We start from the raw sequence: 110,574 nt of genomic DNA on the forward strand, positions 1-110,574 counted from the left end.
CTACGACCGTGCGCGTCCTCGTTATCGGATCCGGTGCCCGTGAACACGCCCTGCTGCTGGCCCTGCGCCGCGACCCGCAGGTCGACGAGCTGGCGGTGGCGCCCGGCAACGCCGGCACCGCGGTGATCGCCGACCAGTACGACGTCGACATCACCTCCGGTGAGGCCGTGGTCAAGCTGGCCCAGCGGCTCGGCACCGACCTGGTGGTGATCGGCCCCGAGGTGCCCCTGGTGCTCGGTGTCGCGGACGCCGTGCGCGCGGCCGGCATCGCCTGCTTCGGCGCCGGCAAGGACGCCGCCCGCATCGAGGGCTCCAAGGCTTTCGCGAAAGACGTCATGGCCGCGGCCGGGGTGCGGACCGCGAGCAGCGAGATCGTCGACAACCCGGCCCACCTCGACGCCGCGCTGGACCGCTTCGGCCCACCGGCCGGTCAGGCCGCCTGGGTGGTCAAGGACGACGGACTGGCCGCCGGCAAGGGCGTGGTGGTCAGCGCCGATCGTGACCTGGCCCGGGCCCACGCCGCGAGCCTGCTCGATTCCGGACACCCGGTGCTGCTGGAATCGTTCCTGGACGGTCCCGAGGTATCGCTGTTCTGTGTGGTCGACGGCGCCACCGTGGTGCCGCTGCTGCCCGCGCAGGACTTCAAACGGGTCGGCGACGGCGATACCGGCCCCAACACCGGTGGGATGGGTGCCTATGCTCCCTTGCCCTGGCTGCCGGAGTCGGTGAAGAACCAGATCGTCGACGAGATCGTCAAACCCGTTGCGGCTGAACTGGTTGCGCGCGGCAGCTCGTTCTCCGGCCTGCTCTACGCCGGTCTGGCGATCACCTCCAACGGTCCGGCGGTGGTGGAGTTCAACTGCCGTTTCGGTGATCCGGAAACGCAATCCGTTCTGGCCCTGCTGGATTCACCGCTGGGACAGCTGCTGTCCGCCGCGGCCACCGGCGAGCTCGCGTCGTTCCCCGAACTGCAGTGGCGTGACGGCTACGCGGTGACGGTGGTGGTGGCCGCGGAGAACTACCCCGGCCGGCCGCGCGTCGGGGACGTCATCCACGGGTCCGAAGCCGACGGCGTACTGCACGCCGGCACCGCCCGGCGCGAGGACGGTGCCGTGGTGTCCTCGGGCGGCAGGGTGCTGTCGGTGGTGGGCACCGGACCGGATCTGGCGGCCGCGCGCGACGCGGCCTATGCGCTGGCCAAGTCGATTCGGTTGCCCGGCAGCCACTTCCGTACCGACATCGCGCTGGCCGCGGCCGAGGGCCGGATCACCCTGTAGCGCGAGCAGACGCTGCGGTACCCCAACCTGCGGGAATTGGGGTACCTCCACGTCTGTTCGGCGAAAGAACTAGGCCACCAGCAGCGGGGCCATCCAGGAGATCTCGGCCGGCAACTGGGAACTCCAGAAGCTGCCGTCATGCCCGCCGGGGGAGAAGCCACCGGCCGGCGGGGTGGGCAACTGGGCGATGAACTTCTTGGTGGCCGAATAGAACGGATCGCTGTTGCCGCAGTCGATCCGGATCGGGATCGACCCCAGTGCGGACTGACCCCAGACGCTGTTGGCGGCGTAGTCCTCGGCGCTGTCGAATGCCCCGGGCGCGGCCGCCCCCGATGACGTCCACAGGGCCGGGCTGACCGCGCAGATCGCCGCGGTGCGTCCCGGTCCGAGCCGTGAGCCCAGCAGCAGTGCGCCGTAACCGCCCATCGACCAGCCCAGAAAGCCCACCCGCGAGGTGTCCAAACCCTGATCGCCGAGCATGGGGATGAGTTCGTCGAGCACCATGGCGCCCGAGTCCTCACCGGATGCGCGCTTGTGCCAGTAGCTTCCGCCGCCGTCGACGGCGACCACCGCGAACGGCGGCAGCCCGGCGGCCACCGCCTCGGCCAGGCCCTGCTCCACCCCGCCGTCCATCACGCCGGCGGCGTCCTGGCCTTTGCCGTGCAGGGCGATCACCGGCCGGAGTTTGCCCGTCTGGCCCGGCGGGCGCGCGATGGCCCAGTTGGTGTTGGTCCCGCCGCGCGCGGCCGAGACGAACGAGCCCTTGACGAACGTGGGCGCCGGAGCGGGCGCGGCCGGGGCTGCCGGAGACGAGGCGAGGGCGACGGCACCGGCCGCGCCGGCGGCCGCACCGACGCCGAGGCGCAGGACGGCGCGGCGGCTCAAGTTGGGCATGCGGGCCATCTTGCCATCGCCCCCGCGGCGGCCTTGGCCGGAGGCATTCTCGCCGCGGCCAAGACCGGGGAACAAAACCTGAGTAAAGCCTGATGATTGGCCGAAAGCCCGATGTGTGGCTGGTCCGGCTGGCAGCATGCTAAAGGTGACGGCAGCGGTCACCCCTAAAGGGGAGCGTCGGCGGTACGCCCTCGTCAGGGCGGCCGCTGAGTTACTTTGTGAAGGCGGATTCGACGCCGTGCGGCACCGTGCCGTGGCGCGCCGAGCCGGTCTGCCGCTGGCCTCCACGACGTACTACTTCTCGTCATTGGATGACCTCATCGCCAAGGCCGTCGAGTACATCGGGACCCGGGAAGCCGAGCAATTGCGCACCGGTGTGGCCGCCCTCTCGCGTCGTCGCCGCGGTGCGGAATCGACCGCCGACATCTTGGTCGACTTGTTGCTGGGCGAGTCCCGCGAACGCCGCGGAAGCGAGGAGTTGATCTCACGCTACGAGCGCTACATCGCCTGCGCCCGCCAGCCCGGGCTGCGCGACATCCAACGCCGTATCCTGCAACAGCGCACCGACGCTGTGGTCGAGGTGGTGGAGCGCTCGGGCCGTTCGGTACGGGCCGAGTTGGTCACCGCGCTGGTGTGCGCCGTCGACGGAGCGGTGGTTGCATCGTTGGTCGACGAGGGGGAGGGTCCCAGGGCCAGCGCCCGCGCCACGCTGATCGACGTGATCGACGTGCTGGCGCCCGTGGATGATCGGGCGGTACGCGTCTGAGGGGACTGAAGGAGGGGGAATGCCGCAATCGGCGACCGCGGGGGAACCGCAGCTCAAGCGGGTCATGGGGCCCGGCCTGCTGTTGTTGTTCGTCGTCGGCGACATCCTCGGCACCGGTGTCTACGCGCTGACCGGTCAGGTCGCCAAGGAGGTTGGCGGCGCGGCGTGGCTTCCGTTCCTGGCGGCCTTCGTGATCGCCACCATCACCGCGTTCAGCTACCTCGAGCTCGTCACCAAGTATCCGCAGGCGGCTGGCGCAGCGCTGTACGCACACAAGGCTTTTGGCGTCCACTTCGTCACCTTCCTGGTCGCGTTCATCGTGATGTGTTCCGGAATCACCTCGGCCTCAACGGCTTCGAGATTCTTCGCGATCAGTTTCTTCGACGCCGTGAAGATCAACTTCGATCATGTCTTCAGCTGGCAGCGGCTGGGCACCGTTGCGCTGGCGCTGCTGTTCATGACCCTGATCGCCACGGTGAACCTGCGCGGGGTGAGCGAGAGCGTCAAGCTCAACGTGGTACTCACCTTCGTCGAGATCACCGGTCTGGTGATCGTCATCGTGGTCGGGCTCTGGGCGATTTTCAGCGGGGTCGAGGTCGACTTCGCCCGGGTCGTCGCGTTCGAAACCGCCGACGACAAGAACGCTTTCCTCGCGGTCACCGCGGCGACATCGTTGGCCTTCTTCGCGATGGTCGGCTTCGAGGACTCGGTCAACATGGCCGAGGAAACCAAAGACCCGGTGCGGATCTTCCCCCGGGTGCTGCTGACCGGTCTGGGGATCGCCGGCGTGGTGTACGTGGTGGTGGCCGTCATCGCGGTGGCCCTGGTGCCGGTCGGAGACCTGGCCGAAGCCGACTCCTCACCGCTGGTGAAGGTGATGAAGGCCGCCGCCCCCGGGTTGCCGTTCGACAACATCCTGCCGGTCATCTCGATGTTCGCGGTGTCGAACACCGCATTGATCAACATGCTGATGGCCAGCCGGCTGATCTACGGCATGGCCCGGCAACACGTGCTGCCGCCGGTGCTCGGGGTGGTGCATCCGAAGCGGCACACACCCTGGGTGGCAATCCTGTTCACCACCCTGATCGCGTTCGGCCTGATCGTCTACGTGTCGGCTTTCGCCAGCGGTGACACCGTGTCCATCCTCGGCGGAACCACCTCGCTGCTGCTGCTCGCGGTGTTCGCCATGGTCAATGTCGCCGTCCTGGTGCTGCGCCGCGACGTACGAAAAGGCGGCGGGCACTTCAAGACTCCGACCGCGCTACCGGTCATCGGCTTCATCGCCTCGCTGTATCTGGTGCTGCCCACCTCGGGGCGGCCCTTGGAGCAGTACGTCCTGGCCCTGGCACTCGTTGCCACCGGCATCGTGTTGTTCGTCGTCACGATGGTGATCAACCGGCAACTCGGCATCCGCGGAGCCGGTATCACCGACCCGACCCACCTCGGCGACTCGCCTTAGGATTCGCTGCGTAGCTTCCCAATCCGGTTCTGCAGCATCGTGATCCGATGCGAGTTCCCTTCGAGCTCGATGTAGTGTTCGGCGAACACCGCCAACAGCGCATCATCGAGGCGGCGCACGGCACCGGGCGGGTACCGGTAGCCCATCAGCCGGTTGACCGCGTCGGCGTCCACCGAATCCAACACCCCCGTCAGCGCTTCCAACGACGTGATGCCGAGCTCGAGCAGCAGCCCCGAGATCCAGCCGTAGTGATCTGTCCGCGACCAACCGGCGTCGGAGAAGCGGTGACCGAGGTAGGTGGCCAGCACCGGGGTCGGGATCCGCGAATCTCTGGAGAATCCCGGGAACTCGCCATCCCCCTCGCCCTCGGACATGGTCAGGCGCAGCCGTTCTCGGATCTCGGCGAACTCCCGGTCGGCCAACTCCAGCAGCCCGGCCGCCAACGTGAACCGCCGATCCAGCTCGCTGACATGCTCGGCCGGGATCGAACCCTTGTACCGCACATCGTGTTCGAACTCGGCCCAGGCGTGCTGCAGCACGGTGCGGACCTGGATGGAGGCCGGATGCTGCTCGCCTTCCACCCCGATCAGCAGATGCCGGCTGGCATATCCCCATCGGCCCTCCCGCGCCGTCTTGGCGCCCATGTCCCGGTCGTCGAGCACCCGCATCTCCCCGGCCAGCAGGTTGGCCACGGTGTCGACATCCTCACGCAGATAGGTGATGACGCGCACGCCCACCTGATCGGTGATCTCCACCAGCGGGTCGGTGTAGAGCCGGGTGCCGTCGGCTGCGCGCCGGTTGGCCTTCTCGGCGAAGGAACCGACGCTCTTGGTGCGCGCCGTGATGCTCAGGTAGTTGATGCCGGCCTCGTCGAGCAGGCTCGTGACGAGCTTGAGGTACTGCTCGGTGGCGGCCACCAGATCCGGTCGCCGGGAAGCGTATTCGGTGACGGCGTCCGACGGTGGCTGCTCACGCACCGGGACCGGACGCGGCCGGGGCAGCCGGTCGGCCGGCAGCGACGGGGTGATGATGTACCCGGAGGCGACGTCACCGTAGGTGGTCACGTCCTCGGGCCGGTGGTACCAGTACGAGGCGATGTACGCGCACAGCAGCGCGTCGACCGGGTCTTCGTCCCGGTCGAGCTGTCCCGGGCGGGTGGCGGCCTCGACGCGCTTGCGCAGCTCCACCCAATTGACGTTGCGGTTGGCCCGCAGCCGCGGCGTCGCCCGGTCGAGCTCCTCGATGAACGTCATCAACCGCAACAGCTCACGCTGTCGATCCTCGAACGCGCCGCGCTTGTACTTCAAGGTCCTGTCGAGCCCGAACAACACGATGGTCGCCGGATGCGGGTACACCTCGATCGCGCGGCGTCCCGACGGTGAGGACGGATCCAGGTCCAGGCCGAGCATCGAGGCGATCCGCGCGCCGCGGGGATGCTTGAACTCCGGGCGCTCGGTGAACGCCGGACGGGCGCCGGCGTCGAACCGCTGGAAGTCCCGGTTGAGCTCCCGCTCGCAGGGACGGTGGCCCGTCGGGTTGTTGACGATGAGCGGTGCATCGATGGCGACCAGGCAATCGCCGCTGACATAGGGCTCGACAGCCGCGGCGATATCGTCGTCTTCCTGCGCCGTCCCGATGTGGAGAAGTCGCCCACCGGAGTCGATGGCGGCCACACCCGTCTGATTCTTCTCGCCCCACGCGAGGTCGAGTCCGACGAAGTACATCCGTCCACTGTCTCATTGGTACCCCGGCTCGGGTCGTAAGCTGTGTGTTCGTGACGATCCCGAATGTTCTGGCCAACCGCTACGCCAGCGACGAAATGGTCGCGATCTGGTCGCCCGAGGCCAAGATCATCGCCGAACGCCGCCTCTGGCTGGCCGTGCTGCGCGCGCAGGCCGAGCTGGGTGTCCCGGTGCCCGACGGGGTGGTCGAGGACTACGAGCGGGTCGTGGAGAACGTCGACCTCGCCTCGATCGCCGCCCGGGAACGGGTGACCCGCCACGACGTCAAGGCCCGCATCGAAGAGTTCAACGCACTGGCCGGCCACGAGCATGTGCACAAGGGCATGACCAGCCGCGACCTCACCGAGAACGTCGAGCAGCTGCAGATCCGCCGCTCGCTGGAGCTGGTGTTCTCCCACGGCGTGGCGGTGGTGGCCCGGCTGGCCGAGCGGTCTGTCGTCTACCGGGACCTGGTGATGGCCGGCCGCTCGCACAACGTGGCCGCCCAGGCCACCACACTCGGCAAGCGGTTCGCCTCGGCCGCCGAAGAGACGTTGGTGGCGTTGACCCGTCTGCGTGAGCTGATCGACCGCTACCCGCTGCGCGGCGTCAAAGGCCCCATGGGAACCGCCCAGGACATGCTCGACCTTTTCGACGGCGACACCGCCAAGCTCGCCGAGCTGGAACGTCGCGTTGCCCAATTCCTGGGATTCACCGAGGTTTTCACCAGTGTGGGGCAGGTGTACCCGCGCTCACTGGACCACGACGTGCTCTCGGCGCTGGTGCAGGTCGGGGCCGGGCCGTCATCGCTGGCCCACACCATCCGGCTGATGGCCGGCCACGAGCTGGTGACCGAGGGCTTCGCACCCGGGCAGGTCGGCTCCTCGGCGATGCCGCACAAGATGAACACCCGCTCCTGCGAGCGCGTCAACGGCCTGCAGGTGGTGCTGCGCGGCTATGCCTCGATGGCCGCCGAACTGGCCGGCGCGCAGTGGAACGAGGGTGACGTGTTCTGCTCGGTGGTGCGCCGCGTCGCCCTGCCGGACGGCTTCTTCGCCATCGACGGGCAGACCGAGACGTTCCTGACCGTGCTCGACGAGTTCGGCGCCTACCCGGCGGTGATCCAGCGCGAGCTGGACCGCTACCTGCCGTTCCTGGCCACCACCCGCATCCTGATCGCCGCGGTGCGGGCCGGCGTGGGTCGCGAGACTGCGCACGAGGTGATCAAGGAGCACGCCGTCGCCGTCGCCCTGGACATGCGCGAACGCGGGCTGGAGCCCGACCTGCTGGACCGGTTGGCCGCCGATCCGCGGCTGCCGCTGGACCGGGCCGCTCTCGAGGCCGCCCTGGCCGACAAGCAGGCGTTCACCGGGGCCGCCGGCGCCCAGGTCGACGGGGTGGTCGCGGCTGTCGACGAGCTGGTCAGCCGGTATCCCGAAGCCGCGAAGTACACCTCGGGCGCCATCTTGTGACGTCGCCGGATCTCACCGATCTGGACAATTTCGCGCATGGGTTTCCCCATGAGCTGTTCGCCGTGCACCGCCGCGAGGCCCCGGTGTACTGGCATGCGCCAACCGAACACACTCCCGACGGCGAAGGCTTCTGGTCGGTGGCCACCCACGCCGAAACGCTCGCGGTGTTGCGCGACGCCGAGACGTTCTCCTCGGTGACCGGCGGCGACCGGCCGTACGGCGGCACGCTGCTGCAGGACCTGTCCATCGCCGGGCAGGTGCTCAACATGATGGACGATCCACGACATGCCGAGATCCGGCGGCTGGTCAGCTCGGGGCTGACACCGCGGATGATCCGGCGGGTCGAAGACGACCTGCGGGCGCGCACGCGCCGCCTGCTCGATGCGGTGGTGGTGGGTGAGCCGCTGGACTTTCTGGTCGACGTGGCCGCCGAACTGCCCATGCAGATGATCTGCATTCTGCTGGGAGTGCCCGAATCCGAACGGCATTGGCTGTTCCAGGCGATCGAGCCGCAATTCGACTTCGGCGGCTCCCGCTCGGCCACCATGGCGCAGATGTCGCCGGAAGAGGCCGGCTCGCGGATGTATACCTACGGCGCCGAGCTGATCGCGGCGAAGCGGACCGAACCCACCGACGACATGCTCTCGGTCGTGGCCAACGCGACGGATACGACGTTGAGCGATCTCGAGCTGTATCTGTTCTTCAGTCTGCTGTTCAGCGCGGGCGCCGAGACCACCCGCAATTCGGTGGCCGGTGGATTGTTGGCTCTGATCGAACATCCCGATCAGATGGCGCTGTTGCGTACGGATCTTGGGGAATTGCCGACCGCGATCGAGGAGATCGTGCGGTGGACGTCCCCGTCACCGTCCAAGCGCCGCACCGCAACCCGCGCGGTGACCCTCGGCGGCTGCTCGATCGAACCAGGCCAGAAGGTGCAGGTGTGGGAAGGGTCGGCGAACCGGGATTCGCTGGTGTTCTCGCAACCGGACGTTTTCGACATCACCCGTAAACCCAATCCGCACTTGGGTTTCGGCTACGGAATCCACTACTGCCTGGGCGCCAATCTGGCCCGACTGGAGTTGCGGGTGTTGTTCGAGGAGCTTCTCACCCGGTTCTCGTCGGCCCGTCTGGTCAAGCCCGTCGAATGGACCCGCAGCAACCGTCATACCGGCATCCGACATCTGGTGGTGGAGCTCAGCGCCTGAGTTACCGAGCCGGCGCCGATCTGATCTCGGCGACCACCCGCTGCGGGTACTCGGCGAGATCCAGCCAGGTGAACCGCAACACCTGCCACCCCATCAGCGCGATCTCGTTCTGCTTGACCCGGTCCTTCTGAAAATCCTCCTGGTCGTGATGGAACGCCCAGCCATCGGTTTCGATCGCGAGCTTGCGCGCCGGGAAGGCCACTTCGATCACGTACCGGCCCAGGCGGTAGTTGGCCTTCCAACCGGTGATCCGGGCTTCTCTGAGCAGCTTGATCAGTATCCGTTCGGCTGCCGAGCGGGCCCCGTCGGCGGCTGCGAGGAGCAGGCGGCGGGCAGCCGGTGATCCGTGCCTGCCCTTGTTGCGCAGGTGCGCCCGCCAGAGGTCACGCAGGTCGGTGTGGCGCTGCAGCGCGGTGTCCATGAGCTTGGCGCCGCCGCCGCGGCGGGCTGCGGCTTCCACGACGGTCAGCGGCAATGCCGTCACCCGCAGCCCGCGGCGCTCCACAATGTCGTGCGGGTCGAGGTCGCGCCGCCGAATCCGGACGGCGTGCCTGCGCCGAAAGTTGCTGACCTTGGGAACGGTGACCTCGATGGTTTCAGGCGCATATTTCGTGACCCCGTGCCACCACGCTGCGGCGAGCCCGCTGGCTGTGGCGTTTGTGCCGAGCGACCACACCGCCGCGCGGGTTCGTGCGGCATCGGTGAACGGCCGATCGTCGGCGAAGTAGACGCCGCGTGAGCAGCGCAACCACCGTCCGGATCGAATCAGCCGATTCACTGCGTCCTGGCTTAGTCCAGCCTGCTTGGCCTGAGCCAGGGTGATCACGCCGTCGTGATCACGCAGAAAGTCTTCAAGCACATCCGATTGGACGCAGTACGCCGCTCAAACGGTTCCCATCTTTCGATTTGTGCACCGCAACCGGCGGGTGGCGCCGCTGCAGGTGCACAAATCGCCGGGTGTTAGTCGATGCGGCGCAGGCGCATGCCGGCCGAACGCAGCTCGAGGGCGGCCAGGCCGCGAATGGCCCGCTGATCTTGACTGCGCCACGCACCGACGGGGTCGTCCGACACCGCGGTCAGCTTGGCCAGCGGCCGGTTGGCCAGCGCCCGCAGGGCCAGCAGTTGCTCGCCGGCCGCGGTCGAGGCCAGGGTGATCGCAGTCCACTTGCGCCGAAAGAAGCGCACCCGCAGATACAGCCAGGGCATGGCGACAAAAAGAATGGGAGCGGCCGCCACCGCCAAAGCCAGTACCCAGGCCAGCCAGCTTGCCGTGCTGTCCAGGTTGGCCCCCGCCCCGGCGATGTCGAGGGCGGCGTCACTGGCCGCCCGCAGCGGTTTGCTCAGCGTGTCGCCCACCAAGGGCACGTGGTCGGTGCTGTCACCGGCCGAGCCCAGATTGTCGGCGACCCCGTTGGCCCCGCTCTCGACCTGCCTGCCGACTTCGGCGATGGTGGACACCGCAGAATGCACCGCCGTCCCCACCAGGATCCACACCAAGGTCCAGGTGAGCACGGCCACGTCGCTGAACAACTGGGCCAGCAAGCGGCCCGGTCGGCTGGCATAGGGCAGGTACCGCGATCTCATGGGACCGATCCCAACACATAGGCTGACCCAATGCGCCCCGCTCTGTCCGACTATCAGCACCTGGCCAGCGGCAAGGTCCGCGAGTTGTACCGCATCGACGACGACCACCTGCTGTTCGTGGCCACCGACCGCATATCGGCGTACGACCACGTCCTGGACTCGCCGATCCCGGACAAGGGCCGGATCCTCACCGCGATGAGCGTGTTCTTCTTCGACCTGGTCAGCGCGCCCAATCACCTGGCCGGGCCACCCGACGACAAGCGGATCCCCGCCGAGGTGCTCGGTCGTGCACTGGTGGTGCGGAAGTTGAAGATGCTTCCGGTGGAGTGCGTGGCCCGGGGCTATCTGACCGGGTCCGGACTGCTCGACTACCAGGCCTCGGGATCGGTGTGCGGTATCGCGCTGCCACCCGGCCTCGGCGAGGCCAGCAAGTTCGACGAGCCGCTGTTCACCCCGGCCACCAAGGCCGATATCGGCGAGCACGACGAGAACATCGCGTTCGACAAGGTGATCGACCTGGTCGGGCCGGAGTTGGCCAACCAGCTCAAGGAGCGCACGCTGCAGATCTACCTGCAAGGTGCCGACCACGCGTTGACCAAGGGCATCATCATCGCCGACACCAAGTTCGAGTTCGGTGTCGACGCGGACGGCACTGTGGTGCTGGCCGACGAGGTGTTCACCCCGGATTCGTCTCGGTACTGGCGCGCCGACACCTACCAGCAGGGGGTGGTGCAGGACAGCTTCGACAAGCAGTTCGTCCGCAATTGGCTGACCGGACCGGACTCGGGTTGGGACCGGCGCGGCGACGCCCCGCCGCCGCGGTTACCCGATGAGATCGTGGCCGCCACCCGTGACCGCTACATCGAGGCGTACGAACGGATTTCAGGTCTGCGGTTCGACGATTGGATCGGTGCATGACCGGGCCCGCCCAGCCGCCGGTGGCCAAGCGCGGCAACCACCGCCGCGAGCACCACGGCGACGTGTTCATCGACCCGTATGAGTGGTTGCGCGACAAGGACAACCCCGAGGTGATCACGCACCTGGAAGCCGAGAACGCCTACACCGAGCATGCGACTGCACATTTGGAGCCGTTGCAGCAGAAGATCTTCGATGAGATCAAGGCCCGAACCAAGGAAACCGACCTGTCGGTGCCGATGCGACGCAACGGCTGGTGGTACTACGCGCGCAGCTTCGAGGGCAAGCAGTACGCCGTGCATTGCCGCTGTCCGATAGGCGATCCCGATGATTGGACTCCGCCGGCGCTCGATGAGCACACCGAGATCCCGGGTGAGCAGATCTTGCTCGACGAGAACGTCGAAGCCGACGGTCACGAGTACTTCTCTCTCGGTGCGGCCACGGTGAGTGTGGACGGCAACGTGCTGGCGTTCTCCGTCGACGTCCTGGGCGACGAGCGATATACGTTGAAGTTCAAGGATCTACGCACCGGGGAGCTCTACGAGGACACGATCGTGGGGATCGGCCCCGGTGGCACCTGGGCTGCCGACGGCCGCACCCTGTACTACACCACCGTGGACGCGGCCTGGCGGCCCGACACCGTGTGGCGGCACCGGCTGGGGTCCGGCCTGCCCGCCGAGAAGGTGTATCACGAACCCGACGAACGGTTCTGGGTGGCCATCGGTCGCAGCCGAAGCGACAAATACCTTTTCATCGCGTCGGGCAGCGCGGTCACCGCCGAGGTGCACTACGTCGACGCAAACGATCCGACGGCCGAACTCACCACCGTGTGGGAGCGCCGCGACCTGGTGGAGTATTCGGTCGAACACGCGGTGGTCGGGGGTGAGGACCGGTTCCTGATCCTGCACAACGACGGCGCCGAGAACTTCATGCTGGTGGACGCCCCGGTCAGCGATCCCACTGACTTCCGCACCCTGATCGAACACCGGGCGGACGTCCGGTTGGACGGTGTCGACGCGTTCGACGGATTCCTGGTGATCAGTTACCGCAGTGACGCATTGCCGAAGATGGCACTGTGGCGGCTCACCGCGGACGGTTATGGCCCCCGCGAGGAGCTGACCTTCGACTCGGAGCTGACGGCGGCCGGCATGGGCGGCAACCCGAACTGGTCCACGCCGAAGCTGCGGATCGGTGCCACCTCGTTCGTCACCCCGGCGCGGATCTACGACCTGGATCTGGCGACCGGGGAGCGCACCCTGTTGCGCGAACAGCCGGTGCTGGGCGGCTACCGGCCGGAAGACTATGTGGAGCGCCGGGATTGGGCGACGGCACCCGATGGGGCGAAGATCCCGATCTCGATCATCCACCGGGCCGGGTTGCAGTTCCCGGCGCCGGCGTTGCTCTACGGTTACGGCGCCTACGAGTCGTGTGAAGACCCGCGGTTCTCGATCGCCCGGTTGTCGCTGCTGGACCGGGGCATGGTGTTCGCGATCGCGCACGTGCGTGGCGGCGGCGAGCTGGGCCGGCCCTGGTACGAGCACGGCAAGCTGTTGGAGAAGACCAACACCTTCACCGACTTCATCGCCGTGGCAGGACACCTCGTCGACACCGGGCTGACCCGTCCGCAGAACCTCGTGGCCCTCGGCGGTAGCGCGGGCGGGTTGTTGATGGGCGCGGTGGCCAACATGGCGCCGCAGTTGTTCGCCGGGATCCTGGCGCAGGTGCCGTTCGTCGATGCGCTGACGACCATTCTGGATCCGTCCATGCCGTTGACGGTGACCGAATGGGATGAGTGGGGTAACCCGTTGGAGGACCCCGAGGTGTACCGCTACATGAAGTCCTACACGCCGTATGAGAACGTGGCGGCGCAGGCATATCCGCCGATCCTGGCCATGACCTCGCTCAACGACACCCGGGTGTATTACGTTGAGCCCGCCAAATGGGTTGCGGCTCTGCGGCATACGAAGACCGACGGCCATCCGGTGTTGCTCAAGACGGAGATGGTGGCCGGTCACGGCGGCCTCTCCGGGCGGTATGAGCGGTGGAAGGAAGCCGCGTTTCAGTACGCCTGGCTGCTAGCTGCCGCCGACCGCGACAATTACGGCAGCGGCCAGGTACACAGCCTCTTCGGCGGTCCGGACACTTAGCTTCGAGGTCATCGATTTCGGCGGGCTGGGCATCCGGGCCGCATACACGTTGGCGGGGAACATGGCCAGCATGAGCACCAGCAGGCAGACCGCGGCCGCCACCCGGGTGGGCGGATAGAGCAGGCCCGCGGCCCCGGCCAGTTCCAGCACACCGGTGACTGTCACCAGGGCGGCCGGTGCGGGCAGAGCGGGCGGCACGATGGCGATCATGTCGCGCCGCAGCGGATCGACGAAGTGCGCGACGCCGGTCATGACGAACATCGCGGCCAGCCCGACCGCGATGGCCTTGGGCCAACTGTCGAGGTAATCCACGCCCAGCAGGCCGATCCCGCGGGCGACCGCACTGCCCAGGACCAGCGTCAGAAAGACGGCCATCGAAACTCCCAAATCTTGTCGGTGACTAGATAGGAACGCTACGCTTTATCTAGCCACTGTCAAGATCCCTTGGTTAGGATGGCCGGCATGGGTTATCACCACGGCGATCTACGAGCCGTGATCCTGACGCAGGCCGCCACCCTGGTGGCCGAACGTGGCGCTGACGGCATCTCGCTGCGCGAACTCGCCCGCGCAGCCGGCGTCTCGCACGCCGCGCCCGCACACCACTTCACCGACCGGCGCGGGTTGTTCACCGCCCTGGCCACCGAAGGATTTGAGCTGCTGGCCGCGGCGCTGACCGGCGCCAGACCGCAGTTCATCGATGCCGCCAAGGCTTATGTGCGCTTCGCCCTCGATCACCCCGGCCACTATGCGGTGATGTTCGACAAGTCGCTGTACGACGACACCGACGCCGGCCTGGTCGCGGCCGAAGCAGCCGCCGGTGCCGAGCTCAACCGGGGCGTCGGCACCCTGTCGGATCCCAAGGCCGCTGCCGACCCGGACGGCGCCGCTCTCGCCGCTTGGTCACTGGTGCACGGCTTTTCGACGCTCTGGCTCAACGGTGCGATCGACACGGCAGGAGATCCGATCGCCAAGACGCAGCGTCTGGCCGAGATCCTGTTCGACGAACAGGTCCGGTAGCGTCGAGCCCATGAGCCTCAACGAAATCCCGCTGACCACGCTCGATGGCAAGCCGACGACGTTGGCCGAGTTGGCAAGCGGCGCAGCACTGGTGGTCAACGTGGCGTCCAAGTGCGGATTGACACCGCAGTACAGCGCCCTGGAAAAGCTTGCGCAGGACTATTCCGCGCGCGGGCTGACCGTCATCGGCGTCCCGTGCAACCAGTTCATGGGGCAGGAGCCGGGCAGCGCCGAGGACATCCAGACGTTCTGCTCGACCACCTACGGCGTGACGTTCCCGCTACTGGCCAAGACCGACGTCAACGGCGATGACCGGCACCCGCTCTACGCCGAGCTGACCAAAGCCACCGACGCCGGCGGTGAGGCCGGCGACATCCAGTGGAACTTCGAGAAGTTCCTGCTCGCCCCCGGTGGCACCGTGGTCAATCGGTTCCGTCCCCGCACCGAGCCCGATGCGCCCGAGGTGATCGCGGCCATCGAGGCGGTGCTGCCCGCTTAGCGCGGTGTCGCCGAATCGACACTCCGCATCCGGGTGTTCGACACCGTCCCGACATGTGACGTTGCCACAGTGGACGTGTGACCGGACAACTCATCGTCTCGATATCGCAGATCAGCGAGTCCACGCTGGGTGATGTCGCGTCGTTCTGCGACGAGCTCGACGCCCGTGCGGTACCGGTGTCGTTCCTGGTGGCCCCGCGGCTCAAGGGTGGGTACCGGTTGGATCGTGACGCCGCCACGGTCCAATGGCTGGCCGACCGCCGCAGCGGCGGTGACGCGGTGGTGCTGCACGGCTATGACGAGGCCGCGACGAAGAAGCGTCGCGGCGAGTTCGCCACGTTGCCGGCGCATGAGGCCAATCTGCGCCTGATGGGCGCCGACCGGGTGCTCGAACACCTGGGGCTGCGCACCCGGTTGTTTGCCGCACCGGGCTGGACCGTATCGCCGGGGACCGCCACGGCATTGCCGCGCAACGGCTTTCGCCTGCTGGCCGAGCTCAACGGCATCACGGACCTGGTTCGTCACAGCACAACCCGGGCGCGGGTAGTGGGTATCGGGGAAGGGTTCCTGTCCGAGCCGTGGTGGTGTCGCACCGTGGTGCTCGCCGCCGAACGCATTGCACGACGCCAGGGCACCGTGCGGGTTGCAGTCGCTGGGCGGCACCTGCGGCGGCCTGGCCCGCGGCAAGCCATGCTCGATGCGATCGACCTGGCTTTGCTGCACCGCTGCGTGCCCACGGTCTATCAGTGGCGCGGTTTCACCGTACTGACCGAGGCTGCCTGATAGGGCTAGTCTTGCCTCTCATGGCAGACGCCGACGTCATTGTTGTAGGTGCAGGTCTGGCAGGATTGGTCGCTGCGTGCGAGTTGGCGGACCGGGGCCATCGGGTCCTGATCGTCGACCAGGAGAACGCCGCCAATCTGGGTGGGCAGGCCTTCTGGTCGTTCGGCGGGCTGTTCTTCGTCGACAGTCCGGAACAACGAAGGCTCGGCATCCGGGACAGCCAGGAACTGGCGCTGCAGGACTGGCTGGGCACCGCGGGATTCGACCGCGCCGAGGACCACTGGCCGCGGGAGTGGGCGCACGCCTACGTCGACTTCGCCGCCGGGGAGAAACGCAGCTGGCTGCGCGCCCGCGGACTGCAGACCTTCCCGCTGGTCGGCTGGGCCGAGCGCGGTGGCTATGGGGCGCTGGGACACGGCAATTCGGTGCCCCGGTTTCACATCACCTGGGGGACCGGGCCGGCACTCGTCGACATCTTCGCCCGGCGACTGCGCAGTGAAGCTCGGGTGCGGTTCGTCCACCGCCACCGCGTCGACGAACTCATCCTCTCCGAGGGCGCCGTCGTCGGGGTACGGGGCTCGGTACTGGAGCCCTCCGATGCGCCCCGCGGGGCGCCGTCATCACGAAATGTCATCGGAGACTTCGAATTTCACTCCGCTGCCGTGATCGTGGCCAGTGGTGGGATCGGCGGCAACCACGACCTGGTGCGCAAGAACTGGCCGGCCCGCATGGGTCGTGTGCCCGAGCAACTGCTCAGCGGCGTGCCCGCACACGTCGACGGCCGAATGATCGGCATCTCCGAGCAGGCCGGTGCGCACGTCATCAACAGCGACCGGATGTGGCACTACACCGAGGGCATCACCAACTACGATCCGATCTGGCCCAGCCACGGGATTCGCATCCTGCCTGGACCGTCGTCATTGTGGTTGGACGCCAACGGAAAACGTCTTCCCGGCCCGCTGTACCCCGGTTTCGACACCCTTGGCACGCTTGAGCACATCTGCCGCACCGGCCAGGACTACACCTGGTTCATCCTCGACGCGCGCATCATCGCCAAAGAGTTCGCGCTGTCGGGCCAGGAACAGAACCCCGACCTCACCGCGCGGAGCGTGCGTGAGGTGCTGGCCCGGGTGAAACCCGGTGCCCCGGCCCCGGTGCAGGCCTTCGTCGACCGCGGCGTCGACTTCGTCAGCGCGCACTCGCTGCGCGAACTGGTGACGGCGATGAACGGCGTGCCCGACGTCGTCGCACTCGACTACGCCACGGTGGCCGCCGAGGTCACCGCCCGCGACCGCGAGGTGGCCAACAAGTTCACCAAGGACGGGCAGATCACCGCGATCCGGGCCGCGCGAAACTATCTGGGTGACAAGTTCACCCGCGTCGTCGCGCCCCATCGGCTGACCGACCCGAAAGCCGGACCGATGATCGCGGTCAAGCTGCACATCCTGACCCGAAAATCCTTGGGCGGGCTGGAAACCGACCTCAGTTCCCGAGTGCTCAAGGCCGATGGCGCCGCCTTCGCCGGGCTGTACGCCGCCGGGGAGGCAGCGGGATTCGGCGGCGGCGGGGTGCACGGCTACCGGTCGCTGGAAGGCACTTTCCTGGGTGGCTGCATCTTCTCCGGCCGGGCCGCCGGCCGGGGCGCGGCAGCCGACATCGCCTGAGCTGTGAATCAGAACTCGGTGCCGTTTTCCTCGGTGAGCACCTGGAATTCGGTGCTCGTCATCTCCGCCAGCCGCCCGTAGTAGATGCCCCGCGCGTTCGGCTCGATGATGCCCTGGTGGATCGGCACCGCCCGAGCCGGAGCGACCGCGCGCAGGAAGTCCACTGCCTCCGAGATCTTCATCCACGGAGCGGCGGCCGGGGTCGCGAGCACGTCGACCGGTTCGTCGGGAACAAACAGTGCGTCACCCGGATGCATCAGCCGGGCCGCATGCTCGTCATCACCCACCAGATACGAAATATTGTCGATCACAGGGATTTCCGGATGGATCACGGCGTGCCGTCCACCGGAGCCGCGCACCGTGAGCGCGCCGACCCGGAATTCGTCGCCGGGATGCACTGCCCGCCAAGGCTCACCCAACTGGGCGGCGGTCTGCGGGTCGGCATACAGCGCTGCCTGGGGATTGGCGTCGATCAGCGCCGGCAACCGCGCGGTGTCGACGTGATCAGGATGCTGATGGGTGATCAGAATGGCCGACAACCCGGTGACCCCTTCGAAGCCGTGCGAGAAGGTGCCCGGGTCGAACAGCACCGTGGTGTCCGAAATACTGGCCAGTAGGCACGAATGTCCGAAATGCGTGAGCTGCATGCCTATATTGTGACGCTCGGTGAGGTTCTGGCGGGTGATCGCGACAATGTCGCTCGTGCTCTGCGGGCTGGCCGCAGCGCCGCCCTCGGCCTGGTCGGACCCCACCGGTGACTGCCCGCCAGTATGTGACCGCATCCCGGACTCGGCATGGACGGCTGCCTCGGACATCCCCTTGGCCCGCGCATACCGCTGGCCCGACCTGGCCGGGTTGGCGGTGACCTCCGTCTCGCCGCGGTTCCGCTTCGAGGAGGAGTGTGGCGTCGCGCCGGTGCCGGGCGACCCCCGAGGCTATGCCGTCGCCGCGCGCTCGGAGGTCATCCAACCCGAGGGGCAGTGGCAGCTGCGCGAGCAGCTCATCCACTGGCGCGGCGAGACCTGGCAGGGCGGCCAGACCGCCCTGGCCGTGGTGCAGGCTGCGACAGCGGCGCTGCGTGCGTGCCGGAACCCCGGCATTGCCACGTCGATCACCACCGACCGACCCGGCGAGCTGGTCGCGGTCCTCAACTTCGGCGATGGGCGGGAGCTGCACGAGTATCTGGTCGCCGATCCGGACAACAGCACCGTCGTGGAATTGGCCATGTGGTCCAGCACACCGACCCGGGTCCCGTGGTCGGCGCGAACGGATCAACAGGTCCTCGATGCGCTGACGGAGCCACTGTGCACGGCTTACATCGGGTCGTGCCGGTAGAGTGTGCGCCGTGGCAAAGGTGGTTGTGCACGTCATGCCCAAGGCAGAGATCCTCGACCCGCAAGGGCAGGCAATCGTCGGGGCACTCGGTCGGCTTGGACATGGCGGTATCTCGGACGTCCGTCAGGGCAAGCGCTTCGAGCTCGAAGTCGATGACTCCGTGGCCGACGAAACGCTGGCCGAGATCGCCGAATCTCTGCTGGCCAACACGGTGATCGAGGACTTCTCGGTGCACCGGGAGGACGCGTGACCACCCGAATCGGGGTGATCACCTTCCCCGGCACGCTCGACGACGTCGACGCAGCCCGCGCAGTGCGGCTGGCCGGGGCCGAGGCGGTCAGCCTGTGGCACGCCGACGCCGACCTCAAAGGCGTCGACGCGGTCGTCGTCCCCGGTGGCTTCTCCTACGGTGACTACCTGCGCTGCGGGGCGATCGCGAAGTTCGCGCCCGTCATGGGTTCCGTGGTCGAAGCCGCCGGCAAGGGCATGCCGGTGCTGGGCATCTGCAACGGTTTCCAGGTGCTGTGTGAGGCCGGGCTGCTGCCCGGTGCGCTCACCCGCAACGCCGGGCTGCACTTCATCTGCCGTGACGTCTGGCTGGAAGTGGCCTCCAACACCACCGCCTGGACCACCCGGTACGACGCCGGCGCGGATCTGCTGATCCCGCTGAAGTCAGGTGAGGGCCGCTACGTCGCCGCCGAGGCCGTGCTCGACGAGCTCGAAGCCGAGGACCGCGTCGTCTTCCGCTACCGCGAGAACCTCAACGGCTCGATGCGCGGAATTGCCGGCGTGTGCTCAGCCAACCGCCGCGTCGTCGGCCTCATGCCGCACCCCGAACACGCCACCGAGGCGTTGACCGGACCGTCCGACGACGGGCTGGGGTTGTTCTACTCCGCGTTGGACGCGGTGCTCTCGGTTTAGCTTCTTTTGGCGCGCTGACCCCTACCCGCCCGGTGTTAGATTCAAATCCCATGGTTTATGTGCTGGGCTGGCGCCGTCGGGCATGAAAGATGTTAAGGGGGACAAGTGTTAGTCAATCCTGATCTTCTGCGCGGGTTTGCGACGCAAGCCGATACAGCGGCGGGAGCAATACAAGAGTCTGATGCGGGATTGACAGTTAGCGCAGCAGCTGACGGGCTTCCGGGATCAATGACGCAGTGGACGACCCGCGAGGTCGGAGGTCATCTGGATCAAGTGCTGGCTGATATTGCGCAGGACGTTGGCACGATCGGAGCTTTGGTCCGCGGAGCGGGTGATAAGTACGAAGTCGACGACAACGATCTTTCACGCGGTTTCGAGGGATTGTTCTAGGGCATGCTGCCGTCGCGATCGCGGTTGATCTCCTGGAACCCAGATTCTCTGCAGGCCGCTTCAAAGTCGATCAGTTCGGCTGGCGTCTCGGTATATCAGGCGGTGCGCAATCTCGACGATGGTTGCGACCGATTACCCGAGGCGCGGACATGGTCAGGTGGCGCTCACGAGGCAGCAACCGGCATGTTTGCCCAAGCTACCCGGCGCGCCTCGCATTTCCAGAACTACACAGAGGCTGTCTCCGAAGTCTTGTCCAGGGGTAGCGGGTTGATAGGCAAAGCCCGAACCGACCTTCTGCGGGAGGCTGATGAGATTGACAAAGGCGAACTGAACGTCACCGACCAGTGGGTGGTGTTGATCGACCCGGCTGGAATGTCAGCTGAGAAGGCCGCTGGCCTGCAAAAGCAAGCGGAGTCTGCTCAAATGGAAATCAACCGATTATTGACTGCTGTCGGTGACGCGGATCAGGAGACTGCTCAGAAACTGCTACTAGCTCGAACGGGTCGCGAGTCAGGCGGCGCCTTCAACGACGTTCAGATGCCTGGTCCGAGAGTGCTACCTCCCCGGCCCGGCGACGAGGTGCCCGACCCAAGGACACCCGACGGTAAGACGCTGCAGGACATCACTCGGGCCGGCGACATGGCGACGACGGTGCGGGAACAGTCTGAAACTGAAGACAATTTAGGAAATAAGATTACGACGCTGACGATGTTAGACGGCAGTAAACAGGTGATCACGGAATTCGGCGGCTCGGTGGCATATCGATCGTTTCCAGAGGGTACGGTCAAGGTTGAACACATTGGCCGAAATGGAAATCATATTTCTGATACTTACACATATCACAATAAGGATGGCAGCACACGTACGGATATCACCTGGGGGGATGGGACGCAACTTTCAATTGCGAAAGATGCGGACGGGAATTGTCTCGGTGGGGTCACGGTGCCGGGAGTTAAGTCCGGCGTTCTGCCGGATACCTTTTTCACCCATCCTATTCCTGCGGCCGCGGGCGCATCCTTTTCGGGCCTGGAAAAGCAGGCCGGTAGAGGAATTCCAATATTGAGCGCTGATGCGCTCGACAACGTTAAAGTTAGGTTCGAAATTCGGCGGCCCAGCAATTGGTGTCGCAACAATGCTGTACGATCTGAATTCCGTTGAAAATGTGCATGAGGCTTGTGTGACCGCAATGTCCGGTGCGGGAAGCATCGCGGGTGGTTACTTTGGCGGGCCCATGGGGGCGGCGGCTGTCTCGGCGATGGGGCTGCCGATGCTCGCCCCTGTCGGTGCATTCATGGGCGACTTGGCCGGTGCATGGACATTGGGCTATATCGGAGGTGCCATCGGCGAACTCGTGTGCCCCTCATGAAGGTAGGTCTCCCGGCTATTCTCGGCGCACTTTTGTTCGGCGCCACAGGAATCCTGGCTTCCGTCTGGATAGTGGTTGCAGTGATGCGCGGCGAATACCTTACGGCTATAGTTTCCTCCGGTTTTGCGCTGGCCTGCCTCGCCTTTTCTGTGCCGCTGTTGAAAGTGATTCGTGGCAGCGTATTTCCGCGCGGTGAATGGGGTGCTGAGGGTACGATGATTCACCCAGATCGGGGTATCGAGTTCCCCGTGATAATCGGGACCTTCGGTGCGGTTGTGGCAAGTGTGTTGTTTACCGCGTTTTTTCCATTCGGCAGACTTGATATACCTGTGCCGAGTGAAACCCGGGTATTGCTTCCGTATCTTAGCGGAATGTTAGTGCTCGTGAGTACCCCGATTGTCTGGAGAATACTTCGATCTGGCGGCATCTATTGGCTGCAATTGACTCCAGATGGATTCGTTGTGAACGCCGGCGGCGTCTCGCCGCGAGTTGGTTCTTGGGATCAAGTGGTTGATGTAACCGACGCGGTCCCCGGCAGTACTGCGGCGGATGATCCGAATACCGTTGTTCTCGTTCTTGAGGGCGATGTAGTGATCAAACTTCCTGGTGCGGCATTCACGCCGGAAGGAGTTGCGCTGCGTCGACTAGTATTTTTCTATTGGCAGCATCCGCTCAACCGAGATGAACTCGCTGACAACCGTGCATTCGATCGTTTGCGATCGGAAAACTTTCGCGCAGGCTCTTGACCTCGCCGTCCCGTCAGCCGGTCCTGGCCAGTGCACGGCCAGCAGACCGAACCGTTGTAAACCGAATCCCGGCAGTAGGGCGGCCTTGAAAAACCGTATGCGCCTGCGCTTTCGCTGGTGGTCGATGGCCGCTCTCGCCTGCGTAGCGACAGTTGTATCCAGTTGTTCCGGCGGCACCACCGAGGGACAGCCGATCAAGGACGCGTTGGCGCCTGAGTTGCCGCAACAGATCCTGCTGTCCTCATCGATGCGTCGGCAACCCGTGCCAGGGTGGACGACTACGGTTGGCGAGCTTGCCCTACCGCCCAGCACGGTCGTCCGGCCGGTAGGGTACGTCGATGATCGGGGAGTCTTCCTGGGTATCGCCGAGGACGGGTGGTGGCTATTCGGTCTCGACGTCACGACAGGTCAGCGGACCTTCGGTCCCGTGCGCCTTGGGCCTGCCGGTGAGGCAACGGATTTCAAATGCTATGTGAATGGCCCACCCGTGGTCCTCTGCGTGCGGCAGGGGCCCGATCCAAACGCCCCGTCTACGGCGTGGGTGGTGGATTCGTCGTCGGGCACCGTGAAATACGACGGACCTACTGAGCTACATGTGGCGGCGCAGGATAAGCCTCGCCTGGAACAGGTCGGCGACTACGCGGTCGCGGTGATGTCGGGGAAGGGCGTATATGGAGTGGGTGCGCATGGCGAGCTGACGTGGTTCGTACCCGGTGATGGAATATTGCCAGCGCAATTCGCATCTTGGGAGCGGGATGCACATCCATCGACATTGGCAGTCCAAGGTCGTGACGAAATCACCGACGTGGTGTTCTCCGTGGTGGACGGCAGCATCGTGAAACCATCTATGCCGCAAAATGTTCAATTTGGCCGTGCCGTCATCTACCCCGGCGGCTTCGGCTACGAGTACAACCCGGTGGGTGACTTCAGTACGGAACGAGTGGCATTCTTCGACGACACTGGGAAGAAGCTCAGCGCGCCAGATTCGCGCGGTACTCTGGAAACTCGTTCCGTCGATCTGCCGCTCGTGAGGTCAGCGTCGAAGGACATCGTGCTCACCCTCGCTGGTCAACAGCTCCTCGAGCTCCCACCATCACTGACGTCCCCGGATGCTCGTCTCATCGGATCCCGATTCTTCGTTGCCGCTGACAAGGAGCATCGAAGTTGGCGGCAATTCGACCTGCAGACCGGTGAGCCCGGAGAGACCTGCGAAGGCGAGAGCCTTGGATTTCAGTACATCGCCTCAGACGGTGAGGTGGCTGTCGCCCACGGGAAGCGCACCCCTGCACAGGCGATCGATCTGACGACCTGTGACGTGCTGTGGTCGATAGCGGGATCAACCCCGGACGAAGCCAAAGAGGTCTGGAAAGTAAACACCACGTTGGTACAACGCAGCAACGACAGGCTGTTTGCGTTGGTGCCCCCGAAATAGCACCCTCACCGCGCCACGAGCGTGCGCAAAGTGTTGCCCCGCGAGCGGCGTGTCGGGGACAAACACGCACGCTCGCGGGGCAAGGGGATCAGGCAGTGAGCGCTACGGAGGCTTCGGCGGTGTAGGCCAGGAACGTCAGGGTCTCCTGCAGGTACAGCTGCACGCTCTCGGCGTCGTGGGACAGGTAGCCGATCGACACGTCGGTGCCCAGCTGCAGGTCGAAATCCCCACCGCGGGTGGACAACACGAACGCCCCGTCGATGGCCGGGGCCCAGATGATCTGCCCGTCGACCAGCCGGCTCAGATGGTCGCGGATCGGGTAACCGCCCACCGTGGTCTCGCTGACCTTCGTGTAGGTCTCGGCCGACAGCAGCACCGAGTACGGACCGTCCACACCGGCCAGTCGCAGCTCCGACAGGGCCTGGGCGATCACGTCGGGAATCTCGCGGGCGTCGTCGGGCAGGGCCAGCGCCGGGTTGGAGCTCGAGCTGCGGATGCCTTCGATCGACGCGGCCGGATAACCTTCGAAGATCGCTCGGTCCTCGACGAACGCCAGCTTCTTGGCGGCATCCTTGACCGGATCCCAATCGGAATCCTGCGATCCGCGCTCGACATCGTCGATGTCCTTGCGCTGCACCGTGAATGGGACGCGCAGGCGCACCAGTGGTTTGGCGTCGCGCAGGTGGGCGACGACACCGTCGCCGGGCGGGCTGACATCGAGCAGGTGGCCCGTGCTGATCGCCGCGGTGACCGGGCCGCCGGGCTCACTGACATCGACCACGCGGCGTCCGGCGATGTGGCGCTTGAAGGTCCGGCTGGCTTCGAGCTCGATCTCAGCCCAGGCCGACGCGGTGATGGGAGCGAGCTCGCGGTACAGGTTGTTCATTGCGGGATTCCTTTCAGGCTGCCGATGCCCAGTGAGCCGTTGGGGTGGCCCTCGGGTGAAACGTCTGCTGCCGACTCTGACGTCGCATCCGACGACGGCAGTGGCGGTGGATCATCGAGAAAATCGATCGTGGGGGAGAAGAACAGGCCGCCGGTGAGGGCGGTGGAGAAATCCAGGATGCGGTCGGTGTTGCCGGGCGGGTCCCCGATGAACATGTTGGTCAGCATCCGTTCGGTGACCGTGGGCGTGCGCGAGTAACCGATGTAGTACGTACCGAATTCACCCTTGCCGATCTCACCGAACGGCATGTTGTGCCGGATGATCTTCAGCTCGTTGCCCTCGTCGTCCTCGATCACGTTGAGCGCCACGTGCGAATTCGCCGGCTTGACCGCATCGTCGAGCTCGATGTCGTCGAGCTTGGTACGGCCGATCACCCGCTCCTGCTCCTCGGTGGACAACGAATTCCACGCAGCCATGTCGTGCACATACTTCTGCACGTGCACGTAGCAGCCGCCGGCGAAATCCGGGTCCTCGTCGCCGATCTGGCTGGCATTGGTGGCCACCGGACCGTTCGGGTTCTCGGTGCCGTCGACGAAACCCATCAGGTCGCGGTTGTCGAAGAACTTGAAGCCGTGCACTTCGTCGACGATCGTCACGGCGCCGGCCAGTGCGTCGGCGAATTTGGTGGCGAGTTCGAAGCACACGTCCATCGACTCGGCCCGCAGGTGGAACAGCAGGTCACCGGGGGTTGCCGGGGCGCGGTGGCGCGGCCCCTCCAACGGCACGAACGGATGCAGCTCGGCGGGACGCGGACCGGAGAACAACCGGTCCCAGGCGTCGGATCCGATCGAGACGATCGCCGACAGGTGTTTGGTGGGATCGCGGAAGCCGATGGCGCGCACCAGACCTGAGATGTCGGCCAGGGCGTCGTGGACCGTGGCCTCGCCGCCTTCGTCGATCGTGACGACCATGAACACGGCGGCCGGCGTCAGCGGCGCCAGGACCGGCTGGGGCTGTGGGGCAGGCACATATTGGACCCTAACGCGCTCAGCCCCGAAATCCCGGTCAAGATAGAGATATGCCAGCCAGTCCCCAGAGCCTGTGCGAGTTCATCGATGCCTCGCCGTCGCCTTTCCACGTGTGTGCCTCGGCAGCGCGCCGACTGCGCGACGCGGGATTCACCGAGCTGTCCGAAACTGACGCCTGGCCCGGTACCGGCAGGTTCTTCACGGTGCGGGCCGGTTCGCTGGTGGCGTGGAACACCCAGGGCGCCGACCCCGGTTCCCCGTTCCGGGTGGTCGGCGGCCACACCGACAGCCCGAACCTTCGGGTCAAACAGCACCCGGACCGTGTCGTGGCGGGTTGGCAGGTCGTCGCGCTGCAGCCCTACGGCGGGGCCTGGCTGAACTCCTGGCTGGACCGCGACCTGGGCATCAGCGGCCGCCTTTCGGTGCGCCGGGGCTCGGTGGTCGAACACCTGCTGGTGCGGGTCGACGATCCGATCCTGCGGGTACCGCAGCTGGCCATCCACCTGTCCGAGGACCGCAAGGGTGTCAGCCCGGACCCGCAGCGCCACGTGAATGCGGTGTGGGGGCTGGGGGAGCGACCGAAATCCTTCCTCGGTTTCATCGCCGAGCGGGCCGGGGTTGCCGAGCGCGACGTGCTGGGCTTTGACCTGATGACCCACGACCTGACTCCGTCGGCGGTCACCGGCGTGGGCGGGGAGTTCGTCAGCGCGCCCCGGTTGGACAACCAGGTCACCTGCTACGCCGGGCTGGAGGCCTTCCTGGCTGCCGACAGTGGCGCCCAGATCCCGGTGCTGGCGTTGTTCGACCATGAGGAGGTCGGCTCGACGTCGGACCACGGCGCCCAGTCCGAGCTGCTGCCCACAGTGCTCGAGCGCATCGTGCTCGCCGCGGGCGGTAGCCGGGAGGACTTCCTGCGCCGGGCCGCCGGGTCGATGGTGGCCTCGGGTGACATGGCGCACGCGACACATCCGAACTACCCGGACCGCCACGAACCCGGCCACCAGATCGCGGTGAACGCCGGACCCGTGCTCAAGGTGCAGCCCAATCTGCGCTACGCCACCGACGGCCGCACCGCGGCGGCATTCGCGCTGGCCTGTGACCAGGCCGGGGTGCCGCTGCAGCGCTATGAGCACCGCGCCGACCTGCCGTGCGGGTCCACCATCGGGCCGATGACCTCGGCGCGCACCGGGATCCCGACCGTCGACGTGGGCGCCGCACAACTCGCGATGCACTCGGCGCGCGAGTTCATGGGTGCCAAGGATGTGGCGGCCTACTCCGCGGCATTACAGGCGTTCTTGTCACCGGCCTGATCTAGGGTCGGCGCCATGGCACTGTCCGTGGAGATGATCACTGTCGACTGCACAGACCCCGATGCGCTGGCCCAGTGGTGGGCGCAAGCTCTCGGCGCTCAGGTGACCGCCGTTGCGGCAGGCGAATTCGTGATGCTCGTGCCGCCCGACGGGCCGCGCCTGGCGTTCCAGAGGGTTCCCGATCCGACGCCCGGCAAGAACCGGGTCCACCTCGACCTCAGCGCGGCGGACGGGGAAGCCGAGGTGTCGCGGTTGGTGGGGCTCGGCGCCACCGAGACCGGGCGGCACAGCTTCGGTGACGACTTCAGCTGGGTGGTGCTGGCCGATCCCGAGGGCAACGCGTTCTGTGTCGGCCTGGGGCAGGGCTAGCTGATCCGGCTGGGCCACGAAGCCGGCCAAGACGCGGCTGCCTGCGGCTATACGCGGGCAACCACTAAACTGGTCGCGTGACGTCTGAGCTCACCCACGATATCGACACGGTGCAGCGGGCAGCCGCCACCCCCGAACAGCCCCAGCCGTACCGCGAACTCGGCCTCAAGGACGACGAGTACCAGCGGATTCGCGAGATCCTGGGTCGCCGCCCCACCGACGCCGAGCTGGCGATGTACTCGGTGATGTGGAGCGAACACTGCTCCTACAAGTCCTCCAAGGTGCACCTCCGCTACTTCGGCGAGACCACCACCGACGAGATGCGGGCCGGCATGCTGGCCGGCATCGGCGAGAACGCCGGCGTCGTCGACATCGGTGACGGCTGGGCCGTCACGTTCAAGGTGGAATCGCACAACCACCCGTCCTACGTCGAGCCCTACCAGGGGGCGGCCACCGGCGTCGGCGGCATCGTCCGCGACATCATGGCGATGGGCGCCCGGCCGGTGGCGGTGATGGACCAGCTGCGCTTCGGCGCGGCCGACGCCCCCGACACCCGCCGCGTGCTCGACGGCGTGGTGCGCGGTGTCGGCGGCTACGGCAACTCGCTGGGCCTGCCCAACATCGGTGGCGAGACGATCTTCGACCCCTCCTACGCGGGCAACCCGTTGGTCAATGCGCTGTGCGTCGGGGCGTTGCGCAAGGAGGACCTGCACCTGGCCTTCGCCTCGGGCACCGGCAACAAGATCATCCTGTTCGGTGCGCGCACCGGCCTGGACGGCATCGGCGGGGTGTCGGTGCTGGCCAGCGACACCTTCAGCGGCGACGAATCCGGTGCCGGCCGAAAGAAACTGCCGAGCGTCCAGGTGGGCGACCCGTTCACCGAGAAGGTGCTCATCGAGTGTTGCCTTGAGCTGTACGCAGCCGGCCTGGTGGTCGGTATCCAGGACCTCGGCGGTGCCGGATTGTCCTGTGCCACCTCCGAACTCGCGTCCGCGGGCGACGGGGGCATGCGCATCGAGCTGGATCAGGTGCCGCTGCGCGCAGCCGACATGACCCCGGCCGAGGTGCTCTCCAGCGAGTCCCAGGAACGCATGTGCGCCGTGGTCACCCCCGAGAACGTCGAGGCGTTCCTGGCGGTGTGCCGCAAGTGGGAAGTGCTGGCCACCGTGATCGGCGAGGTCACCGAGGGCGACCGGCTCGAGATCACCTGGCACGGCGAGACCGTGGTCGACGTGCCACCGCGCACCGTGGCCCACGAAGGACCCGTCTACCAGCGCCCGGTGGCCCGTCCCGACACCCAGGACGCCCTGGTCGCCGACACCTCGGCCAAGCTGCCCCGGCCCAAGACCGGCGACGAGCTCAAGGCCACCCTGCTGGCCCTGATCGGCAGCCCGCACCTGTGCAGCCGGGCCTTCATCACCGAACAGTACGACCGCTACGTGCGCGGCAACACCGTGCTGGCCGAGCACGCCGACGGCGGCGTGCTGCGCATCGACGAGACCACCGGTCGCGGGATCGCGGTCGCCACCGATGCCTCGGGCCGCTACACCCAGCTCGACCCGTACACCGGTGCGCAGCTGGCGCTCGCCGAGGCCTACCGAAACGTCGCGGTCACCGGGGCCACCCCGGTCGCGGTGACCAACTGCCTCAACTTCGGTTCGCCGGAAGATCCCGGCGTGATGTGGCAGTTCAGTCAGGCCGTCCGCGGATTGGCCGATGGCTGTGCCGCCCTTGGCATTCCGGTCACCGGTGGCAACGTCAGCTTCTACAACCAGACCGGCTCCACCGCGATCCTGCCGACCCCGGTGGTCGGCGTGCTCGGCGTGCTCGACGACGTGAAGCGCCGCATCCCCACCGGTTTGGGCACCGAGCCGGGCGAGACGCTGCTGCTGCTCGGTGACACCCACGACGAATTCGACGGATCGATCTGGGCACAGGTCACCGGTGATCACCTCGGCGGGGTGCCGCCGAAGGTGGACCTGGGCCGCGAGAAGCTGCTGGCCGAGGTGCTGACCGCGGCCTCCCGCGACGGTCTGATCTCGGCGGCCCACGACCTCTCCGAGGGCGGGCTGATCCAGGCTGTGGTGGAGGCCGCGCTGGCCGGTGAAACCGGTTGCCGGGTCATCCTTCCCGAGGATCTGCCCGAGGGCATTGATCCGTTCGTCTTCCTGTTCTCGGAGTCCGCGGGCCGGGTGCTCGTGGCCGTACCGCGCACCGAGGAGAGCCGGTTCCGGGCGATGTGTGAGGCCAGGGACCTACCGGTGGCCCGGGTCGGCGTCGTCGACCAGGGGCCCGAAGACGGTGAACCCGCGATCGAGGTCCAGGGACAGTTCAGCATCTCGCTCGCAGAGCTACGGAGCACGTCGGAGGGCGTGCTGCCCGGGCTGTTCGGGTGACAGGCGATACCCGCAACGAACGTCATCCCCTGCTGCGCTGGGCCTGGAGCCTGGTGCGACTGGACTTCGTCGGCATCGCCGTCGGAGCCCTGTTCTTCTGTGTGTCCCTGACCCCGTCGCTGTTGCCGCGGGACTGGTTGTTCGCCGGTCTCATCGGCGGCATCAACTTCGCCATCGGTTACGGCATCGGGGTGTTGCTGGGAAAAGCGTTGTACCGCTTTGTGCTTCGGAACCGCTCCTGGTGGCCGCCGGGAAAATGGGTGTTGTACTGGGCCAAGGCGTCGGTGGTCGCGGGCTCGGCCACCGCGTGTGTGGTGATGATGATCCCGGCCGCCGCCTGGCAGCGGCAGGTCTCGGCGCTGATGGGCATCGAAGGCCCGGCCACGCTCGGCTACCTGCGCACCCTGATCATCGCGGCCGGGGTGGGCGGGGCGTTGATCGCCACCGCGCGGGTGCTGCGCGATGCCGTCCGGCTGCTGGCCAGGCTGTTCATCCGGCGCTGGCACCTGCACCGCGAGGTGGCCCAGTTCATCGGCACCGCGATCGTCGTGGTGCTGGTCATCACGCTGGTCAACGGTGTGCTCTACCGCGGGTTCCTGGCCGGGGCCAGCCGGGTGTTCCAGCCGCAGAACACCACCACCCGCGAGGGGGTCAGCCAGCCGGCCGAGCCGCAGCGATCCGGCAGCCCCGACTCGTTCGCCGCGTGGGATTCCCTCGGATTCCAGGGCCGCAACTTCGTCGCCACCGGACCGCGCGCCGCCGAGCTGGCCCACCTCAACGGGGCCCCGGCGAAGGAGCCGATCCGGGTCTACGCCGGCCTCAACACCGCCGACACCGACGAACAACGAATTGCGGTGCTGCTCAGCGAACTTGAGCGCACCCATGCCTTCGAGCGCAAGCTGCTGGTGATCGTGCCCACCACCGGTACCGGGTGGGTCAATCCGGTGGCCGCCCGCGCACTGGAAATGATGTACAACGGCGACACCGCGATGGTCGGCATGCAGTATTCGTATCTGCCGAGCTGGATTTCGTTCATGGGCGACCGGCAGAAGTCCATGCAGATCGGCCGGATGATGATCGAGGCGATCCAGGCCCGCTGGGCGCAGCTGCCACCCGAGCACCGGCCCAAGCTCGTGCTGTACGGAGAGAGCCTGGGTTCGATGGCCGGGCAGGGGGCGTTCAGTTGGCTGCCCGACATCTCGCGGATGGGCTTCTCCTCGGTGCTGTGGGTGGGCCCGCCCAACGCCAGCCCGTTGTGGCAGGGCTTGACCGCGCGCCGCGATCCAGGAACGCCGGAAGTGCGGCCCCGGTACGACAACGGCCGCACGGTGCGGTTCTCCGAGGCGGCCGACGCCGCCGAGATCGCCGGTGACACGGCCGAGCCGTGGGAAGGCACCCGGGTACTGTTCCTGCAGCATCCATCGGACCCCATCGTCTGGTGGTCCACCGACCTGCTGTTCTCCGAACCGGACTGGCTGGTCGAACCACCCGGTTCCGATCGCACCGCATCGATGCGCTGGTACCCGATCATCACCGTCTGGCAGGTGGCCGCAGATGTCACCAACGCGTCGAGCGTGCCGGCCGGTCACGGACACAACTACGGGCATTCGATGCTCGACGGCTGGGTGGCGGTAGCCCCACCGGAAGGCTGGACGCCGCAGGACACCGAGCGCATCCGGACGGCGCTGGACGAGAGCGCGGGCAAAGACGGGCCCGAAAACTGATGACGGCGGCCAAGATCCGTGCGCTCGCGCTGGCGGCGGGGCTGGTGGCGTGGAACGGGCTGGTCGACCCGCGGTTGCCGGCCCGTTGGCAGCCGGTGGTACGGGCGGGCCTCGGCGGTGTCCTGATGCTGTCCACCGGGGCCCGGGCCGGGCTACAGCCACCGGCCCTGTGGACGGGTTTGCGCCTGGGCAGTGCGGCCGCGGCCACCGTGTCCGCAGCGGTGGCCACCGCATCGGCGGTACCCCTGGTCCGCACCGAGATGCGCCGAAAAGCCCTGCCGGACCGGGCCGGTCGATGGTTGGCACTGCGCATCCCGCTGGGCACGGTGTGGCCGGAGGAAGCAGCCTTTCGGGCCGCGCTGGGCAAACTCGGCGCCGAGGCCTTCGGCCCGACGGGCGGACAGCTGTTGCAGGCCGGCGCTTTCGGGCTGTCGCACATCGCCGACGCCCGCAGCGCCGGGGAACCGGTGATCCCGACCGTGCTGGCCACCGGCGCCGCCGGCTGGGTGTTCGGCTGGCTCGCGCAACGCTCGGCCAGCCTGGCCGCACCGATGCTGGCGCACCTGGCGATCAATGAGTCAGGGGCGCTTGCCGTCCTGGCCTACCAAGCCGCGTCAGCGCAGCGGCCACCGCCAAGAGCGCCGCGGTAACGGCCAACGGCCACAACGTGGACACCGCGAAGTCGGTGACCCGCAAGGGGATCAACACCACGCACACCACCACCACGGTCATCATCAGCCGGGGTACCTGCTGCGCGGCCGCCGTCCCTGCCACCCGCGAATTGGCCTCGGCGACAAGCACATACACCACGACGAGCAGCAGTGCCGGAACGGCGTGCTGCAAACCGCCGAGGTGGTGCTGGAACCGGCTGAACCCGACCGCCAGCACACACATGACCGCCGGAACCACCGTGGCCACCAGTGGGCCGGAACCGAACAGCCGGGCCGCCACGCGGGTGGCCGCCCACATCAGCGCCAACAGCGTGGCCGAACTCAGGCACAGCACCCCGGCGGTGAACCAGTAGTAGCCGGCATCGGCGAAGAACTCGTAGACGACCAGGGAGAGATCGGTGGCGGTGGTATGGAATCCGCCGGAGGTGCCGACGTTGACCGCCAGCAGCAGGGCCGCCGCACACAGTGCGATCACCGTTACCGCCACGCCCACCGGCCGCGCCACCGACTGCAATCGACCGCTGACCACCGTCGCGGCCTCGAACCCCACCAGCCCCAGGCCGAGCGGTATCGCCGCCGCCACGGCGACCAGCACCGAATCGACCTCGGTGGTTTCCAACGCCATGGGCGGTGTACCCGAGGCCACCCGGGCCACGATCGCCAGCGCCAGGTAGAGCACCACCAGCAGGCCCACCCCGGCCAGCGCCGCGGCCGTCGCGCCGACGGCCCGGGTGGGCAGATAGGCGACCACGGCACCGGCGATCACCACCACCATCACCGCCCAACCCGGCCACCACCAGCCGGCCAACGCACTCTCCAGGTCCGGCGCCCCGGTCAGCGGTTGCAGCGCCAACGCGAGTGCGGCGGCCACCCCCAGCAGCACGTACGCCGTCAGCTGAAGCAGGCCGGCGAAGCGGCCGGCGGCCGGCCCCACGGTGGAGGCGACCAGATCACCCGTCGACACCGCATCCGGGTAGTGGTGGTGCAACCGGGCGAACGCGAAGATCATCACGACCGCGATCACCGACGCACACAGGGCGGCCACCCCGCCGAATGCCGCCGCGCTGATCGGGGCGAGGGACAGGCCGGTGGCCCGCCATCCGGGCAGGGCCGGCGGCCACGCCGGCGGCGACTCGACGCTCACGGATACAGCGCGCTTAGGCATCGGCATCCCCGTTCAACACAACCCCCCGTTCGCCGCGGATCCCCTGGCTGAAGATCGTAGAGCGGTCATGGATTGATGGTGGGCTCACCGACCTGGCGGCCCCAGACATAGTCGGTGAAGATCGGCGAGCCGAGCTCGACATGGTTGTACGGCGCGATCGACAGCCCGGTGTCCATCACCAGATACGGCGCCGGCCACAGGTCCTTGGTGATCGGCTTCCAGCAGCCGGGCTTGCCCTCCGGACCGCCCTTGGCGTTCACCCGCGGCAGATTGTCCGGATACACGTAGGTGTTGCCCACACCGATGCTCGACAGCGTCCCGGTGCTCTCGAAGGAATATCCATTGTCGCCGCCGAACGTCGCGTAGAACGCGGGCGCGACGTCGTGGTAGTTGCGGATCGTGCAGAACAGCTGTCCCTGGTACTTGTCGAACAGCTGCGACGTCGGGATCAGGTCCTGCGCACCGCGCCGCAGGTACGGCCCGCCGCGCTCGAAGATATCGGAGCCGGTCCCGGCGAATCCGATCGCCGCGATCAGCGCGGCGTCGATATCGGCGCGTCGGGAGTTCAGGGTGGCCGCGGTGCGCGCCGCATCGGCGAGTCCGTCGAACAGGTCGGGTCCGGCCGCGGCGTAGCGATCGCCGAGCGCGGCCAGCGCGGCGATGTCGTGGCGCAGGGCCGGCATGCGCGGGTTCACGTCGTCGAGGATGGCGTTGCCGTCGGCCAGCGACTGCCCGAACGCATTGCCCAACCCGGTCAGCGCCTGGGCGGTGGCCGTCAGGGTCTGGTTCAGCTTGATCGGGTCGACCTGCTCGGTCAGGGCGGTGATGGTCTCGAACAACGAGTTGAACTCGGTGGTGACCGCCGTGACGTCGAGCGGGGTGGAACTCGAAACCCGTTCCGCGCTCGGGTGTTCCGGCGAGGTGAAGGCCACATACTTGTTGCCGAACACGGTGGTGGCCGAGATCGAGGTCTGCACGTTGGCCGGCAGCAGGTCCAGATATCTCGGATTGATGTTGAGCTGCACCAGCGCTCGCAGCGGATCGCCGCCGTCGGTGCTCACCTCGGCCACCCGGCCGATCGGCACACCGTTGTAGGTCACCTTCGATCCCGGATCGAGAACCAGGCCGGCCCGCGCGGCGATCAGGGTCAACGGTGCCTTGGGTTCGAAGGCTCCGCGAAACTGCGCCCCGATCAGCCCGAGAATCAGCGCGAGCAGCACCAGTAACGCCGCACCGGCCGTGCGGTACGGCGGATTACGGTGATCGGCAAACACTTTGCGAGACTCTAGGGCATGGCCGCGCGAGGCAGTGTCGATCCGGAAAAGACCAGGGCAGCGGTCGGTCTGGTGGCCGACTGGCTACGTGAGCCCGGCCACCCGGAACCCGACCGCGCCACACTGGCCGACGCGGTCCGACTGACCGCCCGCACCCTGGCCGCAGTGGCGCCCGGCGCCAGCGTCGAGGTGAGAGTGCCGCCGTTCGTGGCGGTGCAGTGCATCGCCGGCCCGCGCCACACCCGTGGCAACCCGCCCAACGTGGTGGAAACCGATGCCCGCACCTGGCTGCTGCTGGCCACCGGATTGCTCGGCCTCGACGGGGCCGGCGCGGCGGTGCAGCTATCGGGCTCACGAGCTCCCGAGGTGGCCCGGTGGCTGCCGCTGGTGCCGCTGGGGCCCGGGGATCAGCGGAAGTAGGGGTACTCCTGCACCCAGTGAAAGCCCCGGTTGCGGAGGGTGAACTGGTTGAGGTCCAGCCGATCCAGCCAGATCGCGACGTCCCGGCCGGACAGCTCGCCGGTGAGCTGCAGCTGCTCCGGTGACGGTCGGGAGACGGTGAGCGCGGCGAGGGACGAGCCGTCCGCACCGGTCAAGGTCAAGGTATTGCCGTCCACCTTGGCCGGCGCATCCACCAGATCGCCGTTCATCCGCTGGTAGGTCACCACCTCGGGGGTGTCGAAAACCACCCGCTGCCAACGGTACTGATCGGTGGCCAGCGGCAGTGCCGGTCTGCCGTCGACGTCGAACCGGCTGACCGTCCAGATCCCGTACCACTCGGGTTTGTCGCGACCGCCGCCGTACTTGGTCCAGCTGTGCTGGCTGGCCAGCAGGCAGCCGGCCACCATCCAGATGCCCAGCCCAACCTGGATCCGGGCCCCGACGGTGTTCGCCCGGGCCGTCGTGAACAGCTCCGGTTGCGTGGCAGGCTCGGTGCTGCGCTGCAGCACCAGGAAGTTGGCCAGCCGTCGGTACTGCGGGACCAACAGCACCAGTCCCATCAACAGCAGATGGCCCGAAAGGATCTTCACCGGCACATCGAACGTCATGTTCAGCAGGAACACCTGCGCCATGCTCGCCACGCCCAGCAGCGCGCCGAGCGTCGCGGTACGCGGCACAAACAGCAGCAATCCGGCCACAACCTCGACCGCACCGAGCGCCATCTCGTACGGGTAGGAGCTGCCCACCTGCAACCACAGCACCGAGGCCGGGCTGAACTCGCCGTACGGGCGCAACAACGCCGCCAGCGGCGGGGCCGGCATCTGCGTCGGCACGAGCTTGGCGAATCCGTAGAACAGCATCTGCCCGGCCACACACAGCCGCAGGAACGTCAGGAACCAGGCCCACAACCGGGCGTAGTCGCGTCGCCGCCGATCCAGCCACGACCACAGCGCCGTACCGGCCACCGCGATGACCAGCAGGCAGAACACCATCACCCAGATCACGGTCTGGTCGCCGCTGCCCGAGTCCCGGTGCAGTACCGCCTCCACACCGAAGACGTGGCGTCCCACCCAGCCCAGCACCGGATCCAGCTGCGTCATCTGCCACAGCACGGCCAGCTCGGGCAGCCAGCTACCCGCCACACCCAAGAACGCAAAAGTGATCTGCGCGAACAACAGACAGAACAGGCCGAAGTAGAGGAAGCAGAATCGGAATGCGATCTTCGTCACCCCCGACCACACCGGCGCCGCGGCCACGGCGTCGGGATCGAGGGGATCGGTTGCCGGATTGTCCGAGAGTTCACGGGTCACCAAATCCATCATTCCGGCCGGAATGTGGTGGGGCGACGGGATATCCCACCCAGCCCGGCACGATCGGGCCCGCGACGGGCGGTGCGCCCGGAAATGCGATCGCGGCATCCGACGTTGGAAATGAGCGATACCGGGCCGGCCATTCGATTCCGTTGTTGGCCCATCCGGACCGTAGACTCGGTTACGTCACCAACCGCCGCCCCGGGAGCAGCCTTATCGTGACTGGTCAGCAACTCGACGAGAACGAGAACGAACCGCGCGAAGAGTGCGGCGTATTCGGCGTGTGGGCTCCGGGCGAAGACGTCGCCAAGCTCACCTATTACGGCCTGTACGCGCTGCAGCACCGAGGTCAGGAAGCCGCGGGCATCGCCGTGTCCGACGGCTCGCAGATCCTGGTGTTCAAAGACCTCGGGCTGGTCAGCCAGGTATTCGATGAGCAGACCCTCGCCGCGATGCCCGGCCACGTCGCCGTCGGACACTGCCGCTACTCCACCACCGGCTCCACCACCTGGGAGAACGCCCAGCCCGTGTTCCGCAACACCGCGGCCGGCACCGGCGTCGCGCTCGGCCACAACGGCAACCTGGTCAACACCGCCGAACTGGCCGCCCAGGCTCGCGAGGCCGGACTGATCGACACCAGGCCCATGGGTGGCATGGCGGCCACCACCGACTCGGACATCCTGGGCGCCTTGTTGGCCCACGGCGCCGCCGACGCCACCCTCGAGCAGGCCGCGCTGGAATTGCTGCCCACGGTGCGCGGCGCGTTCTGCCTGACATTCATGGACGAGAACACCCTCTACGCCGCACGCGACCCGTACGGCGTGCGTCCGCTGGCGCTGGGCCGCCTCGATCGCGGCTGGGTGGTGGCCTCCGAAACCGCCGCCCTCGACATCGTCGGCGCCTCCTTCGTCCGCGACATCGAGCCCGGCGAACTGCTGGCCATCGACGCCGACGGCGTGCGCTCCACCCGGTTCGCCAACCCCGAGCCCAAGGGCTGCGTCTTCGAATACGTCTATCTGGCCCGTCCGGACAGCACGCTGGCCGGGCGCTCGGTGCACGCCACCCGCGTCGACATCGGTCGCCGGCTGGCGCGCGAACACCCGGTCGAGGCCGACCTGGTGATCGGCGTCCCGGAATCCGGAACGCCCGCCGCGGTCGGGTACGCGCAGGAATCGGGCATCCCGTTCGGACAGGGCCTGATGAAGAACGCCTACGTGGGACGTACCTTCATCCAGCCCTCCCAGACCATCCGCCAACTCGGGATCCGGCTCAAGCTCAACCCGCTGCGCGAAGTGATCCGCGGCAAGCGGCTGATCGTGGTCGACGATTCCATCGTGCGCGGCAACACCCAACGCGCACTCGTGCGGATGCTGCGTGAGGCAGGCGCCCTGGAAGTCCACGTCCGGATCGCCTCACCGCCCGTGAAGTGGCCGTGTTTCTACGGCATCGACTTCGCCACGCCCGCCGAGCTGATCGCCAACGCCGCACCCGCCGAGCACGAGGGCGAGATGCTGGAGGCGGTGCGTCACGCCATCGGCGCCGACAGCCTGGGCTACATCTCCCAGCAGGGCATGATCGCGGCCACCGAACAGCCCGCCAGCCGGCTGTGCTCGGCCTGCTTCGACGGCAACTATCCGATCGAGCTGCCCGGCGAGACCGCGCTGGGAAAGAACGTCGTCGAACACATGCTGGCCTCTGCGCACGCGCGCAGCGTTCCGCTGCAGGCCAACAACGACAACGCCTCGGCCCTACGCCGGCCTTGACCGCATTGACGCCACCGCCGTCGCGCCGTCCTTAACCCCGCCTGTGCTGTACCCCCGGAATGGCGGGGCGGTAGCCTTGCTTGCGATGACTAAAGGCGCCGAACAGCACGGCATCGCCGAACCAGACAGCATTTCGTATGCATCGGCCGGAGTGGACATCGAAGCCGGTGACCGTGCTGTCGAACTCTTCAAACCCCTCGCCGCCAAGGCGACCCGTCCGGAAGTCCGGGGCGGCCTCGGCGGCTTTGCCGGGCTGTTCGCGTTACGCGACGGCTACCGCGAGCCGGTACTGGCTGCCTCCACCGACGGTGTGGGCACCAAGCTCGCAGTGGCCCAAGCCATGGACAAGCACGACACCGTCGGCCTGGACCTGGTCGCGATGGTGGTCGACGACCTGGTGGTGTGTGGCGCCGAGCCGCTGTTCCTGCAGGACTACATCGCCGTCGGACGCACCGTCCCGGAGCGGGTCAGCGCCATCGTGTCCGGCATCGCCGAGGGCTGCGTCCTGGCCGGCTGTGCGTTGCTGGGCGGGGAAACCGCCGAGCACCCCGGGCTGATGGAACCCGACCACTACGACATCTCGGCCACCGGCGTCGGCGTCGTCGAGGCCGACAACGTGCTGGGGCCCGACCGGGTCCGTCCCGGCGACGTGATCATCGCGATGGCCTCCAGCGGGCTGCACTCCAACGGCTACTCGCTGGCCCGCAAGGTGCTCCTGGAGATCGACCGGATGAACCTGGCCGGCCACGTCGAGGAGTTCGGTCGCACGCTCGGTGAAGAGCTGCTGGAACCCACCCGCATCTACGCCAAGGACTGCCTGGCGTTGGCCGCCGAAACCCAGGTCCGCACGTTCTGCCACGTCACCGGTGGTGGCCTGGCCGGCAACCTGGAACGCGTCGTGCCGCACGGGCTGACCGCCGAACTCGACCGCGGCACGTGGACGCCGGCACCGGTTTTCCAGATGATCGCCCAGCGCGGACGCATCGAGCGTGCCGAGATGGAGAAGACGTTCAACATGGGGATCGGGATGGTGGCGGTCGTCGCCCCCGAGGACACCGACCGGGCACTGGCCATCCTGACTGCGCGGCACCTGGACTGCTGGACGCTGGGGACCGTCAAGAAGGGCGGCAAGGACAGTGTGCGCGCCCAGCTGGTCGGACAGCATCCGCGGTTTTAGGCAGTTAGACAAGGTCGCGCTGGTAAGCGTCCTGCGTAACCAGCGCGACCTGCGTCTATGTTCTGCGACGGAGTGCTGACGGCTCAGCGCCGCCAGTCATCCTCAACCGACCATTCGTCGGCGTCGTCATTGTTGACGTCGCCGGAATCCGGAGATCCCGACAGCTCACGTTGGAGCTGACTGAAGTCGGTGTTCGGTGAGCTGTATTTCAACTCACGTGCAACCTTGGTCTGCTTTGCCTTCGCCCGGCCGCGGCCCATGGGGGGACCCCCTCGCGCAATAACGGAGCGGCCCAATTGCTAGGCGGCTCCGATCTGTGTGTCTTTATTGTCCTGCTGACACTTTACCGTGCCCGTCGGCGAAGTGCTGTCAGGCCCTGCCTCACAACCGCCGGATCGAGGCCCCGCCACGGCGCATCGTCGCACGACAACACGACCATGGTCCGAATTGACGACGGTGCGCAGAGATGGTCGTCACTTTCCGCGCAACCGCTCGACCGCGGCGCGGCCGGCTCCGGCGGTGGCATCGGCCTCGGGCAAAGAATCGGGATCGATCACGGCCGGGGCCTGCGCCTGGGCGCCGGCCACCAGCTCGGTGTCCGCCGGGAGGCCCCGTTTGACCAGTGCCAACGCGATCGGACCGTCGTCGACATGCTCGACGACGGTGCCGATGCGGCCCACATTGCGCCCGCCCGCGGTGACGGCATCGCCGGTGACCGGACGGTCGGCGCCACCGTCGAGCTGGAGGATCACCAGCATCCGCGGCGGTTTGCCCAGGTTGTGCACCCGGGCAACGGTCTCCTGACCGCGGTAGCAGCCTTTGTCGAGATGAACCGCTCCGACACCCGGACCGCCGATCCAGCCGACCTCGTGCGGAATGGTCCGCTCATCGGTGTCCACCCCGAGCCGCGGCCGCCCGGCCGCCACCCGGTGCGCTTCATACGTCCAGACCCCGGCGGGACGAACCCCGGCCTCGGTGAGGCGGCGGGTGTAATCGGCAACCAGCTCCCGCGGCACCACCAGGTCCACTTCGATGCCGTCGACAGGCAGCCGCCGGAGAAATCCACCCCCGGGCAACGCCACCGCCGTCGACTCCCGGGGCAGGTCGTCCACGCCCAGCGCCGTGATCACCGCGGCATCGGCCACCCCGGGCCCCAGCAGCGACAGCACCGCGAGGTCGGCCGGCTCGATCTGCACATCGGCCCAGAACACCATCTTGCGCAAATAGGCCAGCAGCGGTTCGCCCCGCCACGGCTCGGTGTCCAGGTACGTGGTGCCGGCCAGATCGGTCTGCAACCAGTGGTCTTCCACCCGGCCCTGCAGATCCAGGCTCAAGTTCTCGGTCACCGCGCCATCGGGCAGGGCGCTGACGTGCTGGCTGGAGATACTGTGCAGCCAGGTCTGCCGGTCTTTTCCGGTCAGGGTCAGCACCGCTCGATGCGACCGGTCCACCAGGACCGCAGCGTCGGCCGCGGCCCGCTGCTCACCGAGCGGATCACCGTAATGCCAAACAGCTCCGGCATCGGGACCGGCCTCGGGTGCCGGAACGGCCGACGGTAGTGCAGTCATAGCCCAACTCTACGTTTGAGGTTCTTCGCGCAAGCGGCTCATCGTGTTTGTCGCTCTTCGCGCAAGCAAAGCTACGCTTTGGCCTCATGGCGAGCCCACCAGCTGTGCTGGTCACCCTGGACGGTCAGACCCACGACCCCGACGTCCCACTGCTGCACGCCGACGACCTCGCCGCAGTGCGCGGCGACGGGATCTTCGAGACGTTGCTGGTGCGCGACGGCAAGCCCTGCCTGCTCGAGGCACATCTGGCCCGGTTGGCCCAGTCCGCCAAGATGCTCGACCTGCCCGCGCCGGATCTGGACGCCTGGCGTGCCGCCGTGGCGGTGGGGGCCAGATGCTGGGCCGCCGATCAGGACGGCGAAGGAGTGCTGCGCCTGGTCTACAGCCGGGGACGGGAGAGCGGCGGCCCGCCGACCGCCTTCGCCACTGTCGGTGCCCTGCCCGATCGGGTGACCGGCGTGCGCCGCAACGGGCTTGCGGCGATCGCCCTCGACCGTGGGCTGCCGCTGGGCGCCAGCGATATGCCCTGGCTCGCCGCGGGCGCCAAGACCTTGTCGTACGCGATCAACATGGCTGCGTTGCGGCACGCCGAGCGCCAGGGCGCCGGGGACGTGATCTTCGTCAGCTCCGACGGCTATCTGCTGGAGGGACCGCGGTCCACCGTGGTGATCGCCACCGAGGGGGCCGACAGCCGGCCCGTGCTGCTCACCCCGCCGCCGTGGTACCCGATTCTGCGCGGCACCACCCAGCAGGCCCTGTTCGAAGTGGCTCGCAACAAGGGTTATGACTGCGATTTCCGCGCCCTGGGTCCTGCGGATCTGCTTACCGCCCAAGGGGTTTGGCTGGTTTCCAGCATCACGTTGGCGGCCCGGGTGCACACCCTGGATGGGCAGCGGCTGCCTGATGCGCCGCTCGCTGCCGAGATCTCCGGCCTGGTCGATGCCGCCCTCACCGCCGATCGCTGAGCAAATCTCACCTAGGATCGTTTTGCCGGTAATTGCACTTGAATTGACGGCACGCGCAGTGCTGGCAAAGCGTAATGTTCCTCGTGTCAATGCTGCCGGCGCTGTCGCGGTTTCTACGAGTGAACGTCAGCAGCCCGGAGGAAGTGTGACGTGATGGCAATTCTGAAAATGCGAACATCACAACTCGTAGTCGTCGGAGGCGTCGCGCTCGTGATCGCTGCCGCACCCGCAGCGGTGGTCTCACTGTCCGCACCCGGTGTGAACCCGACGCAGGTCGCAACCTGCCGGCCCGGTGAGGATCTACGGGGCGGCGTCTGCGTGTCGGTGGAACCCAATGCGCCACAGGCCGACATCCCGGGTAACCCCGATCTGCCGGCGGTGGACATTCCCGGCGGCGCCATCCCGTGCACCGGCGCCAACACCGGCGAATGCATCGGCCTCACCGAGAGTGGGCAGGGACGCGAACCCGCGGTGCGACCGACTTCGAAGTTCGGCGATATCCCGGTTGCTCCGTAGCCCGGGCTGACATTTTGCTCACCCCGGCCAGGTCGTCGGCGCGCGGTGGGGTGATCGGTGCCAACGAAAAATCACTGGCAGCAGATTCCGGCTCGGTGTAGCTTCGCGGGTACACAGGGAAGGAGGTGGTCCGTCAAAGTGAGTGACTTATGGACATGTGAGGTGGCTGCCCGCTAGCAGCGCCGGGGTAAGCCTTGCGCGCGCTGGCGAATTCCCCGCAGCCACCCGGCCCCCGAGCCTCCCGGTCTGTCCAACCAGGTACCACGGCTCGGGGGCTGCCCATTTCTGGACGCGGTTACTGCCGCGGGCCGCCCAGAGCACCCGGCGGCTGTGGGGCCAGTGACTGACAGGCGTCCATGGCTTCCTCCCACTGCGTCTGGTCCACCCCGGGCGGTGCCGGCGGCGCCGCGCCGTCACCGGGCGGCGGTCCGGCCGGATGCCCGGGCCCGCCGGGATGGCCAGGGCCACCGGGATGACCGGGCCCCCCCGGTGCGCCGGGGGCACCTTCGGGCGGCGCCGGAATCCCGTGCTCCTGCATGCACTGTCCGAAGGCATCCGGGGTGACCGGCGCGGATGCTGCTGGGGACGACGGGGCTGAGGCCGCTGTCGACGTTGCCGCGGCCGGGGATGCCGCACTGGACGATTCGGCCGGCTCCGCCGCGGAACAAGCCGCCGCCGAGCCGATCACGGCGAATGCGGCCAAGCCGGTGAACGTCGTTCGAAGAATGCGCTGTCTCATGGCGATGACCGTATGGGAGCCCGCTGAGCACCGGATTGTTGCCGGCTATGCGTGCGCTGTGTGGCGCGCCGCCGGAACTAGCTCGGGCCGGGCGCCAGGGTCGAACAGGCCTTCGTGGCCTCCTGCCAGGTCTGCTCGTCGACCCCGGCCGGCGGCCCGGTCGTCGGTCCCGGCGCAGTCGGCACGCCGTGCTCGGACAGGCAGTGGGCGTAGTTCCCGTGCTCGGCCGGCGGTGCGGTGGGAGCCGGTTGCGGCCCCTCCGACGCGCACGCGCCGAGCAGTGCTGCCGCGGCAAGCAGTCCTGCCGCGATGATCGGCCGGCGCATCATCCGACGTACCGTGACAGCCGGGCCGACAGATGCGGTACCAGCCCGCCGTCGGCGTCCACACGTTCCTCCACGTAACCCAGGTCTCCGTTCTCGACGATGCCGTAGAGCCGCTTGGCGCCGCCGACGAGCAACCCGGATTTGCTGCGGGCCAGCGCATCGGTGACGAGTTCCCAGGATGCCTGGGTGAGGGGCTTGCCATAGAAGAGTTCGACGTAGCCGGCCGAATGGGCCAGCAGGAGTTCGATGGCCTGCGATTCGTCGCGGCCGGTGGGATCGTCGGGATCGGTGACGAATCGCCAGAAACCGGTTTCACGCAGGCCGGGGGCGTCGTATTCACCGGATTCGGTCAACCGCCAGGACCGGGAATCCCAGATCAGGTAGTCACCGCCATCGTGGGACACCACGATCTGCTGACCGAAGCGGTAGTCGCCGTGGGTGTCGCGGCCTTCGCCTTCGCCGCGCCAGACGCCGACGAGCGGCAGGAGTGCCAGCAGCGCATCGTTGAGTTCGACGCCGTCGCGCAAATTGGCCGTGTCGGCGGGCATCGGCAGATCGTCGAAGGCCGGAATGTTGCGGGCAGCTGTGGCTTTGGCCCGTTCGGCGGCAGCCGCTACCGCCCGGTCACCGGAACCCGGCGCGGGCGCCGGGGCGTCGGCTGGGAGGTTCCGGTCGGAGGTCACGATTCGTCGGTGACGAGGCGGTACAGCGCATACAGCGCGAACCAGGTGATGACCACGACGGCCGCGACGAGCATGAGTTCGAAGAAGAGCACCACGGGAATCAGTCTAGTTCCTGGTCGAGGGGGTCGGCGTCGCGGGTCGGGACGCCCGGATATCACCCGAACGTGAGCTTGTGTGCGAGAAATCGGCAAAACTCCGCACACAAGCTCACGTTCGAGCGGCAGAAACTCGGCGAGCCTTGATCGTCGCTAGGCGACCTTGACGTCGACCTCGTGGATGCCGGCGCCGGCCGGGGCCACACTGGCGTCGCCGTTGCCCGCCGGGGACAGGGCGCGCAGCGTCCAGGTGCCCGGGGCGGCGAAGAAACGGAAATCACCGGTCGCCGAGGCCACGACCTCAGCGGTGAACTCGTCGCTGGAATCCAGCAGACGCACGAAGGCACCGCCAACTGCCTGACCGGAACCGTCGACCACACGGCCGGTGATCACGGTTTCCTTCTCCAGGTCGACGCCGGCGGGCAACGTCAGTCCTTGCTTCGGTGCAGAGCACATATCAACTTCCCAACTCGATCGGGGCGCCCACCAGGGAGCCGTATTCCGTCCAACTGCCGTCGTAGTTCTTGACGTTCTGGTGTCCCAGCAGCTCCTGCAGCACGAACCAGGTGTGCGAGGAACGCTCACCGATCCGGCAGTAGGCGATGGTCTCCTTCTGCCCGTCGAGGCCGGCCGCGGCGTACAGCTTGGCCAGTTCCTCGTCGGACTTGAAGGTGCCGTCGTCGTTGGCTGCCTTGCTCCACGGAACGTTGATGGCGCCGGGGATATGCCCGGGCCGCTGGCTCTGCTCCTGCGGCAGGTGCGCCGGGGCCAGGATCTTGCCGGAGAACTCGTCCGGGGACCGCACGTCGACGAGGTTCTTCGCGCCGATCGCGGCGATCACCTCGTCGCGGAAGGCCCGGATGTTGTTGTCGGGGGCCTGGGCGGTGTACGACGTGGCGCTGCGGGCCGGCACGTCCTTGACCAGCGGGCGGCCGTCGAGCTGCCAGCGCTTGCGGCCACCGTCGAGCAGCTTGACGTCGTTGTGGCCGTACAGCTTGAAGTACCAGTAGGCGTAGGCCGCGAACCAGTTGTTGTTGCCGCCGTACAGGATCACCGTGTCTTCGTTGCTGATTCCCTTGTCGGACAACAGCTTCGAAAACTGCTGCTGGTCGACGAAGTCGCGCTTGACGGCGTCTTGCAGGTCGTCTTTCCAGTCCAGTTTGACGGCGCCGGGGATGTGGCCCTCGTCGTCGTAGGCGCTGGTGTTCTCGTCGACCTCGACGAACACCACGCCAGGGGTGTCGAGGTTGTTCTCGGCCCATTCGGTCGAGACCAGGACGTCGGAACGTGCCATGTACGAATTCCTTTCGGTTACTTCAGATCTGAGCTTCAGGCGGGTTGGGTGGACAGGGGCCTCGAGGGGCGCAGCCGCGCCACCAGGGGATAGATCTGGCAGCCCAGGCAGATGCCGAAGGCGGCGTTGAGGAAGGCCGCCACCAGGGCGAACGCGGTGGCGGTCAGGCCGAGTGCGGTGATGCCGAAGGCGAATCCGGCGGTGCCCGCGACGGCGAACACGAAACCGACCAGCTGGGCGAACTTCAGCGGCGGCACCGGCTCGCGCTCGCTGACCGGCGCCAGCCGCGGGGCAATGAACGCGGCGAACACCCGGCCGTAGGGATGCTTACGTGGTCCGCCGGCCGCGCCGACGGCGAACACCACCGCCTGGATGCCCAGCAGCGCCGCGGCCGCGGGGGCGCTCGCCCCGGCGACGAGCAGTGTGGCGATCAGGACGGCGGTGGTGGCCCAGGCCGCAAATCGTGGTCCTCGCACGTCCACCTGGGCGGGCTGCTCCTGGCGGGGCCGGGTTGATGTCGATGACATGAAAACGAACTCCTGTTGTTGTCGAAGGCCTGGTGTGTGCAGGCTCGGGACACAAGGCCCGAGCGGGCGCGCGAACGCGCGCGGCTGCGCTCAACAGCAACAACAACAGCAGCAACCCGCGACGCGGCACAGATCGACTGCGCGGCGCTTGGTGAGCACAAGCTCAAGGCGGGCTGACACGAGCGACAGCTTACCCAATGACCGCCGGGTCAAGCCAACAGCGGTTCCAGCACCGAGCGCAGGTCAGCGGCCTTGGGGACCCCGCTGGTGCGGAACCGCGGCCGGCCGTCGCGGTCGAAGATGATGGTGGTGGGCAGCGACAGCACCGAAAGGCGCCGGGCGGCTTCGGGATTGGCGTCCATGTCGATCTCGACGTGGGAAACCTCGGGCAGCTCGTCGCAGACCTGGTCGACGACGCGGCGCACGCCTGCGCAGGGCCCGCACCACTCGGCCGAGAAGTGCAGCACGGTCGGGCCGGTGTCGGAGAGACCCAGACCGCTGGTGTCGATGTTGGCCGCCTCGGCACTGGATTTGATCAGGCCGGCGCGCAGCGTGATCAGGCGACCGATGATGTACGCCACCCCGAGCGCGGCGATGAGCACCACGATCACCAGCACCATTGATGAGCTCATGTTTGTCTGAACCCTCCGAGGTTGATGGTTACTCCCGAGGCGATGCCCTCGATGATCACGTCGGAGCCGCGGGCGCCGGCAGTGGTCGGCGTGATCCCGAAGGGCAGCTTCTGCCCGGTGATCGTGTTGCTGAACTCCGACAGCACGGCGGGGATCGTCTCGTCGGGCACCGGCTCCTGGGCGGTTCCGGGGCCGGTCAGGATGCCAGTCGCGGTCAACACCAAGGTGGTCTTGTCCTGGCCGGCGAACGACAGGTCGACCGAGACGCTGATGCGCTTGTCCAGCCCGGAGGCCTTGGGGGTTCCGGTGAACACCAGACCCTGGCTGCTGGAGATTCCCGACTCGGTGGTGCCCCCGGTGGAGTCGTTGGTTTCCCGCGAGGGCGCCTCGACCAGAAGGTCGTCGATGCCCATCAACCTGCCGATATGGGTGGAGTCGATGATGATGCGGCTTTCGGCCTTGGTGACCGGCAGGGGGGCCTCGGGACGGATCAGCCAGGACGACTCGGTGAGGTCGACGCCGTGCAGGGTGGCTTCCAGCGAGGTCTTGCCCACCACCGGATGGTCGACGCCGGTGGCCCGGATCTCGACCTCGTTGAAATGGTGGTTACGGGCCTGGGTGACGAACGGGAAACCCAGGATCGCCACCCACGGATCCCAGCTCAGCCCGGCGGCGCTGCGTACGTTGCGGGCCAACCGGTACTCGGCGTAGATCGCGGAGCCGAAATCGGCACCGACCAACCCGACGACGAGGGCGGTCACGGCCGCGGTGATCCCGATCAGCAGTTTGCGCACCGCCACATTGTCGCCCACGGCCGCGGCATCGACCCGCTCGGCGCGGCTAATCAGCAGGTGAGGCGTTATCGTTAGAACACTAAAGGCCGGTAACGGCTACATGTCAGTCATGAATCTGACCGTGCGGACATCGGGGTCCGCACGATCGTGGACGTGATTGCCCGGCGCGCCGGAGGACCCGTTGGACCTGCTGCTACTGACCGTCGACCCGCATCCCGAGTCGGTCCTGCCCTCGCTCGCCCTGCTGGCCCACACCGTGCGCACCGCCCCGACGGAAGTCTCCTCGCTGCTGGAAGCCGGCAGCGCCGACGTGGCGATCGTCGACGCCCGGACCGATCTGGCCGCCGCCCGTGGCCTGTGCCGGCTGTTGGGCACCACCGGCACCTCGGTGCCGGTGGTGGCGGTGCTCAACGAGGGCGGATTGGTCGCGGTCAACCACGAATGGGGCCTGGACGACATCCTGTTGCCCAGCACCGGCCCGGCCGAGATCGACGCCCGGCTGCGGCTGCTCGTCGGACGTCAGGGCGGCGGTGCCAACCAGGAGAACGTCGGCAAGATCACACTGGGTGAGCTCGTGATCGACGAAGGCACCTACACCGCACGGCTGCGCGGCCGTCCACTCGACCTCACCTACAAGGAGTTCGAGCTGCTCAAGTACCTCGCGCAGCACGCCGGGCGGGTTTTCACCCGGGCACAGCTGCTCCAGGAGGTCTGGGGCTATGACTTCTTCGGCGGCACCCGCACCGTCGACGTGCACGTCCGCCGGCTGCGCGCGAAACTCGGCTCGGAGTACGAATCGCTGATCGGTACCGTCCGCAACGTCGGATACAAGGCGGTGCGTCCGTCGCGCAGCCGCGCCGCGGCCGCCGAGGCAGCCGACACCGCCACCGATGACGACGACGTCGTCACCGATGAGGTGGCCGATGACGACGATTTCGGCGTGGCGCCCGACGAGGTGGACGAGCCGCTGGCGGGCAGGCTGCCCAGCCAGTGACTGCACTCGCCTGGCGGACCGGCCTGTCGCACGCCGAACAGACCGGGATCCGCGAACTCATCGCCGCCGCCACCGCGGCCGACGGGGTGGCACCAGTCGGCGACCAGGTGCTGCGTGAGTTGGACCACGACCGCACCCGGCATCTGCTGGCCACCGAGGGGTCCGAGCTGCTCGGTTACCTCAACCTGGCCCCGGCCGGTGACGATGCGCCGCCGATGGCCGAGCTCGTGGTGCATCCGCAGGCCAGGCGTCGCGGTGTGGGGACAGCGCTGGCCGGCGCCGGGTTGGCCGAGGGCGGGGCCGCCACCCGGGTCTGGGCGCACGGCAACCTGGCGGCGGCCCGGGCGCTGGCGGACGCACTGAACCTCACGGTCGCGCGCGAACTGCTGCAGATGCGTCGCGCGTTGTCGGACCTGCCGCCGCTGCGCACCGTCGACGGCGTCCGGATCAGCACCTACGCCGGACCTGCGGACGACGCCGAGATCCTGCGGGTCAACAACGCCGCTTTCGCCTGGCATCCCGAGCAGGGCGGCTGGACCGAGCACGAGATCGCCGAACGACGGGCCGAGCCCTGGTTCGACGCCGAAGGCCTGTTCGAGGCATTCGACGCGGACACCGGCGCGTTGCTGGGCTTCCATTGGACGAAAACGCACAGTGCCGACCTCGGCGAGGTCTATGTCGTCGGCGTCGACCCCGCCGCGCAGGGACGCGGACTGGGTTCGCTGCTGACCCTGGTCGGCCTGCACCACCTCGCCGAGCGATCCCTGCGCACCGTGCTGCTCTACGTCGAGGCGGACAACTCCGCGGCGGTGGCCACGTACCGGAATTTGGGTTTCGAGGTGCACAGCGTCGACGCGGCGTACGCCGCCGGTTAACCCGATGCGCTGTGAATACGCTGAACCTGTTCACTGCTGATTTACCTGCTGTCCGCAAGTTGTCCATTGCGGCCGAATAGGTTGCCGGAGAGTTCGAAGCCGTCAATTGAAAAGCCGTCAACGGAAAGTGGGACACGTGAAGCTCATCAGCATTGGCACGGGTGTTGGCAAGCCACTCGGGGCTGCGTTGTCCGCGACTGCGCTCGCGGTACTCACGCTGACCGCGTGCGGCAGCGACAACAACACCGGTGCCACGGGCTCCTCGGCGTCGGGCAGCAGTGCGGCGGCCTCGGGGGAGTGCGGCGGCAAGAGCTCGCTGACGGCTGAGGGCTCGACGGCGCAGCAGAACGCCATCGCGGAGTTCAACCGGATGTGGGGCCAGGTGTGCCCCGGCAGCAACCTGTCCTACAACCCGACCGGTTCGGGTGCGGGGGTTGATCAGTTCATCGCCAAGCAGGTCGACTTCGCCGGCTCGGACTCGCCCCTCAAAGACGATCAGGTCGCCCGGGCCGCCGAGCGCTGTGGCGGCAACGAGGCCTGGAACCTGCCGCTGGTGTTCGGCCCTGTCGCGCTGGCCTACAACGTCGAAGGCGTCGACAAGCTCGTCGTGAGCCCGGACGTGCTGGCCAAGATCTTCCAGGGCCAGATCACCAAGTGGAACGACCCGGCGTTGGCCGCGCTCAACGGCGGCACCGCGCTGCCCGACGTGAACATCACCCCGATCTACCGGTCGGACTCCTCGGGCACCACGGACAACTTCCAGAAGTATCTGGCCGCCGCCGCACCGCAGACCTGGACCAAGGGCGTGGGCAAGGAATTCAACGGCGGAGCCGGTGAGGGCGCGCAGAAGTCCTCCGGTGTGGTGCAGGCCGTGCAGGCCACCCCGGGTTCGATCGGCTACGTCGAGAAGAGCCCGGCCGCCGCGGCCGGACTGCCCTACGCCGAGATCGACAGCGGCGCCGGCGCGGTCCCGCTGGACGACCAGTCGACCACCAAGGCCGTGGACGCCGCCACGTTCGAGGGGGAGGGCAAGGACCTGGTCCTCGACCTGAACGCGCTGTACGCGTCGAAGGAGGCCGGCGTCTACCCGCTGGTGCTGGCGACGTACGAGATCGTTTGCTCCAAGGGCTACGACGCCGACACCGCGGCAGCGGTCAAGTCGTTCCTGACCGTGGCCGCCAACGAGGGCCAGGCCAGCCTGGCGCAGGCCGGATACATCGCGCTGCCCGACAAGTTCAAGCAGCGCCTGCTGACCTCAGTCGAAGCGATCGCGTAGTAGCCCCGGCTGGCGTTGAACGACGAAACTGGGCGAGGATGGGTTTTTCCACCACATGACCAACAGGGGCCCTGACGGGACAACAGTGACGACGCCGAATCCAGCTGAATCGGGGTCGGGGGAGACGCTCGCCTCCCCCGTCCCCGGGCCAGAATCCATCTCCACCAACCCGTCCAGGGCCGCCAAGGTCCGCCTCGGCGACCGAATTTTCCATGGCTTGGCTGAGGGTTCGGGCATCCTGATCGTCGCCCTGATCGCGGCGATCGGCGTGTTCCTGCTCTGGCGCGCGGTGCCGGCGCTGACCCGCAACGAGGAGAACTTCTTCCTTTATGGCGGCAACTGGATCACGACCGACACCTCGGCGATGCACTTCGGCATCTTCGAGCTGCTGCAGGTGACGGTGTTCGTTTCGGTGTTCGCGCTGGTGCTGGCGATGCCGGTGGCCCTGGGCATCGCGATCTACCTGACCCAGTACGCCTCGCGCCGGCTGGCCGGGCCCCTGGCATACCTGGTGGATCTGCTCGCCGCGGTGCCGTCGATCGTGTACGGCGTCTGGGGCCTGTACGTCCTCGCCCCGGCGATCAAACCCTTTGCGGTGTGGCTCAATACCAACTTGGACTGGCTGTTCCTGTTCAAGACCGGTAACGCCTCGGTGGCCGGTGGCGGCACGATCTTCACGGCGGGCATCGTGCTGGCGGTGATGATCCTGCCGATCATCACGGCGGTGACCCGCGAGGTGTTCACCCAGACCCCGCGCGGTCAGATCGAGGCGGCACTGGCGCTCGGCGCCACCCGGTGGGAAGTGGTACGCACGACGGTGCTGCCGTTCGGGTTGTCCGGCTACATCAGCGGCGCCATGCTGGGGCTGGGCCGCGCGCTCGGTGAGACGATCGCGCTGCTGATCATCCTGCGCGGCACGCAGACGGCGTTCAGTTGGACGCTGTTCGACGGCGGCTACACCTTCGCCAGCAAGATCGCCGCCACCGCAAGCGAGTTCAACGACGAGTACAAGGCGGGGGCCTACATTGCCGCCGGCCTGGTGCTGTTCATCCTCACGTTTGTGGTGAACTCGCTGGCCCGCGCTGCGGTGGCCGGAAAGGGGCGCTGATGAGCGCTTGCGCGAAGAGGAGATGGCGCTGATGAGCGCTTGCGCGAAGAGGAGATGGCACAGGTGACGTCGACGCTCGAACGGCCGGTCAAGGCCGCCGCATTCCAGGGCGTGAGTCTGCGGCGCAAACTGACCAACCACTTCGCCACGCTACTGGTCAGCTTGTCGCTGCTGGTTGCCCTGATCCCGCTGGCCTGGGTGCTGTATTCGGTGATCTCCCGGGGTTGGGCCGCATTGAGCTCACCGGTGTGGTTCACCAATTCGCAGGCCGGGATGACGACGTTCACCGCGGGTGGCGGGGCGTATCACGCGATCGTCGGCACCTTCCTGCAGGGCGTCGTGTGCTCGCTGATCTCCATTCCGATCGGTGTCATGGTGGCCGTCTACCTGGTCGAGTACGGCGGTGGCACCCGGTTGGGCAAGGTCACCACGTTCATGGTGGACATCCTCACCGGGGTGCCCTCGATCGTGGCCGCGCTGTTCATCTACGCATTGTGGGTGGCCACGCTCGGTTTCGGTCGGTCCGGGTTCGCCGTGTCACTGTCGTTGGTGCTGTTGATGATTCCGGTGATCGTGCGGGCCACCGAGGAGATGTTGCGCATCGTGCCGATGGATCTGCGCGAGGCGAGTTATGCACTGGGTGTACCGAAGTGGAAGACGATCGTGCGGATCGTGATCCCGACGGCGCTGTCGGGCATCGTCACCGGCGTGATGCTGGCGCTGGCCCGGGTGATGGGGGAGACCGCACCGCTGCTGATCCTGGTGGGCTATGCGCAGGCGATGAACTTCGACATGTTCGGCGGGTTCATGGGGTCGCTGCCGGGCATGATGTACGACCAGATCTCGGCGGGGGCGGGCGCCAATCCGGTGCCCACCGACCGGATGTGGGGTGCGGCGCTGACGCTGATCCTGTTGATCGCCTTGCTCAATGTCGGTGCACGTGCGGTCGCCAAATTCTTTTCCCCCAAGAAGGTGTAGGAGCTTCCGATGGCCAAGCGGCTGGATCTCAAAGACGTCAACATCTACTACGGTGCGTTCCACGCGGTTTCGGATGTGTCGCTGTCGGTGCAGCCGCGCAGCGTGATGGCCTTCATCGGCCCGTCGGGCTGTGGCAAGTCGACGGTGCTGCGCACGCTCAACCGCATGCACGAGGTGATCCCGGGCGCCCGGGTCGAGGGCTCGGTGCTGCTCGACGGTGAGGACATCTACGGTCCGGGGGTGGATCCGGTGGGGGTGCGCAAGACCATCGGTATGGTGTTCCAGCGTCCGAATCCGTTCCCCACCATGTCGATTCGTGACAACGTGGTCGCCGGTCTCAAGCTGCAGGGTGTGCGCAACAAGAAGACCCTGGACGAGGTGGCCGAGCGTTCGCTGCGCGGCGCCAACCTGTGGAACGAGGTGAAGGACCGACTGGACAAGCCCGGCGGTGGGCTTTCCGGTGGGCAGCAGCAGCGGTTGTGCATCGCCCGCGCCATCGCGGTGCAGCCCGACGTGTTGCTGATGGACGAGCCGTGCTCGGCGCTGGACCCGATTTCCACGTTGGCGATCGAGGATCTGATCTCCACGCTCAAGCAGGATTTCACCATCGTGATCGTCACGCACAACATGCAGCAGGCCGCCCGGGTGAGCGATCAGACCGCGTTCTTCAACCTCGAGGCCACCGGCAAGCCCGGCAGGCTGATCGAGATCGATGACACCGAGAAGATTTTCTCCAACCCGACCCAGAAGGCCACCGAGGACTACATCTCGGGCCGCTTCGGCTGAGTGTCGCCGATTACGGGGTGAGCACCACGCGGATGCCGGAGGGCTCGCCGCCGGCCCAGACCTCCGCCACATCGGCCAATGCCCTTGGCTGGGTGCGTAGTTCGAGCCGGCCGTCGGCGACCATCTGGAACAGCTCCGGCAGTGCCTCGGTTCGGGCCTGGGCCATGACCGTGAGCGGCACGCTGCCGATACCGACCCCGCGCAGCGTGATCCCGGTGCTGCGCAACACGCCGGCATCCAGCGGCAGGGTGGGTCCGGCCATCGATCCGATCTGCACGAACCGGGTCGGATGGTAGTGCGCGGCAGGATGACTGGCGGTCAGGCCGGTGAGCACCTGGGCGGCGGGTTCGCCCCACAGATAGTCGAGCACTGCGTCGAATGGCCGCTGGGCGTGCATCTCGGACACCTCGGCGCTCAGGTCGCCGGCGCCGAGGGTGATCGTGGCGTGCGCGCCGGCCGAGCGCAGCCAGGCCAGGCGGTCGGTGTTGCGGCCGACGGCCACCACATTTTCGGCGCCGAACATCGAGGTGGCCAATTGCACTGCCATGGAGCCGGTGACGCCGGTGGCGCCGAGCACCAGGACGTGGTCTCCGGGCTTGACGGCAGCCGCATGCGACAGTGCGGTCCAGGCCGAGATACCGGGGTTGGGTAGGGCCGCCGCGGTCACCGAGTCGACGTGTTCGGGGACGTCGATACCACCACGCGGGTCGACCACGGCACGTTGGGCCATCATGCCGGAGTAGCCCACCGCTCCGGTGTAGATGCGACGGCCGTCGGCGAGCCGGACGACACCGTCGACGCCGGGAATCGCGGGCAGTGCAATCTCCTTGCTGGCGTAGTGTTTTCCCGACACCAGGGCGCGGGTGAGGTTGGTCAGGGCCGATGCCTCCACGACAGCCACCTCGGCGCCGTCGCGTGGTTGGGGTTCGGGTACGTCGGTGTAGACGGGGGGTTGGCCCCACTCGGTGACCAGCGCGGCCAGCATGGCAACTCCTTTTGTTTCCGGAGATATGGTTTCTGTGGAAACAATCTACCCACGGTGTCACCGGGTGGCAAGATGGTTTCCGTGAAAACCAAACCGGAGCTGATCCAGGCCATCAACGAACTGATGACCGTGGTGGGCGATCGGCTCGGGAACGACGGGGACGGCGATGCCGAGCGGGACTTCATGGCCGCCCGGTGTCCGCAGCGCCTGCACGCGAAGGTGCGGACGCTGCCGACATCGGCCATGCACCTGCTGGCCGAGATCGCCGAAGGCCCGGTCAGCCTGGTGGGGCTGGCCGCACGCTCGGGCCGGCTCAAGGGCACCGTGTCCAAGCACGTGCAACGACTGGTCGAGGCGGGATTGGTGGAGCGTAGGCCGGTGCCCGGTAATCGCAAGGAGATCGAACTCGGTCTGACCGCTGACGGCGAAGTCGTGGCCGACGTGCACCGGCAACTGCATGACGAGATGGACCGTGGCGCCCGCGACTTCCTGCTCCGCTACACCGGCGCCGAGCTGCAGGTCCTGGTCAAGGTGCTGCGGGACCTGGCCGGGGCACACAGGGACGGGGTCCGCCTGGTGCCGCCGGCCGAGCCCTGACCTACTGCGAGGAGGGCACCGACTCCCCGTCCGGGTAAGACCCGGTGACCTGGAAGATGACCCGCCGGGCCACTTCGACGGCATGGTCGGCGAAGCGTTCGTAGAAACGGCTCAACAGCGTCACATCCACGGCCGCCGTCACCCCGTGCTTCCACTCCCGGTCCATCAGCACCGAGAACAGGTGACGATGCAGGTCATCCATCGCATCGTCCTCCTCCTGGATGCGGGCCGCCTTCTCCGGATCCTGGGTGAGCAGCACCTCGCGGGCGGCATGGCCCAACTCGACGGCCACCCGGCCCATCTCGGCGAAGTAGCCGTTCACCTCCTCGGGCAGCACGTGCTGCGGGTGGCGCCGGCGGGCGATCTTGGCCACATGCAGCGCCAGCGCCCCCATCCGGTCCACATCCGCGACGATCTGGATCGAGCCCACCACCGCGCGCAGGTCGCCGGCCACCGGTGCCTGCAGCGCCAGGAGCACGAATGCCGCTTCCTCGGCCTGGGTGCTCAGCGTGGTCATCTGGTCGTGGTCGGTGATGACCTGTTCGGCCAGGGCCAGATCGGCCTGCAGCAGCGCCTGCGTGGCACGCTCCATTGCGGTACCCGCCAGCTCGCACATCTCGCCGAGTTGGTCGGTCAGTGAACGCAGCTGCTCGTTGTAGTGGGTACGCATGCTGCAAGATTAGGCTGTCGTTGACCCTGGCGTCACGATGCGTCGATGAACGAACGGTGAATGCCGTGCCGGCCGGGCGCAGCCTATTCGCAGGTGGTGTCGGCGGCGTTGGTCACGGTCAGGTCCTCGGGCAGGTGCGTCGGGGAGCTACTGGTGCCCTTCACCACGTGTACCTGCACCTCCGACCCGCTCGGGGTCGGCGGGTTCACCGAGTAGAAGTCGGTGCCCAGCACCACCTGCACCACGTCGCCCATCCCGGTCACCCGTTCGATGGTCGGGTTGGCGAAGGAGCTGGCCACCGTCGCGGCCGCTTCCTCGTTACCGGGTGAGAAGAAGACCGTGGTCGACGGCAGCGCCCCCGGATAGTCGTCGGGGGTGTTGACGTTGAAGCCGTGCTCCTCCAGCTCGGTGGCCGCCGTGGCGGCCAGCCCGCTCTGGCCCGTCGAGTTCGACACCTGCACCGTGACGTCCTGCGGTTCGGTGGTGACGGCGTTGACCATCTCGCCGCTGTCGGTGGCGGCCGGCGCGGGGACCGGCACCGTGGACTGCGGTGTGGTCTGCGACGGAGCGGCGGCCTGCACGGACGACGTGGCCGATTCCGGGGTGCCCGGGACCGGGGTGTTGTCCGGGTTCTTCTCGCCCGGCAGCGGATCGTCGTTGATGATCGCGTCGAACAGGGCCCGCATGTCGTCACTGCGGGGAACCTCGTTGCCGTACTCGTCGGCGTAGCCGACGGTCGGCACCGTGACGAAGGTGATCCGGCCGGCGTTCACGCCCTGCACGGACTGGCCCAGGTCGACGAGATCCTTGGTTTTGATGTTGTCGACGAAGCTGTCGCTGATGAACATGTTGACGACGTTGTTGAGCTTGTTGAGCGAGAAGAACGTGTCGCGGGAGATCAGCGAGCGCAGCAGCGAGGACAGGAACAGCTGCTGCCGTTTGATGCGGCCGTAGTCGCCGTTGTACTCCGTGGTGATCTGCCGGGCCCGGACATAGTTCAACGCGGTGTGGCCGTCGATCATCTGCCGCCCGGCCACGGGCAGTACGGTGCCCAACTCGTAGTCCTCGAGCGGGGTGGTGCTGCACACCTCGACACCGCCGAGCGCGTCGACCATCTTCGAGAAACCGGAGAAGTCGACGGCCATGAACCGGTTGATCGACAACCCGGAAAGCTTCTGGATCACCTTCACCAGACACTTCGGGCCGCCGAAGGCGAACGCCGAGTTCAGCTTGGTCTCGGTGTAGACCTCGTCCGGGCCGTAGGTCTCGGTCTCCTCGTCGTACAACGGCCCGTAGGTCGCGGTCTCCGGATTCCAGGGCTCGCACTTCATCGGCGTGATCGACAGGTCACGCGGGAACGACACCGCCACCACCCGCTCCCGGTTGGCCGGGATGTTGACCAGCATGATCGTGTCCGAGCGCGCGCCGCCGGCGTCCTCGGTATCGCCGGCACCCATGTCCGCGTTCTCGCCGAACCGGCTGTCGGTGCCGATGATCAGGAAGTTCTCGTCACCGAACTGGGCATTGGGGTCGAGGATGTCACGCGAGTTGAGGTCCAGCGCGGCGACCTTGTTGAGGCTGTTGTTCTTCGAGGACTGCCACTGCCAGGCGCCGCCGGTCAACACCAGGGCGAGCACCGCGAGCATCGCTGCGGCGGCCCGTCCGGCGAGCATCACCCGGCGGTTGATCGGTGGCCGGACCGGCTCCATGACGGTGGTTTCGTCGGGGTCGTGCTCGTCCGGTGGGACCGGGCGGACCCGCCACGCCGGGCGATCCTTCGGCACGTCATATTCGTAGACCGCGGGCAGGGCCGGGAGCACGTCGGTATCGGTGTTCTCGGTGGCGGCGTCGGCGTGCTCCAGCGGGTCCCCGAGCGGCGCGTCCATCGGCGCCTCGAACGAGTCGTCGAACTGCTCCGGGTAATCCTCGGCTTCGAGGAAATCCTGGGGTCCGTCGTCCTCCGGAGCGATCCGCACCGCTTCGATGACGTCCGTGGGGTCGGGCACGTGCGGGCGGATGTACACCGGCTCGGCATCCGGCCCCTCAAGGTATGCCGGGTCTGGCTCCGCCTCGTGGATGAACTCCGGTTCTGGCTCCGGTTCGACGTCGTCCAGGTCGTCGAGGTCGTCCACGTCGTCGGGCTCCAGCCGGTGACGCCTCGGGGTGAATCCGGTCCCGGCGACCTTGGCGATGAGATCGGCGACAGTTACCCCGTCGGTATGGCTGCCGCTGGGTTCATCGGCGGCCAAATCATCCGGTAGCGGGTGATCCTGGCGCTCCCACGGCGCGGCACCTGGCAAAGGCCGCGCAGATCGGGTAATCCATTGGTTGTCAGAATGATCCGCCGAGGAGCGGCGCCGACGGCCGGGAGCGGCACCGGGAGTGGCGTTGTCAGCGTCACTCATGTCCTTACCGGCCTCCGACTCTTCGATCTCGCGACTGCGCGTCGGTGCGCATCGATTCTGCGGTGCTGCTGAGATTTTCTCCTCATCTCTTCTAGCAGCACTGTGCCGGGCTGGCTACCTGAGCCGGCCACGGCAAGGTCCCCATCGTACTGAGCCACCCTGAGACTGAGCCAGCCCCAACCCGGTGACGGAGTCGTCTCGATGTCATCTCGGTGTCGCCGGATCAGCCCCCGGAATTCATCACATCGGCCCCGACCGGCACCGCGCAGTCGTCGGGGTCGTCGAGCCAGCCCTCGGGCAGCGACACCGACGCGGCCGAGCCCTGCCGTCCGCGCGGCCCGCCGGCCGCGGCCGGGAAGGGCACGTCCGGATCGAGCTGGTCGAGCAGTGCGTCGAGCTCGGACCGGGTCTTGACCAGGGCCAGCGCACGGCGCAGATCGGCGCCCGCCGGGAACCCGTGCAGGTACCAGGCCACGTGCTTGCGGATGTCGCGCATGCCCTTGTCCTCGCCGAAGTGCGCGCTGAGCAGCTCGCCGTGGCGCCGCACGATGTCGGCCACCTCGCCCAGGGTGGGCGGGGTGGCGGGCGGGCGGCCGGTGAACGCCGCGGAGAGCTCGGCGAACAGCCACGGGCGGCCCAGGCAGCCGCGACCGATCACGACGCCGTCGCACCCGGTCTCGGCCATCATCGCCAGCGCGTCGTCGGCCTCGAAGATGTCGCCGTTGCCCAGCACCGGAATGCTGGTGACGTGGGCCTTGAGCGCGGCGATCTGGTCCCAGTCGGCCGTGCCGGAGTAGCGCTGCGCCGCGGTCCGGGCGTGCAGCGCCACGGCCGCGGCACCTTCCTCGGCGGCGATCCGCCCGGCGTCCAGGTGGGTGTGGTGCGCCTCGTCGATACCGACCCGGAACTTCACCGTCACCGGTATGTCGGTGCCTGCGACACCGCGCACTGCGGCCGCCACGATCTGGCCGAACAGCCGCCGCTTGTAGGGCAGGGCCGATCCGCCGCCGCGTTTGGTGACCTTGGGCACCGGGCAGCCGAAGTTCATGTCGATGTGATCGGCCATCCCCTCGTCGGCGATCATCTTGGCGGCCAAGTAGGTGGTGTCCGGGTCCACGGTGTACAGCTGCAGCGACCGGGGCGACTCGTCGGGCCCGAACGTCGTCATGTGCAGGGTGACCGGGTGCCGCTCGACCAGCGCCCGCGCGGTCACCATCTCGCAGACGTACAGGCCGCTGACGGTACCGGCGCGGGCGATCTCGAGCTCGCGGCACAGCGTGCGGAACGCCACATTGGTCACGCCGGCCATCGGCGCGAGCACCACCGGGCTGGGCAATGCGAACGGCCCGATCCGCAGTGGGGATCGGGCCGGCGCTGCTGTTGCAGGGGGCTGGGCGGTCAGGGTCATGAAGACGACGACGACACCAGCAGGTTCTTCATGGCCTTCTTCTCGGCCATCTTGCGCTCGCGCTCGAGGCGGCGCTCCTTGGCGACCTCGAACTTGTCGCAGGCGTCCTCGAGCTCTTCGACGATGCGGCCGAGGTCGTCGCGCAGGCGTGCGCCCTCGCCGGTGAAGTCCTCACGCTCGAAGATGCGCCACTTGCGCAGGATGGGCATCACCACGTCGTCCAGGTGAATCCGCGGGTCGTAGACGCCGCCGACGGCGATGACGACGGCCTTGCGGCGGAAGTCGGGCACCGTGTAGCCGGGCATCTTGAAGTTGTCGAGAACCCGGTGCAGCGAGCCCATCGCTTGGTTGGGCGCGATGTCCAGGCCGGCCGCCGAGACGTCCCGGTAGAAGATCATGTGCAGGTTCTCGTCGGCGGAGACACGCTGCAGCAGCTGGTCGGCGATCGGGTCATCGCAGGCCTTGCCGGTGTTGCGGTGGCTGACGCGGGTGGCCAACTCCTGGAACGACACGTACATCACCGAGTCGAACAGGCTCTCGGCGAACAGGTCGCCCTGCTGGTTCTGGCCGGGGGAGAAGCCGCGGGTGACCTGCTCGACGCGCAGCTCTTCCAGCTCGACGGGGTCGACGGCGCGGGTGACGACGAGGTAGTCGCGCAGGGCGATGCCATGTCGGTTTTCCTCGGCGGTCCAGCGGTTGACCCACTGGCCCCAGGCCCCGTCCATGCCCATGTTCATCGCGATCTCGCGGTGGTAGGAGGGCAGGTTGTCCTCGGTGAGGAGGTTCTGAATCATCGCGGTCTTGGCGACCTCGGACAGCTTGGACTGCTCGGGATCCCAGTCCTGGCCGCCGAGAGCGAAGTAGTTCTTGCCGTCCGACCACGGGATGAAGTCGTGCGGGTTCCAGTCCTTACGCATCCGCATGTGGCGGTTGATGCTGGTCTCTACGACAGGCTCGAGTTCGTGCAGGAGCTGCAGGTCGGTGTATTCCCGCTGCTGCGTCATATGCCCTCAACTCTCCTCACGTCCGCGGACGCTCAGTTATCTGTACCTGTTGGTAGCAGTCAATATATCTGTGTAACCCGGTGACATCAAGTTACTCTGGGGGTCCCACCACGAGCGCTGCGCCGCGCCCGAAACGCCGGTAGGATCCGCTCAATTATCCGTCGAATACCCACACTCGGAGGTTGGGCACACGTGAAAAACTTCGTGCTCGGTGCCGGAACCGTTGCTGCCGCCGGTGCAGCAGTATCCCTGCTGTTCGGTGCCGGTGTCGCCGCGGCCGCTCCTAATGTCGCCGGCGAGACCTACGGGGACGCGGCGAGCGCGATGGAGGGGGCCGGCTACAGCGTCAAGGTGGCCGTCACCGTGGGCAGCAAGCTGTCCCAGGACGACTGCATCGTGACCAACACGTGGGACGCCCCGTTCGTCCGCGACGGCGGGGGTTCGTACAACCACGCCAACGGCGAGGTCATGGTGGCGCTGAACTGCGACGGTGACCACGCCACCGCCAACCATCCGGGTGCTTCGGTGGCCAGCCCGGCCGGCCGCGAGGCCAAGCAGGCCGAGGACCTGGAAGAGGCCAAGAAGGCCTACGCCGAACAGCAGGCCCAGCTGGCCCAAGAGGCCGAGCTCGCCGAGGTCAGCACCCCCGACGAGTAGGCGTGCTCGTTCGGCCCGGTGACGCCCAGCGTTCACCCGCAATTCCCTTGTGAGCCATCGGTTTTCATAATTTGCTCGGTAGCCTCGCCGACTGATGTTGCAGTTGCGCACAGTCGTGAGGAGTCGGGCGCCGATGAACAAACTCGTCGTTTCCGGGGCGGGAGCAGTGATCGCTTTCGCCGCCGCCGGTCTGTTGGGGGCGGGTGCGGCGACCGCCGCACCCGACGTGGTGGGCGAGACATATGAAGATGCCGCGTCGGCAATCGAGGGTGACGGCGGGACGGCCAAGGTGGCGGTCACCGTCGGGAGCAAGTTGTCCAAGGACGACTGCGTGGTCACCCAGGTGTGGGACGCCCCGTTCGTCCGTGATGCCGGTGACGAGTACACCCACGCCGACGGTGAGGTGATGCTCTCCCTCAACTGCGACGGCGGTTTCGCCGAGGCAGACCACCCGGGGGCGTCGGTGGCCAGCCCGGCCGGCCGTGAGGCCAAGAAAGCCGCGGACAAGGAAGCCGCCGAGAAGGAGGCTGCCGCGCAGGCGGCGGCCGCCGCCGAGCAGGAAGAAATCGCCGAGGTCAGCACTCCCGACGAGTAAGAGTTTCGGCTCGTCAACCGTTCTGACAGCTAGAATTCAGGTAGCTCCCCGGAGTCCGTGGCATGGGCCGCGGGCCGTGGGGCGACTGAAAAGGCACTCCGAAAGCGCTGCCGCCCCACACCGGGAGAGATCACCGGACGGGGAAGGTCGGCCAGATGAAGATCGCGATCGGGTTCGGAGCTGTTGTCGGTGCGTCAGCCGCGGGGTGCGCCCTCGCGATCCTCGGCGCAGGCGCTGCCCAGGCGGCGCCGGATGTGGTCGGTGAGACATACGGCGACGCGGCCGCCGCCATCGAGGGCGGCGGCGGCACCGTCCACGTGGCGGTCAGCGTGGGCAGTCGGTTGCCGCGGGACGAGTGCGTGGTCACCAACGCATGGACCGTCCGCCAGTTGGTGCCGATGACCACCGACACGTACTACGAGTACGACGAAGGGGTCACCCAGCTGGCGCTCAACTGCGAGGGCGACCACGCCACCGCGGACCATCCGGGAGCCTCGGTGGCCAGCCCGGAGGGCCGTGAGGCCAAGGCCGCTGCCGAACAGGCCGAAGCCGAGCAGCAGGGCATCGTCGAGGCCAGCACGCCCGACGAGTAGAGCGGTCAGTAGCTGCCGATCCGGCCGAGCAGCATGTCGACGCAGTAGTCGATGAACTGCTCGCGGGTGGCCGGCAACCTGTCATCGAGGTAGGCGGTGAACAGCGCGGTCAGCGCACCGATCAGGCTGGTCGCCACCATGGCCTGACGTACCGGGTCAGCGATGCGGGTCAGTTTGCGCTGCACCAGGTTGATGAAGTTGGGCATCCACTCCGCGCCCGAGCGGGTGAGCACCGGTTCGGATTCTGGGGCCAGTAGCAGCACGCGGCCCCGGGTGGGGTCGTCGACCATCAGGGCGACGAACTGTTCCACCGCGTCGCGCGGGGTGACGGCCGTGGTCAGGGCCGACATCGCCCGGGTGCAGACGTCGTCATACACCGCCCGGACGAAGGCGTCGCGATCGGCGAAGCTCTCGTAGAAGTACCGTTCGGTGAGTTCGGCCGCCCGGCACACCGCACGCACCGTCAGGGTGGACCCGTCGGCGTTGCCCAGCAACGCCACCCCCGCAGCGATCAGCTCGTCACGGCGTCGGGCCGCACGTTCCGGCAGCGGAACGCCCGACCATCGGCCGCGTCGTTGACCGGATGGCACATGTACTCCTAAGCGTCAATGACAACGTAGGTGGTCCCAGCTGATTCAAGACCATCGTCCTGCCGCCGAAGTGCACCCGTGACACAAGATACGTCTGAGACATACCCGCTGACCAGCGCATCCGCAGCGGTCGGCGTGTTCTTGGCGGGGTCCGACGCTCAGCGCCCGACCAGTGCGCTGTACTGCGGGCAGTAGACCTTGACCGCGCCCCAAACCAGGTGTGCCGCTTGGTGTTTGTCGATGCCGGCCTTGTTCATCAGCTGGCTGATGATGCCGCGCACCGTGCGGGCGGGCTCGATCTTGCCCTTCTCGACCGCGTCGCAGACACCACGGCCCACCGTGCCGGCCTCCTCGGCCGAGTTGGTGGGGATGCCCAGGTCCTTGACGATTGTGAAGAACTGGTCATCCTGCACGCTGGCCTGCGCCGGAGCCACCCCGAACACCGCGTGCGCCGCGAGTGCGGCCGCACCGATCGCGGTGGCCGCCGACCGTGTGCTCAAGCGCCGGTGCTTCATTCGGGTACTCCTTCGGTGAAACGTCCCGTCCACGATAAACATCGCCGGCCGCTGCCGCCCCGGCATGTGATCGAAGACCCGCTGTGAGATCGCTGTAGCCGACGGGCTACGCAGCCGAAATCGGTCGGCAATCGTGGTGGCCCAGGCTGACGCCATGACGACCATCTATGACCAGATCGGCGGCGCCGAGGCACTCGAGACCGTCGTCGACGATTTCTATCGTCGGGTGCTGGCCGACGATCAGCTGTCCGGATTCTTCGCCGGAACCAACATGGCCCGGCTCAAGGGCAAGCAGGTGGAGTTCTTCGCCGCCGCGCTCGGCGGGCCGGTCGAGTACCGCGGCGCCCCGATGCGCCAGGTCCATCAGGGCCGGGGCATCACCATGCACCACTTCAACCTGGTGGCCCAGCACCTGGGGGACAGCCTGGCCCGGGCCGGCGTCGCCGACGAACTCGTCGGGCAGATCATCGCCGCGATCACCCCGCTGGCCGACGAGATCGCCACCGCGCGCACCGCGTAGCCGGCGCCAGATCGCGACCGCCGCAACCAAAAACACCGCCTTGCGGCGGTGTGTGGTGCCCCCACCAGGGCTCGAACCTGGGACCTGCGGATTAAAAGTCCGTAGCTCTACCAACTGAGCTATAGGGGCGCGAAGAGACAGGGTACAAGATGACGGGTTTTTGTGTTGCGACCACCGGGTTTGAGGATTTGGGCATCTGTACCCTAAGCTATGCAAGCTCCCAACGAACGAGGTTGATGAGTACCCCGGAGAGATTCGGATCAGGCCCCCATCGTCTAGTGGCCTAGGACGCCGCCCTTTCACGGCGGTAGCACGGGTTCGAATCCCGTTGGGGGTACGCACCGCGGCAACGCGGAGCACGCAGGAAAGCAAGGCCCTGTGGCGCAGTTGGTTAGCGCGCCGCCCTGTCACGGCGGAGGTCGCGGGTTCGAGTCCCGTCAGGGTCGCCATCACGGCGAGGCACTTCGGTCTAAGGCCGACGGCCTTCCGGCCAGGTAGCTCAGTTGGTACGAGCGTCCGCCTGAAAAGCGGAAGGTCGCCGGTTCGATCCCGGCCCTGGCCACCACGTTCTACCTGCATAGACACGGGTCATGCACTCGGTTGTCGGTTTGATTCGTCCGGTTCTTGTCCGGTCTTCGGTGTGTGAATCTCAGTTGCGTGAAGCTGATCGAGGTTGGTTGCCACCTGATCCAGCTCGTCGGAGTAGAGGTCGCTGTAGATGTTCGCGGTGACCGTCGGCGTCGAGTGGCCCATCGTTTTCTGTACGTATCTCAGGTCTGCCCCCGATTTTCTGGCGAGGCTCGCATAGGTGTGGCGGAGATCATGAATGGTCAGTGGGGTCAGAGCGGTCTTCTTGAGGGCCTTGTTCCAGTGCGTGTGCCGACGCCAGTTGTTGGAGCGCAGCATCGCTCCGTTGGGTGAGGTGACTGCGGGCTCGTCCGGCGCTCGGCCGCTGATCCGCCCTTTGAAGATGTCGACGACGACTTGCGGCAGCGGGATCGTTCGGATGCCGGCTCGGGTTTTCGGAGGGCCGACGACGATGTGGCCCTCCACTTCTGGCGCCGCCCTTCGGACATAGAGGCGTCGGGCGACGAGGTCGACGTCCTTGACGCGGAGGCCGACGAGTTCGGACCAACGCAGGCCGGTATAGGCGAGGATGGTCACAACGTCGCCCTGATCCCCGCATGCCCTGGCGAGCGTCTGGACCTCCTGCGCCGTCAGGTAGCGGTGGCGCTCCCGCTCGGGAATGCGGCCCGCTGAGACGCCCAGGGCGGGGTTGCGGTGGATGCGGCCATCCTGGTGCGCCACGTCGAGAATCGAACGCAGGAGCCGCAACGTGGACACTTTCGCCCACGGCCCGACTGTCAATCCGCCAACGAACGCCTGGACGTCGGCGCGGGTGATTTCGTCGACCGGCACATGGCCGAACCGCGGCGCTATGCGCAGTTCCCAATGCTGGGTGTAGCCGCTCCACGTCTTCGGCGACACCGCCGGTTTCTTGGAGCCGGAAAATTGGGTCCAGATCCGGTTCAGCGGTGTGCGGCCGAGGCGTGGGTCGAACCGGCGGGCGCCAAGCGCGGCCTCGTTGTCGCGTTCGGATTTGAACGCCTTCGCCTCGCGGAGCGTCGGGAACGTCGCCGACGTTTCTACCCAGCCCGATGCCGCGTCAGGATCACGGATCAAGTAGCGGACTTGGTAGCGAGGCTCCCCGGCTGCGTTGAGCCGCTTTCGGATGCCGCGAGGCGTGTTGCCGGCCATTACCGACGCACCTGCTTCAGCCAGGACCGGACTTCGGCGCAGTCCCAGCGGCGCACCCGCTCGGACAGCGTGTAGCAGGGCGGGCCAATCTGCTCGCCGGTCGTTTCGCGGATTGCCGCCCAGCGGTTGAGGGTCGCGGCTGAGACGCCGAGTAGCGCTGACACCTGATCTGCGGTCAGCAACTCAGGAAAGTTGCCTGCGGCGACGAGAGTCTCCCGGAGGCCGTGAGTGACCATCGCTTCACCTCGCTGTGCGAATCGAGTCGAACCAGGCGCGGGTGCGCGGCAATCCAGCGTCGGCGTCGGACTGACCTCCGGTGACTCCCCAGAGGTCGAATGCCCACCGCTCCAGCGCGGAGTTCGTTGTTTCGCCGCAGCGCTGGATTTCTGCGTCGTCGCCGAGGATCAGGGCGGTGCCGATGACTTCCCCGCACGACCAGATGCGCCGGTACTGGTCCCATCCGTCTCTGCGGACGAGGTTGGCGCGCTGCATCAGATCATCGGCATGCCGGGCCACTTGATCCTGGTCGGGTGGCTCGAAGACGGCCCAGGTGTCAGTCATTGGCTTTCCCTCCCGACGTGCGTACCCGCCCGTATTGCTTTGCAGTGGAGCGGATTTGATCGTCACTCCAGAAGTCAGATCGCACCTTTGTCGCTTGCCCGTCTTCGGCGATGACGTAACCGATGCCCGGTCTGTCAGGGCTGATTCGGTGCGCGGGCGCTTTGTCGGCCATGCCGTCGCCGAGGACCATCGTCACTTCGTCTCGGGATCGCAGTCGAAGCGCGATGGTCTGGGTGAACAGTCCTCGCATCGGTAGAACTTCCTTGCGTGGGTCTTGAAGGAACGCGGCCACCACGATTCCCAGCGCACGACCTTTGGTGAGAATGCGTGACAACGTGGCGGCGGCTTCTTTGCGTAGGGTCGGGTCGCTCATGTACGCGGTCACTCCGGCCAGTTCGTCGATCAGCAGCACCACGAGGGGTGACGCCGTGGTTGGACTGTGTTCGCGCGTGCGACCTGCCATCGCGTTGCCACGCTTGTTCATTACCTTTTCCAGCGCGGCAAGGGTTTCCACGGCGTCGGATTCGGTGGTGGCGATCTTGGTGAACAGCGCGGAGCCGACGGACAGTTCGATGCCGTACTTGAGGTCGATGCCCACCAGGCGAACCACACCGGCGGAGACAGCGGGGCCGAGCCCACCGGCGATACCCCAGAAGACGGAACCCTTGCCTGCACCCGAGCAGCCCACGGTGAGGGTGTGTCGGCCGCTCAATGGCAAGGTCCATGGTTTTCCGTTCTCGCATCGCCCGAGCGTGACTCGTGTTGTCGCGACTGCTGTCGGCGGCGCGGCGTGACCTACCGTCGAGAGTTGTTCCCGCATGACCAGTTCGATCCGAAGCGTGCCGGGGGCGACGACGACCGACCGCGCCGAGTGTGCGCCCGCAGCGTCGCGGATCGCGGGAACGGCTCGCTCCAGATCTTCGGCGGTCTGCCCCATGCGTGCCCGTACCGTCAGACGCAGAGTGGTGCGAGATACGTCTGTTCCCAACAGCTTTGGATGAAACCAGCGTGTCGACGTGATCTGGTGGCCTTCGTTGTCGCGGCGCGTGACCTGTTCGGAGGCGGACAAGCCGCAGCGCTTGCAGAGCTTCTGCCACGAGAAGTGTGCCCAGAGGCGCCAGCGAAGGAGTCGGGCAGGCGTCGCGAACCGTTCCTCGTATGTCTCCGGCGAGCGCAGTCTCCAGTAGATCAGAACGGCGCTGGTGATGACCACGACGGCAGCCACACACAGGGCGAGGTTGGTCAGCATGTGCAGCAGGTGGTCGAACCGCAGCGGGGTGTCGGGATCGACTGGTGCGAACGGGTCCGGATTCATGCCGACGCCTTATTCGTGTTGGCCGCCGGCGACTTCCCCGGTGCTGTCATGCCCGAGGCCCGGTAGGACCACGCGATTCGGGAGAAGTCGCCCGACCGCTCGACGTACGGCAGAGCCATCAGGCCCTCGAGAACCACGGGAGTGAAGGGTGTTCCGCTGGAATTGGTCGGAGCAGTTGGCTGCGTTGCCGCGGCGAATTTGATGGTTACGGTGCGGCTCCGCTTCGGCGCAGCCGGATCACCGTCGAGCACTTCGACCTGCCACATCGGTAGGCCGGTATCGCGGTCTCTCGCCTGGACGCGGTTCTCGCCCGAGGACTTGTCGAAGTCGATCATCGGCGTCACTTCGGACACGAGGAATGCGCCGAGGGAGAAAACCTGGTCGTGGCCGATCTGGAGCCATTTGGGGATGGACATTGCAGAACCTTTCGAGTGGATTGAACTAGATGACTATCTAACATAGTCGTCTAGAGGAGTTAGTCAAGCGTAGCGCCGCATTTGATCGTTTCGCGAGGCGTCAGCGGGCTGAGAAGTCGTATTCGAGCAGGTAGGCGGACGCCACCTTCACCGTGTCGCACACTTCGACAGCCACGTCGTTGGTGTCGTAGGCCGTCCGAACCACGGTCAGCACGGGCACTCCGGTCGCGAGTTGCAGGGCTCGCCGCTCTTCGGGGGTTGGCATCCGGGCGCCGACTTCTTCGGTGAACCGGTCCAAGATGTGGCCGGCGTCTTCGAGTCGGGCGTAGATGCCGCCAGGTCCGGTGTCGGTCTGTTCGATCTTGGTGCCCTGGGCGAATGTGGCGGGAATGTATGAGGTTGCCGTTTCAACTGGCCGGCCATCGGCGAGGTAGCGCCGTGATCGAACGACAACCTCGTCGTCTGGAGTCAATCGGAGGCGTTCGGCGACAGTGGGATTCGGCTTCTCGCGCGTCACGGTGATGTTGTCGACCTGCGGCGAGTAGCCCGACTTCTCCGCTTCGACGGTGAACGCCGCTTTGCCGCTCGCTCGATGTCGCCGAGCGAAGCGGTCGGAGGCAAGTCGGCGAATTGGGGGTGCGGGACGAACGAAAACACCGCGGCCGTGTTCGGAGATCACCAGGCCTTCGGCGCGCAGATCTTGTACTGCCTGGCGAACTGTCATTCGGGCAACGCCGAAATGGTCGATCAACGCTGCCTCGGATGGCAGACGCTCACCTGCGATGAGCTGGCCAGTGCTGATTGCATCACGCAGCATGCCAGCGATCTGCCGGTATGGCGGCTTGTCGTCCGACCGGTCGATCTGACCAAGTTGCAGCACTGCGCGCCTTCCCTTACATGTCTAGGCGACTAGTCTAGGGAAACGACACGCCCATGTCACGACTGGAGCTAGGTCCCGAAGAGGAGTCTCCCATGGCAGCCACGCCGAAGCACTCGGTCAGCGTCGCAGGCATTGTCGTCCGCGACGATGGTCGGGTGCTGGTCATCAAGCGGGAGGACAACGGCCATTGGGAGGCGCCCGGCGGAGTCTTGGAGCTCGACGAATCGTTCGAGGCTGGTGTTCAGCGCGAGGTGCTGGAAGAGACCGGCATTGAGGTCACTGTCGAGCGGCTTACCGGTGTGTACAAGAATCTGACCCGCGGGATTGTTGCGCTGGTGTACCGCTGTCGGCCGGTCGGCGGCGAACCTCACCCAACCGAAGAAGCGCGTGAAATCCGTTGGATGACTACGGCAGAAGTGCAATCAGCAATGACGCCTGCGTTTGGTGTGCGGGTTCTCGATGCATTTGAGGAAGAGCCCCAGTCACGGACACACGACGGAGTGAATCTCCTGCACGTGTAGCGACTCGCGCCCTACCTCGGGAGAAACCGCAGTGTATGCACTTCGGCGTTGGGCACGGCGGTCCACCCGCCGTGCACGGGGTCGCCGTTCTCACGCATCACCCTGGCCGCATCGAGCAGCACGGTATTGAGCTCACCGGGCAGTAGCGCGGTTCTGCTTTCGTCGTCATAGAGCACCCAGCCCTCGGTGGACTCGCTCAACAAGTAGGTAACCATAGACAGAAGCTATCGCGGTCGACCGACATAAACTCCTTCGGCGCACGCAGCGCCGACTTCGGTCTCTTACCCGTTTTCGGCCAGCCCGTCGACCATCTTCATCGTCTCTACCGCGACGGTCGTGACCTTGGCGATGAGGTCGACGATGTAGCGCGGATTGTCGTGTTCATCGCACCAGTCGTTGGGGTCGTTGACGATGCCTGAGGCCTTGTCGGTCTTGACCTGATAGCGGTCAATGATCCACGCGAGCGCGGAGCGGGAACCGAGCATGTATCGATCGGCGTCCTGCGGGATCCCGGTGATGGTCACCTTCGGGTTGTAGACCAAGGTGGTGACGTCATCAACTCTCTTCCCGGTCTCGGGATCTTTCTTCTTGGCCCACTTGAGTTTTGACACCCGCCAGGTTTCGCGGTCGTCGGGATCGACACCGGGCTTCACGTGGACGTCGACCGGGTAGGGCGCGACGGACTCGTAGCCGACGTGCAGATCAGCCAGTGCCCGTCCGGCGTTGGCGAGCTGCTCGAACCGTTCGGGTGTTTCGGGTGTTGGTATGTGCGGGAGCATCTTCTGCAGGTCCGCCGCGTAGGTCTCGCGATAAGCCGGTTCGTGCAGGAGGCCGTAAACGTAGAAGAAGATGTCGTCCTTGGTGACCTGGTCGCCGATCGCGTCCTGGTACAGCGCGAGGGTTGCGTCAGGGATGTTGTCGACGCGGCAGTAGCCGTGCTCATCGGGCTCCTCGGCGTTGGCACCGAAATCCAGTTCCCCGTCGGGGTCGGCCGATTTGTACGTCCAACGAGGGAAGAACTGCCCACCGCTACCAGCTCCTGTCACGTGCAGGTCCGGAAGGCCGTTGACCATCAGCGCAGAGAAGGGCACAGCGGATCCGTTACCGACCTGGTAGATGCCGACGTTCTCGTGAAGGGGCGTCGGGAAGACGCTGGGTAGCTGCGAACGCTCATGGTTGAGGTACCGGTCGTAATAGCCGTGCAGGCGGTCGAACGGTCGGTACGCAGCTGACGACACGTGGTTGGGGTCAAACTCAATTCTCACCTGCCGTGCAAGGTGAGTACGCAGGCTCCGAGACCACTTGATGTGTTCCTCACGACTGGCGTCCGGACGAGTCGCGAGAAACGCAGTGACATCCTTCTCGTTGGGCCTTGCGATGCCAACGCTCTCAGCGTAGGCGGCGAACGGTGCGAGTTCGTTGTTGTAGTTGTTAATGAGACGCTGCACGTTGGCGCAGAGCTTGTCGGTGGAGAAGTTGTAGACCCAAGCATCGCGGCTTGTTTCCAGACCGCGAGAGTACGTACCGAAGACTGCGGTGCCGCCGTCCTTGTCACCGATCGCGGGCCATTCGGCGAACTCCTCGCTACGCTGACTGACCCAATCGCCATGCTCGTTCGGCGTGATCACTTGCCACTCAACAGTTTCGAGATCACCTCTCGCGACGATCTCCAGCTTCCTCTCACGGGACAGATATTCGCCAATGTCCCGGTACTGGATCTCGCATGGTCCGGCGCTACTGGGGCCCTTCACGCCGATGAGGATCGCGACGGTGTTGCGGCTCCCGGAACCGAAAACCTTGCCGCCCTCCCTGCGGGATAGCTCCCCGGATGTGCGCTGGTTCCCGCGCAGGTTGTACACGTAGATCCGGCTGTACTCCTCGGCGAGAGAGAGGCGGATTCCGTCCGCAGTGTTTCCGTCGATCCAGCCGCCGTTCGACACGAACGCGACAACGCCGTGCTCGCCGACGCGGTCCGTGGCCCAGCGAAACGCCCGGAGGTAGCTGTCGTAGAGGCTGTTCTTGTTCGTCGCCGTCGAACGTTTGGCGTAGGTGTCAGCGATCCGCTTGTCCAACGTCGGGTACTTGAGGTTCGCGTTGAGGTCGTTCGCCGAATCCTGCCCCGATGAGTAGGGCGGGTTCCCGACTATGATATGGATCGGCGCGGCGAGCTGCTTGACGATCCGAGAATTGTTCTGCGGGAACATCTCCGTGTCCATCGAGTCGTCGTCTTCGGTCATCTGGAAGGTGTCCGTCAGGACGATTCCTTCGAACGGGCTGTACTCCGTCTTGGTGAGTGCGTGGTAGGTGGTTTCGATGTTCACCGCGGCGATGTAGTACGCGAGCAGCATGATCTCGTTGGCGTGCAACTCCCTGGCGTACTTGCGAGCGAGGTCTTCCGGGCGCACCAGACCCGATTGCATGAGCCGGGTGATGAACGTGCCGGTGCCGGTGAACGGATCGAGGACGTGCACAGCGTCGTCGGTGAGTCCGCGGCCGAACGCCTCGCGCGAGGCGTGGTCGGCGGCGCGGAGGATGAAGTCGACGATCTCGACAGGCGTGTACACGATGCCCAGCGCCTCAGCCTGTTTGGCGAAACCTACCTTGAAGAACTTCTCGTACAGTTCGGCGATCACCTGCTGCTTGCCGTCGGCGGTGGTGACCTCCGATGCGCGGACCCGCACCGAGGCGTAAAAGCCTTCCAGGTGGGCGGTTTCGGCTTCCAAGCCCGAGCCGCCGAGCTGGTCGACCATGGCCTGCATGACTAGGGATACCGGATTGTGGGCTGCGAACTCGTGGCCGGCGAACAGCGCGTCGAACACCGGCGCGGTGATCAGATGCTGGGCGAGCATGCTGATCGCGTCATCGCGGCCGATCGAATCGTTGAGGTTGTCGCGCAGACCTTGCAGGAACTTGTCGAACGCCGTAGTTACTTCGATGTCGGCGGCGCCGAGAAGTGCGGTGATACGCGCGATTAGGGCTGCCGCGATGTCGGCGACGTCCTTGGCCCAGTCCTCCCAGTAGGTGCGGGTGCCGACTTTGTCGACGATGCGGGTGTAGATCGCCTCCTGCCACGCGGACAGCGAGAACAACGCCATTTGGGTTGCCAGCCCACCGCCGGATCCGTTGCCGTCGGCCACCCCCGACGCCGGATCGGCCGGATCAGTTGACGCTGTGGATGAAGTTCCGTCGGTACCAAGGGTTTCGGAGGCATCGGTGGTGGGGCCTACATGTCCGCCGAGCAGCCGGTCTGAGCCGTGCCCGGTGTCCAGTCCCGGTGTGGCGGCATTGAGTGCGATGGAGTTGACCATTGCGTTGAACCGGTCGTCGTGAGCACGAAGCGCGTTGAGGACCTGCCAGACCACTTTGAAGCGGCGGTTGTCGCCGAGGGCTTGCGACGGTGTGACACCGGCCGGGACGGCGACGGGAAGTATGATGTACCCGTAGTCCTTGTCCTCGGCCCTCCGCATCACCCGGCCCACCGACTGCACGACGTCGACAACGCTGTTGCGGGGGTGCAGGAACAGCACCGCGTCCAGCGCGGGCACGTCAACACCCTCCGATAGGCATCGTGCGTTCGACAAGATCCGGCACTCGCCGTCGGGTAGCGGGGCTTTGAGCCACTGCAGTTCTCGGTTACGTTCGAGGGCGTTGAACGTTCCGTCAACGTGGCGGACCTGAACGGTCAGGTCCAGGTTGGTCTCGTTGAGCTCACCGCCGTCGTCAATTCTGTCGGTCAGCATGTCCCGGTACGCGTCAACGACTTTCGGAAAAAGTTCGGCAATCTGCTTGGAAGCGGCGATGTCCTTAGCGAACGCGACCGCCCGGCGCATCGGCGGCTCACCCGGCACGAATCCCTTACCGTCGGGTGTCTTGCCGGCGCGTTTGGCCAGGCCGTTCCAGCAGCCGACGATCTTCGACGCATCGTCGAGGTTGCCCAGTTCTCCGCCAACTGCGAGTTGGGCTTGCAGCGGGGCCGCGACCATCTCCTCGTCCACGGTCAGCACGAGGACCTTGTAGTCGGTGAGCAGACCGCGCTCGACCGCCTCACCAAACGAAAGGCGGTGAAACTCCGGCCCATAGACACTCTCGTCGTCCATCGACGTAAGGACTGCGGAGTGCTCGTCGGCCTTGGCCTTGACATTCTCGTCGAAGATCCGCGGTGTGGCGGTCATGTAGAGGCGACGAGCGGCGTGCAGGTAGTCGGCGTCGTGAACGCGGACGAAGTTGGACTCGTCGGCGCCGGCCACCGTCACACCCGTGGTGCGGTGCGCCTCATCGCAGATCACCAGGTCGAACTGATCGACGCCGAGCTTCTGCGCCTCGGCGACGACGGGCAGCGACTGGTAGGTGGTGAAAACCACGGTCAGACCCTTGGCGCGACGGCGGTGGCCCATCTCGGTGACCAGTTTCGCCGGGTCGGTGGTGACCGGGATCGCGACATCATAGGTGTTGATGTCCTCGGCTGCCCTAGACACTTTGGTGTCCGAGCACACGGCGAACGCACGCAGGTCCAACTGGGTCTGGGCGGTCCACTCCCGCAGTGTCTGCGACAACAACGAGATCGATGGGACGGCAAACAGAATGCGGGCGTTGCCGCCGTTTTCGGCTGCGGTCCGCTCGGCGATCTTCAAGGCCGTGAAGGTCTTTCCGGTGCCGCACGCCATGATCAGCTTGCCACGATCGTGCCCTGCAGCGAAGCCGGCGAACACCTTCTCGATCGCCTGTGCCTGGTGTGGCCGCGGCTCGTGCCGGATAGCCTCGGCTACGTCGATCTGGAGGTCACCGTCGACCCAGGCGATGTCCCAGTTGATCGGTGAATCAGCGATCTCAGCCATCCCGATCCGCTGAACCGGGATCAGCTGATCCTCAAGGGCATCTTCGGCATTGGGGCCCCACCGGTCGGTGGTCGAGATGATGATCCGGTTGGTGAACGGGTTCTTGCCCGAGGCGGTGAAGAACGAGTCGATATCTTCTTTGCGCAGGGTGTGCGTCGGCTCGTAGAACTTGCACTGGATCGCTGTGTATTCGCCGCTGTCCCGCTCTCGCGCCACCAGGTCAATCCCGGTGTCAGGCTTGCCTTTGCGGCCGGGCCAGTCAATCCAGCGCCATACCGCGTCGTACTGCTGCGACAGCAGCGGGTCTAGGTCGAAGTAGCGCACCATCAGCTTTTCAAACTTAGTTCCGCGTTCGGAGTTCGACGGAGCCTCACGGAATGCCGCCATCACCTCGTGTACCGACCCCATGCTGTGTGTCTCCCGTCAAAGTCAGCAGTTGCGCCAGGTGAGCCTATGCCGACGAGTGGCGGGCTGGGACGCGATCGCCGCGCGTGTTTGCAGCGGCCTGAACGATGCCTCACCGGCATCAGTTGGTTCATCGACACGTTGAGCAGAAGATGCTACAAACACTTGCATCGAGTCAGACGGTTGAGGACGCTCTTGTGTTCCTAGACCAGGTTGCGCGAGGAATCCAAGCAGCTACTTGACACTCAGTAAGTGGAGTAGCCGTCGCATTATTCTTTGATGTTTGGCGGCCTGATCCCAGAGTGAGTAAAAGGACGATGATCGAATTTGTGAAGGTGAGCAGGCGACGTGTCTTGTCGTCATTTGTCCCGCCGCCTACCCGCCCCGTGTACGGCGGGTTGTGCAGTCCTCTTTGGTGATTCACGCCGAGATGTTCTCGCCCGATTGCTAGTCGGCCAGCGTGCTCAGCTCACGCCCTTCTTCGATAAGCCGAGTCCGGATCTGATCTATATTTGTACTAGAATCTTGCCCCACTTGACCAACTAGATCGGACGATATGCATTTTGCGGCATAGGCGGTAATCGGGGCAGACGCCAGGTCGCTAACGTATTCGGTGCGATTTCGATTCAGCAATAAATCCGCCAGATTAAAGAGTGTCTCCGCGGCGTAGTAGGCGGAATCTGAATCGTCGCCAACTGCGCATCGAATTGCGTATATCAGCGATGTAATCGCGTCATTGGTCGCCGAGTTATAGAAACCGTACGTATCGTCATCTTCAGGCACTAAGCGATCATGTAACAAGCTTGCATGATTTGCGAGCGGTGCAAAGTCGCTCGTCGATGCTGCACTCCAGCAAAGGTCCAAAGCAGAATCAATCGCCTGCTTATCAGATGCCGCGAATCCATTGACTATCGCATCGGCAAGGGTAATCGCGCGCTGAGCGCTAGATAGGCTGAACAGAAATTTCTGGTAATCCCGAGCGCTAGCAAGGAACTCACGAATTCGCTTCTCTGGAAAGGGATTTATCAAGGCCATACTGCTCCTAAGCCATCAGGCAATATCGTTCCACCGCTCTCAACAATAGCACGTTGGCAATCAGGGCACAGTGGCCGCGACGCAACAATCTGCCGCGGATGCAGGCCCAATGCTTGAGCTTTCTCCAATGCGGTGAGTTCCGCGTGTAGGTTTGGATTCTTGGCGAGTTGTTCTCCGTCTTGTATTTGCGCACGTTGAGCTGGCGTGAGGTCACGCTTGCCGCCAGCGATAATGTCCGTGCCTTCGCGAGTGGAGAGCGCGCTCGTCGTACGCATATCAGCCGCGATCGGGTCCAACGCCGAATGAAATCTATTTGCAACATCACTTAGGCGTGCAGCCTCGCGGTCGACGCCTGGTGTCTTGGAAACAACGGCTTGCACGACAGATTTCATATCCGCTAGAACTTTTGCAATTGCTTCCGCAGCTGCCTTTGCGATACGGCCCGCAGCCTTTGCAAGATCAAACAGCTTCTCTATAATTCGAGCGCAGCGTTCAGCAATAACTGCTGCGCGTGCAGCCATGGCGGCGTTTCCCCATATTTCACCGCCGACTTCGAAAAATACCGCGAAAATTACTTCGCCTACGACGAACTCCGCCGCAAATTGCGAGAGCTCATCGATCAGTTCTTGATGAGCGTCCTTTATGGCTTGCGCAAGGTCATTGCAACTGGTCGCTGCGTTGAGACAGGCCCATGAGAGATCATCAACTTTTCCTCGGAGATCTGCCAAATCTTGTGTAGCGGCAGGGATCTCCGGCGAAACTTGCCCGCTCAGGCCTTCTTTTGCCTGGTCAAGGGGGCCGAGGCCGATTCTGATGGCATTCCCCGCTGCTGTCCATGTCTCGGCTGCTGCTTCGAGCTTCTCTGGACTGCCGTTGGGCCATACATAGCCCACCCACTTCTGGATATAGTGCCATGCCGTAGCGATGGCCCCTGTTGGTTCGCTACCGCCGCCGCCATACGCCGACGGAATGCTGGGCGGCTGCGTAAACGAACGTTCAGGCACCGCTATCGCGTTCACTGGTTGACTGCTGCCATCGGTGGATGCGCGGTTTGCGGCAGCGTGGTTGTCGCCGGTCGCCTTGATCAGGTCGGCCCTGTTGTGTGATATATCCCCGAGTCCTGCGAGAACTGTCGCAATATCGTTCGCGGACTGGTCGTAGTCCTCGCTGAACTTCTGACCCGTATTGTCTGAGCCAGCCATTCCTCCCGACCCCGACAAGCCGCTCGTGAGGTTACTTAACGCGACAGAGAGTTGCTGTGCGCTAATTCGTGTCGACGCCGACGCAGCAAAGAACACCTGCGGATCCACATCAACCATCGATGGTTCCTCCCCCCGCAGAGCCCTACACTGACGGTTGCTAGGCAGCAGCCTAAACCACGCGCGACAACCGCACTGGCAGCAGTTCCAAGGGGAGGATGGATAGGTGTCAGCAAACACTGGTGGGTCGGGGGATGTACTCGGTATCCGAGTACCCGAAGTCATCTCCTCCGCACAGGGGATCGATGATGTAAATACCGACATCAAGACGGCCTTTGAAGCTCTCAAGACCGAAGGTGACGAGGTGATCGAGGGATCCTGGACCGGGACAGCCGCCGCCAAGCTCGACGAGGGCTGGCAGCAATGGCAGCAGGGTGTCCACAAGATCGTCGTTGCCCTCGAACAGGCCACTGGGCTGGTAGTGGAGTCCGCCAACCGGTTTCAAGCCCAGGATCAGGGGAACGGATAGATGGCACGGGGCAGCGATGACGCGTACACGGTTGATCTGGATGCACTTGATTCGTTGATTGATCACATGGCCCGGTTCACCAAGGCGACCGACGCCAACGTGGACACGATTGAAGCGTTCGTCGCCTCGATGCCGTGGCAAGGGGAGACCGAGCAGGCCCACAAATATTGGCAAGCGCAGTGGCAGTCCGGGGTTGAGGATTTGCAGGACGGGCTCCGCAAAATCCGCGAAGGCGCAAAGACCGCTCACGAGAACTACAGCAGCGCGATCAAAGCCAACCTCAGAATGTGGGGGCAATAGCCACCCGACGTTTGCCTACCTGCGATTACGGCCGAACGGGTCGGAGGCCGGATCCCATTCTAGCTCTTCCCAATCCGGCCCCAAGTTTTGTTCCTGGCGATCCCGTTCGGCACGGGCCTTCGGAGCCCGAAGCGTTGTGCTCAACTTTCCGAAATCGCGGTCAAGCAATTCGAACATGTCGGTGAGCTGCGGATTAGCGTCAGTAACTTGCTTGATCCGTTGACGGACCTGAGATACCGCCGACTCGCACGCTTCGACATACGCCTGCTCGATCCACGCTGCTAACCGGTCCGATCGGAGCTCAGAAGCCTTTGGCTCCAGCTGCAGCCGCACCAGGCGGCCCTGCGGTGAGACCGTTACCTGACCTACGCCACCCGACACCGCACCTACGCCGACTCGTGCCGTGCCCGAAATCTCGGCGACCGCTTCGGCCAGCCAGTCACCCACGCGACGTGCCGCGTCTGGATCCACTGCCGCATCGAAATCCATGCTTTCACGCTACAGCTCCGTCCTCAGCGCAGTAGGTGAGTTCAGTGCGCGTGCGAGTTGGTCGGCAAACGTCGGGCCATCGTTTACGAGCGCGAATCCGCCGGCCAGTCCACCTTGGCTGCAGAGCGAGCGTCGTCGGCGGACTCGCCGATGCATCGCGACACCGGTTTGACGGTCAACGCGCGGAACCAGGCGTGTGGCCGTGCGCGGCACCACTGTCGTCGGAAAGCGGCTGAGAGAATCGCCGTACACAGCCTGGCTCCGTGACCACCGCCGCACGATTCGACGAGCAGCCACGTAGGCGTCCTGAGCGACCTCTACTACGGCGATGGCCTTCTTGAGTCCGTACACACCCCAGAATCGGCCGGGGCCGCGACCGGGCTTCCGCCACTGTTCGGGCACAATGTGCTGATATTCCTTGTTGCCGTCCATGTTTGGCGACGAGTGCTTGGTGAAGTAGATCGCCAGGCGCTTGGGATCGCAGGCTTTCAGGCCATTGCGGACATCTATGGCGGTGCCAGCCAGCCGGTGCCGTGCCTTCTGCTCCGCGTCAGGATGGTCGACAACCTCAGCCCATGCTTCGGATAACCACTGGGCGAAGCTTCGCCCCGAGCGGCCGGGCGAAATCGGTGGCGCCATCCATAGGTGGATGTGCGGTGCGCCGCGCCGCTGAAATTCCAGTTTCCAGATGTAGCGGGCCGGTTCGCCGTACTCACGTTGAAAGCGTTTGCGCCACAGCACCATATGACGCTTCACGCTGGCCCCATCGGGGGCCACGGCCTCCCAATCGCCTGGGTAGGTGAGCGTGACCATCGCAGGGACGCGGCCGGACTCAACCAGCGGGGTGTAATCGAGTTCGGCAAAGGTACGGCACATCGCCGACCGCGATTTCCGGGACCACTCGGTGATGACACCGCCGGAACTGCACTGGTCGGTTTCCGTAGGACTCCGTCGTGTCGAAGACACGACGGCCTGATCACCGTCCCCGGCATTGCGTTTGAGGTCATTCCTGACATGCAGCTTCGCATCATCAACTTCACTTTGGTGATGACCAACTGCCCGTTCGGCAGCCTTGTCGGCTCGGACGGGATTGGTCCATCCGAGCCGTATGACACCAGGACCGACAGTGATTCGAAACCGTCCAGATTCCGGTTCGATGCCGCGTCGGCCGGAACCACACGCCCACGGTGCGGCCGGTTCGAACAGTGCAGCAGCAGCCGTGACCATCTCGGGGTTCGGGAACCGCAGCCCCAATGCATCGATCGCCCGCAGCTCACCGGTCGCGATCCCGTCACCAACTGGGCGGCGGACATTTTCGGCACATATAACAAGCCCGCCGACGGGCGCCGGGTTGAGGGCCGATGCCTCGGTTGACGTCCGGCCGACCACTGTCGCTCTCGCGCCCTGCGGCCTGGCGGCCTCGGGCGCTCGCGACCTCCCGTCAACCGAGGCACCGGCAGAACCGTGCCTGAATGGCGGGCTGTCGGATGCGGATGTCGAGCCTGCCGTCGAAGATGTCGAGACGGTGGCTGATGATGCGATGCTGGGCATCGGGGTGCCTGCTCCCCGGAGCCGCCGACGCTGCCCACAACGCAGGCGGCACCACGGAAGCTCCTGGTCGGGAGTGCAAGCACCGTGTCCGGTTTATGTCCGTTCGCCGGACTGACCGAATACGTCAGCGCTGCTCAATGCGGCGCATACAACGCATAGGCGCAGATAAACCGCAGGTCAGTGGCTATCCCGTCCGCCTGAAAAGCGGAAGGTCGCCGGTTCGATCCCGGCCCTGGCCACTGAGAGAACCCACTGGCGACGGTGGGTTTTTCTGTATCTGCAGACGGTTGGCGCAATGCGTCCGATGACCCACAGTGCCCCATTCCGGAGTTAATCGCCTACGCGGTGGCCCGTTGACCCCGCCGCGGGTCACTCCGAAGCGTCGATCGCTCGTTGGAATCCGCCCGGCAGCGGGATGGGGCGGCCGTACTCTCAGCGCACTTGAGGACGCGACTGTCCTTCGTTACTGCGGTGTTCGCCGTGCTGCCGATTGTGAACGCGGGTACGGCTTCGGCGAACGAGTACTCGTGCGCCAACGCCGCCGCGGCGAACGGCTACGTCAACAAGAACGAGTTGCTCGCGGAGGTACAGCAGGACTGCGCCGTCGCATATGGGATCGCTTATGCGGACGGCATCGGCACTCAATCCGAGGCCGGAGCCGCTGTCGCCGAGCAGTACCTACGTTCACGTGGATACGACGCCGCGACGGTTGAGCAGATGGACATCGCCGGACACGGGGTGTAGTCGCCGCGAGTTACTCCGCGGGCGGTGGGCTCGGTCATGTCCGGAGCGTAGGCCGAGGCAGTGACGCGAGTCGACAGGTTTGCCGGGTGGTGCGGTGGCGCGCCGTTCAGAACGCAAGCTGCAACGTGAAGAGCGACAGCAGTGCGAACGGCGCAGAGGCGACGAGGACCAGCACGATCGGGATGATCGCGCGGCCCGCGACCACGGACACCCACGCACCTACGGCGGCCACGATGCTCCCGACAGCAGCGCCACGGAGGCCGGCTACGTCGGTTCCCGGCGGTGCGACGCCGTTCTCGAACTTCGAGGCCATGTCCGTATCGGAGAGCACTGTGAACGCCAGCACGTATGCGATGACCATCGCCATGATGCCGATCGCCGAAAGTCCAGGGTTGCGGCGCAGTTCGGGACTCATGGCTCCATCGTGGGCCGCGTGGCAGGCCTACCGGATCAGTAGAACTACGCGAACCGCGGTCGAGTGCCGACGGGAGCGGAGGCCGGGGGTGTCAGCCCTCGCGCACGGGGATGGCCTCCGCCAACTCCGCGGACAGTCGCCACCGGGCAGGGTGGCCGTCTGCAACCGAACCGCCGGTGCTGAGGGTGACGTGCGCGGCGACACAGAAGTCGTCGGCAGGATTCCACTGCACTCCCGTCCTACCGAACGATGACAAGAGCCGGGCTGAGGCGCATCGACTGGATTCCGCCTCGACGGCCAGTTGCGGCAGGCGGATCGCCACTCAACCTACTCCAACTATAGTTGTGTTACTCTAACTTTAGTTAGAGAGGGATGCGGGTCATGCAGCTGAACAAGCCGTTCGCAACGGTGACGCCGACGCTCGACGGCGACGTGCTTGCCGTCTTGACGAGTGCAGACGTCACGTTCACGATCAGTCAGGTCCAGCGCATCCTCACCAAGGCGTCGGGGGAAGGCATCCGCAAGGTACTCAACCGGCTCACTGCGCAGGGTGTGGTGCTGCACGACGAGGTGGGTAGAACCCACACCTACCGCTTCAACGCCGAGCACCTCGCGGCCGAGCCCATCAGGATGCTGTCGAGGCTGAACTCCACGTTCCTCAGCGGACTGGAAGAGCACTTCGACGAGAAGTGGGGCAAGGATCTCAAGTACGCCGCGGTGTTCGGCTCCGCGGCGACCGGGCACATGAGGCTCGACAGCGACATTGACCTGTTGTTGGTCCGCGGTGCCGACTCCGAGGACGACGATGCGTGGGACCAGCGGTTGACCGAACTTGCCCGGCTGGTCACCGCGTGGACCGGAAACGACGGCCGAATCGTCGAGTACACCGAGGATGGGTTCCGCGCCGCGGCCGCCGCAGGTGAGCCTCTGCTCCAGGAAGTGTCGAAGCAAGGCCAGACCGTCGCGGGGACGCGGGCCTGGTTCAACGCGCAGCTGCGCGCGGCGAGGAAGTCCTGATGGCGGGACAGCGCAACTGTGACTCCGTGGTCACCGCCGGGCGCTTGTCCAAGGCGATCGAGTTCTTCGAGGGTGCCGAGCATCTCGGCGAGGAAATGCCCAATGCCGCCGGCGACCTGTACGTGGACGCGGGTATCGCGGCCTCGGACGTGCTCTGCTGCGTGCGCCTCGGAGTGCACTCGAGCACCGGCAACCACAGCGAGGCCGTCGCCTTGCTCAAGCGAGCGGACAGCGGATCGGAGCGGCACCTGAACACCTTGCTCAACTTCAAGAACAAGGCCGCCTACACACATCAGGATCTGACCTCTGCGGAGTTGAAGAAGATGAACCGCGCCGCCGAGCAACTGGTCGAGGCAGCCAAGCAAGCGGTGGCCGCCCGCGGATAGTTCGCGGGTCGTCCGCATGAATCCCAGCTCAACCCGTCCCCGAACCCCGCCTGAACAACCGACGAGAATCGTGGCCCGACGGTCGCGGAGCCCGTTCTCGACCGCCGCGAACCCGCCCTGCCGGCCCCGATCAGGGGTCAGGCGACACGACATACCGATTACCGCGAGCGACCCATTCCAGATTTGATCGCCTACCCGCCGGGCTACGCCGTGCGCAGCACCTTGTTCATCGGCTTGCCGCGCGCCAGCTCGTCGACGAGCTTGTCGAGGTAGCGGATCTTGCGCATCAGCGGATCCTCGACCTCCTGCACCTTGACCCCGCACACCACACCGGTGATCAGCGAGGCGTTCGGGTTCAGCGAGGCGTCGGCGAAGAACTCCGTGAACGTCGTCTCGTCCTCGAGATGGTTCCGCAGCGTCGTCTCGTCGAACCCGGTCAGCCAGCAGATGGCCTCGTCGAGTTCGGCCTGGGTGCGACCCTTGCGCTGCATCTTCGCCAGGTAGTGCGGATACACCGCCGCCACGGCGGTGCCGAAGATCCGGTGCTCCATGCGTCGAGGCTACGGCGTGGTGGCGGTCTTGCCCGCCGTGCCAGACTGCGTTCGTGACCGGCAGCGTGGATCAGATCCCCAAGGCCACCACCGAGTGGACCGCTCAGCCCGGCGACGCCCGCCGGGCGACACTTTCAATCCTGCGGCAACCCGCGATGTGGAAACGGCTGCTGACATTCACGACGGTGGTCGCGGCGATCGCCGCCGCGGTGTGCGTCGTCAACGGCAGCGGGTGGCTGGTTGGGTCCGTGATATTCGCGGGGGCGGCCGTGGTGTACGCGGCGTTCGCTGTCGTGACGAGTGTGGTGTGCGCCTACGTCCCGAACCGGCGAGTTCTGCGCACCGGATCACAGTGGGCCGCCGGCGGCGATGAGACCCGGATCCGTATCGACACCCCGGCCTCCACTCTGGTCATCGACCGCAGCAACATCATCTCGGTCCGCGCGGCCGGTGCGCTGATCGTGCTGCGGGTACGACCCAAGCAGGTTCTCGGTATCCCGACGGCGCTGTTCGCCGATCCGGCATTGGAGAGCCTCATCGACTGACGCGACCGGCCGTAGGGTGCAGCCGCTCGATCCAGCCCATGCGGGCGCCCCTGGCTGTCGCGCACATGTCCATCACTAGCCGTGTTCGGCGCTCGGAGGCTCTCAAGCGGTAGGGGGAATCTCAACCGGATGCTCACCGAAAGGATCGATGACGATCCCCGCACTTCTCATCAGTTCAATCGAGCGGTTGGTGTCCATCACGGTCTTCAGGTCACCCTCGAGCACCATGTACGCGGCACGGTTCATCCGCTCATAGAAGGCCTTCATCGAGTCCAAGCTCCGAAAAACCGGCACATACCGCACACCATCTCGTTCAAGCAGGAACAGTTTCTGCCGGCCGTCCTTCGTGTCCCCAAAAGGCGTGGAGTAGAACACTTTCAGCCGCCAAACATCAGCGTCGTCGGCGGGCGGAGCGGTCGTCCCCGACGATGGTGTGAAGCGGCCGGGGGAGCGGACGGATGCCGGCGGCCCGGCAAGAGCATGCGTGACCTGCTCATGCACCACCCGCTCCAGCTCGTCGCGGCCAGGTGGCAATCCCGGTGCGTGCCCGGGTTCGGCAAGCAGCACAACAGGATTGGTTAGCCCCTCAACAGTCACGGCGCCGATGGGTGTCAGTAGCGTGCCCGGCAGGATGGCGACCTCACGCTCCTCAGGGTGGCGTGAGAGCGGCCCGACTAACCGACCCGTGACAGTGACGATCGCCGCGACTCGGTCTGCCGTGAAGTTCTCGGTGGCGATCCGGGGATCAGCCGACGTGGGAAGAACCGCCGTCACCGTAAACGATTCCCGCGGCGGCGGACCGCTCATGCCGCGGTAGGTGATTCCAGGCGTAGCGGGAAGCATGGCAATTGCGTCAGGCACTCGCACAACTGTGTATACCACCGCAACCAGCTCGCGGGACCGCACGCGAATTGGATACGTGCAGTGCGGTGGGTCTGCGCGCCGGAACACTGGGCATGGCCGCGGACGGTTCCGTCACCATCGCCGCCGAGGGATGCGACGACCTGCCCGCCGTGTCCGAGATCATTCGCTCGGCCGATCTGATCCTCAGCGCCTCCGCCGTCGCGATCGAGGGCACGCCCGAATTCGGCGGTTCCGCCACTCAGACACCGGCGGGAGTGCTCGCAACCCGGCGGGTGATCCTGGAGCACATCCTGGCCGAGTGCACGTCAGCCGAACCGGTCCGAATCGCCCAAAGGCACCTTGAGGTCAACGGATTCAGAATCAGCCTCGCCACGGGCCGTGTCACGCGCGACGGTGACCCGGTCGACGTCACACCGAAGAAGCGCCACGGGGCGTGGCAACCGGCCGCGGACCGACTGCTGACGACGATCGTCGGAACCGTCGTGGCGCTTCTCGAGACCTAGATCTGCCAGTCGTTGGAGCCGTCGTACCGGGTGTAGGTGCCGGTCGAGTTCTGCACGATGATGGGATCGCCGGGGCGGACGGTGTCGAAGAACCACTTGGCGTTGGCCGGGCTGATGTTGATGCAGCCGTGACTGACGTTGCGCTTGCCCTGATCGGACACAGACCACGGAGCGCTGTGCACGAAGTCGCCGCTGTCATCGAACCGGACGGCCAGATCGACCGTCAGCTTGTATCCGTACTTCGAGTTGACCGGGACACCGTAGGTCGACGAATCCATCACCACCGAGGGCAGCTTCTCCTGAACGTAGAAGGTGCCGTTGGGTGTCTGGTGGCCGCCGGATGCCATGCCCATCGACATCGGGATGGTTTTCTCCACGGTGCCGTTGCGGGTGACGGTCAGCTGGTGGGTGGCGTCGTTGGCGGTGGCCACCAGCGCGTCCCCGATGGTGAAGGTGGATACCGTGCCCGCGGCGTCGACGGTGACCGAGGTGTGGGCCGGCCAGAAGCTCAGCGGGCGCCAACGCAGTTGCGTCGGGGTTATCCAGTAGAACTTGCCGGGGACTTCCGGGACCGACGAGATGTGGATGGCGTTCTCGGTGGCACCGGCATCCGCTACCGGGCTCGGGAAGTTGATGATGACCGGCTGGGCTACCCCGACCGTCGAGCCGTCGGCCGGAACCAGCCTCGGCGGCTCGAACGGTGCCGGATCTGCTTGTGCGGCACCGGCACCCAACACCAACGCACAACCCACCATCGAAGCCGCTCCGGCCGCCCGCAAAGCGCCGAAAAGCCTGCCCCACGTCCACTCAGTCATGCCGCCATCGTGTCATGCTGGTCAGCCCTGTCCGGTGATCCGGCCACCACCGGCGCCGACGAGTCGTGGCACCCGAGTGCGCGTCCCGCTTGTGCCGGCACACCTCGCCGGCGGCGGCCACAGCCACTGGGTCGAATCCCGAAGGCACCGGGCCGCCGGCAACCAGGGCCCGCACCAACGCTTCCTGCCGAGCGGCCAGAGACTTCATGCCCACACCTCCCGCGCCGATGCCGTGATCGCCGCGGCCCCCGCTGCCGTGGCGATCGAGTCGAGCTCGTCGAACAATTCGGCAGCCGGTGGGTAGCGCCCGTCGCGCTCCAGCATGACCGGGGTGTCCACCCGCTCGCGCAGTGCCGTCACCAGTTCCAGCACGTCCGGTGGCGTCGGATCGGTGTGGGTGTCGTGGTAGAAGCCGTCGCCCTGGCGGCCGCCGGCGACGTGGCTGTAGGCGACCCGTTCGACCGGCAGCCGGGCCAATTCCCGCTGCGGGTCCAGGCCCCGGTTGCGGGCGTTGGCGTAGACGTTCGCCACGTCGAGCACCAGCAGCACGCCGGTGCGTTCCACCAACTCGGTGAGGAACTCCGAATCGCTCAGGTCCGATTCGGGCCACTCGACGAACGCGGCGATGTTCTCCACCGCCAGCGGGACACCCAGCTGCTCGGTGGTGCGTTTGATGTTGCGCGCCAGCACATCCAGTGCTTCACCGGTTCGTGGCACCGGCAGCAGGTGTCCGGCCTCGACGCCGCCGGCCCGGACGAAGGCGATGTGCTCGCTTACCAGAGGTGACTCCAGTGCCGCGGCGCAGGCCGCCAACCGGGCGATCCGGGCCGGCTGCACCGGGTCCACCCCGCCCAACGACAGCGCCACCCCGTGCGGGATCACCGGGACCTTCGCGGCGAGCGCGGTGAGCCTCGCATCCGGCCGCGCCCGACGCCGCCGGATCGGCACGGATTCGGCGATCACCTCACAGAACCCGGGCGTGAGATCGTCGATGACCCCGGCGATTTCGCGTCGCCAGCCCAACCCGATGTCACCCAGCGTCGGCACGAGGCGTTCGGTGGCGCTCATCCGCCGCACCCTCCGCAGCCACCGCACCCGCCGCACCCTCCACAGCCACCGCCGCCGTCCCCGCCGCAGGACGCGCCGCACCCTCCACCGCCGTCCCCGCCGGCGGAACTTCCGGCCAGCTGCACCGAGCTGGAATAGTCGGCGTCGAGCGCCCACAGTGCTGCGGTGCCGAACAGCGCCACCGAAAGCGCCACTGCCGCTGGGCCATAGGTGTCGAACGCGGGCCGCTCGGCCGGGTTCAGATAGGCCAGCCGGCCCTGCTCGGCGGCCAGCCGGTGCCGGCCGGCCCGGGTCAGCCGGTCCACACTGAGCAGCCGGGGCAGCACGATGGACGAGTAGCCGACGGTCACCAGGATCAGCAGCACCAAGGGCACCACGTTCGGTGGGTGTTGGGTCACGTGTGTGGCCAGGTAGACGCCGTAGCCGACGCCGCAGGCCAGCACCAGAAGTGCCGGTGCAGTGCCCCAGCGCATCCGGGCCCGCTCGGCATGGGTGCGAACCAGGCCGCGTCGGCTCAGCTCTTCTTCCAGTCCGTTGAGGTCGTCGCAGGATGCGTCGTACAGGTCGGACACGGTGTGATCGGGGTCGGCGGCGGCCCGCGCCAGGATCTGTTCGGTGAACCGGTCACGCTCCGGACCGGCCGGCACCGTCGGGTCCACCTGGCGGTCTCCGGTGATCCGTCCCTCGGCGCGCAGAACGGCCAGCGCGGTCACCACCGGGGCGACGTCCGACCGTAGAAAGGCGAGCTCGGTCGAGCTCAACGGTTCCTGGCTGGCGGGTCGCCGCGGTGCGGTGGCGATCCGCCACACCACGGCGAAGACCGTCGCGGCGGCCAGGCCGGCCAGGTATCCGTAGGCCCCGGTGGTCATTGCCGACCCATACCAATCGATCAGCTCCACGATTGACATCACTGCCACCTCCTGGTGTTCGGTTTGAGAACACCGTGGCGGGCGGGGCGGGCTACCGTGCACAACTTTCGGGGGCGTCAGCGCCGGTCCACATTGGACACAATGCGCCACAGGGACCCTATCTGTAACATCGCCCCCATAGGCATCGATAATCACGCGTGTCGCAAATTTGGGGGTGATGCTGTGCGCCGAGCGTTGGCGGCCGCTGTCCTCGCGCTGACGATGACCTGTGGCGGGCCGGTCCCGTCCGTCGCGCAGGCCGCCCCGCCGGCGGCCGGCAAGGACTTCACCAAACCCGCGATCGTCATCCTGGGCTACGGCCTGAAACCCGACGGGTCGATGCGCGCGATCCTCTACCACCGGGTGCTGACCGGCCTGGCCATCGCCCAGGCCTTCCCGCAGTCACCCGTCATCGTCACCGGCGGCAACCCGCAGAACGGCCGGACCGAAGCCGCCCAGATGCGCAATCTGCTTCTCATGCTTGGCTTTCCGCCCCGCCGGATCATCGTCGAGGACCGGGCCAACAGCACCGTGCAGAACGCCCAGTTCTCGGTGCCGCTGGCCAAGAAGGCCGGCGCCACCGGCATCATCGTCGTGACCTCCTCGACCCATCAGGGCCGTGCTGATCAGAACTTCGCCGACGCCGGCGGCACGGTGCTGGCCACGGTGAGCTTCCCCGACGGCAACCCCTCGGTGAACATCGCGCAGTTCGTCCGCGACGTGTTGAGCCCATTGACTCCGATCGGCTGAAACGACGCGGTTAAGCTGGCGGTATTCGGATGAAAGTGGGACGAGATGGTGGGTCCTGGTCGGGTAGGTCAACTGCTGGCCGCGTGCTGTGCCGCAGCCATCGTCTTCGCGCCGTCGGCGAGTGCCCAACCGGCAGCCCTGGACCCCACCGGTAACCGGTCGGGCGGGCCGGTGCCCACCGTCAACGGGGTGCCCTGCGTGGGCGGCAATCTCGGCGTGTGCCTGAGTTTCCGGCAGAACCGGCCGCCGGCGGCCAATCCGGGTGCGCGCTCGAGCGTCGGTCACAGCCCCACCGTGCGGCGCTGACCGGCACTACGATTGCTGCCCGAGATGAACAGTCCCGCCGCCTCCGTCCAGGCTGACACGAGCCCCGACAAAGCCCACGACAAGAACTCGTTCCGATCCCGCCTGCTCGACGCCCTCGTCGAGTCGATCGTGGAGGTCGGCTACCAGAACACCACGGTCGCCGACATCGTGCGGCGCGCCAAGACGTCGCGCCGGACGTTCTACGAACACTTCGACAGTCGCGAGGCGTGCTTTGTCGCGCTGCTGACCACCGTCAACTCTCAACATGTCCGCGGGATCGCCACGGCCGTCGACCAGACTGCGCCGTGGCAGGATCAGGTCCGCCAGGCGGTCGAGGCGTGGATCGCTTCATATCAGGCCCATCCCGAGTTGATGGTGGCCTGGATTCGCGACATGCCGGCGCTGGGCGCCTCGGCACGCGCGTTGCAGCGGGAATCCATGGAGAAGTTCGTCGCAATGGTGCAGGCCATGACGAGCACCGAGGTGTTTCGTTCGGCCGGGGTGTCGATCTCGCGGCGGCGCACCATCATGATGCTGGGCGGGCTGCGTGAGCTCACGGCGATCACCGTGGAGAGCGGTGGGCAGGTCGGCGATATCACCGAGGACGCGGTGCAGGCGTGTACCGCGCTGTTGACACCGCTCAGCTGACGGTGAGCTCGGCCTGTTGGTGGCGGCGCTGCCGCTCGATGGTCGCGAAGTAGAACGCGAACGCGAACGCGAAACTGGTGAACAGGCTGGACACGAAGAACAGCCAGGGGTGACGGATGCCGCGCCGCAGGCCGTCGATGATCGTGAACAGCGGCAGCAGAATGACATTCGCGATGGTGTAGTCGGCGCTGGCCGAGCTGGCGGCGGGGTTGGCGTAGCCGAGCGTGATGAACTCCGACCAGCTGCCCGGGCCCCAGATGGGGTTGCCGCCGGGTTCGGCGTACTGCGCGACGAACTGCGCGTTGAAATACCAGCAGATCGGTATCGACGCGAGCCCGACGAGGTAGAAGGCCAACTCGGCACGGGACAGGGCCGGCCCGGGTGGTCGGGAGAAGATACCGGGGTTGAGGCGGATCACGAGCGCGACGACGGCCACACCCAGAACTGCGTGGACTATGAGCGACACCATGGCGTGAGCACACTCGCCCGCCGAAGTTTTGTCAATAGTGACATTTCGGGATGTACCGGTGATCCTCGGGATGGGGTAACTTCGCGGCATGGTCCGACCGGCGCAGACGGCGCGCAGCGAGCGCACTCGCGAGGCGTTGCGTCAGGCCGCGCTGGTGCGGTTTTTGGCCCAGGGGGTGGAGGACACCTCGGCCGAACAGATCGCCGCCGACGCCGGGGTGTCGCTGCGCACGTTCTACCGGCACTTCACGTCCAAACATGACCTGCTGTTTGCCGACTACGACGCGGGCCTGCACTGGTTCCGGGCCGCCTTGGCCGAGCGGCCGGCGACCGAATCCGTCCTCGACTCGGTGCAATCGGCCATCCTGGCCTTCCCGTACGACGTCGATGCGGTGACCAAGATCGCCAGCATGCGTGCCGCCGAACTCGATCCCGAACGGATCGTGCGCCACATCCGCCAGGTGGAGTCCGACTTCGCCGACGCGGTGGCCGATCTGCTGGTGTCCCGGCACGGCGGTGTGCCGGCCGGTGACGAGCGCCTGCGGATCGTGGTCCTCGCCAGATGTGTCGCGGCCTCGGTCTTCGGCGCCATGGAGTTGTGGATGGTGGGTGGTGACGCGGGGCAGCGGTCCCTGCCCGAGTTGGCGCGGATGTGTCGGACGGCGCTGGAAGCGTTGCGGTCCGGGTTGGCCTGACGGGCTGCGGCTCCCAACGCAGTTTCGTCATTATTGACAAAACCTCGGGCGAAGTGTCAGCCTCAGTCGATGGCGGACTACGACGCGATCGTGATCGGCGCCGGGCACAACGGGTTGGCCGCCGCGGTGCTCTTGGCCCGGGCGGGCCTGCGCACGGTGTGTCTCGAGGCCAAGCGCTACGCCGGCGGCATGGCCTCGACGGTGGAGTTGTTCGACGGCTACCGATTCGAGATCGCCGGGTCGCTGCAGTTTCCGACCGCGGCGGTGGTGAGCGCGGAACTCGGGCTGGACCGCCTGCCCACCGTGGACCTGGAGGTCATGTCGGTGTCGCTGCGTGGAATCGGTGACCCGCCGGTCGTCTACTACGCCGACCCGATGAAGATGCTCGCCCACCTCGATGAGGTCCACGGCGCCGACGCGGTGGCCGGGATGGCCGGCCTGATGGCCTGGAGCCTGGCGCCCACCCGTGCGCTGGGCCGGTTCGACGCAGGCCGCCCACCGCGCACCCTGGACGAGATGTATGCCTGTGCGGCAACCGAATCCGAGCGCTCGGCCATCGATGACCTACTGTTCGGATCGGTCAGCGACGTGCTGGACCGCTACCTGCCCGACCGGGACAAGCACGGCGCGCTGCGCGGCATGCTGGCGTTCCTGGCGGTCAACACCACCTACCGCGGACCCGAGACACCGGGCAGCGCGGCCGCCCTGGCCTACGGGCTGGCGGTACCCGACGAGAACGCCGTGCTGATGAAGAAGCTCGCGGGTGGCATCGGTGCGCTGACCGAACATCTCTCAGCCCGGCTCGCCGCCGCCGGGGGAGAGCTGCGGCTGCGCAGCGCTGTGGAACGCATCCTGGTGGCCGACGACCGGGTGACCGGGGTGCGGCTGTCCGACGGTACGGCGGTCAACGCGCCGGTGGTGGTGTCGGCCATCGCCCCGGACACCACGGTCACCGAGCTGATCGATCCCGAGGCGCTGCCGGCCGAGGTGCGTGACCGGTTCAGCCATGTCGACCACCGCGGCAGCTATCTGCAGATGCACTTCGCCCTCGATGGAGCACCGACCTTCGAGGCCCCCTACGGCATGCTCAACGACCCGGAGATGCAAGCCGCCATCGGACTTTTCAGCACCCCCGAAGCGCTGCAGCAGCAGTGGCAGGACGCGCGCCGCGGCATCGTGCCCGCCGATCCGGCCATTGCGTTCCAGATCCCGTCGGCCCACGATCCGACACTGGCGCCGGCCGGCAAGCACGCCGCCTCCGCGTTCGCGCTGTGGTTCCCGGTCGAGGCGTCGGCCTCGGGCTACGGCGAACTCAAGGCCGAGATGGGGCGGCGCGTCATCGAGAAGATCACCAGATTGGCACCGGATTTCGAGCGCCGGATCATCCGGCACACCACGTTCACCCCGCGGCACATGGGCACCATGTTCGGCGCGCCGGGCGGCGACTACTGTCACGGCCTGATCCATCCCGAGCAGATGGGCCCCAACCGCCCGGGTCCGAAAGGGTATGTGGGTCAACCGATTCCCCTCGACGGCCTGTACCTGGGCAGCGCCGGGTGCCACGGCGGCCCCGGAATCACCTTCATCCCGGGCTACAACGCCGCCAAGGCCGTCCTCGGGGAGTAATCTCGCCGCATGGCAACCAGCGATTCCCGCGAAGTAGTGATCGAGGCGACCCCACAGGAAATCCTCGATGTGGTCGCCGACGTCGAGGCGACACCGAGTTGGTCGCCGCAGTACCAGCGCGCCGAGATCCTCCAGACCTACGACGACGGCAGGCCCAAACAGGTCAAGATGACGGTGAAGGCCGCCGGGCTGACCGACGAGCAGGTGATCGAGTACACCTGGAGCGAGAACAAGGTCAGCTGGACGCTGGTGAGCGCCGGACAGCTCAAGGCCCAAGACGCCAGCTACACCTTGACCCCTGACGGCGACAAGACCAAGGTCCGCTTCGACATCACCATCGATCTGTCGGTGCCGCTGCCGGGCTTCATCCTGAAGCGGACCATGAAGGGCGGCGTGGAGACCGCCACCGAAGGGCTGCGCAAGCAGGTGCTCAAGGTCAAAAACGGGTAGCGCATGACCTAGTCTGCCTCGCATGACGAATACCGGACCGCTCGCCGGAGTGCGCGTGATCGAACTCGGCGGCATCGGCCCCGGCCCACACGCCGCGATGATGCTGTCGGACCTCGGCGCCGATGTGGTCCGGGTGCGCCGGCCGGGTGGGTTGACCATGCCCGCCGAGAACGTCGATCTGCTGCACCGGGGCAAGCGCATCGTGGACCTGGACGTCAAGGCCGAGCCGGGTGCACTGCTCGAGCTGGCCGCCAAAGCCGATGTGCTGCTGGACTGTTTCCGCCCCGGCACCTGTGAGCGGCTCGGCATCGGGCCGGCCGAATGTGAGGCGGTCAACCCGCGGCTGATCTTCGCCCGGATCACCGGCTGGGGCCAGGACGGGCCGCTGGCCACCACGGCCGGCCACGACATCAACTACCTGTCGCAGACTGGTGCGCTGTCGGCGATCGGCTACCGGGACCGCCCGCCGGTGGCACCGCTGAACCTCGTCGCCGATTTCGGCGGTGGCTCGATGCTGGTGGTCATCGGCATCGTCACCGCACTGTACGAGCGGGAGAAATCCGGTCGGGGACAGGTGATCGACGCGGCCATGGTCGACGGGGTCAGCATGCTGGCGCAGATGATGTGGACCATGCGGGCCACCGGATCGCTGCGCGATGAACGGGAATCGTTCCTGCTCGACGGCGGCGCACCGTATTACCGCACGTATGAGACGTCCGACGGCGGCTACCTGGCGGTCGGGTCGATCGAACCGCAGTTCTTCGCACAGTTGGTGGCGGGCCTCGGCCTGGCGCCCGACGAGATTCCCGGGCAGTTCGAGCTGGCCCGCTACGACGAGATGCGGGCGGTGTTCACCGAGCGGTTCAAGACCAAGACCCGCGCCGAGTGGACCGAGATCTTCGCCGGCACCGATGCCTGCGTGACACCGGTGCTCACCTGGGGCGAGGCCGTCGACAACGAGCACTTGCGGGCGCGGTCGACGTTGGTGGACCGTGACGGTGTGGTGCAGGCGGCACCGGCGCCGAGGTTCTCCCGAACCTCGGCCGTGGTCTCCGGTGCTCCGCCGCAATCGACGACGGACATCGCCGACATCGGCTGGGACTGACGTTCGACGGCGCAGTAGAGCCTTTGTGCTCTGGCCATCCGGCACGGAAACCGCCACGATGAAGGCATGGCTTCCCCGGATGCACCTGTAGTGGTCGGAATCGACGGCAGTGACGAAGCGCTGCGTGCGGCCCGCTGGGCTGCCGCCGTCGCCGACGGGTTCGGTGCCCCGCTGCGCATCGTGCACGCATTGCCGTCGCTGGGCCGCAACCTGACTCAGACTGCCGCGGCCCTGACCGCGGCGATGATGTCCTACCAGCAGGACATGGCCCAGGCATTCCTGAAGGCCGCCACCGAGACTGTCGCTGCCGACCACCCCGAATTACGGGTAACCACAGACTCGTTCAACGAACCGGCCGATCAGGTGTTGATCGAGGCCAGTCGCGACGCGCGGCTGGTGGTGCTCGGCGGCAAGACGGTGAGCCCGGCGGCCGCACTGCTGCTGGGTTCGACCGCATTGTCGGTGGCGACCCGGGCCGCCTGCCCGGTGGTGGCGCTGCGTGGTGAGCACGTCGCCCCGGGAACCGGCCCGGTCGTGGTCGGGGTCGACGACAGCCCGGCCGCCCAGGCGGCGTTGGCGACGGCGTTCGACTTTGCCGACCGGTTCGGGCTGTCCGTCATTGCCGTGCGCTCGTTGTCCCTGGCCGCGCCGATGGAAACCGGTGTCACCATTCCACTGCTGATCGACTGGGACGGCGTGGAATCGGCGGAGCTGGCCGAGTTGACCGAAACCGTTGCGGTGCACAACAAGCGCCATCCGGGTGTCGAGGCCAAATGCTTCATCGAGCCGGACTCGCCGGGTAAGGCGCTGCTGAAGCATGCCGCGGAGTCCGGGCTGGTGGTTGTCGGTTCCCGCGGCCGCAACGTGCTGGCCGGGGTGGTGCTCGGCTCGACGAGCCTGAATCTGCTGCACCACAGCCCAGTCCCGGTGCTGATCTGCCGCGCACCATCCGATGCGTGACCACAGTGGAGGAGTATTCGATGGAATCCCAATCGGTTCGCCGAGGAATCGTCGTCGGAATCGACGGTTCGCCGTCCTCGGATGCAGCGGTGGCCTGGGCGGCGCGGGACGCGGCGCTCCGCGGTGTCGAACTCATCCTGGTGCACGCACTGCCGGGTGCGTTGTCACCGGTATGGCTGGATGTCGCACTGCCCGAAGACTATTGGCAATACCAGAACGAGCAGGGTCAGGAAGTGCTCGACGCGGCCGAGCAGGTCGCCATCAAGGCCACCGCTGACGAGGGGCCGCCCCGCATCGTCGGCAAAGCCGTTCCCGGGCACGCGGTTGCCACCCTGATCGAATACTCCCGTCGCGCCGATCTGGTGGTCGTCGGATCTCGCGGCCTGGGCAAGTGGGGGCGCCGGCTGCTCGGTTCGGTGAGCTCGAGCCTGGTGCTGCACGCCCACTGCCCGGTTGCCGTCATCCATGGCGAGGCCGGTCAGCTCGACCACAAGGCTCCCGTGGTGGTCGGTCTCGACGGCTCACCGGCCTCGGAGTTGGCCACCGAGATCGCCTTCGACGAAGCATCAAGGCGCGGTGTGGAACTCGTGGCGGTGCATGCCTGGGCCGACGTGGAACGAGATGTGCCCGGCGTCAACTGGCCCGACCTCAAACCGCGTGAGGAACGCGTCCTTGCCGAGCAGTTGGCGGGCTGGTCCGAACGCTATCCGGATGTTGCGGTGCGGCGGGTGCTGGTCCAGGACTCACCGGCACGGCAATTGCTCGACCATGCCGAGTCGGCGCAACTGGTGGTGGTCGGCAGCCGCGGTCGCGGCGGGTTCACCGGCATGCTGCTGGGTTCGGTGAGCTCCGAGGTGGTGCATTCGGCGCCGGTGCCGGTGATCGTGGCCCGCCGGTCGTAGACGCGTCGTCAGCTGTCACGGGTTCGACGCACCGTGACCGGAACGGAATGTCCGGGGCTGCGCTGGGCGTTGGTACCTTCATGCCCACCGGAGTCGTCCTCGCCCTGGATCCATCCGCCGCCAACCTCGTCGACGCCGCGATCGCGCAAGCGCGCACCGCCCACGCGGCGGGTGTCCGCCAGGTCTGGCTGGCTCAACAGTTCGACGTCGACGCAATCACCCTGGCCGCGTTGATCGGCGCGGCGGTCCCGGGGCTGGGCGTGGGCACCTCGGTGGTGCCGATCAATCCCCGTCACCCGCTGCTGGTCGCCTCCGGCGCACAGACCGCCCAGGCCGCTGCGCACGGAAACTTCAGCCTCGGCCTCGGTTTGGGCTCACACGCTCCTGAACATCGGGCGTTCGGCAAGGTGTGGTCGAATCCGGCCGGACGGCTGCGCGAATACCTGCGGGTGCTGCGATCGATTTTCGACGACGGCGCAGTCGATTTCGTGGGCAATGAGTTCACCGCACAGCCGGAATGGCCGGTGCGGGTGCCCGGCGGCGCACCTATCCCGGTCTATGTGGCCGCGATGGGTCCCAAGGCGTTGCAGGCCACGGGCGAGTTGGCCGACGGTACCCTGCCGTATCTGGCCGGCCCCCGCACCATCGGCGAGTTCATCGCGCCCACCATCGGCGCGGCGGCGGCTGCCGCGGGTCGTCCCGCCCCGCGCATCATCGCCGCAGTGCCCACTCTGGTGTCCGACGACGTGGACGCGGCCTGTGCGCTCGCCGCCCAGCAGCTGGCGTTCTACGAAACCATCCCCTCGTATCAAAAAATCATTGCCCGCGAAGGTGTTCCGTCAGCAGCCGAGCTGGCCGCAGTCGGTTCGGCAGAGCAGGTGCGCGAACAGTTGCAGCGCTATCTCGACGCGGGCGCCACCGAGGTGGTGTTGAGTCCGTTGCGTAACGAGCCGGATGACCTGGCGGCGTTGTGGGCAGTGGCGGCCGGCCTGTAGATCACTGCCGCCTCAGCACCTGCAGCCGCCGGATCGCCTCATCGAGGGTGTCGTCGCGCTTACAGAAGGCGAAGCGCACCAGGTGATTCCACAGATCGGCCTGCGGTGCGGTACCGGATGTCGCCGGCAGCCCGGCTCCGACGGGCTCGCAGAACGCCGACATCGGGATCGCGGCCACCCCGGCCGTGTGGGGTAGCTCGGCGCAGAAGGCGGCGCTGTCGGAATAGCCCAGCGGCCGCGGGTCGGCGCACAGGAAATAGGTGCCGTTGCTGTCATGCACCTCGAAGCCGAGCTCGTCCAGTGCCGAGCCGAGTCGATCTCGCTTGGCCTGGAACGATTCTCGCAGCTCGGCAATCCAGCCGTCCTCATGGTCGAGGGCGTGGGCCACGGCCGGTTGGAACGGTCCGCCGCTGACATAGGTCAGGTACTGCTTGGCCGCTCGCACCCCGGCGATCAGATCGGCCGGCCCGCAGGCCCAGCCGATCTTCCAGCCGGTGGCGTTGAACATCTTGGCGGCACTGGAAATCGTCACGGTGCGCCCAGCCATGCCCGGATATCCGGCCAGGGGGCGATGGCGGTGGCCGTCGAAGACCAGCTGCTCGTAGACCTCATCGGTGATCACCAGCAGATCGTGTTCGATCCCCAGCGCGGCGATGGCCCGAAGCTCCTCATCGGAGGCCACCCCACCGGTGGGATTGTGCGGCGAATTGAGGATGAGCGCCTTGGTGTTCGGGGTGACGGCGCGGCGCAGCCCGTCGACGTCGATGGCGAACCCGCGCCCGCGGGCCACCAGGGGAACGGCCCGGCGCTGACAACCGGCCATGGCGATCACCGGAGAGTAGGAATCGTAGAACGGCTCGATCACCAGCACGTCCGAGCCCGGCTCGACCAGGCCCAGGACCGACGCGGCAATGGCCTCGGTGGCGCCGGCGGTCACCAGTACCTCGGTGTCGGCGTCGTAATCGATGCCGTAGTGCCGCCGACGTTGCGCGGCGATCGCCTGCCGAAGCTCGGGGATGCCCAGGCCCGGCGGGTACTGGTTGTGTCCGTTGCCGATCGCGTGTTGCGCCACTTTGAGCATCTCGGCCGGACCGTCCTCGTCGGGAAATCCCTGCCCCAGATTCACCGCGCCCAGCCGCGCGGCCAGCGCCGACATCTCGGCGAACACGGTGACGGCATAGGGCCGCAGTCGGGCAACGGTCATGCACCCAGAGGGTAGTGCGGGAATGATCTGGAAGCCCAAGGTGCTTTAGAGCTGCGTGAGCACCCAGACTTTCCGGCTCGACGCCGATGCCGCCCTGCTGCAGCCCGTCCAGGTGGGCGACACCGCCGCGACCAACCGTCTGTTCATGGCGCCGCTGACCCGTTCTCGCGCCGATGCCGATGCCACCCCCTCGCCGCTGGCCGCGCGGTACTACGCGCAGCGGGCCGGCGCCGGGATCATCATCAGCGAGGCGACCGCCATCGCCGAGACCGCCAACGGTGCCTACCTGAACACCCCGGGCCTCTACACCGATCGTCATCAGGATGCGTGGGCCGAGATCGCCGATGCCGTGCATGACGCGGGCGGCAAGATGTTCGTCCAGCTCTGGCACGTCGGCCGGATGGCGCATTCGGACATCAGCGGCTTTTCGCCGGTGGCTCCCTCGGCGATTGCGGCCGATGTGGTCACGCACACGCTCACCGGCAAGAAGCCCCTGGAAACACCGCGGGCGCTCGAGATCGATGAGATCCCGGCGATCGTGGAACAGTTTCGGGCCGCGGCGCGGCGGGCGATCGACGCCGGCATGGACGGGGTGGAGATCCACGCCGCCAACGGCTACCTGCTGCATCAATTCGCCTCCGACGTGGTCAACCAACGCACCGACGCGTATGGAGGTTCACCCGAGAACCGGGCCCGGTTGGCCGCCGAGGTCGTGGAGGCCGTCGTCGCCGAAATCGGCGCCGGACGCGTCGGCCTGCGCATCTCGCCCGGAAACCCGGCCGGTGACATGCGCGAGAACGACGCCACCGGTACCTACGAGGCGCTGCTGGAGCGGATCGCGCCGCTGGGCCTGGCCTATCTGCACGTGCTCATCGACCCGGCCACCCGCGACTTCGGCGTCATCCGCGCGCTGTGGACGGGGACGTTCGTCTTGAACACCGGTCGCGCCACGGGCACCGATTTCTGCCAGTTGGAGAGCTACGCCGAGTGGGGTGCGATCAGTGCGGCCGCGGTGGGCCGGGCGTTTCTGGCCAACCCGGACCTGATCGATCGCCTGGTTCTGGGCGCCGAGCTCAACGAGCCCGACGTGTCGACCTTCTACGCGCCCGGTCCTGCGGGCTACATCGACTATCCGACGTTGGCCGAGGTCGCGGAGCCGCGTTCGGCCTGACCCCCTGTGTCCAGTGGCCACTTATGGCACGCCGAATCCTCGGACGCGTGCCATAAGTGGCCACTCGCGCATCTGCCGCAAGGAGATCGCAAGGAGATGCTGAGCACAGGCCCAACCAACGGGTTGGGCGAGGCTGCTACGCTGCCGTTCAGAGGACTGCACCCGTCAGCGGGGCGGTTCCACAACCCAACCTGAACCTGAACGCCGATATGGCAGGGGAGCAGACATGTCCGAAGAAGCCTTTATCTACGAGGCGATCCGTACGCCGCGCGGCAAGCAGCGCGGCGGCGCCCTCAACGAGATCAAGCCCGTCAACCTGGTCGTCGGTCTGATCGAAGAGATCCGCAGTCGCTACCCCGACCTGGACGAGACGCTGATCAGCGACGTCATCCTGGGTGTGGTGTCCCCGGTCGGCGATCAGGGCGGCGATATCGCCCGCACCGCCGGCCTGGTGGCCAAGCTGCCCGAGACCACCGGTGGCTTCCAGCTCAACCGCTTCTGCGCCTCGGGCCTGGAGGCCGTGAACCTGGCCGCGCAGAAGGTGCGTTCCGGCTGGGACGACCTGGTGCTCGCCGGTGGTGTCGAGTCGATGAGCCGCGTCCCGATGGGCTCCGACGGCGGCGCCTGGGCCTCTGACCCGGAGACCAACTACCGCATCGGCTTCGTCCCGCAGGGCATCGGTGCCGACCTGATCGCCACCATCGAGGGCTTCTCCCGCGAGGACGTCGATGCCTACGCGGCCCGCTCGCAGGAGCGCGCGGCGGCGGCCTGGTCCGGCGGTTACTTCGCCAAGTCCGTCGTCCCGGTCCGCGACCAGAACGGCCTCGTCGTCCTCGACAACGACGAGCACATGCGCCCCGGCTCCACCGTGGAGAGCCTGGGCAAGCTCAAGACCGCGTTCGACGGCGTCGGCGCGATGGGCGGCTTCGACGACGTGGCGCTGCAGAAGTACCACTGGATCGAGAAGATCAACCACGTCCACACCGGCGGTAACAGCTCGGGCATCGTCGACGGTGCCGGCCTGCTGCTGATCGGTTCCGAAAGTGCGGGGGCGTCGCAGAACCTCACCCCGCGCGCCCGCATCGTGGCCACCGCCACCAGCGGTGCCGACCCGGTCATCATGCTCACCGGCCCGACCCCGGCCACCCGCAAGGTGCTGGACCGTGCCGGCCTGACCGTCGACGACATCGACCTGTTCGAGCTCAACGAGGCCTTCGCCTCGGTGGTGCTGAAGTTCCAGAAGGACCTCAACATCCCGGACGAGAAGCTCAACGTCAACGGTGGCGCCATCGCGATGGGCCACCCGCTGGGCGCCACCGGCGCCATGATCACCGGAACCATGGTCGACGAGCTCGAGCGTCGTGGCGCTCGGCGTGCCCTGATCACGCTGTGCATCGGCGGCGGCATGGGCGTGGCCACCATTATCGAGCGCGTCTAGGGAGAGCGAAAAACAATGGCTGAGAACACCATTCAGTGGGACAAGGATGCCGACGGCATCGTCACCCTGACGCTGGACGACCCGACCGGTTCGGCCAACGTGATGAACGAGCACTACAAAGAATCCATGCACAATGCTGTAGAAAAGCTTGTCGCAGAACAGGATTCGATCACCGGCGTGGTGATCACCAGCGCCAAGAAGACCTTCTTCGCCGGCGGCGACCTCAAGGGCATGATGAACGTCGGTCCCGAGGATGCCGCGGCGTCGTTCGCCGAGGTCGAGTTCATCAAGGCCGACCTGCGCAAGCTGGAGACCCTGCCCAAGCCTGTTGTGGCCGCCATCAACGGCGCCGCGCTCGGCGGTGGTCTGGAGATCGCGCTGGCCTGTAACCACCGCATCGCCGCGGACGTCAAGGGCAGCCAGATCGGCCTGCCCGAGGTCACCCTGGGCCTGCTGCCCGGTGGCGGCGGCGTCACCCGCACCGTGCGCATGTTCGGTATCCAGAAGGCCTTCATGGAGGTGCTGAGCCAGGGCACCCGGTTCAACCCGACGAAGGCCAAGGAGACTGGCCTGGTCGACGAACTCGTCGGTTCGGTGGATGAGCTGGTTCCGCGCGCGAAGGCTTGGATAAAGGCCAACCCCGAGGGCGGCACCCAGCCGTGGGATGTCAAGGGCTACAAGATCCCCGGCGGCACCCCGTCGACCCCGGCGCTTGCCGCGATCCTGCCGTCGTTCCCGGCGCTGCTGAAGAAGCAGCTCAAGGGCGCCCCGATGCCCGCCCCGCGGGCCATCCTGGACGCCGCTGTCGAGGGTGCGCAGGTCGACTTCGACACCGCGAGCCGCATCGAGAGCCGCTACTTCACCCAGTTGGTCACCGGGCAGACCGCCAAGAACATGATCCAGGCGTTCTTCCTGGACCTGCAGACGATCAACGGTGGCGGTTCACGTCCCGATGGCATCGCCAAGCAGGAGATCCGCAAGATCGGTGTGCTGGGCGCGGGCATGATGGGCGCCGGTATCGCCTACGTGTCGGCCAAGGCCGGCTACGACGTCGTGCTCAAGGACGTCACCATCGAGGCCGCCCAGAAGGGCAAGGCGTACTCGGAGGGCATCGAGGCCAAGGCGCTCAAGCGCGGCAAGACGACCGAAGAGAAGTCGGCGGCGCTGCTCGCCAAGATCACCCCGACGGCCGACCCCAACGATCTCAAGGGTGTCGACTTCGTGATCGAGGCCGTCTTCGAGGATCAGGACCTCAAGCACAAGGTCTTCCAGGAGATCGAGGACATCGTCGAACCCAACGCGCTGCTCGGCTCCAACACCTCCACGCTGCCGATCACCGGTCTGGCCACCGGTGTGAAGCGCCAGGAGGACTTCATCGGGATCCACTTCTTCTCGCCGGTCGACAAGATGCCGCTGGTGGAGATCATCAAGGGCGAGAAGACCTCTGACGAGGCGCTGGCCCGGGTGTTCGACTACACCCTGGCGATCAAGAAGACCCCGATCGTGGTCAACGACAGCCGTGGCTTCTTCACCAGCCGCGTGATCGGCACCTTCGTCAACGAGGCGCTGGCCATGCTGGGTGAGGGCGTCGAGCCGGCATCCATCGAACAGGCCGGATCGCAGGCCGGGTACCCGGCCCCGCCGCTGCAGCTGTCCGACGAGCTCAACCTGGAGCTCATGCACAAGATCGCTGTCGCCACCCGTAAGGGCGTCGAGGCTGCCGGTGGCACGCATGTGCCGCACCCGGCCGAGGCGGTCGTCGAGAAGATGATCGAGATCGGCCGCCCGTCCCGACTGAAGGGTGCCGGGTTCTACGAGTACGCCGATGGCAAGCGCGTCGGCCTGTGGTCCGGGCTGAAGGACACCTTCAACTCGGGCAGCACGGACATCCCGCTGCAGGACGCGATCGACCGGATGCTGTTCGCCGAGGCGCTGGAGACCCAGAAGTGCTTCGACGAGGGCGTTTTGACCTCGACCGCGGATGCCAACATCGGCTCGATCTTCGGCATCGGCTTCCCGGCCTGGACCGGTGGTGTGCACCAGTACATCGTCGGCTACGAGGGAGTTGGCGGTAAGGGCAAGGAAGGCTTCGTGGCCCGGGCCAAGGAGCTGGCCGCCAAGTACGGCGACCGTTTCCTGCCGCCCGCGTCGTTGGAGAGCTAGCCTCTAGCGCGAAAAGTCGCGAAAACCCCCAATTTCCATGGATTTTGGGGGTTTTTGCGTCTGTTCGGCACTGGTCAGGACGCACAGCCTCCTAATCCGCCACGTCGAAGGCCGCATGGACTTTCGTCGGGTTGACCCGCACCACGAGTTCGCCCGGAACCCCGTTGCGTCGGCCGAATTTTTCGGCGCGGTCGGCGCCCATGTACCGGCCGCCGATGCGGGTGGCGGTGGCGAGCAACTCGTCGGGATCTTCACTGATCGACGCGACGCCTTGAACTTGGACGAACGCGAACGGCGGGGTGTCGTCATGGATACACAGCACCACCCGCGGATCCCGGGCCAAAGCCCGCCCCTTGGCGGTGTCCTCGCCGGTGTTGAACACCAGTGCGCCGTCGTCCACCACGAACCACACGGGCGCGGCCAATGGTCGGCCGTCGGCCGCAACCCAACCCAGCACCGCAGTGCGGGTGCCTTCGGACAGAAAAGCGATCACATCCTCGGAAAGTTCGCCCATGCGGCCACGCTACGCCGGGCGCGACGGTCCGCGAGGTTGCCTCGAAGGGGGCCTGAGGAATGCAGGACTCGTGCACACGCACGGCCCCGCAGACTACGCACTTATAAGGGTGCGCTCCCCGTCGGTGACCGGCAGGCTGAGTTCAAAGGCCGGACGCTTCCCGAGAAAGGGGGCACAGTGGACGTCTATGAGGCGGTAACCACCCGGCGCGCGGTGCGCGGCTTCACCGATCAGCCCATCCCCAAGGATGTGCTGCAGCGCGTCCTTTCGGCCGCCGCCTGGGCGCCGTCCGGATCGAACCTACAACCCTGGCACATCTTCGTGGTCACCGGCGAACCTCTCGCACGGCTCAAGAAGCTCGCCGTCGAGCGGGTGGCGGCCGGCGATGAGTGGGACGAGGCCGAGTACGTGATGTACCCGCCTGAGCTGATATCACCTTATGCCGACCGGCGATCCCAGTTCGGCAAGGAGCGGTACAGCGCGCTCGGCATCGCGCGCGAGGACTGGGAGGCGCGTCAGCGGGCCGCCATCGCGAACTGGGATGCCTTCGGCGCGCCCGCTGCCCTGTTCTGCTACATCGACCGTGACCTGGGCCGGCCGCAGTGGTCGGACCTAGGGATGTTTCTCCAGACGGTCATGCTGCTGCTGCGGGCCGAGGGGTTGCACAGTTGTCCGCAGATGTCGTGGGCGAAAGTTCGCAAGACCGTCGCGCAGTTCGTCTTGCCCCCGGACGAGCTCATGCTTTTCTGTGGCATGTCGATCGGGTACGAGGATCCAGCGGTCAACTACATCCGTACCGGCCGGGCCCCGCTGAACGAGACCGTCACGTTCATCGATGACTAGTCGGTTCAGTTCAATCGGGACGGCCAGTTCGGCAGCGGCATGGTGTCGTAGAGCCGCACGCCCTTGGTGTTGAGCCGGGCGAGGGTCTGGACGATGCCCAAGGGCAGAAACGAGATCAACCGGCCTGTGCCCACGAGCGCACGGATACCCCAGCCACTGGTGGGCACCACGGTTTTCGCGTTCACCCGGGCCAGTTTTCGGCTGCCCACCACGGGCGCGAGCATCGTGCGTTCGTACGCGGCGAACGCGGCGGCGTAGTCGTCGCCGGCCCGCACCATTTCGGCGGCCAGCACATAGGCGCCGTACACCGCCAGGCTGGTGCTGCCGCCCACGGCCGGGCCGGGGCAATAGCCGGCATCGCCGACGAGGGTCACCCGGCCGCGCGACCACGAGGTCATCTCCAACTGGGTGATGGCGTCGAAGTAGAAGGTCGGCGTCCGAGGTACCTCGTCGAGCCAGCGGTCCACTTCGGCGGCGGTGTGCTCGAATGCGGCACGTAGTTGCGCTTTTTGGCGTTCGGCGTCGCGGTAGTCGTACTCCAGGGGTTGGTCGGGCCGGAAGATGAACACCGCGCGGGCGTCATCGAGGTGATCGGCGGTGTAGATCCCCGACATGTGGCCGGGCCGGAAATAGCCGGTCATCTCACCGTCGCGGGCAAACTCTCTCGGCACCGACACCACCGACAGGTATCCGCCGAGAAAGCGCTCGGAAACGTTGTCGCCGAACGTGAGTCGCCGCACCCCCGAGTGCAGGCCGTCAGCACCCACCACGATGTCGAAGCGGCGGGGCGCATGGTGTTCGAAGGTCACGTCCCCGTCGGGTGAGATTGCGGTGATCTGATCGCCGAAGAGGTACTCGACGTCGTCGCGGGTGGCGTTGTGGTAGATCTCGCTGAGGTCGTCGCGCATGATCTCGATGTGCCGGTCGGACATGGCGCCGATGATCTTGAGGTAGTCGAGGCGGGCCGGGCGGGATGCGCCGGGGGAGTGGATGACCATCTGCGTGGTGCCGGTGGCGTGGGCCTCGATCTCGGGTAGCACCCCCATGCGTTCGGAGATCTCCATGGCGGGGCGAAACAGGTCGACGGCGTGGCCGCCGGTTTTGCGCAGGGCGGGGGCACGCTCGACGACGGTGACGTCGAATCCGTGCCGGGACAGCCAGAACGCGAGAACCGGGCCGGCGACGCTGGCTCCGGAGATGAGTACCTTCATGATCCGTTCCTTACTTAACGATCGGTAAGTGGTCCTGCCGTGAGCTTACCGATCGTTAAGTAAGTTAGGGTGGCCACGTGGTCAAACCTGCGGACACCCGGCAGCGCATCCAGGACGTGGCGCGCGAGCTGTTCGCCGAGAAGGGCGTGCAGCGCACCAGCCTGCAGGACATCGCCGACCGCCTGGGCATCACGAAGCCGGCGCTGTACTACCACTTCCGCTCCCGCGAAGAGCTGGTCCGCAGCATCCTGGAACCTCTCATCGAAGAGGGCGAGGCCTTCCTCGCCGAACAGGAACGCAAACGCGGAGCCGATCGGGCGACCGCCCGCGAGCTGCTCGAGGGCTACTTCGACTTCCACTTCCGGCATCGCGCCGATCTCATCCTGATCGTCTCCGAGCTCACCGCGCTGGTCGATCTGGGTTTGATCGACCAGCTGCTGGCCTGGCGAGCCCGGCTCGGCGTGCTGGTTTTCGGCCGCCGGCCCACCCTCGAACAGTCCACCCGCGCCGTCATCGCCTTCGGCGGCCTGCAGGACTGCTGCCTGCAGTTCCCCGACGTGCCCTACACGCAGCTACGCCGGGCCACCGTCGACGGCGCGATGTCCGCGCTGGGAATGTAGTTTCGGCGTCTGGGTCAAAAGTTCCGGACGAACTGGTAGAACCGCGCCACGTTCGCCCCGTTGTGATCCATCGCCGGCTCGTCCCCGCTGGACAGCAGGGTCCAACCGGCGCTGAAACGTCGCTGTACCTCCTCGAACCCGATGCCGGGAACGCCGGTCATGCCGCCGGGGATGAATGCCACGATCAGCAGAAGTGCGCCGGGGGCGGCGACGGCGCTGACCTCGGCGACGTAGGCGTCACGGTCGGCGGCGCTCATCCCGTGCAGGCAGCCGCTGTCGATGATGAGCCCGAACCCCGCCCCGACACCCGATGAACTCAGTTGTGTCACATCGGCTTTGGCGAACACGACGGGCAGGCCACCAGCCTTGGCCCGGGCCTTGGCCAGCGGCTTGTCGATGTAGTCGACACCGGTGACGTGCCAACCGTGCCTGGCCAGGTACACCGCGTTGTCCCCGGTGCCGCACCCCAGGTCGAGGGCTGTAGTGGGAGTCAGGGTGCCGCCTTCGACCAGATTCGTCAGGCTCTGTGCCAGCGGATGACCGTCCCAGGGCGTGAAACCGAGCCGGTACAGCCACCGGAACAGCCGTTGCCGCGAGCTCATGGCGTCACAACGACCCCAGGTCGGCGGACAGCCAGTGCTCGGGCTCGAAGTAGATCGCCACGTTCTCGCCGTGCTCGCGCCGCGAGAACTCCAGATACGGTTCTACCTTTTCGGGAGCCAGGTAGCGCTTGGTCATCTCGACCAGCTGCTCGTCGGTGCTGGGCTCGATGCGGGTCACCGCACCGTCGACGGCCACGTAGCGCACCGTCGGCTCCAGACGCTCGACCATCAAGGTCAAATGGCCGGCGGCCTCGATCAGCCGGTGCTTGCGTGAGCCGGCACCGGTCAGCACCCACGGTTCTCCGCCGGGGCTGTACTGGTACCAGATCGGCACGGTCAGCGGGCCGCGCTTGTCGCCGGCGAACACCGACAGCGCGGCGATGTGCGGCTCGGCCAGAAACTGTTCGCGTTCTTCTTTGGAGAGGGCCATGAAAACCAGGCTAGTCCCGGTACCGTGACGGGGGTCGGAGTCGTAGAGTCGGGGTCCATGCGCTTTGGACTCTTCATCCCGCAGGGCTGGCGTCTCGATCTCGTCGACATTCCCACCGAAAACCATTGGGCGGTGATGAGTGACCTGGCGAAGTACGCCGACGCCGGGGCCTGGGACTCGCTGTGGGTCTACGACCACTTCCACACCGTTCCGGTGCCCACCGACGAAGCCACCCATGAGGCCTGGACGCTGATGTCGGCCTACGCGGCGACGACGTCGCGGATCAAGCTCGGCCAGATGTGTACCGCCATGAGCTACCGGAACCCGGTGTACCTGGCCAAGATTGCCGCCACCACCGACATCATCTCGGGTGGTCGGGTGCAGATGGGCATCGGCGGTGGCTGGTACGAGCATGAGTGGCGGGCTTACGGCTACGGGTTTCCCTCGGCCGGGGTGCGGCTGGGCCGGCTCGACGAGGGGGTCCAGATCATGCGCGACGCCTGGCGTGACGGACGGGTCAGCTTCGACGGCAGGCACTATCAGGTCGACGGCGCCATCGTTGCGCCGAAACCGTTGCAGAACAATGGTATCCCGCTGTGGATCGCCGGCGGTGGGGAGAAGGTCACGCTGCGGATCGCGGCGCAGTATGCGCAGTACACCAACTTCACCGGCGAACCCGAGGCCTTCGCGCACAAATCGCAGGTGCTCGCCGGGCACTGTCAAGCAGTCGGCACCGACTATGGGGCCATCGTGCGGTCGGCCAACTTCAACGCGGTCATCGGTGATTCCGAGGCCGACGTCGCCGATCGGGTGGCACGCCTGCGGGCCCGGCAGGTTCCGGTGGCCGGTGAGGGCGCCGTGGACGCCATGCTCGCCAACGCCACCGCGCCCGAATCGGCAAGCGGTACACCCGAGCAGGTCGTCGAGAAGCTGCAGCGGATGCGTGATCTGGGCTGCGAGTACGCCATCCTGTATTTCCCGGAAGCCGCCTACGACCGGTCGGGCATCGAGCTGTTCGAACAGAAGGTCATCCCGGCGCTCAGCTGAGAAGACCGGAGTTTCGCAGACCTCCGAGAAATCGGACGGCCCGAAGTGGCACGATTCAGGTATGGAGAAAATCTCGCTCACCGCGATCGCACGTCAGCAGCTCAACACGGCCCGCGCGGCCAGCAACGGGCGCAGCGCGCACACCGTGTACGGCGGGCACGAACACCAGCTGCGTCAGACGATGATCGCGCTCAAGGGCGGCACCGGCCTCGATGAGCACGAGAGCCCGGGTGAAGCCACCCTGCAGGTCATCGAGGGCCGGGTGAAACTGGCCAATGCCGAAGCCAGCTGGGAGGGTTCACCGGGCGACCACATCGTGATCCCACGCACCCGCCACAGCCTGCACGCGCTGGAGGATTCCGTGGTGCTGCTGACCGTGGTGAAATCGCACTCCTAGATCGCCGGGCCGAGCAGGTCGTCGGCGTCTTTGATGACGTAGCCGTAGCCCTGCTCGGCCAGGAAGCGTTGCCGGTGTGCGGCGTACTCCGCGTCGAGCGAGTCCCGCGAGACCACGGAGTAGAACACCGCGCCACCGCCGCCGGCCTTGGGTCGCAGCAGCCGGCCCAGCCGCTGCGCCTCTTCCTGCCGGGAACCGAAGGTGCCCGAAACCTGAACGGCCACAGAGGCTTCCGGTAGATCGATGGAGAAGTTCGCCACCTTGCTGACCACCAGGGTGGAGATCTCGCCGCGGCGGAACGCGTCGAACAGGGCTTCGCGTTCGGAGTTCTTCGTCGAGCCCTGGATCACCGGGGCGTTCAGTTCCTCACCCAGTTCCTCCAGCTGATCCAGGTAGGCGCCGATCACCAGGGTGGGCTCGCCGGGGTGACGTTCCAGGATGGATTTCACCACCGCGATCTTGGTGTGCACCGTCGAGCACAGTTTGTAGCGTTCCTCGGGCTCGGCGGTGGCGTAGAGCATCCGCTCGTTGTCGGTCATCGTCACCCGCACCTCGATGCACTCGGCGGGCGCGATCCAGCCCTGGGCCTCGATGTCCTTCCACGGTGCGTCGTAGCGCTTGGGTCCGATCAGCGAGAACACGTCACCTTCGCGGCCGTCCTCGCGGATCAGTGTCGCGGTCAGGCCGAGGCGCCGCCGGGACTGCAGATCGGCGGTCATCCGGAATACCGGGGCCGGCAGCAGGTGGACCTCGTCGTAGATGATCAGTCCCCAGTCGCGGGTGTCGAAGATCTCCAGGTGCTTGTACTCGCCCTTGGTGCGGCGGGTGATCACCTGGTAGGTCGCGATGGTGACCGGCCGGATTTCCTTCTTCTCGCCCGAGTACTCGCCGATCTCGTCCTCGGTCAGCGAGGTGCGGGCCACCAGCTCACGCTTCCATTGCCGGCCGGCCACGGTGTTGGTGACCAGGATCAGCGTCGTCGCACCGGCCTTGGCCATCGCGGCCGCGCCGACCAGGGTCTTGCCGGCGCCGCAGGGCAGCACCACCACGCCCGAGCCACCGGCCCAGAACGAGTCGGCGGCCATCTCCTGGTAGTCGCGCAGTGCCCAGCCGTCCTGGGCCAGTTCGATCGGATGGGCCTCGCCGTCGACGTATCCGGCCAGGTCCTCGGCCGGCCAGCCGATCTTGAGCAGCATCTGCTTGACCCGGCCACGCTCGCTGTTGTGCACGATCACGGTGTCGTCGTCGATACGCGCGCCCAGCATCGGGGCGATCTTCTTGTTGCGCAGCACCTCTTCCAGCACCGCACGGTCCAGGCTGACCAGCGTCAGACCATGCGCGGGGTGCTTGATCAGCTGTAGCCGCCCGTACCGGGCCATGGTGTCGACGATGTCGACCAGCAGCGGCTGCGGCACCGGGTAGCGGGAGAAGCTGACCAGCGCGTCGACCACCTGCTCGGCGTCGTGGCCGGCCGCGCGGGCGTTCCACAGGGCCAGCGGAGTGATGCGGTAGGTGTGCACGTGTTCGGGGGCGCGTTCCAGCTCGGCGAACGGCGCGATCGCCGCGCGGGCCGCACCGGCCTGCTCGTGGTCGACTTCGAGCAGCACTGTCTTGTCGGACTGCACGATCAAGGGGCCGTCTGTCATGCGCGTTCCGCTCTACTTCTCGGCTGCAAACTCATCGGCGTTCATTATCCCGAATCGGCCGACACGGGGGCTCGGCGAGGTCAGTCGTCGGCGGAGACCACCGAGGTGACCCGGTGGATGGCGAACTCGCGGACCCGCCCGGCGGCCGGATCGAAGGCGGTCAGCTGGCCGCCGCGCACGTTGATGGGCGCCACCACCCGCTGGGTGGCCACCCCGGCCGGGTCGACGTAGCCGATCACCACCGAGCTCTGGTTGATCGCGGCGTCCTGCAGTTGGGTGATGGCCGTGGCCGGGTCGAGCCGCACGCCGGTGAACGGCCCGGAGGCCACCTTGCGCAGCACCGCGACGACCGCACCGAGGGTCTGGGCGGTGGGTCCGGTGGGGGGACGGTAGATCCGGCGCCGGGTGGGGGCGACGACGCGGGCGCCGCGGGCCCGCAGGTCGACGACGGTGCCGGTGGAGTCCTCGGCGGCGGGCGCGAAGCCGGCCTCCCGCAGCGCTGCCAACACATCGGCGATCGGCGCCTGCGACACCGCCACCGTCGGGGCCAGCAGCCGCAGCTCGAGGCGGTCGGTTCCGGGGGCGGCGACCGCCTGGGCCAGCAGTGCCGGGTCCTCACACCGCAGGAACGACGCCGCCATCCCGACCCGCAGCTGCCCGTGGCGGCGCGCAACGTCGTCGATGAGGTAGGTCAAGCCTTGCGGCACCGGGGTTTTCGAGTGTTTCTCGAAGAGTTTGTGGAGCTCGCCCGCGGTGCGTCCGGCGTCGAGTGCGCGCCGGATCGAGGTCTCGCTGATCCGGTACACCATGGCTGCACCGGCGGATTCGACGGTGGCGACCTCGGCCAGTTGTTCGGCCAGGTCCCGCTCCAGCGGGCCGGGCACGATCACTGTGAGATCGGCCTGCAGCAGGAAGTGGTCGAGCGGTTTGGGCAGGGCCTTGGCCATCGCGGCCAGCACGTGCTCGTCGTCG

Annotated in this window: 120 protein-coding genes and 5 tRNA genes (1 of these 125 running past the window's edge); 68 read left to right on the forward strand and 57 right to left on the reverse strand. The window is 66.6% G+C overall.

Features of this window, described 5'->3' with window-relative positions; genetic code table 11:
• Positions 1–8 precede the first annotated feature (8 nt).
• A complete protein-coding gene (gene purD / locus FR943_RS04920; RefSeq protein ID WP_217155230.1) occupies positions 9–1,277 on the forward strand; it encodes a phosphoribosylamine--glycine ligase in 1,269 nt (422 codons plus the stop codon).
• A gap of 69 nt (positions 1,278–1,346) precedes the next feature.
• Here purD and FR943_RS04925 read toward each other — a convergent pair whose 3' ends face one another.
• Complete coding sequence (locus tag FR943_RS04925; protein WP_217155231.1) at positions 1,347–2,180, reverse strand: alpha/beta hydrolase; 834 nt, start codon at positions 2,178–2,180, stop codon at positions 1,347–1,349.
• A gap of 127 nt (positions 2,181–2,307) precedes the next feature.
• On the opposite strand from FR943_RS04925, the gene FR943_RS04930 reads away from it, so the two are divergent.
• Both FR943_RS04930 and FR943_RS04935 read left to right on the forward strand, forming a co-directional pair.
• Entirely contained in the window at positions 2,308–2,937 is a 630-nt protein-coding gene (locus tag FR943_RS04930; protein ID WP_217155232.1) for a TetR/AcrR family transcriptional regulator, read from the forward strand.
• Positions 2,938–2,956: 19 nt separating this feature from the next.
• Positions 2,957–4,396, forward strand: a complete 1,440-nt coding sequence (locus FR943_RS04935; RefSeq protein ID WP_217155233.1) for an APC family permease — start codon at positions 2,957–2,959, stop codon at positions 4,394–4,396.
• Here the strand turns inward: FR943_RS04935 and relZ are convergent.
• Positions 4,393–6,120 (reverse strand): DUF429 domain-containing protein, encoded by a 1,728-nt coding sequence (relZ, locus tag FR943_RS04940; RefSeq protein WP_217155234.1) that lies wholly within the window; start codon positions 6,118–6,120, stop codon positions 4,393–4,395. The genes FR943_RS04935 and relZ overlap by 4 nt on opposite strands.
• 50 nt (positions 6,121–6,170) lie before the next feature.
• On the opposite strand from relZ, the gene purB reads away from it, so the two are divergent.
• On the forward strand, positions 6,171–7,589 hold the full coding sequence (purB, locus tag FR943_RS04945; protein ID WP_217155235.1) for an adenylosuccinate lyase: 1,419 nt from the start codon (positions 6,171–6,173) through the stop codon (positions 7,587–7,589).
• Positions 7,586–8,794 carry a cytochrome P450 gene (locus FR943_RS04950; protein ID WP_217155236.1) on the forward strand — a complete coding sequence of 403 codons (1,209 nt, stop codon included), beginning with the start codon at positions 7,586–7,588 and terminating at the stop codon, positions 8,792–8,794. The genes purB and FR943_RS04950 overlap by 4 nt, the downstream gene beginning before the upstream one ends.
• Before the next feature lies 1 nt (position 8,795).
• Here FR943_RS04950 and FR943_RS04955 read toward each other — a convergent pair whose 3' ends face one another.
• Entirely contained in the window at positions 8,796–9,653 is an 858-nt protein-coding gene (locus FR943_RS04955; RefSeq protein ID WP_217155237.1) for a type IV toxin-antitoxin system AbiEi family antitoxin domain-containing protein, read from the reverse strand.
• A 101-nt stretch (positions 9,654–9,754) separates the two neighbouring features.
• Complete coding sequence (locus tag FR943_RS04960) at positions 9,755–10,378, reverse strand: hypothetical protein (RefSeq protein WP_217155238.1); 624 nt, start codon at positions 10,376–10,378, stop codon at positions 9,755–9,757.
• Between the two features lie 30 nt (positions 10,379–10,408).
• Between FR943_RS04960 and FR943_RS04965 the strand changes: the two genes are divergently transcribed.
• Both FR943_RS04965 and FR943_RS04970 read left to right on the forward strand, forming a co-directional pair.
• Positions 10,409–11,296, forward strand: coding sequence for a phosphoribosylaminoimidazolesuccinocarboxamide synthase (locus FR943_RS04965; protein ID WP_217155239.1), 888 nt, complete (start codon positions 10,409–10,411; stop codon positions 11,294–11,296).
• Positions 11,293–13,440, forward strand: a complete 2,148-nt coding sequence (locus tag FR943_RS04970) for a S9 family peptidase (RefSeq protein WP_217155240.1) — start codon at positions 11,293–11,295, stop codon at positions 13,438–13,440. The genes FR943_RS04965 and FR943_RS04970 overlap by 4 nt, the downstream gene beginning before the upstream one ends.
• Here FR943_RS04970 and FR943_RS04975 read toward each other — a convergent pair.
• Entirely contained in the window at positions 13,369–13,815 is a 447-nt protein-coding gene (locus FR943_RS04975; protein WP_217155241.1) for a DoxX family protein, read from the reverse strand. The two genes, FR943_RS04970 and FR943_RS04975, sit on opposite strands and share 72 nt — an antisense overlap.
• 87 nt (positions 13,816–13,902) lie before the next feature.
• On the opposite strand from FR943_RS04975, the gene FR943_RS04980 reads away from it, so the two are divergent.
• The 4 genes from FR943_RS04980 to FR943_RS04995 all read left to right on the forward strand — a co-directional run bounded on the left by FR943_RS04980 (position 13,903) and on the right by FR943_RS04995 (position 17,402).
• On the forward strand, positions 13,903–14,457 hold the full coding sequence (locus FR943_RS04980) for a TetR/AcrR family transcriptional regulator (RefSeq protein ID WP_217155242.1): 555 nt from the start codon (positions 13,903–13,905) through the stop codon (positions 14,455–14,457).
• Between the two features lie 10 nt (positions 14,458–14,467).
• Positions 14,468–14,956: a glutathione peroxidase gene (locus FR943_RS04985; RefSeq protein ID WP_217155243.1), complete on the forward strand. Its 489-nt coding sequence runs from the start codon at positions 14,468–14,470 to the stop codon at positions 14,954–14,956.
• 77 nt (positions 14,957–15,033) lie between these two features.
• Positions 15,034–15,738 carry a DUF2334 domain-containing protein gene (locus FR943_RS04990; RefSeq protein ID WP_217155244.1) on the forward strand — a complete coding sequence of 235 codons (705 nt, stop codon included), beginning with the start codon at positions 15,034–15,036 and terminating at the stop codon, positions 15,736–15,738.
• A gap of 20 nt (positions 15,739–15,758) precedes the next feature.
• Complete coding sequence (locus FR943_RS04995) at positions 15,759–17,402, forward strand: FAD-binding dehydrogenase (protein WP_217155245.1); 1,644 nt, start codon at positions 15,759–15,761, stop codon at positions 17,400–17,402.
• 8 nt (positions 17,403–17,410) lie between these two features.
• Here FR943_RS04995 and FR943_RS05000 read toward each other — a convergent pair whose 3' ends face one another.
• Positions 17,411–18,049, reverse strand: a complete 639-nt coding sequence (locus FR943_RS05000; RefSeq protein ID WP_217155246.1) for an MBL fold metallo-hydrolase — start codon at positions 18,047–18,049, stop codon at positions 17,411–17,413.
• A gap of 34 nt (positions 18,050–18,083) precedes the next feature.
• Between FR943_RS05000 and FR943_RS05005 the strand changes: the two genes are divergently transcribed.
• From FR943_RS05005 to FR943_RS05035, 7 genes are all read left to right on the forward strand, one after another.
• Positions 18,084–18,737 carry an ATPase gene (locus FR943_RS05005; protein ID WP_217155247.1) on the forward strand — a complete coding sequence of 218 codons (654 nt, stop codon included), beginning with the start codon at positions 18,084–18,086 and terminating at the stop codon, positions 18,735–18,737.
• Between the two features lie 10 nt (positions 18,738–18,747).
• Positions 18,748–18,987, forward strand: a complete 240-nt coding sequence (gene purS / locus FR943_RS05010; RefSeq protein WP_217155248.1) for a phosphoribosylformylglycinamidine synthase subunit PurS — start codon at positions 18,748–18,750, stop codon at positions 18,985–18,987.
• Positions 18,984–19,658 carry a phosphoribosylformylglycinamidine synthase subunit PurQ gene (gene purQ / locus FR943_RS05015; protein WP_217155249.1) on the forward strand — a complete coding sequence of 225 codons (675 nt, stop codon included), beginning with the start codon at positions 18,984–18,986 and terminating at the stop codon, positions 19,656–19,658. Before purS ends, purQ begins: the two co-directional genes overlap by 4 nt.
• A gap of 393 nt (positions 19,659–20,051) precedes the next feature.
• On the forward strand, positions 20,052–21,206 hold the full coding sequence (locus tag FR943_RS05020; RefSeq protein WP_217155250.1) for a WXG100 family type VII secretion target: 1,155 nt from the start codon (positions 20,052–20,054) through the stop codon (positions 21,204–21,206).
• Entirely contained in the window at positions 21,181–21,414 is a 234-nt protein-coding gene (locus tag FR943_RS05025; protein WP_217155251.1) for a hypothetical protein, read from the forward strand. The genes FR943_RS05020 and FR943_RS05025 overlap by 26 nt, the downstream gene beginning before the upstream one ends.
• Entirely contained in the window at positions 21,411–22,160 is a 750-nt protein-coding gene (locus tag FR943_RS05030) for a hypothetical protein (protein ID WP_217155252.1), read from the forward strand. Before FR943_RS05025 ends, FR943_RS05030 begins: the two co-directional genes overlap by 4 nt.
• A 124-nt stretch (positions 22,161–22,284) precedes the next feature.
• Positions 22,285–23,592 (forward strand): 9-bladed beta-propeller domain-containing protein, encoded by a 1,308-nt coding sequence (locus FR943_RS05035; protein WP_246584849.1) that lies wholly within the window; start codon positions 22,285–22,287, stop codon positions 23,590–23,592.
• An 88-nt stretch (positions 23,593–23,680) separates the two neighbouring features.
• Here the strand turns inward: FR943_RS05035 and FR943_RS05040 are convergent, their stop codons facing one another.
• Entirely contained in the window at positions 23,681–24,478 is a 798-nt protein-coding gene (locus FR943_RS05040) for a family 1 encapsulin nanocompartment shell protein (protein WP_217155253.1), read from the reverse strand.
• Complete coding sequence (locus FR943_RS05045; RefSeq protein WP_217155254.1) at positions 24,475–25,506, reverse strand: Dyp-type peroxidase; 1,032 nt, start codon at positions 25,504–25,506, stop codon at positions 24,475–24,477. The genes FR943_RS05040 and FR943_RS05045 overlap by 4 nt, the downstream gene beginning before the upstream one ends.
• Positions 25,507–25,556: 50 nt before the next feature.
• Here FR943_RS05045 and FR943_RS05050 point away from each other — a divergent pair, with 50 nt between their 5' ends.
• The 5 genes from FR943_RS05050 (at position 25,557) to FR943_RS05070 (ending at position 31,955) form a co-directional block, all read left to right on the forward strand.
• Positions 25,557–26,816: a M18 family aminopeptidase gene (locus tag FR943_RS05050; RefSeq protein ID WP_217155255.1), complete on the forward strand. Its 1,260-nt coding sequence runs from the start codon at positions 25,557–25,559 to the stop codon at positions 26,814–26,816.
• A 15-nt stretch (positions 26,817–26,831) separates the two neighbouring features.
• Positions 26,832–27,185, forward strand: a complete 354-nt coding sequence (locus tag FR943_RS05055; protein WP_217155256.1) for a VOC family protein — start codon at positions 26,832–26,834, stop codon at positions 27,183–27,185.
• Between the two features lie 77 nt (positions 27,186–27,262).
• Positions 27,263–29,581 carry a phosphoribosylformylglycinamidine synthase subunit PurL gene (gene purL / locus FR943_RS05060; protein ID WP_217155257.1) on the forward strand — a complete coding sequence of 773 codons (2,319 nt, stop codon included), beginning with the start codon at positions 27,263–27,265 and terminating at the stop codon, positions 29,579–29,581.
• Positions 29,578–31,305 (forward strand): alpha/beta hydrolase, encoded by a 1,728-nt coding sequence (locus FR943_RS05065; protein ID WP_217155258.1) that lies wholly within the window; start codon positions 29,578–29,580, stop codon positions 31,303–31,305. The genes purL and FR943_RS05065 overlap by 4 nt, the downstream gene beginning before the upstream one ends.
• Positions 31,305–31,955, forward strand: a complete 651-nt coding sequence (locus tag FR943_RS05070) for an Rv0804 family intramembrane glutamic endopeptidase (RefSeq protein WP_217155259.1) — start codon at positions 31,305–31,307, stop codon at positions 31,953–31,955. Before FR943_RS05065 ends, FR943_RS05070 begins: the two co-directional genes overlap by 1 nt.
• Here the strand turns inward: FR943_RS05070 and FR943_RS05075 are convergent.
• Positions 31,876–33,120 carry a hypothetical protein gene (locus FR943_RS05075; RefSeq protein ID WP_308170470.1) on the reverse strand — a complete coding sequence of 415 codons (1,245 nt, stop codon included), beginning with the start codon at positions 33,118–33,120 and terminating at the stop codon, positions 31,876–31,878. The genes FR943_RS05070 and FR943_RS05075 overlap by 80 nt on opposite strands.
• A gap of 86 nt (positions 33,121–33,206) precedes the next feature.
• Entirely contained in the window at positions 33,207–34,415 is a 1,209-nt protein-coding gene (locus FR943_RS05080; protein WP_217155261.1) for an MCE family protein, read from the reverse strand.
• An 18-nt stretch (positions 34,416–34,433) separates the two neighbouring features.
• Between FR943_RS05080 and FR943_RS05085 the strand changes: the two genes are divergently transcribed.
• A complete protein-coding gene (locus tag FR943_RS05085) occupies positions 34,434–34,835 on the forward strand; it encodes a sterol carrier family protein (RefSeq protein ID WP_217155262.1) in 402 nt (133 codons plus the stop codon).
• On the opposite strand, the gene FR943_RS05090 is transcribed toward FR943_RS05085, so the two are convergent.
• Positions 34,823–36,175, reverse strand: a complete 1,353-nt coding sequence (locus FR943_RS05090; RefSeq protein WP_218045299.1) for a DoxX family protein — start codon at positions 36,173–36,175, stop codon at positions 34,823–34,825. The genes FR943_RS05085 and FR943_RS05090 overlap by 13 nt on opposite strands.
• A gap of 209 nt (positions 36,176–36,384) precedes the next feature.
• Between FR943_RS05090 and purF the strand changes: the two genes are divergently transcribed.
• Both purF and purM read left to right on the forward strand, forming a co-directional pair.
• A complete protein-coding gene (gene purF / locus FR943_RS05095) occupies positions 36,385–37,929 on the forward strand; it encodes an amidophosphoribosyltransferase (protein ID WP_217155263.1) in 1,545 nt (514 codons plus the stop codon).
• An 85-nt stretch (positions 37,930–38,014) separates the two neighbouring features.
• Positions 38,015–39,106: a phosphoribosylformylglycinamidine cyclo-ligase gene (gene purM / locus FR943_RS05100; RefSeq protein WP_217155264.1), complete on the forward strand. Its 1,092-nt coding sequence runs from the start codon at positions 38,015–38,017 to the stop codon at positions 39,104–39,106.
• Between the two features lie 83 nt (positions 39,107–39,189).
• On the opposite strand, the gene FR943_RS05105 is transcribed toward purM, so the two are convergent.
• On the reverse strand, positions 39,190–39,366 hold the full coding sequence (locus tag FR943_RS05105; protein WP_217155265.1) for a DUF3073 domain-containing protein: 177 nt from the start codon (positions 39,364–39,366) through the stop codon (positions 39,190–39,192).
• Between the two features lie 213 nt (positions 39,367–39,579).
• Positions 39,580–40,674 carry a CAF17-like 4Fe-4S cluster assembly/insertion protein YgfZ gene (gene ygfZ / locus FR943_RS05110; RefSeq protein WP_217155266.1) on the reverse strand — a complete coding sequence of 365 codons (1,095 nt, stop codon included), beginning with the start codon at positions 40,672–40,674 and terminating at the stop codon, positions 39,580–39,582.
• An 86-nt stretch (positions 40,675–40,760) separates the two neighbouring features.
• Between ygfZ and FR943_RS05115 the strand changes: the two genes are divergently transcribed.
• Entirely contained in the window at positions 40,761–41,639 is an 879-nt protein-coding gene (locus FR943_RS05115; RefSeq protein WP_217155267.1) for an aminodeoxychorismate lyase, read from the forward strand.
• 153 nt (positions 41,640–41,792) lie between these two features.
• Positions 41,793–42,155 (forward strand): intersectin-EH binding protein Ibp1, encoded by a 363-nt coding sequence (locus FR943_RS05120; protein WP_217155268.1) that lies wholly within the window; start codon positions 41,793–41,795, stop codon positions 42,153–42,155.
• Positions 42,156–42,450: 295 nt separating this feature from the next.
• On the opposite strand, the gene FR943_RS05125 is transcribed toward FR943_RS05120, so the two are convergent.
• The 9 genes from FR943_RS05125 to lmeA all read right to left on the reverse strand — a co-directional run bounded on the left by FR943_RS05125 (position 42,451) and on the right by lmeA (position 47,263).
• The gene (locus FR943_RS05125; RefSeq protein WP_246584850.1) at positions 42,451–42,894 is read right to left on the reverse strand and encodes a hypothetical protein; all 444 of its coding nucleotides are present in this window, start codon (positions 42,892–42,894) and stop codon (positions 42,451–42,453) included.
• A gap of 77 nt (positions 42,895–42,971) precedes the next feature.
• The gene (locus FR943_RS05130; RefSeq protein ID WP_217155392.1) at positions 42,972–43,220 is read right to left on the reverse strand and encodes a hypothetical protein; all 249 of its coding nucleotides are present in this window, start codon (positions 43,218–43,220) and stop codon (positions 42,972–42,974) included.
• The gene (locus tag FR943_RS05135) at positions 43,220–43,903 is read right to left on the reverse strand and encodes a heme-binding beta-barrel domain-containing protein (protein ID WP_217155269.1); all 684 of its coding nucleotides are present in this window, start codon (positions 43,901–43,903) and stop codon (positions 43,220–43,222) included. The genes FR943_RS05130 and FR943_RS05135 overlap by 1 nt, the downstream gene beginning before the upstream one ends.
• A 248-nt stretch (positions 43,904–44,151) precedes the next feature.
• On the reverse strand, positions 44,152–44,454 hold the full coding sequence (locus FR943_RS05140; RefSeq protein WP_044520476.1) for a DUF1416 domain-containing protein: 303 nt from the start codon (positions 44,452–44,454) through the stop codon (positions 44,152–44,154).
• A gap of 1 nt (position 44,455) precedes the next feature.
• Positions 44,456–45,292, reverse strand: coding sequence for a sulfurtransferase (locus FR943_RS05145; RefSeq protein ID WP_217155270.1), 837 nt, complete (start codon positions 45,290–45,292; stop codon positions 44,456–44,458).
• Positions 45,293–45,327: 35 nt separating this feature from the next.
• On the reverse strand, positions 45,328–45,819 hold the full coding sequence (locus FR943_RS05150; protein ID WP_217155271.1) for a DUF4395 domain-containing protein: 492 nt from the start codon (positions 45,817–45,819) through the stop codon (positions 45,328–45,330).
• A 90-nt stretch (positions 45,820–45,909) separates the two neighbouring features.
• On the reverse strand, positions 45,910–45,999 hold the full coding sequence (locus tag FR943_RS26835; protein ID WP_350222965.1) for an Ms5788A family Cys-rich leader peptide: 90 nt from the start codon (positions 45,997–45,999) through the stop codon (positions 45,910–45,912).
• Between the two features lie 29 nt (positions 46,000–46,028).
• Positions 46,029–46,451: a thioredoxin family protein gene (locus FR943_RS05155; protein WP_217155272.1), complete on the reverse strand. Its 423-nt coding sequence runs from the start codon at positions 46,449–46,451 to the stop codon at positions 46,029–46,031.
• On the reverse strand, positions 46,448–47,263 hold the full coding sequence (gene lmeA, locus FR943_RS05160) for a mannan chain length control protein LmeA (RefSeq protein WP_217155273.1): 816 nt from the start codon (positions 47,261–47,263) through the stop codon (positions 46,448–46,450). The genes FR943_RS05155 and lmeA overlap by 4 nt, the downstream gene beginning before the upstream one ends.
• Before the next feature lie 163 nt (positions 47,264–47,426).
• Here lmeA and FR943_RS05165 point away from each other — a divergent pair, with 163 nt between their 5' ends.
• From FR943_RS05165 to pstB, 6 genes are all read left to right on the forward strand, one after another.
• Positions 47,427–48,239, forward strand: a complete 813-nt coding sequence (locus FR943_RS05165) for a winged helix-turn-helix transcriptional regulator (protein ID WP_217155393.1) — start codon at positions 47,427–47,429, stop codon at positions 48,237–48,239.
• Positions 48,236–49,114 (forward strand): mycothiol synthase, encoded by an 879-nt coding sequence (mshD, locus tag FR943_RS05170; protein ID WP_217155274.1) that lies wholly within the window; start codon positions 48,236–48,238, stop codon positions 49,112–49,114. The genes FR943_RS05165 and mshD overlap by 4 nt, the downstream gene beginning before the upstream one ends.
• Positions 49,115–49,250: 136 nt before the next feature.
• Positions 49,251–50,390 carry a phosphate ABC transporter substrate-binding protein PstS gene (gene pstS / locus FR943_RS05175; protein WP_217155275.1) on the forward strand — a complete coding sequence of 380 codons (1,140 nt, stop codon included), beginning with the start codon at positions 49,251–49,253 and terminating at the stop codon, positions 50,388–50,390.
• 55 nt (positions 50,391–50,445) lie between these two features.
• Positions 50,446–51,498: a phosphate ABC transporter permease subunit PstC gene (gene pstC, locus FR943_RS05180; RefSeq protein ID WP_217155276.1), complete on the forward strand. Its 1,053-nt coding sequence runs from the start codon at positions 50,446–50,448 to the stop codon at positions 51,496–51,498.
• Positions 51,499–51,561: 63 nt separating this feature from the next.
• Positions 51,562–52,476, forward strand: coding sequence for a phosphate ABC transporter permease PstA (pstA, locus tag FR943_RS05185; protein ID WP_217155277.1), 915 nt, complete (start codon positions 51,562–51,564; stop codon positions 52,474–52,476).
• 9 nt (positions 52,477–52,485) lie between these two features.
• Positions 52,486–53,262, forward strand: a complete 777-nt coding sequence (pstB, locus tag FR943_RS05190; RefSeq protein WP_217155278.1) for a phosphate ABC transporter ATP-binding protein PstB — start codon at positions 52,486–52,488, stop codon at positions 53,260–53,262.
• A 10-nt stretch (positions 53,263–53,272) separates the two neighbouring features.
• Here the strand turns inward: pstB and FR943_RS05195 are convergent, their stop codons facing one another.
• Entirely contained in the window at positions 53,273–54,247 is a 975-nt protein-coding gene (locus FR943_RS05195) for a quinone oxidoreductase family protein (protein ID WP_217155279.1), read from the reverse strand.
• An 81-nt stretch (positions 54,248–54,328) separates the two neighbouring features.
• Between FR943_RS05195 and FR943_RS05200 the strand changes: the two genes are divergently transcribed.
• Positions 54,329–54,844: a MarR family winged helix-turn-helix transcriptional regulator gene (locus tag FR943_RS05200; RefSeq protein ID WP_217155280.1), complete on the forward strand. Its 516-nt coding sequence runs from the start codon at positions 54,329–54,331 to the stop codon at positions 54,842–54,844.
• Position 54,845: 1 nt separating this feature from the next.
• Here FR943_RS05200 and phoU read toward each other — a convergent pair whose 3' ends face one another.
• From phoU to FR943_RS05220, 4 genes are all read right to left on the reverse strand, one after another.
• A complete protein-coding gene (gene phoU, locus FR943_RS05205) occupies positions 54,846–55,514 on the reverse strand; it encodes a phosphate signaling complex protein PhoU (protein ID WP_217155281.1) in 669 nt (222 codons plus the stop codon).
• A gap of 83 nt (positions 55,515–55,597) precedes the next feature.
• Positions 55,598–57,919, reverse strand: a complete 2,322-nt coding sequence (locus tag FR943_RS05210; RefSeq protein ID WP_217155282.1) for an LCP family protein — start codon at positions 57,917–57,919, stop codon at positions 55,598–55,600.
• A gap of 223 nt (positions 57,920–58,142) precedes the next feature.
• Positions 58,143–59,276 (reverse strand): tRNA dihydrouridine synthase DusB, encoded by a 1,134-nt coding sequence (dusB, locus tag FR943_RS05215; RefSeq protein ID WP_218045332.1) that lies wholly within the window; start codon positions 59,274–59,276, stop codon positions 58,143–58,145.
• Positions 59,277–59,323: 47 nt separating this feature from the next.
• Positions 59,324–60,331 (reverse strand): acyl-ACP desaturase, encoded by a 1,008-nt coding sequence (locus tag FR943_RS05220; RefSeq protein ID WP_217155284.1) that lies wholly within the window; start codon positions 60,329–60,331, stop codon positions 59,324–59,326.
• Between the two features lie 192 nt (positions 60,332–60,523).
• On the opposite strand from FR943_RS05220, the gene FR943_RS05225 reads away from it, so the two are divergent.
• The 3 genes from FR943_RS05225 (at position 60,524) to FR943_RS05235 (ending at position 62,176) form a co-directional block, all read left to right on the forward strand.
• Positions 60,524–60,988: a hypothetical protein gene (locus FR943_RS05225; protein WP_217155285.1), complete on the forward strand. Its 465-nt coding sequence runs from the start codon at positions 60,524–60,526 to the stop codon at positions 60,986–60,988.
• A gap of 133 nt (positions 60,989–61,121) precedes the next feature.
• Positions 61,122–61,583, forward strand: coding sequence for a hypothetical protein (locus tag FR943_RS05230; RefSeq protein WP_217155286.1), 462 nt, complete (start codon positions 61,122–61,124; stop codon positions 61,581–61,583).
• Positions 61,584–61,738: 155 nt separating this feature from the next.
• Positions 61,739–62,176, forward strand: a complete 438-nt coding sequence (locus FR943_RS05235; protein WP_217155287.1) for a hypothetical protein — start codon at positions 61,739–61,741, stop codon at positions 62,174–62,176.
• A gap of 5 nt (positions 62,177–62,181) precedes the next feature.
• Here FR943_RS05235 and FR943_RS05240 read toward each other — a convergent pair whose 3' ends face one another.
• Both FR943_RS05240 and FR943_RS05245 read right to left on the reverse strand, forming a co-directional pair.
• Positions 62,182–62,766 carry a TetR/AcrR family transcriptional regulator gene (locus tag FR943_RS05240; RefSeq protein WP_217155288.1) on the reverse strand — a complete coding sequence of 195 codons (585 nt, stop codon included), beginning with the start codon at positions 62,764–62,766 and terminating at the stop codon, positions 62,182–62,184.
• 158 nt (positions 62,767–62,924) lie between these two features.
• The gene (locus tag FR943_RS05245; protein ID WP_246584851.1) at positions 62,925–63,266 is read right to left on the reverse strand and encodes a DUF732 domain-containing protein; all 342 of its coding nucleotides are present in this window, start codon (positions 63,264–63,266) and stop codon (positions 62,925–62,927) included.
• 169 nt (positions 63,267–63,435) lie between these two features.
• On the opposite strand from FR943_RS05245, the gene FR943_RS05250 reads away from it, so the two are divergent.
• On the forward strand, positions 63,436–63,801 hold the full coding sequence (locus FR943_RS05250; RefSeq protein ID WP_217155290.1) for a group I truncated hemoglobin: 366 nt from the start codon (positions 63,436–63,438) through the stop codon (positions 63,799–63,801).
• 53 nt (positions 63,802–63,854) lie between these two features.
• On the opposite strand, the gene FR943_RS05255 is transcribed toward FR943_RS05250, so the two are convergent.
• Positions 63,855–63,930 (reverse strand) — tRNA-Lys (locus tag FR943_RS05255).
• A 135-nt stretch (positions 63,931–64,065) separates the two neighbouring features.
• Between FR943_RS05255 and FR943_RS05260 the strand changes: the two genes are divergently transcribed.
• The 3 genes from FR943_RS05260 (at position 64,066) to FR943_RS05270 (ending at position 64,366) form a co-directional block, all read left to right on the forward strand.
• Positions 64,066–64,138, forward strand: a tRNA-Glu gene (locus FR943_RS05260).
• Positions 64,139–64,173: 35 nt separating this feature from the next.
• Positions 64,174–64,250, forward strand: a tRNA-Asp gene (locus FR943_RS05265).
• 39 nt (positions 64,251–64,289) lie between these two features.
• Positions 64,290–64,366, forward strand: a tRNA-Phe gene (locus FR943_RS05270).
• Positions 64,367–64,389: 23 nt separating this feature from the next.
• Here FR943_RS05270 and FR943_RS05275 read toward each other — a convergent pair.
• From FR943_RS05275 to FR943_RS05300, 6 genes are all read right to left on the reverse strand, one after another.
• The gene (locus tag FR943_RS05275; RefSeq protein WP_217155291.1) at positions 64,390–65,559 is read right to left on the reverse strand and encodes a tyrosine-type recombinase/integrase; all 1,170 of its coding nucleotides are present in this window, start codon (positions 65,557–65,559) and stop codon (positions 64,390–64,392) included.
• Positions 65,559–65,795 (reverse strand): helix-turn-helix transcriptional regulator, encoded by a 237-nt coding sequence (locus FR943_RS05280; RefSeq protein ID WP_079633064.1) that lies wholly within the window; start codon positions 65,793–65,795, stop codon positions 65,559–65,561. Before FR943_RS05280 ends, FR943_RS05275 begins: the two co-directional genes overlap by 1 nt.
• Before the next feature lie 4 nt (positions 65,796–65,799).
• A complete protein-coding gene (locus FR943_RS05285; RefSeq protein WP_217155292.1) occupies positions 65,800–66,120 on the reverse strand; it encodes a hypothetical protein in 321 nt (106 codons plus the stop codon).
• Positions 66,113–67,435, reverse strand: a complete 1,323-nt coding sequence (locus FR943_RS05290; RefSeq protein WP_217155293.1) for an FtsK/SpoIIIE domain-containing protein — start codon at positions 67,433–67,435, stop codon at positions 66,113–66,115. Before FR943_RS05290 ends, FR943_RS05285 begins: the two co-directional genes overlap by 8 nt.
• On the reverse strand, positions 67,432–67,851 hold the full coding sequence (locus FR943_RS05295) for a plasmid replication, integration and excision activator (protein ID WP_217155294.1): 420 nt from the start codon (positions 67,849–67,851) through the stop codon (positions 67,432–67,434). The genes FR943_RS05290 and FR943_RS05295 overlap by 4 nt, the downstream gene beginning before the upstream one ends.
• Positions 67,852–67,951: 100 nt before the next feature.
• The gene (locus tag FR943_RS05300; RefSeq protein WP_217155295.1) at positions 67,952–68,731 is read right to left on the reverse strand and encodes a GntR family transcriptional regulator; all 780 of its coding nucleotides are present in this window, start codon (positions 68,729–68,731) and stop codon (positions 67,952–67,954) included.
• 92 nt (positions 68,732–68,823) lie between these two features.
• Here FR943_RS05300 and FR943_RS05305 point away from each other — a divergent pair, with 92 nt between their 5' ends.
• Entirely contained in the window at positions 68,824–69,252 is a 429-nt protein-coding gene (locus FR943_RS05305) for an NUDIX hydrolase (RefSeq protein WP_217155296.1), read from the forward strand.
• An 11-nt stretch (positions 69,253–69,263) separates the two neighbouring features.
• Here the strand turns inward: FR943_RS05305 and FR943_RS05310 are convergent, their stop codons facing one another.
• The 4 genes from FR943_RS05310 to FR943_RS05325 form a co-directional block, all read right to left on the reverse strand.
• Positions 69,264–69,467: a hypothetical protein gene (locus tag FR943_RS05310; protein ID WP_217155297.1), complete on the reverse strand. Its 204-nt coding sequence runs from the start codon at positions 69,465–69,467 to the stop codon at positions 69,264–69,266.
• A 66-nt stretch (positions 69,468–69,533) separates the two neighbouring features.
• Positions 69,534–74,495: a DEAD/DEAH box helicase gene (locus tag FR943_RS05315; protein WP_217155298.1), complete on the reverse strand. Its 4,962-nt coding sequence runs from the start codon at positions 74,493–74,495 to the stop codon at positions 69,534–69,536.
• A gap of 444 nt (positions 74,496–74,939) precedes the next feature.
• Positions 74,940–75,527, reverse strand: coding sequence for a DUF416 family protein (locus tag FR943_RS05320; protein ID WP_217155299.1), 588 nt, complete (start codon positions 75,525–75,527; stop codon positions 74,940–74,942).
• Positions 75,518–76,846, reverse strand: coding sequence for a WXG100-like domain-containing protein (locus FR943_RS05325; protein WP_217155300.1), 1,329 nt, complete (start codon positions 76,844–76,846; stop codon positions 75,518–75,520). The genes FR943_RS05320 and FR943_RS05325 overlap by 10 nt, the downstream gene beginning before the upstream one ends.
• A gap of 106 nt (positions 76,847–76,952) precedes the next feature.
• Here FR943_RS05325 and FR943_RS05330 point away from each other — a divergent pair, with 106 nt between their 5' ends.
• A complete protein-coding gene (locus FR943_RS05330) occupies positions 76,953–77,255 on the forward strand; it encodes a WXG100 family type VII secretion target (protein WP_217155301.1) in 303 nt (100 codons plus the stop codon).
• Entirely contained in the window at positions 77,256–77,555 is a 300-nt protein-coding gene (locus tag FR943_RS05335; protein ID WP_217155302.1) for a WXG100 family type VII secretion target, read from the forward strand. It begins immediately after the preceding gene.
• Between the two features lie 15 nt (positions 77,556–77,570).
• Here FR943_RS05335 and FR943_RS05340 read toward each other — a convergent pair whose 3' ends face one another.
• Both FR943_RS05340 and FR943_RS05345 read right to left on the reverse strand, forming a co-directional pair.
• On the reverse strand, positions 77,571–78,044 hold the full coding sequence (locus tag FR943_RS05340) for a YbaB/EbfC family DNA-binding protein (protein ID WP_218045304.1): 474 nt from the start codon (positions 78,042–78,044) through the stop codon (positions 77,571–77,573).
• Between the two features lie 9 nt (positions 78,045–78,053).
• The gene (locus FR943_RS05345) at positions 78,054–79,433 is read right to left on the reverse strand and encodes a rolling circle replication-associated protein (protein WP_308170473.1); all 1,380 of its coding nucleotides are present in this window, start codon (positions 79,431–79,433) and stop codon (positions 78,054–78,056) included.
• 336 nt (positions 79,434–79,769) lie between these two features.
• On the opposite strand from FR943_RS05345, the gene FR943_RS05350 reads away from it, so the two are divergent.
• Both FR943_RS05350 and FR943_RS05355 read left to right on the forward strand, forming a co-directional pair.
• Positions 79,770–79,834, forward strand: a tRNA-Phe gene (locus FR943_RS05350).
• 202 nt (positions 79,835–80,036) lie between these two features.
• A complete protein-coding gene (locus tag FR943_RS05355) occupies positions 80,037–80,339 on the forward strand; it encodes a hypothetical protein (protein ID WP_217155304.1) in 303 nt (100 codons plus the stop codon).
• Between the two features lie 106 nt (positions 80,340–80,445).
• On the opposite strand, the gene FR943_RS05360 is transcribed toward FR943_RS05355, so the two are convergent.
• Entirely contained in the window at positions 80,446–80,754 is a 309-nt protein-coding gene (locus FR943_RS05360) for a hypothetical protein (protein ID WP_217155305.1), read from the reverse strand.
• A 381-nt stretch (positions 80,755–81,135) separates the two neighbouring features.
• On the opposite strand from FR943_RS05360, the gene FR943_RS05365 reads away from it, so the two are divergent.
• Together FR943_RS05365 and FR943_RS05370 are read left to right on the forward strand one after the other, a co-directional pair.
• On the forward strand, positions 81,136–81,771 hold the full coding sequence (locus FR943_RS05365; RefSeq protein WP_217155306.1) for a nucleotidyltransferase domain-containing protein: 636 nt from the start codon (positions 81,136–81,138) through the stop codon (positions 81,769–81,771).
• On the forward strand, positions 81,771–82,157 hold the full coding sequence (locus FR943_RS05370; protein WP_217155307.1) for a hypothetical protein: 387 nt from the start codon (positions 81,771–81,773) through the stop codon (positions 82,155–82,157). Before FR943_RS05365 ends, FR943_RS05370 begins: the two co-directional genes overlap by 1 nt.
• 203 nt (positions 82,158–82,360) lie before the next feature.
• Here FR943_RS05370 and FR943_RS05375 read toward each other — a convergent pair whose 3' ends face one another.
• Positions 82,361–82,708, reverse strand: a complete 348-nt coding sequence (locus FR943_RS05375; RefSeq protein WP_217155308.1) for a DUF2200 domain-containing protein — start codon at positions 82,706–82,708, stop codon at positions 82,361–82,363.
• 53 nt (positions 82,709–82,761) lie between these two features.
• On the opposite strand from FR943_RS05375, the gene FR943_RS05380 reads away from it, so the two are divergent.
• Entirely contained in the window at positions 82,762–83,253 is a 492-nt protein-coding gene (locus FR943_RS05380) for a hypothetical protein (protein ID WP_217155309.1), read from the forward strand.
• Between the two features lie 102 nt (positions 83,254–83,355).
• Here the strand turns inward: FR943_RS05380 and FR943_RS26330 are convergent, their stop codons facing one another.
• On the reverse strand, positions 83,356–83,634 hold the full coding sequence (locus FR943_RS26330; RefSeq protein WP_246584868.1) for an SseB family protein: 279 nt from the start codon (positions 83,632–83,634) through the stop codon (positions 83,356–83,358).
• A 548-nt stretch (positions 83,635–84,182) separates the two neighbouring features.
• Here FR943_RS26330 and FR943_RS05390 point away from each other — a divergent pair.
• Positions 84,183–84,620: a hypothetical protein gene (locus FR943_RS05390; RefSeq protein WP_217155310.1), complete on the forward strand. Its 438-nt coding sequence runs from the start codon at positions 84,183–84,185 to the stop codon at positions 84,618–84,620.
• On the opposite strand, the gene FR943_RS05395 is transcribed toward FR943_RS05390, so the two are convergent.
• From FR943_RS05395 to FR943_RS05410, 4 genes are read right to left on the reverse strand one after another with little or no spacing between them, the layout of a single operon-like run.
• Positions 84,617–85,435, reverse strand: coding sequence for a L,D-transpeptidase (locus tag FR943_RS05395; protein WP_217155311.1), 819 nt, complete (start codon positions 85,433–85,435; stop codon positions 84,617–84,619). The two genes, FR943_RS05390 and FR943_RS05395, sit on opposite strands and share 4 nt — an antisense overlap.
• Complete coding sequence (locus FR943_RS05400) at positions 85,428–85,643, reverse strand: SCO6045 C-terminal-like domain-containing protein (protein ID WP_217155401.1); 216 nt, start codon at positions 85,641–85,643, stop codon at positions 85,428–85,430. The genes FR943_RS05395 and FR943_RS05400 overlap by 8 nt, the downstream gene beginning before the upstream one ends.
• Positions 85,640–86,503: an MbnB/TglH/ChrH family RiPP precursor modification enzyme gene (locus FR943_RS05405; RefSeq protein ID WP_217155312.1), complete on the reverse strand. Its 864-nt coding sequence runs from the start codon at positions 86,501–86,503 to the stop codon at positions 85,640–85,642. Before FR943_RS05405 ends, FR943_RS05400 begins: the two co-directional genes overlap by 4 nt.
• Complete coding sequence (locus FR943_RS05410) at positions 86,500–87,411, reverse strand: TIGR04222 domain-containing membrane protein (RefSeq protein WP_217155313.1); 912 nt, start codon at positions 87,409–87,411, stop codon at positions 86,500–86,502. The genes FR943_RS05405 and FR943_RS05410 overlap by 4 nt, the downstream gene beginning before the upstream one ends.
• 222 nt (positions 87,412–87,633) lie before the next feature.
• Here FR943_RS05410 and FR943_RS05415 point away from each other — a divergent pair, with 222 nt between their 5' ends.
• The 3 genes from FR943_RS05415 to FR943_RS05425 are packed head-to-tail and all read left to right on the forward strand — an operon-like array spanning position 87,634 to position 89,115.
• Positions 87,634–88,161: a YdcF family protein gene (locus FR943_RS05415; protein WP_217155396.1), complete on the forward strand. Its 528-nt coding sequence runs from the start codon at positions 87,634–87,636 to the stop codon at positions 88,159–88,161.
• Positions 88,162–88,206: 45 nt separating this feature from the next.
• On the forward strand, positions 88,207–88,467 hold the full coding sequence (locus tag FR943_RS05420) for a hypothetical protein (RefSeq protein ID WP_246584852.1): 261 nt from the start codon (positions 88,207–88,209) through the stop codon (positions 88,465–88,467).
• Positions 88,468–88,491: 24 nt separating this feature from the next.
• Entirely contained in the window at positions 88,492–89,115 is a 624-nt protein-coding gene (locus FR943_RS05425; protein ID WP_217155314.1) for a TetR/AcrR family transcriptional regulator, read from the forward strand.
• Here the strand turns inward: FR943_RS05425 and FR943_RS05430 are convergent.
• Positions 89,108–89,584 carry a DUF2834 domain-containing protein gene (locus tag FR943_RS05430; protein WP_217155315.1) on the reverse strand — a complete coding sequence of 159 codons (477 nt, stop codon included), beginning with the start codon at positions 89,582–89,584 and terminating at the stop codon, positions 89,108–89,110. The two genes, FR943_RS05425 and FR943_RS05430, sit on opposite strands and share 8 nt — an antisense overlap.
• Positions 89,585–89,672: 88 nt before the next feature.
• On the opposite strand from FR943_RS05430, the gene FR943_RS05435 reads away from it, so the two are divergent.
• The 7 genes from FR943_RS05435 to FR943_RS05465 all read left to right on the forward strand — a co-directional run bounded on the left by FR943_RS05435 (position 89,673) and on the right by FR943_RS05465 (position 96,316).
• Positions 89,673–90,278 (forward strand): TetR/AcrR family transcriptional regulator, encoded by a 606-nt coding sequence (locus FR943_RS05435; protein WP_217155316.1) that lies wholly within the window; start codon positions 89,673–89,675, stop codon positions 90,276–90,278.
• Positions 90,279–90,347: 69 nt separating this feature from the next.
• Positions 90,348–91,904 (forward strand): phytoene desaturase family protein, encoded by a 1,557-nt coding sequence (locus FR943_RS05440; RefSeq protein WP_217155317.1) that lies wholly within the window; start codon positions 90,348–90,350, stop codon positions 91,902–91,904.
• 9 nt (positions 91,905–91,913) lie between these two features.
• Positions 91,914–92,354, forward strand: coding sequence for an SRPBCC family protein (locus FR943_RS05445; protein WP_217155318.1), 441 nt, complete (start codon positions 91,914–91,916; stop codon positions 92,352–92,354).
• Positions 92,355–92,376: 22 nt separating this feature from the next.
• The gene (locus FR943_RS05450) at positions 92,377–93,459 is read left to right on the forward strand and encodes a CaiB/BaiF CoA transferase family protein (RefSeq protein ID WP_217155319.1); all 1,083 of its coding nucleotides are present in this window, start codon (positions 92,377–92,379) and stop codon (positions 93,457–93,459) included.
• Between the two features lie 66 nt (positions 93,460–93,525).
• Complete coding sequence (locus tag FR943_RS05455; protein ID WP_217155320.1) at positions 93,526–94,419, forward strand: universal stress protein; 894 nt, start codon at positions 93,526–93,528, stop codon at positions 94,417–94,419.
• 20 nt (positions 94,420–94,439) lie between these two features.
• Positions 94,440–95,321 carry a universal stress protein gene (locus FR943_RS05460; protein WP_217155398.1) on the forward strand — a complete coding sequence of 294 codons (882 nt, stop codon included), beginning with the start codon at positions 94,440–94,442 and terminating at the stop codon, positions 95,319–95,321.
• Positions 95,322–95,401: 80 nt separating this feature from the next.
• Positions 95,402–96,316, forward strand: coding sequence for a TIGR03564 family F420-dependent LLM class oxidoreductase (locus FR943_RS05465; protein WP_217155321.1), 915 nt, complete (start codon positions 95,402–95,404; stop codon positions 96,314–96,316).
• 1 nt (position 96,317) lies between these two features.
• On the opposite strand, the gene FR943_RS05470 is transcribed toward FR943_RS05465, so the two are convergent.
• Complete coding sequence (locus FR943_RS05470; RefSeq protein WP_217155322.1) at positions 96,318–97,520, reverse strand: pyridoxal phosphate-dependent aminotransferase; 1,203 nt, start codon at positions 97,518–97,520, stop codon at positions 96,318–96,320.
• A gap of 55 nt (positions 97,521–97,575) precedes the next feature.
• Here FR943_RS05470 and FR943_RS05475 point away from each other — a divergent pair, with 55 nt between their 5' ends.
• The 3 genes from FR943_RS05475 (at position 97,576) to FR943_RS05485 (ending at position 102,292) form a co-directional block, all read left to right on the forward strand.
• Entirely contained in the window at positions 97,576–98,691 is a 1,116-nt protein-coding gene (locus FR943_RS05475) for an alkene reductase (RefSeq protein WP_217155323.1), read from the forward strand.
• A 226-nt stretch (positions 98,692–98,917) separates the two neighbouring features.
• Positions 98,918–100,129, forward strand: a complete 1,212-nt coding sequence (locus FR943_RS05480) for an acetyl-CoA C-acetyltransferase (protein WP_217155324.1) — start codon at positions 98,918–98,920, stop codon at positions 100,127–100,129.
• A 15-nt stretch (positions 100,130–100,144) separates the two neighbouring features.
• Positions 100,145–102,292, forward strand: coding sequence for a 3-hydroxyacyl-CoA dehydrogenase NAD-binding domain-containing protein (locus FR943_RS05485; RefSeq protein ID WP_217155325.1), 2,148 nt, complete (start codon positions 100,145–100,147; stop codon positions 102,290–102,292).
• A 91-nt stretch (positions 102,293–102,383) separates the two neighbouring features.
• On the opposite strand, the gene FR943_RS05490 is transcribed toward FR943_RS05485, so the two are convergent.
• A complete protein-coding gene (locus tag FR943_RS05490; RefSeq protein WP_217155326.1) occupies positions 102,384–102,806 on the reverse strand; it encodes a PPOX class F420-dependent oxidoreductase in 423 nt (140 codons plus the stop codon).
• Between the two features lie 177 nt (positions 102,807–102,983).
• On the opposite strand from FR943_RS05490, the gene FR943_RS05495 reads away from it, so the two are divergent.
• A complete protein-coding gene (locus FR943_RS05495; protein WP_217155327.1) occupies positions 102,984–103,649 on the forward strand; it encodes a nitroreductase in 666 nt (221 codons plus the stop codon).
• A 5-nt stretch (positions 103,650–103,654) separates the two neighbouring features.
• Here FR943_RS05495 and FR943_RS05500 read toward each other — a convergent pair whose 3' ends face one another.
• On the reverse strand, positions 103,655–104,860 hold the full coding sequence (locus FR943_RS05500) for an FAD-dependent monooxygenase (protein WP_217155328.1): 1,206 nt from the start codon (positions 104,858–104,860) through the stop codon (positions 103,655–103,657).
• Between the two features lie 77 nt (positions 104,861–104,937).
• Here FR943_RS05500 and FR943_RS05505 point away from each other — a divergent pair, with 77 nt between their 5' ends.
• Positions 104,938–105,480, forward strand: a complete 543-nt coding sequence (locus FR943_RS05505; protein ID WP_217155329.1) for a TetR/AcrR family transcriptional regulator — start codon at positions 104,938–104,940, stop codon at positions 105,478–105,480.
• Between the two features lie 14 nt (positions 105,481–105,494).
• On the opposite strand, the gene FR943_RS05510 is transcribed toward FR943_RS05505, so the two are convergent.
• Together FR943_RS05510 and FR943_RS05515 are read right to left on the reverse strand one after the other, a co-directional pair.
• Positions 105,495–106,082: a class I SAM-dependent methyltransferase gene (locus FR943_RS05510; RefSeq protein ID WP_217155330.1), complete on the reverse strand. Its 588-nt coding sequence runs from the start codon at positions 106,080–106,082 to the stop codon at positions 105,495–105,497.
• 4 nt (positions 106,083–106,086) lie between these two features.
• The gene (locus FR943_RS05515; protein WP_217155331.1) at positions 106,087–106,512 is read right to left on the reverse strand and encodes a pyridoxamine 5'-phosphate oxidase family protein; all 426 of its coding nucleotides are present in this window, start codon (positions 106,510–106,512) and stop codon (positions 106,087–106,089) included.
• Positions 106,513–106,569: 57 nt separating this feature from the next.
• On the opposite strand from FR943_RS05515, the gene FR943_RS05520 reads away from it, so the two are divergent.
• Both FR943_RS05520 and FR943_RS05525 read left to right on the forward strand, forming a co-directional pair.
• Entirely contained in the window at positions 106,570–107,559 is a 990-nt protein-coding gene (locus tag FR943_RS05520) for an LLM class F420-dependent oxidoreductase (protein ID WP_217155332.1), read from the forward strand.
• A 61-nt stretch (positions 107,560–107,620) separates the two neighbouring features.
• The gene (locus FR943_RS05525) at positions 107,621–107,956 is read left to right on the forward strand and encodes a cupin domain-containing protein (protein ID WP_217155333.1); all 336 of its coding nucleotides are present in this window, start codon (positions 107,621–107,623) and stop codon (positions 107,954–107,956) included.
• Here the strand turns inward: FR943_RS05525 and FR943_RS05530 are convergent.
• A complete protein-coding gene (locus FR943_RS05530) occupies positions 107,953–109,602 on the reverse strand; it encodes a DNA repair helicase XPB (protein ID WP_217155334.1) in 1,650 nt (549 codons plus the stop codon). The two genes, FR943_RS05525 and FR943_RS05530, sit on opposite strands and share 4 nt — an antisense overlap.
• A gap of 80 nt (positions 109,603–109,682) precedes the next feature.
• Positions 109,683–110,574: the final stretch of a helicase-associated domain-containing protein gene (locus tag FR943_RS05535; RefSeq protein ID WP_217155335.1), read on the reverse strand. It continues 1,364 nt past the right edge of the window; only the last 892 of its 2,256 coding nucleotides appear in the window; its start codon lies off the right edge, out of view — the gene reads right to left on this strand; it ends in the stop codon at positions 109,683–109,685.

The organism is [Mycobacterium] fortunisiensis (assembly GCF_019050325.1).
GTDB lineage: Bacteria > Actinomycetota > Actinomycetes > Mycobacteriales > Mycobacteriaceae > Mycobacterium > Mycobacterium fortunisiensis.

Bases quoted from the DNA above. Each gene is read 5' to 3' on its own strand.
- FR943_RS05285 (WP_217155292.1), bottom strand. From the start codon at position 66,120: ATGACTGACACCTGGGCCGTCTTCGAGCCACCCGACCAGGATCAAGTG.
- phoU (WP_217155281.1), bottom strand. From the start codon at position 55,514: ATGCGTACCCACTACAACGAGCAGCTGCGTTCACTGACCGACCAACTC.
- FR943_RS05290 (WP_217155293.1), bottom strand. From the start codon at position 67,435: ATGAATCCGGACCCGTTCGCACCAGTCGATCCCGACACCCCGCTGCGG.
- FR943_RS05375 (WP_217155308.1), bottom strand. From the start codon at position 82,708: ATGGAGCACCGGATCTTCGGCACCGCCGTGGCGGCGGTGTATCCGCAC.
- FR943_RS05220 (WP_217155284.1), bottom strand. From the start codon at position 60,331: ATGACGCAGCAGCGGGAATACACCGACCTGCAGCTCCTGCACGAACTC.
- FR943_RS05195 (WP_217155279.1), bottom strand. From the start codon at position 54,247: ATGCTGGCCGCGCTGGTCACCGAGTGGGGCCAACCCCCCGTCTACACC.
- FR943_RS05305 (WP_217155296.1), top strand. From the start codon at position 68,824: ATGGCAGCCACGCCGAAGCACTCGGTCAGCGTCGCAGGCATTGTCGTC.
- FR943_RS05360 (WP_217155305.1), bottom strand. From the start codon at position 80,754: ATGAGTCCCGAACTGCGCCGCAACCCTGGACTTTCGGCGATCGGCATC.
- relZ (WP_217155234.1), bottom strand. From the start codon at position 6,120: ATGTACTTCGTCGGACTCGACCTCGCGTGGGGCGAGAAGAATCAGACG.
- FR943_RS05485 (WP_217155325.1), top strand. From the start codon at position 100,145: ATGGCTGAGAACACCATTCAGTGGGACAAGGATGCCGACGGCATCGTC.
- FR943_RS05275 (WP_217155291.1), bottom strand. From the start codon at position 65,559: ATGGCCGGCAACACGCCTCGCGGCATCCGAAAGCGGCTCAACGCAGCC.
- FR943_RS05470 (WP_217155322.1), bottom strand. From the start codon at position 97,520: ATGACCGTTGCCCGACTGCGGCCCTATGCCGTCACCGTGTTCGCCGAG.
- FR943_RS04930 (WP_217155232.1), top strand. From the start codon at position 2,308: ATGCTAAAGGTGACGGCAGCGGTCACCCCTAAAGGGGAGCGTCGGCGG.
- FR943_RS05070 (WP_217155259.1), top strand. From the start codon at position 31,305: ATGACGGCGGCCAAGATCCGTGCGCTCGCGCTGGCGGCGGGGCTGGTG.
- FR943_RS05520 (WP_217155332.1), top strand. From the start codon at position 106,570: ATGCGCTTTGGACTCTTCATCCCGCAGGGCTGGCGTCTCGATCTCGTC.
- FR943_RS05125 (WP_246584850.1), bottom strand. From the start codon at position 42,894: ATGAGACAGCGCATTCTTCGAACGACGTTCACCGGCTTGGCCGCATTC.
- FR943_RS05115 (WP_217155267.1), top strand. From the start codon at position 40,761: ATGGCGAGCCCACCAGCTGTGCTGGTCACCCTGGACGGTCAGACCCAC.
- FR943_RS05105 (WP_217155265.1), bottom strand. From the start codon at position 39,366: ATGGGCCGCGGCCGGGCGAAGGCAAAGCAGACCAAGGTTGCACGTGAG.
- FR943_RS05250 (WP_217155290.1), top strand. From the start codon at position 63,436: ATGACGACCATCTATGACCAGATCGGCGGCGCCGAGGCACTCGAGACC.
- FR943_RS05465 (WP_217155321.1), top strand. From the start codon at position 95,402: ATGCCCACCGGAGTCGTCCTCGCCCTGGATCCATCCGCCGCCAACCTC.
- FR943_RS05370 (WP_217155307.1), top strand. From the start codon at position 81,771: ATGGCGGGACAGCGCAACTGTGACTCCGTGGTCACCGCCGGGCGCTTG.
- FR943_RS05515 (WP_217155331.1), bottom strand. From the start codon at position 106,512: ATGGCCCTCTCCAAAGAAGAACGCGAACAGTTTCTGGCCGAGCCGCAC.
- FR943_RS05460 (WP_217155398.1), top strand. From the start codon at position 94,440: ATGGAATCCCAATCGGTTCGCCGAGGAATCGTCGTCGGAATCGACGGT.
- FR943_RS05405 (WP_217155312.1), bottom strand. From the start codon at position 86,503: ATGAGCGCCACCGAACGCCTCGTGCCGACGCTGGGTGACATCGGGTTG.
- FR943_RS04975 (WP_217155241.1), bottom strand. From the start codon at position 13,815: ATGGCCGTCTTTCTGACGCTGGTCCTGGGCAGTGCGGTCGCCCGCGGG.
- FR943_RS05210 (WP_217155282.1), bottom strand. From the start codon at position 57,919: ATGAGTGACGCTGACAACGCCACTCCCGGTGCCGCTCCCGGCCGTCGG.
- FR943_RS05055 (WP_217155256.1), top strand. From the start codon at position 26,832: ATGGCACTGTCCGTGGAGATGATCACTGTCGACTGCACAGACCCCGAT.
- FR943_RS05400 (WP_217155401.1), bottom strand. From the start codon at position 85,643: ATGAAGTCTCTGGCCGCTCGGCAGGAAGCGTTGGTGCGGGCCCTGGTT.
- FR943_RS05340 (WP_218045304.1), bottom strand. From the start codon at position 78,044: ATGGATTTCGATGCGGCAGTGGATCCAGACGCGGCACGTCGCGTGGGT.
- FR943_RS05130 (WP_217155392.1), bottom strand. From the start codon at position 43,220: ATGCGCCGGCCGATCATCGCGGCAGGACTGCTTGCCGCGGCAGCACTG.
- FR943_RS05415 (WP_217155396.1), top strand. From the start codon at position 87,634: ATGACCTGTGGCGGGCCGGTCCCGTCCGTCGCGCAGGCCGCCCCGCCG.
- FR943_RS04925 (WP_217155231.1), bottom strand. From the start codon at position 2,180: ATGGCCCGCATGCCCAACTTGAGCCGCCGCGCCGTCCTGCGCCTCGGC.
- FR943_RS05295 (WP_217155294.1), bottom strand. From the start codon at position 67,851: ATGTCCATCCCCAAATGGCTCCAGATCGGCCACGACCAGGTTTTCTCC.
- FR943_RS05120 (WP_217155268.1), top strand. From the start codon at position 41,793: ATGGCAATTCTGAAAATGCGAACATCACAACTCGTAGTCGTCGGAGGC.
- FR943_RS05315 (WP_217155298.1), bottom strand. From the start codon at position 74,495: ATGGGGTCGGTACACGAGGTGATGGCGGCATTCCGTGAGGCTCCGTCG.
- FR943_RS05310 (WP_217155297.1), bottom strand. From the start codon at position 69,467: ATGGTTACCTACTTGTTGAGCGAGTCCACCGAGGGCTGGGTGCTCTAT.
- pstC (WP_217155276.1), top strand. From the start codon at position 50,446: ATGACCAACAGGGGCCCTGACGGGACAACAGTGACGACGCCGAATCCA.
- FR943_RS05140 (WP_044520476.1), bottom strand. From the start codon at position 44,454: ATGTGCTCTGCACCGAAGCAAGGACTGACGTTGCCCGCCGGCGTCGAC.
- FR943_RS05320 (WP_217155299.1), bottom strand. From the start codon at position 75,527: ATGGCCTTGATAAATCCCTTTCCAGAGAAGCGAATTCGTGAGTTCCTT.
- FR943_RS04985 (WP_217155243.1), top strand. From the start codon at position 14,468: ATGAGCCTCAACGAAATCCCGCTGACCACGCTCGATGGCAAGCCGACG.
- FR943_RS05490 (WP_217155326.1), bottom strand. From the start codon at position 102,806: ATGGGCGAACTTTCCGAGGATGTGATCGCTTTTCTGTCCGAAGGCACC.
- FR943_RS05085 (WP_217155262.1), top strand. From the start codon at position 34,434: ATGGCCGCGCGAGGCAGTGTCGATCCGGAAAAGACCAGGGCAGCGGTC.
- FR943_RS05335 (WP_217155302.1), top strand. From the start codon at position 77,256: ATGGCACGGGGCAGCGATGACGCGTACACGGTTGATCTGGATGCACTT.
- FR943_RS04965 (WP_217155239.1), top strand. From the start codon at position 10,409: ATGCGCCCCGCTCTGTCCGACTATCAGCACCTGGCCAGCGGCAAGGTC.
- FR943_RS05155 (WP_217155272.1), bottom strand. From the start codon at position 46,451: ATGAGCTCATCAATGGTGCTGGTGATCGTGGTGCTCATCGCCGCGCTC.
- FR943_RS05365 (WP_217155306.1), top strand. From the start codon at position 81,136: ATGCAGCTGAACAAGCCGTTCGCAACGGTGACGCCGACGCTCGACGGC.
- FR943_RS04980 (WP_217155242.1), top strand. From the start codon at position 13,903: ATGGGTTATCACCACGGCGATCTACGAGCCGTGATCCTGACGCAGGCC.
- FR943_RS05500 (WP_217155328.1), bottom strand. From the start codon at position 104,860: ATGAAGGTACTCATCTCCGGAGCCAGCGTCGCCGGCCCGGTTCTCGCG.
- ygfZ (WP_217155266.1), bottom strand. From the start codon at position 40,674: ATGACTGCACTACCGTCGGCCGTTCCGGCACCCGAGGCCGGTCCCGAT.
- FR943_RS05050 (WP_217155255.1), top strand. From the start codon at position 25,557: ATGCCAGCCAGTCCCCAGAGCCTGTGCGAGTTCATCGATGCCTCGCCG.
- FR943_RS05435 (WP_217155316.1), top strand. From the start codon at position 89,673: ATGGTCCGACCGGCGCAGACGGCGCGCAGCGAGCGCACTCGCGAGGCG.
- FR943_RS05000 (WP_217155246.1), bottom strand. From the start codon at position 18,049: ATGCAGCTCACGCATTTCGGACATTCGTGCCTACTGGCCAGTATTTCG.
- FR943_RS05430 (WP_217155315.1), bottom strand. From the start codon at position 89,584: ATGGTGTCGCTCATAGTCCACGCAGTTCTGGGTGTGGCCGTCGTCGCG.
- FR943_RS04995 (WP_217155245.1), top strand. From the start codon at position 15,759: ATGGCAGACGCCGACGTCATTGTTGTAGGTGCAGGTCTGGCAGGATTG.
- FR943_RS05395 (WP_217155311.1), bottom strand. From the start codon at position 85,435: ATGACTGAGTGGACGTGGGGCAGGCTTTTCGGCGCTTTGCGGGCGGCC.
- FR943_RS04935 (WP_217155233.1), top strand. From the start codon at position 2,957: ATGCCGCAATCGGCGACCGCGGGGGAACCGCAGCTCAAGCGGGTCATG.
- FR943_RS05410 (WP_217155313.1), bottom strand. From the start codon at position 87,411: ATGTCAATCGTGGAGCTGATCGATTGGTATGGGTCGGCAATGACCACC.
- FR943_RS05480 (WP_217155324.1), top strand. From the start codon at position 98,918: ATGTCCGAAGAAGCCTTTATCTACGAGGCGATCCGTACGCCGCGCGGC.
- FR943_RS05150 (WP_217155271.1), bottom strand. From the start codon at position 45,819: ATGTCATCGACATCAACCCGGCCCCGCCAGGAGCAGCCCGCCCAGGTG.
- FR943_RS05445 (WP_217155318.1), top strand. From the start codon at position 91,914: ATGGCAACCAGCGATTCCCGCGAAGTAGTGATCGAGGCGACCCCACAG.
- FR943_RS05090 (WP_218045299.1), bottom strand. From the start codon at position 36,175: ATGGATTTGGTGACCCGTGAACTCTCGGACAATCCGGCAACCGATCCC.
- FR943_RS04970 (WP_217155240.1), top strand. From the start codon at position 11,293: ATGACCGGGCCCGCCCAGCCGCCGGTGGCCAAGCGCGGCAACCACCGC.
- FR943_RS04960 (WP_217155238.1), bottom strand. From the start codon at position 10,378: ATGAGATCGCGGTACCTGCCCTATGCCAGCCGACCGGGCCGCTTGCTG.
- FR943_RS05235 (WP_217155287.1), top strand. From the start codon at position 61,739: ATGAAGATCGCGATCGGGTTCGGAGCTGTTGTCGGTGCGTCAGCCGCG.
- FR943_RS05025 (WP_217155251.1), top strand. From the start codon at position 21,181: ATGCTGTACGATCTGAATTCCGTTGAAAATGTGCATGAGGCTTGTGTG.
- FR943_RS05455 (WP_217155320.1), top strand. From the start codon at position 93,526: ATGGCTTCCCCGGATGCACCTGTAGTGGTCGGAATCGACGGCAGTGAC.
- FR943_RS05280 (WP_079633064.1), bottom strand. From the start codon at position 65,795: ATGGTCACTCACGGCCTCCGGGAGACTCTCGTCGCCGCAGGCAACTTT.
- FR943_RS05325 (WP_217155300.1), bottom strand. From the start codon at position 76,846: ATGGTTGATGTGGATCCGCAGGTGTTCTTTGCTGCGTCGGCGTCGACA.
- FR943_RS05450 (WP_217155319.1), top strand. From the start codon at position 92,377: ATGACGAATACCGGACCGCTCGCCGGAGTGCGCGTGATCGAACTCGGC.
- FR943_RS05530 (WP_217155334.1), bottom strand. From the start codon at position 109,602: ATGACAGACGGCCCCTTGATCGTGCAGTCCGACAAGACAGTGCTGCTC.
- FR943_RS05145 (WP_217155270.1), bottom strand. From the start codon at position 45,292: ATGGCACGTTCCGACGTCCTGGTCTCGACCGAATGGGCCGAGAACAAC.
- FR943_RS05425 (WP_217155314.1), top strand. From the start codon at position 88,492: ATGAACAGTCCCGCCGCCTCCGTCCAGGCTGACACGAGCCCCGACAAA.
- FR943_RS05035 (WP_246584849.1), top strand. From the start codon at position 22,285: ATGGCCGCTCTCGCCTGCGTAGCGACAGTTGTATCCAGTTGTTCCGGC.
- FR943_RS05420 (WP_246584852.1), top strand. From the start codon at position 88,207: ATGGTGGGTCCTGGTCGGGTAGGTCAACTGCTGGCCGCGTGCTGTGCC.
- FR943_RS05040 (WP_217155253.1), bottom strand. From the start codon at position 24,478: ATGAACAACCTGTACCGCGAGCTCGCTCCCATCACCGCGTCGGCCTGG.
- pstB (WP_217155278.1), top strand. From the start codon at position 52,486: ATGGCCAAGCGGCTGGATCTCAAAGACGTCAACATCTACTACGGTGCG.
- FR943_RS05030 (WP_217155252.1), top strand. From the start codon at position 21,411: ATGAAGGTAGGTCTCCCGGCTATTCTCGGCGCACTTTTGTTCGGCGCC.
- FR943_RS05525 (WP_217155333.1), top strand. From the start codon at position 107,621: ATGGAGAAAATCTCGCTCACCGCGATCGCACGTCAGCAGCTCAACACG.
- FR943_RS05020 (WP_217155250.1), top strand. From the start codon at position 20,052: ATGCTGCCGTCGCGATCGCGGTTGATCTCCTGGAACCCAGATTCTCTG.
- FR943_RS05510 (WP_217155330.1), bottom strand. From the start codon at position 106,082: ATGAGCTCGCGGCAACGGCTGTTCCGGTGGCTGTACCGGCTCGGTTTC.
- purM (WP_217155264.1), top strand. From the start codon at position 38,015: ATGACTAAAGGCGCCGAACAGCACGGCATCGCCGAACCAGACAGCATT.
- FR943_RS05440 (WP_217155317.1), top strand. From the start codon at position 90,348: ATGGCGGACTACGACGCGATCGTGATCGGCGCCGGGCACAACGGGTTG.
- FR943_RS05230 (WP_217155286.1), top strand. From the start codon at position 61,122: ATGAACAAACTCGTCGTTTCCGGGGCGGGAGCAGTGATCGCTTTCGCC.